The 115,343-nt window shown below is 43.1% G+C and carries 113 protein-coding genes (1 of these 113 running past the window's edge); 94 read left to right on the top strand and 19 right to left on the bottom strand.

All coding sequences use genetic code 11. The features are described 5' to 3' along the window. The first annotated feature begins 714 nt into the window (after positions 1–714). The 4 genes from LCL89_RS15315 to LCL89_RS15330 all read left to right on the top strand — a co-directional run bounded on the left by LCL89_RS15315 (position 715) and on the right by LCL89_RS15330 (position 5,499). Positions 715–2,139 carry a cryptochrome/photolyase family protein gene (locus tag LCL89_RS15315; protein ID WP_224810819.1) on the top strand — a complete coding sequence of 475 codons (1,425 nt, stop codon included), beginning with the start codon at positions 715–717 and terminating at the stop codon, positions 2,137–2,139. Positions 2,140–2,191: 52 nt separating this feature from the next. Next, positions 2,192–3,448, top strand: coding sequence for an aminopeptidase (locus LCL89_RS15320; protein ID WP_404813441.1), 1,257 nt, complete (start codon positions 2,192–2,194; stop codon positions 3,446–3,448). Positions 3,449–3,711: 263 nt separating this feature from the next. Next, a complete protein-coding gene (locus tag LCL89_RS15325; RefSeq protein WP_224810821.1) occupies positions 3,712–4,728 on the top strand; it encodes an acyltransferase family protein in 1,017 nt (338 codons plus the stop codon). Positions 4,729–4,833: 105 nt separating this feature from the next. Next, entirely contained in the window at positions 4,834–5,499 is a 666-nt protein-coding gene (locus LCL89_RS15330) for a type 1 glutamine amidotransferase domain-containing protein (protein WP_224810822.1), read from the top strand. Positions 5,500–5,535: 36 nt separating this feature from the next. On the opposite strand, the gene LCL89_RS15335 is transcribed toward LCL89_RS15330, so the two are convergent. Further along, the gene (locus tag LCL89_RS15335; RefSeq protein WP_224810823.1) at positions 5,536–6,897 is read right to left on the bottom strand and encodes a YjiH family protein; all 1,362 of its coding nucleotides are present in this window, start codon (positions 6,895–6,897) and stop codon (positions 5,536–5,538) included. Between the two features lie 189 nt (positions 6,898–7,086). On the opposite strand from LCL89_RS15335, the gene LCL89_RS15340 reads away from it, so the two are divergent. Beyond that, complete coding sequence (locus LCL89_RS15340) at positions 7,087–8,061, top strand: YbgA family protein (RefSeq protein WP_224810824.1); 975 nt, start codon at positions 7,087–7,089, stop codon at positions 8,059–8,061. A 1-nt stretch (position 8,062) separates the two neighbouring features. On the opposite strand, the gene LCL89_RS15345 is transcribed toward LCL89_RS15340, so the two are convergent. Further along, a complete protein-coding gene (locus LCL89_RS15345; RefSeq protein ID WP_224810825.1) occupies positions 8,063–8,938 on the bottom strand; it encodes a fructosamine kinase family protein in 876 nt (291 codons plus the stop codon). A gap of 494 nt (positions 8,939–9,432) precedes the next feature. Next, on the bottom strand, positions 9,433–10,329 hold the full coding sequence (locus LCL89_RS15350; protein ID WP_224810826.1) for a GNAT family N-acetyltransferase: 897 nt from the start codon (positions 10,327–10,329) through the stop codon (positions 9,433–9,435). Between the two features lie 277 nt (positions 10,330–10,606). Here LCL89_RS15350 and LCL89_RS15355 point away from each other — a divergent pair, with 277 nt between their 5' ends. Together LCL89_RS15355 and LCL89_RS15360 are read left to right on the top strand one after the other, a co-directional pair. Beyond that, a complete protein-coding gene (locus LCL89_RS15355; protein WP_224810827.1) occupies positions 10,607–12,274 on the top strand; it encodes an ABC1 kinase family protein in 1,668 nt (555 codons plus the stop codon). Continuing rightward, positions 12,267–12,569: a phasin family protein gene (locus LCL89_RS15360; RefSeq protein WP_224810828.1), complete on the top strand. Its 303-nt coding sequence runs from the start codon at positions 12,267–12,269 to the stop codon at positions 12,567–12,569. Before LCL89_RS15355 ends, LCL89_RS15360 begins: the two co-directional genes overlap by 8 nt. A gap of 36 nt (positions 12,570–12,605) precedes the next feature. Here LCL89_RS15360 and LCL89_RS15365 read toward each other — a convergent pair whose 3' ends face one another. Continuing rightward, complete coding sequence (locus LCL89_RS15365) at positions 12,606–14,306, bottom strand: methyl-accepting chemotaxis protein (RefSeq protein ID WP_224810829.1); 1,701 nt, start codon at positions 14,304–14,306, stop codon at positions 12,606–12,608. 151 nt (positions 14,307–14,457) lie between these two features. Here LCL89_RS15365 and coxB point away from each other — a divergent pair, with 151 nt between their 5' ends. The 3 genes from coxB to LCL89_RS15380 are packed head-to-tail and all read left to right on the top strand — an operon-like array spanning position 14,458 to position 17,651. After that, positions 14,458–15,171 carry a cytochrome c oxidase subunit II gene (coxB, locus tag LCL89_RS15370; RefSeq protein ID WP_224810830.1) on the top strand — a complete coding sequence of 238 codons (714 nt, stop codon included), beginning with the start codon at positions 14,458–14,460 and terminating at the stop codon, positions 15,169–15,171. Between the two features lie 3 nt (positions 15,172–15,174). Next, a complete protein-coding gene (locus tag LCL89_RS15375) occupies positions 15,175–17,082 on the top strand; it encodes a cytochrome c oxidase subunit I (protein WP_224810831.1) in 1,908 nt (635 codons plus the stop codon). Then, on the top strand, positions 17,079–17,651 hold the full coding sequence (locus LCL89_RS15380; protein WP_224810832.1) for a cytochrome c oxidase subunit 3: 573 nt from the start codon (positions 17,079–17,081) through the stop codon (positions 17,649–17,651). Before LCL89_RS15375 ends, LCL89_RS15380 begins: the two co-directional genes overlap by 4 nt. A gap of 171 nt (positions 17,652–17,822) precedes the next feature. Here the strand turns inward: LCL89_RS15380 and LCL89_RS15385 are convergent, their stop codons facing one another. Further along, a complete protein-coding gene (locus LCL89_RS15385; protein WP_224810833.1) occupies positions 17,823–18,542 on the bottom strand; it encodes a YwaF family protein in 720 nt (239 codons plus the stop codon). Positions 18,543–18,611: 69 nt separating this feature from the next. On the opposite strand from LCL89_RS15385, the gene LCL89_RS15390 reads away from it, so the two are divergent. The 4 genes from LCL89_RS15390 to LCL89_RS15405 all read left to right on the top strand — a co-directional run bounded on the left by LCL89_RS15390 (position 18,612) and on the right by LCL89_RS15405 (position 21,201). Beyond that, positions 18,612–18,827, top strand: a complete 216-nt coding sequence (locus LCL89_RS15390) for a uracil-DNA glycosylase (protein ID WP_224810834.1) — start codon at positions 18,612–18,614, stop codon at positions 18,825–18,827. Positions 18,828–18,928: 101 nt separating this feature from the next. Next, entirely contained in the window at positions 18,929–20,266 is a 1,338-nt protein-coding gene (locus LCL89_RS15395) for a sodium-dependent transporter (RefSeq protein ID WP_224810835.1), read from the top strand. Positions 20,267–20,524: 258 nt separating this feature from the next. Further along, the gene (locus LCL89_RS15400; protein ID WP_197317166.1) at positions 20,525–20,821 is read left to right on the top strand and encodes a YwdI family protein; all 297 of its coding nucleotides are present in this window, start codon (positions 20,525–20,527) and stop codon (positions 20,819–20,821) included. 11 nt (positions 20,822–20,832) lie between these two features. Further along, the gene (locus LCL89_RS15405) at positions 20,833–21,201 is read left to right on the top strand and encodes a DUF423 domain-containing protein (protein ID WP_197317167.1); all 369 of its coding nucleotides are present in this window, start codon (positions 20,833–20,835) and stop codon (positions 21,199–21,201) included. 81 nt (positions 21,202–21,282) lie between these two features. Here LCL89_RS15405 and LCL89_RS15410 read toward each other — a convergent pair whose 3' ends face one another. From LCL89_RS15410 to hemQ, 4 genes are all read right to left on the bottom strand, one after another. After that, entirely contained in the window at positions 21,283–21,531 is a 249-nt protein-coding gene (locus LCL89_RS15410) for a hypothetical protein (protein ID WP_197317168.1), read from the bottom strand. 65 nt (positions 21,532–21,596) lie between these two features. Beyond that, on the bottom strand, positions 21,597–22,082 hold the full coding sequence (gene gerQ / locus LCL89_RS15415; protein ID WP_404813442.1) for a spore coat protein GerQ: 486 nt from the start codon (positions 22,080–22,082) through the stop codon (positions 21,597–21,599). Positions 22,083–22,119: 37 nt separating this feature from the next. Next, the gene (locus tag LCL89_RS15420) at positions 22,120–22,542 is read right to left on the bottom strand and encodes a cell wall hydrolase (protein ID WP_197317169.1); all 423 of its coding nucleotides are present in this window, start codon (positions 22,540–22,542) and stop codon (positions 22,120–22,122) included. A gap of 549 nt (positions 22,543–23,091) precedes the next feature. Beyond that, the gene (hemQ, locus tag LCL89_RS15425; protein ID WP_224810837.1) at positions 23,092–23,829 is read right to left on the bottom strand and encodes a hydrogen peroxide-dependent heme synthase; all 738 of its coding nucleotides are present in this window, start codon (positions 23,827–23,829) and stop codon (positions 23,092–23,094) included. 240 nt (positions 23,830–24,069) lie between these two features. Here hemQ and pta point away from each other — a divergent pair, with 240 nt between their 5' ends. Continuing rightward, positions 24,070–25,044, top strand: coding sequence for a phosphate acetyltransferase (pta, locus tag LCL89_RS15430; protein ID WP_197317171.1), 975 nt, complete (start codon positions 24,070–24,072; stop codon positions 25,042–25,044). Positions 25,045–25,071: 27 nt separating this feature from the next. On the opposite strand, the gene LCL89_RS15435 is transcribed toward pta, so the two are convergent. Continuing rightward, a complete protein-coding gene (locus LCL89_RS15435) occupies positions 25,072–25,914 on the bottom strand; it encodes a lipoate--protein ligase family protein (protein ID WP_224810838.1) in 843 nt (280 codons plus the stop codon). A gap of 235 nt (positions 25,915–26,149) precedes the next feature. Between LCL89_RS15435 and LCL89_RS15440 the strand changes: the two genes are divergently transcribed. From LCL89_RS15440 to LCL89_RS15460, 5 genes are all read left to right on the top strand, one after another. Then, a complete protein-coding gene (locus LCL89_RS15440) occupies positions 26,150–27,445 on the top strand; it encodes an HD domain-containing protein (RefSeq protein ID WP_224810906.1) in 1,296 nt (431 codons plus the stop codon). 13 nt (positions 27,446–27,458) lie between these two features. Next, positions 27,459–27,959 carry a YwgA family protein gene (locus LCL89_RS15445; protein ID WP_197317174.1) on the top strand — a complete coding sequence of 167 codons (501 nt, stop codon included), beginning with the start codon at positions 27,459–27,461 and terminating at the stop codon, positions 27,957–27,959. Between the two features lie 172 nt (positions 27,960–28,131). Beyond that, positions 28,132–30,108 carry an ABC transporter permease gene (locus tag LCL89_RS15450; protein ID WP_224810839.1) on the top strand — a complete coding sequence of 659 codons (1,977 nt, stop codon included), beginning with the start codon at positions 28,132–28,134 and terminating at the stop codon, positions 30,106–30,108. Between the two features lie 135 nt (positions 30,109–30,243). Beyond that, a complete protein-coding gene (locus LCL89_RS15455; protein ID WP_224810840.1) occupies positions 30,244–30,789 on the top strand; it encodes a YwhD family protein in 546 nt (181 codons plus the stop codon). Positions 30,790–31,562: 773 nt separating this feature from the next. Further along, positions 31,563–31,904, top strand: a complete 342-nt coding sequence (locus tag LCL89_RS15460; protein ID WP_197317177.1) for a YolD-like family protein — start codon at positions 31,563–31,565, stop codon at positions 31,902–31,904. 188 nt (positions 31,905–32,092) lie between these two features. Here LCL89_RS15460 and LCL89_RS15465 read toward each other — a convergent pair whose 3' ends face one another. After that, positions 32,093–34,150 (bottom strand): transglycosylase domain-containing protein, encoded by a 2,058-nt coding sequence (locus LCL89_RS15465; protein ID WP_224810841.1) that lies wholly within the window; start codon positions 34,148–34,150, stop codon positions 32,093–32,095. Positions 34,151–34,279: 129 nt separating this feature from the next. On the opposite strand from LCL89_RS15465, the gene speE reads away from it, so the two are divergent. The 6 genes from speE to LCL89_RS15495 all read left to right on the top strand — a co-directional run bounded on the left by speE (position 34,280) and on the right by LCL89_RS15495 (position 39,303). Then, positions 34,280–35,110: a spermidine synthase gene (gene speE / locus LCL89_RS15470; protein ID WP_197317179.1), complete on the top strand. Its 831-nt coding sequence runs from the start codon at positions 34,280–34,282 to the stop codon at positions 35,108–35,110. 6 nt (positions 35,111–35,116) lie between these two features. Further along, on the top strand, positions 35,117–35,989 hold the full coding sequence (gene speB, locus LCL89_RS15475; protein WP_224810842.1) for an agmatinase: 873 nt from the start codon (positions 35,117–35,119) through the stop codon (positions 35,987–35,989). A 170-nt stretch (positions 35,990–36,159) separates the two neighbouring features. Further along, the gene (locus LCL89_RS15480) at positions 36,160–36,606 is read left to right on the top strand and encodes a hypothetical protein (protein WP_224810843.1); all 447 of its coding nucleotides are present in this window, start codon (positions 36,160–36,162) and stop codon (positions 36,604–36,606) included. A 205-nt stretch (positions 36,607–36,811) separates the two neighbouring features. Then, positions 36,812–37,273, top strand: coding sequence for a DUF1934 domain-containing protein (locus tag LCL89_RS15485; protein ID WP_224810844.1), 462 nt, complete (start codon positions 36,812–36,814; stop codon positions 37,271–37,273). Then, positions 37,270–38,937 (top strand): arginine--tRNA ligase, encoded by a 1,668-nt coding sequence (argS, locus tag LCL89_RS15490; RefSeq protein WP_224810845.1) that lies wholly within the window; start codon positions 37,270–37,272, stop codon positions 38,935–38,937. Before LCL89_RS15485 ends, argS begins: the two co-directional genes overlap by 4 nt. Before the next feature lie 186 nt (positions 38,938–39,123). Next, positions 39,124–39,303: a XapX domain-containing protein gene (locus LCL89_RS15495; RefSeq protein ID WP_224810846.1), complete on the top strand. Its 180-nt coding sequence runs from the start codon at positions 39,124–39,126 to the stop codon at positions 39,301–39,303. A gap of 9 nt (positions 39,304–39,312) precedes the next feature. Here LCL89_RS15495 and cls read toward each other — a convergent pair whose 3' ends face one another. Beyond that, positions 39,313–40,434 carry a cardiolipin synthase gene (cls, locus tag LCL89_RS15500; RefSeq protein WP_224810847.1) on the bottom strand — a complete coding sequence of 374 codons (1,122 nt, stop codon included), beginning with the start codon at positions 40,432–40,434 and terminating at the stop codon, positions 39,313–39,315. 262 nt (positions 40,435–40,696) lie between these two features. Between cls and LCL89_RS15505 the strand changes: the two genes are divergently transcribed. From LCL89_RS15505 to icmF, 7 genes are all read left to right on the top strand, one after another. Beyond that, the gene (locus LCL89_RS15505) at positions 40,697–42,829 is read left to right on the top strand and encodes a heterodisulfide reductase-related iron-sulfur binding cluster (protein ID WP_224810848.1); all 2,133 of its coding nucleotides are present in this window, start codon (positions 40,697–40,699) and stop codon (positions 42,827–42,829) included. Between the two features lie 165 nt (positions 42,830–42,994). Continuing rightward, entirely contained in the window at positions 42,995–44,182 is a 1,188-nt protein-coding gene (locus LCL89_RS15510; RefSeq protein ID WP_224810849.1) for an acetyl-CoA C-acetyltransferase, read from the top strand. Positions 44,183–44,195: 13 nt separating this feature from the next. Continuing rightward, complete coding sequence (locus LCL89_RS15515; protein ID WP_224810850.1) at positions 44,196–45,047, top strand: 3-hydroxybutyryl-CoA dehydrogenase; 852 nt, start codon at positions 44,196–44,198, stop codon at positions 45,045–45,047. A gap of 21 nt (positions 45,048–45,068) precedes the next feature. Further along, complete coding sequence (locus LCL89_RS15520) at positions 45,069–46,214, top strand: acyl-CoA dehydrogenase (RefSeq protein ID WP_224810851.1); 1,146 nt, start codon at positions 45,069–45,071, stop codon at positions 46,212–46,214. A gap of 14 nt (positions 46,215–46,228) precedes the next feature. Then, positions 46,229–47,368, top strand: coding sequence for an acyl-CoA dehydrogenase (locus tag LCL89_RS15525; RefSeq protein WP_197317189.1), 1,140 nt, complete (start codon positions 46,229–46,231; stop codon positions 47,366–47,368). A 66-nt stretch (positions 47,369–47,434) separates the two neighbouring features. After that, a complete protein-coding gene (locus tag LCL89_RS15530; protein WP_197317190.1) occupies positions 47,435–48,058 on the top strand; it encodes a TetR/AcrR family transcriptional regulator in 624 nt (207 codons plus the stop codon). Positions 48,059–48,077: 19 nt separating this feature from the next. Continuing rightward, the gene (icmF, locus tag LCL89_RS15535) at positions 48,078–51,323 is read left to right on the top strand and encodes a fused isobutyryl-CoA mutase/GTPase IcmF (RefSeq protein WP_224810852.1); all 3,246 of its coding nucleotides are present in this window, start codon (positions 48,078–48,080) and stop codon (positions 51,321–51,323) included. 92 nt (positions 51,324–51,415) lie between these two features. Here the strand turns inward: icmF and LCL89_RS15540 are convergent, their stop codons facing one another. After that, positions 51,416–51,730, bottom strand: a complete 315-nt coding sequence (locus LCL89_RS15540; protein ID WP_197317192.1) for a hypothetical protein — start codon at positions 51,728–51,730, stop codon at positions 51,416–51,418. Between the two features lie 268 nt (positions 51,731–51,998). On the opposite strand from LCL89_RS15540, the gene rpoE reads away from it, so the two are divergent. From rpoE to LCL89_RS15775, 47 genes are all read left to right on the top strand, one after another. Continuing rightward, on the top strand, positions 51,999–52,535 hold the full coding sequence (rpoE, locus tag LCL89_RS15545; RefSeq protein ID WP_197317193.1) for a DNA-directed RNA polymerase subunit delta: 537 nt from the start codon (positions 51,999–52,001) through the stop codon (positions 52,533–52,535). A 189-nt stretch (positions 52,536–52,724) separates the two neighbouring features. After that, positions 52,725–54,329, top strand: coding sequence for a CTP synthase (locus LCL89_RS15550; protein ID WP_224810853.1), 1,605 nt, complete (start codon positions 52,725–52,727; stop codon positions 54,327–54,329). Between the two features lie 646 nt (positions 54,330–54,975). Beyond that, positions 54,976–55,344, top strand: coding sequence for a response regulator (locus LCL89_RS15555; protein WP_224810854.1), 369 nt, complete (start codon positions 54,976–54,978; stop codon positions 55,342–55,344). Between the two features lie 158 nt (positions 55,345–55,502). Further along, entirely contained in the window at positions 55,503–56,366 is an 864-nt protein-coding gene (gene fba / locus LCL89_RS15560; RefSeq protein ID WP_075037173.1) for a class II fructose-1,6-bisphosphate aldolase, read from the top strand. Between the two features lie 116 nt (positions 56,367–56,482). Next, the gene (gene fsa / locus LCL89_RS15565; protein WP_197317196.1) at positions 56,483–57,124 is read left to right on the top strand and encodes a fructose-6-phosphate aldolase; all 642 of its coding nucleotides are present in this window, start codon (positions 56,483–56,485) and stop codon (positions 57,122–57,124) included. A 69-nt stretch (positions 57,125–57,193) separates the two neighbouring features. Next, positions 57,194–58,480 carry a UDP-N-acetylglucosamine 1-carboxyvinyltransferase gene (locus LCL89_RS15570; protein ID WP_197317197.1) on the top strand — a complete coding sequence of 429 codons (1,287 nt, stop codon included), beginning with the start codon at positions 57,194–57,196 and terminating at the stop codon, positions 58,478–58,480. 62 nt (positions 58,481–58,542) lie between these two features. After that, positions 58,543–59,511: a class II fructose-bisphosphatase gene (glpX, locus tag LCL89_RS15575; RefSeq protein ID WP_197317198.1), complete on the top strand. Its 969-nt coding sequence runs from the start codon at positions 58,543–58,545 to the stop codon at positions 59,509–59,511. A 399-nt stretch (positions 59,512–59,910) separates the two neighbouring features. Next, positions 59,911–61,200: a transcription termination factor Rho gene (gene rho / locus LCL89_RS15580; protein WP_197317199.1), complete on the top strand. Its 1,290-nt coding sequence runs from the start codon at positions 59,911–59,913 to the stop codon at positions 61,198–61,200. A 166-nt stretch (positions 61,201–61,366) separates the two neighbouring features. Beyond that, on the top strand, positions 61,367–61,612 hold the full coding sequence (locus LCL89_RS15585) for a type B 50S ribosomal protein L31 (protein ID WP_197317200.1): 246 nt from the start codon (positions 61,367–61,369) through the stop codon (positions 61,610–61,612). Between the two features lie 348 nt (positions 61,613–61,960). Beyond that, a complete protein-coding gene (locus tag LCL89_RS15590) occupies positions 61,961–62,578 on the top strand; it encodes a thymidine kinase (RefSeq protein ID WP_197317201.1) in 618 nt (205 codons plus the stop codon). A 522-nt stretch (positions 62,579–63,100) separates the two neighbouring features. After that, on the top strand, positions 63,101–63,790 hold the full coding sequence (locus LCL89_RS15595; RefSeq protein WP_224810855.1) for a DUF2294 domain-containing protein: 690 nt from the start codon (positions 63,101–63,103) through the stop codon (positions 63,788–63,790). A gap of 261 nt (positions 63,791–64,051) precedes the next feature. After that, positions 64,052–64,222 (top strand): hypothetical protein, encoded by a 171-nt coding sequence (locus LCL89_RS15600; protein WP_197317203.1) that lies wholly within the window; start codon positions 64,052–64,054, stop codon positions 64,220–64,222. A 619-nt stretch (positions 64,223–64,841) separates the two neighbouring features. Next, complete coding sequence (locus LCL89_RS15605; RefSeq protein WP_224810856.1) at positions 64,842–65,249, top strand: YhcN/YlaJ family sporulation lipoprotein; 408 nt, start codon at positions 64,842–64,844, stop codon at positions 65,247–65,249. An 83-nt stretch (positions 65,250–65,332) separates the two neighbouring features. Further along, positions 65,333–66,403 (top strand): peptide chain release factor 1, encoded by a 1,071-nt coding sequence (gene prfA / locus LCL89_RS15610; RefSeq protein WP_224810857.1) that lies wholly within the window; start codon positions 65,333–65,335, stop codon positions 66,401–66,403. A gap of 1 nt (position 66,404) precedes the next feature. After that, positions 66,405–67,265, top strand: coding sequence for a peptide chain release factor N(5)-glutamine methyltransferase (prmC, locus tag LCL89_RS15615; RefSeq protein ID WP_224810858.1), 861 nt, complete (start codon positions 66,405–66,407; stop codon positions 67,263–67,265). 74 nt (positions 67,266–67,339) lie between these two features. Beyond that, entirely contained in the window at positions 67,340–67,936 is a 597-nt protein-coding gene (gene spoIIR, locus LCL89_RS15620) for a stage II sporulation protein R (protein WP_224810859.1), read from the top strand. A 54-nt stretch (positions 67,937–67,990) separates the two neighbouring features. Then, positions 67,991–68,302, top strand: a complete 312-nt coding sequence (locus LCL89_RS15625; protein ID WP_224810860.1) for a hypothetical protein — start codon at positions 67,991–67,993, stop codon at positions 68,300–68,302. A 227-nt stretch (positions 68,303–68,529) separates the two neighbouring features. Then, on the top strand, positions 68,530–69,564 hold the full coding sequence (locus LCL89_RS15630; protein WP_224810861.1) for an L-threonylcarbamoyladenylate synthase: 1,035 nt from the start codon (positions 68,530–68,532) through the stop codon (positions 69,562–69,564). Between the two features lie 637 nt (positions 69,565–70,201). Continuing rightward, positions 70,202–70,810, top strand: coding sequence for a low molecular weight protein arginine phosphatase (locus LCL89_RS15635; RefSeq protein ID WP_197317208.1), 609 nt, complete (start codon positions 70,202–70,204; stop codon positions 70,808–70,810). Positions 70,811–70,899: 89 nt separating this feature from the next. Continuing rightward, complete coding sequence (gene rpiB, locus LCL89_RS15640) at positions 70,900–71,340, top strand: ribose 5-phosphate isomerase B (RefSeq protein WP_197317209.1); 441 nt, start codon at positions 70,900–70,902, stop codon at positions 71,338–71,340. A gap of 109 nt (positions 71,341–71,449) precedes the next feature. Then, entirely contained in the window at positions 71,450–72,025 is a 576-nt protein-coding gene (locus LCL89_RS15645) for a TIGR01440 family protein (RefSeq protein ID WP_224810862.1), read from the top strand. Positions 72,026–72,048: 23 nt separating this feature from the next. Next, positions 72,049–73,305: a serine hydroxymethyltransferase gene (locus LCL89_RS15650; protein WP_224810863.1), complete on the top strand. Its 1,257-nt coding sequence runs from the start codon at positions 72,049–72,051 to the stop codon at positions 73,303–73,305. Between the two features lie 159 nt (positions 73,306–73,464). After that, positions 73,465–74,097 carry a uracil phosphoribosyltransferase gene (gene upp, locus LCL89_RS15655; protein WP_197317212.1) on the top strand — a complete coding sequence of 211 codons (633 nt, stop codon included), beginning with the start codon at positions 73,465–73,467 and terminating at the stop codon, positions 74,095–74,097. A 50-nt stretch (positions 74,098–74,147) separates the two neighbouring features. Further along, complete coding sequence (gene wecB / locus LCL89_RS15660; protein ID WP_277924036.1) at positions 74,148–75,296, top strand: non-hydrolyzing UDP-N-acetylglucosamine 2-epimerase; 1,149 nt, start codon at positions 74,148–74,150, stop codon at positions 75,294–75,296. A 160-nt stretch (positions 75,297–75,456) separates the two neighbouring features. After that, a complete protein-coding gene (locus LCL89_RS15665) occupies positions 75,457–77,604 on the top strand; it encodes a S8 family serine peptidase (protein ID WP_224810864.1) in 2,148 nt (715 codons plus the stop codon). Positions 77,605–77,914: 310 nt separating this feature from the next. After that, entirely contained in the window at positions 77,915–78,133 is a 219-nt protein-coding gene (locus LCL89_RS15670) for an AtpZ/AtpI family protein (protein ID WP_224810865.1), read from the top strand. Position 78,134: 1 nt separating this feature from the next. Continuing rightward, complete coding sequence (locus LCL89_RS15675) at positions 78,135–78,518, top strand: ATP synthase subunit I (RefSeq protein ID WP_197317215.1); 384 nt, start codon at positions 78,135–78,137, stop codon at positions 78,516–78,518. Positions 78,519–78,527: 9 nt separating this feature from the next. Next, positions 78,528–79,250 (top strand): F0F1 ATP synthase subunit A, encoded by a 723-nt coding sequence (atpB, locus tag LCL89_RS15680; RefSeq protein ID WP_197317216.1) that lies wholly within the window; start codon positions 78,528–78,530, stop codon positions 79,248–79,250. Positions 79,251–79,297: 47 nt separating this feature from the next. Further along, positions 79,298–79,510: a F0F1 ATP synthase subunit C gene (gene atpE, locus LCL89_RS15685; protein WP_014644824.1), complete on the top strand. Its 213-nt coding sequence runs from the start codon at positions 79,298–79,300 to the stop codon at positions 79,508–79,510. Positions 79,511–79,749: 239 nt separating this feature from the next. Further along, entirely contained in the window at positions 79,750–80,271 is a 522-nt protein-coding gene (gene atpF, locus LCL89_RS15690; RefSeq protein ID WP_197317217.1) for a F0F1 ATP synthase subunit B, read from the top strand. After that, positions 80,268–80,816, top strand: a complete 549-nt coding sequence (locus tag LCL89_RS15695) for a F0F1 ATP synthase subunit delta (RefSeq protein ID WP_224810866.1) — start codon at positions 80,268–80,270, stop codon at positions 80,814–80,816. The genes atpF and LCL89_RS15695 overlap by 4 nt, the downstream gene beginning before the upstream one ends. Positions 80,817–80,831: 15 nt before the next feature. After that, complete coding sequence (gene atpA / locus LCL89_RS15700; protein WP_197317219.1) at positions 80,832–82,340, top strand: F0F1 ATP synthase subunit alpha; 1,509 nt, start codon at positions 80,832–80,834, stop codon at positions 82,338–82,340. Between the two features lie 92 nt (positions 82,341–82,432). Next, on the top strand, positions 82,433–83,296 hold the full coding sequence (locus LCL89_RS15705; protein ID WP_197317220.1) for a F0F1 ATP synthase subunit gamma: 864 nt from the start codon (positions 82,433–82,435) through the stop codon (positions 83,294–83,296). A 41-nt stretch (positions 83,297–83,337) separates the two neighbouring features. Then, on the top strand, positions 83,338–84,750 hold the full coding sequence (gene atpD, locus LCL89_RS15710) for a F0F1 ATP synthase subunit beta (protein ID WP_197317221.1): 1,413 nt from the start codon (positions 83,338–83,340) through the stop codon (positions 84,748–84,750). A 78-nt stretch (positions 84,751–84,828) separates the two neighbouring features. Further along, on the top strand, positions 84,829–85,233 hold the full coding sequence (locus tag LCL89_RS15715; protein WP_197317222.1) for a F0F1 ATP synthase subunit epsilon: 405 nt from the start codon (positions 84,829–84,831) through the stop codon (positions 85,231–85,233). Positions 85,234–85,425: 192 nt separating this feature from the next. Next, positions 85,426–85,659: a DUF1146 family protein gene (locus tag LCL89_RS15720; protein WP_197317223.1), complete on the top strand. Its 234-nt coding sequence runs from the start codon at positions 85,426–85,428 to the stop codon at positions 85,657–85,659. Between the two features lie 104 nt (positions 85,660–85,763). Beyond that, on the top strand, positions 85,764–86,474 hold the full coding sequence (locus tag LCL89_RS15725) for a YwmB family TATA-box binding protein (protein WP_224810867.1): 711 nt from the start codon (positions 85,764–85,766) through the stop codon (positions 86,472–86,474). 34 nt (positions 86,475–86,508) lie between these two features. Beyond that, positions 86,509–87,819 carry a UDP-N-acetylglucosamine 1-carboxyvinyltransferase gene (gene murA / locus LCL89_RS15730; RefSeq protein ID WP_197317225.1) on the top strand — a complete coding sequence of 437 codons (1,311 nt, stop codon included), beginning with the start codon at positions 86,509–86,511 and terminating at the stop codon, positions 87,817–87,819. Between the two features lie 127 nt (positions 87,820–87,946). Then, positions 87,947–88,969 (top strand): stage II sporulation protein D, encoded by a 1,023-nt coding sequence (spoIID, locus tag LCL89_RS15735; protein WP_224810868.1) that lies wholly within the window; start codon positions 87,947–87,949, stop codon positions 88,967–88,969. 763 nt (positions 88,970–89,732) lie between these two features. Next, a complete protein-coding gene (locus LCL89_RS15740) occupies positions 89,733–90,602 on the top strand; it encodes a peptidoglycan DD-metalloendopeptidase family protein (RefSeq protein ID WP_224810869.1) in 870 nt (289 codons plus the stop codon). Between the two features lie 340 nt (positions 90,603–90,942). Beyond that, on the top strand, positions 90,943–91,224 hold the full coding sequence (spoIIID, locus tag LCL89_RS15745) for a sporulation transcriptional regulator SpoIIID (RefSeq protein WP_197317228.1): 282 nt from the start codon (positions 90,943–90,945) through the stop codon (positions 91,222–91,224). Between the two features lie 290 nt (positions 91,225–91,514). Beyond that, positions 91,515–92,513, top strand: coding sequence for a rod shape-determining protein (gene mreB / locus LCL89_RS15750; RefSeq protein WP_197317229.1), 999 nt, complete (start codon positions 91,515–91,517; stop codon positions 92,511–92,513). A 30-nt stretch (positions 92,514–92,543) separates the two neighbouring features. Beyond that, complete coding sequence (locus LCL89_RS15755) at positions 92,544–93,368, top strand: flagellar hook-basal body protein (RefSeq protein WP_224810870.1); 825 nt, start codon at positions 92,544–92,546, stop codon at positions 93,366–93,368. Between the two features lie 15 nt (positions 93,369–93,383). Continuing rightward, positions 93,384–94,208 (top strand): flagellar hook-basal body protein, encoded by an 825-nt coding sequence (locus LCL89_RS15760; RefSeq protein ID WP_263620749.1) that lies wholly within the window; start codon positions 93,384–93,386, stop codon positions 94,206–94,208. A gap of 20 nt (positions 94,209–94,228) precedes the next feature. Then, the gene (locus LCL89_RS15765) at positions 94,229–94,555 is read left to right on the top strand and encodes a DNA-directed RNA polymerase subunit beta (protein WP_224810871.1); all 327 of its coding nucleotides are present in this window, start codon (positions 94,229–94,231) and stop codon (positions 94,553–94,555) included. Between the two features lie 239 nt (positions 94,556–94,794). Next, the gene (locus LCL89_RS15770) at positions 94,795–96,132 is read left to right on the top strand and encodes an FAD-dependent oxidoreductase (RefSeq protein ID WP_224810872.1); all 1,338 of its coding nucleotides are present in this window, start codon (positions 94,795–94,797) and stop codon (positions 96,130–96,132) included. After that, the gene (locus tag LCL89_RS15775) at positions 96,125–97,213 is read left to right on the top strand and encodes a class I SAM-dependent methyltransferase (RefSeq protein ID WP_224810873.1); all 1,089 of its coding nucleotides are present in this window, start codon (positions 96,125–96,127) and stop codon (positions 97,211–97,213) included. Before LCL89_RS15770 ends, LCL89_RS15775 begins: the two co-directional genes overlap by 8 nt. A gap of 85 nt (positions 97,214–97,298) precedes the next feature. On the opposite strand, the gene LCL89_RS15780 is transcribed toward LCL89_RS15775, so the two are convergent. Continuing rightward, positions 97,299–97,445 (bottom strand): lmo0937 family membrane protein, encoded by a 147-nt coding sequence (locus LCL89_RS15780; protein ID WP_197317234.1) that lies wholly within the window; start codon positions 97,443–97,445, stop codon positions 97,299–97,301. A 191-nt stretch (positions 97,446–97,636) separates the two neighbouring features. Here LCL89_RS15780 and fabZ point away from each other — a divergent pair, with 191 nt between their 5' ends. From fabZ to LCL89_RS15800, 4 genes are all read left to right on the top strand, one after another. Continuing rightward, positions 97,637–98,059, top strand: a complete 423-nt coding sequence (gene fabZ, locus LCL89_RS15785) for a 3-hydroxyacyl-ACP dehydratase FabZ (protein WP_197317235.1) — start codon at positions 97,637–97,639, stop codon at positions 98,057–98,059. Positions 98,060–98,195: 136 nt separating this feature from the next. Further along, a complete protein-coding gene (locus LCL89_RS15790) occupies positions 98,196–99,656 on the top strand; it encodes an S-layer homology domain-containing protein (protein WP_224810874.1) in 1,461 nt (486 codons plus the stop codon). 102 nt (positions 99,657–99,758) lie between these two features. After that, positions 99,759–100,040, top strand: coding sequence for a hypothetical protein (locus tag LCL89_RS15795; RefSeq protein ID WP_197317237.1), 282 nt, complete (start codon positions 99,759–99,761; stop codon positions 100,038–100,040). A gap of 44 nt (positions 100,041–100,084) precedes the next feature. After that, positions 100,085–100,303 carry a hypothetical protein gene (locus tag LCL89_RS15800; RefSeq protein WP_224810875.1) on the top strand — a complete coding sequence of 73 codons (219 nt, stop codon included), beginning with the start codon at positions 100,085–100,087 and terminating at the stop codon, positions 100,301–100,303. On the opposite strand, the gene LCL89_RS15805 is transcribed toward LCL89_RS15800, so the two are convergent. Continuing rightward, complete coding sequence (locus LCL89_RS15805; RefSeq protein WP_197317238.1) at positions 100,292–100,471, bottom strand: YjfB family protein; 180 nt, start codon at positions 100,469–100,471, stop codon at positions 100,292–100,294. The two genes, LCL89_RS15800 and LCL89_RS15805, sit on opposite strands and share 12 nt — an antisense overlap. 755 nt (positions 100,472–101,226) lie before the next feature. Here LCL89_RS15805 and LCL89_RS15810 point away from each other — a divergent pair. From LCL89_RS15810 to LCL89_RS15820, 3 genes are all read left to right on the top strand, one after another. Beyond that, positions 101,227–101,847, top strand: coding sequence for a hypothetical protein (locus LCL89_RS15810; protein WP_224810876.1), 621 nt, complete (start codon positions 101,227–101,229; stop codon positions 101,845–101,847). Positions 101,848–102,102: 255 nt separating this feature from the next. Beyond that, a complete protein-coding gene (locus tag LCL89_RS15815; RefSeq protein ID WP_224810877.1) occupies positions 102,103–103,434 on the top strand; it encodes an efflux RND transporter periplasmic adaptor subunit in 1,332 nt (443 codons plus the stop codon). Further along, positions 103,435–106,515 carry an efflux RND transporter permease subunit gene (locus LCL89_RS15820; RefSeq protein WP_224810878.1) on the top strand — a complete coding sequence of 1,027 codons (3,081 nt, stop codon included), beginning with the start codon at positions 103,435–103,437 and terminating at the stop codon, positions 106,513–106,515. It abuts the gene before it with no gap. A gap of 110 nt (positions 106,516–106,625) precedes the next feature. On the opposite strand, the gene LCL89_RS15825 is transcribed toward LCL89_RS15820, so the two are convergent. Then, positions 106,626–106,958 carry a PilZ domain-containing protein gene (locus tag LCL89_RS15825; protein ID WP_224810879.1) on the bottom strand — a complete coding sequence of 111 codons (333 nt, stop codon included), beginning with the start codon at positions 106,956–106,958 and terminating at the stop codon, positions 106,626–106,628. 117 nt (positions 106,959–107,075) lie between these two features. Further along, positions 107,076–107,795 carry a CBS domain-containing protein gene (locus LCL89_RS15830; RefSeq protein WP_224810880.1) on the bottom strand — a complete coding sequence of 240 codons (720 nt, stop codon included), beginning with the start codon at positions 107,793–107,795 and terminating at the stop codon, positions 107,076–107,078. 242 nt (positions 107,796–108,037) lie between these two features. On the opposite strand from LCL89_RS15830, the gene LCL89_RS15835 reads away from it, so the two are divergent. Further along, positions 108,038–108,367, top strand: coding sequence for a helix-turn-helix domain-containing protein (locus LCL89_RS15835; RefSeq protein WP_197317244.1), 330 nt, complete (start codon positions 108,038–108,040; stop codon positions 108,365–108,367). Positions 108,368–108,449: 82 nt separating this feature from the next. Here the strand turns inward: LCL89_RS15835 and LCL89_RS15840 are convergent, their stop codons facing one another. Next, positions 108,450–108,953 (bottom strand): phosphatase PAP2 family protein, encoded by a 504-nt coding sequence (locus LCL89_RS15840; protein WP_224810881.1) that lies wholly within the window; start codon positions 108,951–108,953, stop codon positions 108,450–108,452. Between the two features lie 52 nt (positions 108,954–109,005). Further along, a complete protein-coding gene (locus LCL89_RS15845) occupies positions 109,006–109,749 on the bottom strand; it encodes a sugar phosphate isomerase/epimerase family protein (RefSeq protein ID WP_224810882.1) in 744 nt (247 codons plus the stop codon). Positions 109,750–109,951: 202 nt separating this feature from the next. Between LCL89_RS15845 and LCL89_RS15850 the strand changes: the two genes are divergently transcribed. From LCL89_RS15850 to LCL89_RS15875, 6 genes are all read left to right on the top strand, one after another. Continuing rightward, a complete protein-coding gene (locus LCL89_RS15850; protein WP_224810883.1) occupies positions 109,952–110,113 on the top strand; it encodes a hypothetical protein in 162 nt (53 codons plus the stop codon). A 280-nt stretch (positions 110,114–110,393) separates the two neighbouring features. Beyond that, positions 110,394–111,695 carry an ABC transporter substrate-binding protein gene (locus LCL89_RS15855; protein WP_224810884.1) on the top strand — a complete coding sequence of 434 codons (1,302 nt, stop codon included), beginning with the start codon at positions 110,394–110,396 and terminating at the stop codon, positions 111,693–111,695. 187 nt (positions 111,696–111,882) lie between these two features. Next, positions 111,883–112,743: a carbohydrate ABC transporter permease gene (locus tag LCL89_RS15860; RefSeq protein ID WP_224810885.1), complete on the top strand. Its 861-nt coding sequence runs from the start codon at positions 111,883–111,885 to the stop codon at positions 112,741–112,743. A gap of 5 nt (positions 112,744–112,748) precedes the next feature. Further along, a complete protein-coding gene (locus LCL89_RS15865) occupies positions 112,749–113,567 on the top strand; it encodes a carbohydrate ABC transporter permease (protein WP_224810909.1) in 819 nt (272 codons plus the stop codon). Positions 113,568–113,587: 20 nt separating this feature from the next. Next, positions 113,588–114,622: a LacI family DNA-binding transcriptional regulator gene (locus tag LCL89_RS15870; RefSeq protein WP_224810886.1), complete on the top strand. Its 1,035-nt coding sequence runs from the start codon at positions 113,588–113,590 to the stop codon at positions 114,620–114,622. 2 nt (positions 114,623–114,624) lie between these two features. Further along, on the top strand, positions 114,625–115,343 hold the 5' portion of the coding sequence (locus LCL89_RS15875; RefSeq protein WP_224810887.1) for a ThuA domain-containing protein. It continues 1 nt past the right edge of the window; only the first 719 of its 720 coding nucleotides appear in the window; its start codon is at positions 114,625–114,627; only part of the stop codon is in view: it crosses the right edge, with 2 bases visible at positions 115,342–115,343.

Below are 115,343 nucleotides of genomic sequence, written 5' to 3' on the forward strand. Positions count from 1 at the left end.
TTATAAACTAGCTCCTTTCGTAATGTAGCTCTGATAGGGTATTGTGGTGTCTTACTACTGTTTACCCGATTAACCTACGTATTTACGATCAAGGAGCTAGTTTCGTTCATTATAACTCGAACTTTGTTCTCCGGGGTCTCACCTTGTTCCTTATTCCCGCAGGAGTCTACCTGTTTTCCCTGCCATCCCGTTCGAAGTTGGTGTAACGGACATCGGTTATGGCCTTTCTGACACTTCTACTTTGAAGAGGCGGCCTTGGGAATGGCGAGACTCCTGTGGGATAAAGGTACATCGTGAGACCCCGGAAGGCGCAGCCTGAGGAGGCTCGCGGTACCCCACGGAAAGGGAGTCATTCCCAAGGCCGCCTCCCACAAATTTCAGGAGAGAAAGTGTTGATATGAGCTCACATGTGAAATAACAACACCAGACTTTAACAGAGCCTTTTAAAAAGGTAGATAACCTTTCCGTCCCTCCTTTGTTGAAAAGTCGACCTTTTAGAATGGTGAGACTCCTGTGGGATAAAGGAAAGCGAGTCATTCTAAAAGGCCGCCTCACTCTGATTTTGAGACGTAAAGGTTTGGTACAAGCTTACATGCGAAATAAGAGCACCTATCATATAAACCTATTAAAAGCTGAGGGATCCACAATCTTTATATACAATAGTTTACGTCAGATTAGAATGAGGAATGATGGGATAAAGGAAGGTGGTTCAAAATGATCACACGTGCCATTTGGTTTCGTAGAGATTTGCGTTTGAATGACAATACTGCCTTGGCGAAGGCGTTAGAAAATACATCTGGTGATGATAAAGTTTTTTTATTTTTTCATATAGACCCGAACCTTAACCAAACCTTTGATGCTCAGCACGATTATTTCTTCCAAACCTTGAAGGCTCTTGTGGATGACTCTGGTCATAAAGGGGCTGAGTTTCATTTCATAGAAGGAGAACCAGAGCAGGCGTTCGATGAATTGCTGGATACAGTCGACATTGATGAAGTGTACTTCAATTCTGATGAAGCTGGCTATGGACGGGACAGGGATCAGAGAATTACGAAGAAACTAGAGGGTCATGATGTACTCGTCTATTCGTTTATCGATCATCACCTTCACGGTGCAGAAGAAGTGGAAAAGAAGTCGGGCGGTTACTATAAAGTATTTACCCCTTATTATAAGCAGTGGAAGAAGGTTCAAAAACCAGCTGTTCAAAAAGTGGATCATGAAAAATTAGCAGAACACACGATAGATGAAACAGATGCATTTTCGCATGGAAAACAAGCTTTTGAATCTCTTTTGAAAAAGTCGGATCGGTCTTTTGAGGACATCGGTGAAAGTGCAGCACGAGAGCAGGTTGATCATTTCTTGGACGATGCGGTCTATGACTATGATGAACAAAGAGATTTTCCTGCAGTGGAAGGGACGAGCCGAATGTCCAAGTTTCTGAGGACAGGGGCTATATCCATCCGGACCGTATATCATGCTGTAAACGATCAAGTGGATTATAGAAAAAATACGGAAGGTGTGGAGACTTTCATTTCAGAGCTCGTGTGGCGGGACTTTTACAATATGATTCATCATTTTTATCCGAATGCCTGGGATGAAGAGATGGTTGAAAAGTACAGGGGTCTCCCATGGAATGATGACGAAGAACTGTTTGAGCGTTGGAAAGATGGGAAGACCGGCTATCCGATTGTAGATGCTGCGATGAGACAGTTGAATGAAACGGGGTGGATGCATAATCGACTTCGTATGACGGTTGCGTCCTTTTTGACGAAGGATATGTTGATGGATTGGAGAAAAGGAGAAAGATACTTTGCTGAGAAACTGGTTGATTATGAACCTTCCTCGAATATCGGGGGATGGCAGTGGGCAGCCTCAACTGGAACGGACCCCGTGCCATACTTCAGAGTATTCAACCCTACCCGGCAGTCGGAACGTTTCGACCCGCACGGGCGTTTTATCAAAGAGTGGATCCCCGAGCTTGAGCACGTAAGTAAAAATTATATTCACTCCCCTTCGAAGATGCCGGACAATGAGCAGGAAAAGTCAAAATGCATAATTGGGGAAGATTATCCTGAACCCATTGTCGACCACAAGACGATGCGTGTGCGTGCTATTGAAATGTTTGAAGATAAAAAGTGAATAGATAGTAAATGACTGGTGGTTATGAAATAATTGAATCAGAGACAAAGGAATGGAGGGAATTCATTTGACTGTACAAAAAGAGCAGTTAGAGAAATATGCTGAACTTGCCTTGAAAAAGGGTGTGAACCTTCAAGAAGGGCAGGGGCTTATCATCAATGCTCCTATTGAAGCGGCTGATCTCGTAAGAACCATTTCAGCAAAAGCTTACGGAAAAGGAGCTAAGAACGTCCACGTCGAGTGGGGCGATGAAGTGTTGACATTTTTAAAGATGAAGAATGCTCCCATCGAAGTGCTTGAAAACTTCCCGAAATGGAAAGCAGATGGCCTGGAACAAATGGTAGAGGACGGCTATGCTTTACTTTCGATTTACGGTCCTAACCCTGATTTACTGAAAGATATCGATTCTGAAAGGGTAGCGAAAGCGAACAAAGCCAGCGCGGAAGCTTTGTCAGGGTATCGAGATTACATCATGAATGATAAAACGACATGGAGTATCGTCGCGTATCCTCAACAAGCGTGGGCAGAAAAGGTTTTCCCTGGTGTTTCTTCAAAGGAAGCACAAAACAAGCTTTGGGAGCAAATCTTCCACATTACACGTATAGACCGTGAAGACCCTATTGCTGCATGGGATGAACACAATGACCATCTGTGTCAGGCTCGTGAATATTTAAACCAGAAGCAATATAAAAAGCTCCATTACAAAGCGCCGGGAACCGAGTTGTCCATTGAACTGGTCGAGGATCATATTTGGCATGGGGGTTCGACGCATTCTGATCAAGGAACCGAATTCAACCCGAATATGCCTACAGAAGAAGTATTCACGATGCCTCATAAATACGGAGTGCAGGGTAAAGTGACCAGTACAAAACCATTGAACTATGGTGGTAATTTGATTGAGAACTTCACTCTTCATTTTGAAAATGGAAAAGTCGTGGATTATTCTGCAGAATCTGGTGAAGAAACATTAAAGTATTTGTTAGAAACCGATGAAGGGGCCAAACGTCTTGGTGAAGTGGCTTTGGTACCGAATGAATCTCCGATTTCCCAATCCGGTCATATATTCTTCAACACGCTTTATGATGAAAATGCCTCCTGCCACTTGGCTCTCGGAAAAGCTTATCCGACTAATGTCCAAGGTGGTCCATCATTCACTAAAGAACAGATGGATCAACATGGAGTCAATGACAGTCTCGTACATGAAGACTTCATGATGGGGTCTTCAGAACTGGATATTGACGGAGAAACGAAAGACGGAGAATTCGAACCGATTTTCCGTAAAGGTTCCTGGGCGATTGAATTTGAATAAAAAGTTTGGAATCCTAGTCTCTATGCATCTTGGCATAGAGGCTTTTTTATGGTTGAATGGAGTCTATTCCCATACATTACCACTTTGATCATTCAGAAGATATCTTCAGTAAGCTGTATTTATCAACTTTACTACGCTGCTTAACAATGCGGTTACAGTTTATTTAAAAAGGTTTAAAATGAGCATATTTCGTTTTCTGATGTGGTATATAAGTGAGGGAAGTATGTTTACTGGACTTTTTCGTGAATAAAGGGTGAATAAAAATGAAACGTGATGCGTTTTTTGATAATGCGAAGTTGATTCTTATTTTCTTTGTGGTGTTCGGTCATATGATCCAGCCCTTTACGGATGGATCAAGGTCGATGTACACCTTATATACATGGATTTATACATTTCATATGCCTGCTTTCATTTTCTTAGCTGGTTTTTTTGCAAAAGGGTCAGGAAATAAAGATTATATTCTGAAGCTTGCTAAAAAACTCATACTCCCTTACTTGATTTTTCAAATCGTATACACGGGTTATTTTTTCTTTATCGGTAAAGATGGTTGGATGAACGGAATGTTTTATCCTCATTGGTCGCTATGGTTTTTATTCAGCCTGTTCAGCTGGCACATTCTTTTGTATGGATTTAAGAAGATTCCCCCGTTACTCGGTATGGCCATCGCCGTCGAAATCGGGATTGTTGTCGGATACGTGAGCGATATCGGCCACAGCTTCAGCTTGTCACGAACTTTCGTGTTTTTCCCGTTTTTCTTAGCGGGGTATTGGCTGACGAAAGATCACGTCCAGAAATGGAGGACGAGAAGAGTAAGAGAAATTTCTCTCGTCATTATGGGTATTACAGCAGCAGTCATTGCCATGTTCCCTGAGTTCAGTTCAGGTTGGCTGCTAGGATCTAAATCCTATGCGGTATTAGGGAACCCTGAGTTAGGTGGTATCTTCCGAATAGGAGTTTATGCGCTGGCTGCAATCATGACCATCAGTGTTTTATCATGGGTGCCAAGCCGTGAATTTTCCATCACGTATCTCGGTAGGAAGACATTGTACGTTTATCTCCTGCATGGATTTTTCATTCAATATTTCCGTGAAGCTGACTTATTCAAAGTGAACACGATTTTTGATGTCATTGGTCTTGGTGTCCTGTCAGCACTAATCGTCTACTTGTTATCAAGCCGACCTATTCAGATCTTTACACAACCGCTCATTGAGGGGAAAGCATACTTGATTAAAGAGAAGTGGAATCGCTGGACGAAGAAAGACTCTACGCTGCCCTCATGATCGAACGCGAACCTATTATGGGTTCGCGTTATTTTTTTATCCAAAACCTATGAAATTTAAAAATTTGAGAATAATAAAAGAAGATGGAAGAAGGAGGATCAGTAAATGAGTAAAAACATATTGATGGTCGTGACAAATACCGAGAACATGGATGATCAGCAGAAAACAGGACTGTGGTTGTCTGAATTTGTTGAACCCTCAACAGAATTCCAGGAAGCTGGATTTAAAGTGGAGGCTGCAAGTCTAAAAGGGGGCAGAATCCCGATTGACCCTAACAGTTACAGCAACGAATTACCTGAGGTGTGGGACGGGGTTATGGAACCGATCGCTGACACGAGACGTCTCAGTGACATAAATCCTGATGATTTTGACGCAATTTTCTTTTCTGGAGGGCACGGAACGATGTTCGACTTCCCGAAGAATCAAACGATTGAAGAAGTTTTACGTCATTTTGTATTAGAAGGAAAAATTATTGGTTCAGTGTGTCATGGTCCTGCTGCTTTTGTAGGAGTGACAGATCATAACGGACAATCAATTGTCCAAGGGGTTAAATTGACCGGTTTCACCAATGAGGAAGAAAAAAGTACAGGTTTGGATTCGTTGATGCCGTTCATGCTTGAAGATCAACTCAATGAGGAAGGCGCAAACTTTGAAGCAGGAGAAGCTGGAGCTGATCATGTAGAAGTAGATCGTAATTTTGTCACCGGGCAGAACCCTCAGTCCAGTTTGAGTACAGCTCAGGCTCTAATAAAGGAATTGAAAAACCGCTAAGCTGATAGAGGCTTAGCGGTTTCTTATATCACCCAATTAAAAGATCAGGTGAGCAATTAACGTGATGATAGGAAGTGTGATGATTGTACGCTCTAAGAAAATGATAAATAGATCTTTCAAGTCAACGGGTACTTTCGATCCAAGTAGCAGCCCGCCTACTTCAGACATGTAAATCAACTGGGTGACAGACAAGCAGGCGATGATGAAACGTGTCATTTCACTCTCGATAGAGGCTCCTATGATGGCTGGAAGGAACATATCTGCGAACCCGACAAGTATCGTTTCTGAAGCCGCCTGGGCATATGGGACCTGCATCAATTCAAGCAATGGAATGAATGGCATACCCAGCCATGTAAAGAATGGCGTGTATTCGGCAATCACGAGGGCAATTGTACCCAGTGCCATTACGATAGGGGCTACCCCCATCCACATATCCAGAATGTTTTGACCGCCTTGCTTGAAGAAGTCTTTCACTCCGGTGGATTTGCTCCCGCGTTCAACAGCTTTGGTATAACCATACGTGAATAGGTTATGATGCTGAGGAACTTCTTCGCTGATATCATCAGCTTCCTCCGTCACATAAGTATCCAGTTTTCTTGATAGCGGTGGGATGCGTGGCATAATCAAAGCGGCGATAAAGCCCGCAAACCCGACGGTTAAATAAAATGGAATGAACATATTCCCAAGTCCTACTTCTTGTATGACTACAAGACTGAAAGTGATGGAAACTACTGAGAAGGTCGTCCCGATAACGGCCGCTTCTCTCTTTGTATAATAGCCTTCCTCATACTGCTTACTTGTCAATAAGACACCGATGGTTCCGTCACCAAGCCAAGAAGCTAAAGAGTCGATCGAAGAACGACCCGGCAGACGGAAAAGTGGGCGCATGATTTTCGTCAACAGCACCCCGAACAACTCAAGCAGCCCGTAATTCAGAAGCAATGGCAGGAACAATCCTGCAAATAGGAAGACCGCGAACAGCACATGAAGAAGTGAATCAAGCAGCAATCCGCCTGTATAATCTGAAGTAATCGCCTCTGGTCCAATTTCAAAGTAAACCATGATGGCAAATATCATACCTAATACACGTGTAATGACCCAAACTGGGGGAACATTAAATAACGATTTGAAAAAAGGGGTTCCATCCAGCTTTTCCGGTCCCACCAGTTTAACCAATAGTGTTCCGATAGCCGTAATGGAGATGATGATCGTCATGATCAATGATAATTGACCAGCCAAAATGCCTTGTAATTCATTAGCTAGGATAGCGATTGGTATGGTAACTGATTTTTCTCCCTCTTCCATGTTGGTAACCGGGAACATGAAAAGGAAAATACCGATTAGAGATGGAATAATAAAGCGTAAGTGCGATGATAGTTTGAAGTCTTTGGCTTTCATTATGCAACTCTCCTGACAATGGTGTTTTATTTATAAAAAATGTAGAATAAATATGCAACGTTTTTTATTTTAATACTTCTTGCGACGAATTCCAATAGGAAATTTTATACGTTGCCTTTTTTAGTGTTTATTCGACTTTGATTAAAGGAATTCCTTCTTTAAATAGATGATGCTAAAGGAGTGTTTTTATTGAGCAGGTTTCCCGTTCCAAGATTGGTGGTCAGCCGGTGCTTGGAATTCGAAGAAGTGAGATATAACGGAGCTGTCATCCCGGATAAAGCTGTGCAGAGGCTGCAAGGGTTCGTGGATTTTATTCCGGTTTGTCCGGAAGTCGAAATCGGTCTCGGGGTGCCGAGGGAAGTCATCCGCATCGTAGATGGAGGAGAAGACGACGAAAAATTAATTCAACCGAAGACAGGTGAAGAATTGACTGGTCCGATGAAGGAGTTTTCAAAAGCGTTCATAGGATCTCTTAGCGATGTAGATGGCTTTTTATTGAAAAATCGGTCACCCACCTGCGGGGTTCAGGATGTAAAAGTGTATCAGAGCGAAAAAAATTCTCAAGTCGTAAGAAAAACGACAGGGTTCTTCGCAAAAGAAGTGTTGAATCAATTCGGTGGTTTGGCGATTGAGGAAGAGGGAAGAATGAAAAATTTCACGCTGAGGCATCATTTTCTTACCAAGCTCTTTACGCTCGCAGATTTTCGAAGAATAAATAAAGAAAAGAGCTTAAAATCACTACAAGCATTTCATTCAAAAAATAAATATCTTTTTATGGCTTATCATCCGGGCACATTGAAATTGATGGGACGCACCCTGGCCAATCATGACCACCTTCCCATTGATGCTGTGTTAGCTCATTATGAAGAGCACCTTTACCAATTATTAAGCAAGCCCGCGAAGCCCAGTGCTCATGTAAATGTGTGCCAGCATATTGCAGGGTATTTTAAGAATGAATTGAACAAAGAAGAAAAAAGGAACTTCCAATCATTGGTCCGCCAATATTCTGAAGAAAAAGTACCTCTAAGTGCTGTGATCAGCGTGTTGAGGTCGTGGGTAGCGCGTTTCGATAGTCAATATTTGCAGCAGCAAACCTATTTTGAGCCTTACCCTGAAGAACTTGTAGAGATTTCAGACTCAGGAAAAGGAAGGGCCTATTCCTGAGTCAAATGGTATCCCCGACATATTTATTTAAGATACGGTCTACAGATGAACCATAACTTTCCCCAAACAAGTTCAAATGGACGAGTAAATAGAACAACTGGTACAAAGGTTTGGTTTCTTCGTACTGACCCCCGAACGAATGGACTTCTCTGTACGCATCGTAAAAATCAGGGGAGAAGCCTCCGAACAATTCCGTGAAGGCTAACTCGAAGGCAGGATCTCCATAAAGGATGGAAGGGTCGATTAAAAAAGGGGTACCTTCCTGGCTGATCATATAGTTCCCGCTCCATAAATCCCCATGTAGAAGAGAAGAGCTTGGATATTTGGGAATCCATTCACCTAAACGTTCAATAAGGGATTCGAGTTTTTTTCTACGCTCCCCTTTGATTCGGTGATTTTCTATCCCGATATTCAGTTGAAGTTTCAAACGAAACTCACGATAATATTCCATCCAAGTATTTGTCCAGTCATTGGGTTGGTCGAGGCTTCCTACAAAAGTGGAGAAGCCTAAACCATAACGTTCGCTCGTATGTTGATGCATGAGAGCTACCTTGTGTCCAAGTTCTATTGAAGCGTCTTTAAAACCAGGTTCAACCCAATCCATCACTAAGTAAGCTTCTTTACCTTGTTCAGGCTGATCGTAATGCAGAACTTGAGGGACGTGCACAGTATTTGTACGGTCAATCGCTGCCAGACCATCTGCTTCAGCCTGGAAAAAGTGAGAGGGGACGTTCTTGTTCTTTTTTATAAAATAATTTCTTTCTTCCGTTTCTACATAAAAAGATTCGTTGATATCTCCGCCGCTGACAGGACGATAATGTTTCAAGGAAGACTGATCCCCGACTTGAAGCAACACTCTTTGTAAGCTCTTATCCATTGCTGATCGCCTCCTTTAGGAAAGGTTTTGTTTAAAGATCTAATTCAAAGGCTCTGTTAAAGCCTATTGTTGATATAATAGTCCCTGTCTGGGATTAGGTGTTCGGTCCGTTATTTACTCAGAGCATGGGATGGCAGGGAAAACAGTCCGCTTTCCGCGGGGAACGCTTGAGTCTCCTCGAACTTCGTTCTCCGGGGTCTCACCCCTTGTTCCTTTTTCCCGCAGGAGTCTACCTGTTTTCCCTGCCATCCCGTTCGTAGTTGGTGTACCCGACTTCGGTTATGACCTTGCCGATCCTTCTACTTTAAAGAGGCCGCCTCATACAAATTCCAGGACAGAAAGAGCTGATATGAGCTCCCATGTGAAATAACAACACCAAGCAATACCAGAGTCAATTCAAAAGAAATCCAAGAGCATGTCAGTCATTTTTTTCTGCCATAACAAAGGTCAAGGACACGATACACCTGATCGGAAGAGGGTCTCATTCCTTGGTTTTAGTGGAAAGTGTTACGCAACGGCTGCTTTTGGATTTCTTTTTGATAGGCATGGATCGTATTGACGTCTCGAAAACCGTAGTACTTATAGAGGTTTTCCGCATCTTCATTTTGGACTCTAACAGAAATGGTGACCACATCAAGATTTAGAGCATGAAATGCATACTGCAGGGCGTGCTCAATAAGGGCTGAACCGATTCCTGTACCTCGTTCACCGCTTTTTACATTGACGAAGCAGATTTCTCCTTCATAGTCAGGGATGATGGTTTCGAAATAGATGTACCCCGCTATATCCCCATCTGTTTGATATCCCCATAAATGATTTCCATGTTCTTTAGATAATTTCAACATTTCCCCGGTCGTGTAGTAAGCAGCATCAGGATGGAGTCGGTCGAGACCAGGCAGGTCTTCATGCTGAATATTTACTATCGATTCGCTTTTTTGAGTCGATGGCTCATACATGCTCTTATGAACAGCAAGTGTTTTTTCGACGTTATATAAATCGAATGAGTGTCGCTCGGCGAAGTCGACTAACTGTGTATTAGATTCAAAACAAGCCACTTTCACAAAGTTGAAATGAAGCTGAATGGTCAACGAGGCTTTGTCCCATAAACCTTCGATCACCTGCTCATGGCTGCTGCTTGAAAAAGGACCCAGCAGGCGGCATAATTTTTCTTCAAAGAAGGGGAGGATCCCCAAGAATCCGATGATTTCATTCTGGTCCCAAGCAACATACGCTAGAGGCTCATGGAATTGAGTCAAAGTCCAAATCTGTTCGAAAATTTCGTTCGGATCTGAAGCGAGCCAGGCGACATAATGGTGGTCCTGTTCGTTCATACGGTAAAGCCATTTTGCAACAGTATGCAAGTCTTTGACTTCAAGTTCTTTTATCATCATTACAATCACCCTTTCTTAGAATCAGGCTTCTCTCTGGAAGTTTGAAAAAACAAGAGGAAGGACTGTACAAATTCCCTTCTATAAAAGGGTGAACAATATACTCCTTCCTCACCGAGAACCTCTTCATATCTTTGTATTAAAAGTTTGCCACAAATCGATTAAAAAGAGCAAGCTATTGTAGAAGGTGTTCTAACCATGCTTTATATGTCGAATTTTATGATTGATTTATGCAGGACGGGGTAAATTGAGGGTAGAGGCATGGAAAGGGAGAATTGTTATGAACAAAGGGTGGAAATACATAGCTATCTATCGAGTGACGGTCATCGTATGGATGTCTATTAAATTTTTATTGCAGATTTTCTGGTTTCAAAAGAAGAACCGGATCTGGGATCAGGTGACAAAAGATAAATGGAATGACATGTTGAAAAGACAGGCTGAAGAATATAGAGAAAAAGCGATCTCACTTGGGGGACTGCTCATTAAATTCGGGCAGTTTCTAAGTTCAAGGGGGGACTTGCTTCCCCAATCATTCATCAAAGAACTGGAAGGTCTGGTGGACCGTGTAGAACCGGTCCCTTTCAAGTACTCTCGTCAAACGATTGAACAAGATTGGCAGTCTTCGTTGGATGAACATTTAAACTCTATAAATGAGAAGCCTGTGGCTTCCGCTTCTATTGGTGAAGTGTATAAAGGAGAGTTGAAGGACGGCACGCCTGTAGCTGTCAAAGTCCAGCGTTATCGAGTCAGAGATATCTTCAAGATGGATTTCAAGGCTTTGAGAATCGTTTTCTGGATCATCGATCGATTTACGAAATATGGAGAGAAAGCAGACTTGACCGCTTTATATCGAGAAGTGGTGAGGGTGATCAGTAACGAGCTGGATTTTCGGATGGAGTTGGAAAATGGAAACCTATTCAAGAAACGATTTATAGACTTTGAGTCTGTTTATATCCCTGAATACTATTCAGATTTGTCTACGAAACGTGTCCTTGTCATGGAGTGGATCGAAGGTGCGAAAGTAACGGACACATCTTTTATCAAAAAGCACTCTATTGATCGGGAACGTTTAGCAGAGACCCTTTTCAATTTGTGTGTCGAACAATTCCTGGAAGCCGGGATGTTCCATTCAGACCCTCACCCTGGGAACTTGATGTTGAAATCAGATGGCACCCTTGTGGTTATTGATTTCGGTATGGTCGGTGAAATAAGAAATGAAGATGTGAACTCGATACGCAGAATGATTGAAGGGTTTATTCTGGATGACTATGACCTTGTCGTGCAAGCGTTACAGGAAATGGACTTTCTCCTCGCTAACGCAGACACTGAAAAAGTGAAGAAAGTCATGAAACAAACCACGGATATGTATTTAGAAGGGAACTTTGACAAGCTGGATGCACATATGATGAATGATATCCTTGCAGATTTGCAGGAATTCATAAAAGAACAGCCTATACAACTGCCGGCTGATTATGCCTTTTTGGGCAGGGCGACATCTATCATCGTGGGCGTGTTGAGCACGGTATACCCTCAAATTGATTTAATCAAGTGGGGGCGGCCGGTCATCAAAGAGTGGGTTTCCGGGGAAGATTCCAATTTTTCAATATACAAAAACGTAGCAAAAGAAACGATGAGACCCTTGTTGTCTTTACCAAGAGCTTTAGTTGAGTTTTTAGAAGACGGCGACAAAGAGAGAGAGTGGAAAGACAACTATCAACAAACCCAGCTCTTTCATCAATTTTACTTGTTTTATGCAATGATATCCGCTGTCCTTATTTTTGCCGGGGTATGGGTTATACAAAGCCAGTTTTTTGGCTCCTACATGTCTCCGTTATGGACAGGAGGAGTATTATCGAGTATCGGTATCGTAGCTATAATCTGGTGTATGATCAGTCATTTCAGAATGATTAAGAGATTACAACAAGTAAGGAGAGATAATCATGAGTGACCTGTTGAAGAAAGGGTTTCTATTAGGGATCGGAGCGGCAGCAAGCGGAAAAGAGAAGTTCGAAAAAATGCTGCATGAAATGGTGAAGCGGGGAGAGGTGAGTCCATCTCAGGCTAAATCGATGATACAGAGCTGGATTCAAAAAGGGGAACACGTAGATAAGGACTGGAACGATTTTGCCAAAGCAAAAGTGCAGAATCACATGAAAGGACTCGGGTTCGTTTCCCAGGAAGAGTATGAAATGCTGGAAGCGAGAGTGGAGCGTCTGGAGCAGTTGTTAAACCGGCACCAATGAAAAAAGCCACAGGGTTTTAATTCCTGTGGCTTTCGTTTATTTATTCAGTTGAAACTTACTTAGAACTTGTTTAAGGCGAAGAGCCATTTCTGAAAGCTCTTGTGAATGATTGGACACCTGAAGCATTGAATGATTCGTCTGTTGAGTGGCAGCAGTGGTTTCTTCCACACCTGCAGCAGCCTCCTCAGAACTAGCAGCAACACTTTCAATCGCTTCATTCATCGTCTGGGTTCTTTCGTGTATACCGTTGAGGTTTTCAGATATTTCACTGATTCCTTCCACCATATCAAAAATGGACTTTTGTATTTCCTCAAAGCTATGACCGGTATATTGAATTTTTTCTTTTCCAATCTCTACTTGTTCGAATCCACTCTTCAGAGAGCCGGAAACTTCTCTTGACCCACTTTGAATGTCTTCTACGCGCTTAGTAATGTCTCCAACGGAGTGAGAAACCTGTTCAGAAAGCTTTCGTACTTCATCTGCAACGACAGCAAACCCACGCCCATGATCACCGGCCCGAGCTGCTTCGATTGCAGCATTCAAAGCAAGTAAGTTCGTCCGTTCAGCTATATCCTGGATGACATGAACGAGCTTTGTGATTTCTCCATATTTCAAATCTAACTGCTGAACCTTTTCCACCGCTGATTTTATGACCTCGTGGATTTCATTCATTTGGGTCACGGATGAATCCATCAATTCTTGTCCGTGATCGGTTTGTTTCATTACTTGTTGACTTTGATCTGTAATACGAATGCCAGTATCTTTTGATTGTTCAATTGTGAAGGACAACTGTTCCATCATTTCATTTAAAGTAGCTGCATCTCCTGCCTGCTGTTCAGACGAGGCCGCCAGTTCCTCCATCGTAGCAGCCACTTGCTCAGAAGACTCTTGAACTTCTTTAGACGATTGTTGAAAATCACGGCTTTGCTGGCTTACACGGTCTGAGAGCTGAGTGGTTTCCAAAAGAAGCGCTTGTAAGTTCAATTGCATCTGATTCATGGAATTATGTAAATGACCGATTTCATCCTGACTCTCACTCTTTTCAAATTCCTCATCAAGACGTCCGGAAGCGATGGAATCAGCTCTATTGACAATTTGATTCAACCTCGCCTGAATTTGGCGGCTCACCCAGCGCATGAACAGAACTCCTACAACAAGTGCAAGAATTGCACCGATAATGAGAGTGACCAATGTTCGAGAAATGTCCTTGTTGGTTAAGAGCATATGATCTTTCATTTCTTTTTCCGTCGTTGATTGTAAGACAGACAACTCTTCTACAAGAGTAGACCGGGCAAACTGGGTTTGTCTTCGCAGGCTCTGTATTTTTTCTTGATTACTGACATTGCCTACAATCTCTTCTAAGAAAAGCTGATTGATTTCGCGGTCATGTTTGATGATCGACTGTAAAGGCTGTGAAAGTGGTGTGTCTTTAAAAATTTCCACGTACTTGTTCTGCAGCTGGGTGAAACGGTCTTTGTAGGAGTTGAATTCATCCACATAAGTGCTCCGTGGTTCTCGAATATAATCGGCAATCCTTATATCTTTCGTGCGGGCAAGTGAAGCCATTTCCGCTATTTCAATAGAATAGATGCCACTGTTTTCGAGTTGATCGACCTGTTGTTTTGCTTGGTTGAGCTGGAGAGCAACAAACAATACAACGATAGTAATAAGTAAGATTGTTGTGCTGAAAGCTGCAGCGTATTTCATTCGTAAATTAAGTCTGTTCCATAATTTCATCTTTTTCCTCACCTCATCTTCATCTATTTATTCTATCGGAAGAAAACGTTTCATTTATAGCTGAACAGGCAATAAACCACTAGGAAGTTTATTGCCGAATTAGAGCGTGAAGCTTTATAAGAGCAAAAATATTAAATAGAGGTTGAGTGAAATGAGGATATTTAGCCTGCTTTCCCTGTTTCTTTTGACTGGATGTAATTTAAGGGTCTTGAACCCGAAGTCAGATACGGCAGATAAAATTACAAACTTGATCTACCTGAGTTTTGGATTGATGATGCTTGTATTTGTAGTGGTCATGATTCTTTTCGTTCATTTCCTGAAGAAATATAAAGAAACGCCTGAGAGGCTGAATGAAATTCCTGGGGACGGGAAGGAAAGTAAACGGCTGGAGGTGACATGGACGGTCCTGCCTATTCTTCTTTTAGCAGTCTTGGCGGTTCCGACAGTCAAAGCTACTTATGATATGACATCCCAGGTATCAGGTGATGGAGGAGAGGCAAAAGCAGAAGACGCAATTACTATAGATGTAGTCGGTCGACAGTACAACTGGGAATTTACATATGAGAACGGAAAGAAATCAGTGAATGAACTAGTCCTGCCTGTTAATCAAAAGGCAGATTTCAAGTTAACCTCTGAGGATGTCATTCATTCCTTTTGGGTTCCCAAACTTTCAGGGAAAATAGATGTTCTTCCTGGAGAGGAAACGCGTCTTTCTTTCACACCACGGGAAGCAGGAGTTTATCAAGGGAAGTGTGCCGAGTTTTGTGGGGCTGAACATACACAGATGCGCTTTGAAACAAAAGTGGTCTCTCAGGCAGAATTTCAGCAATGGTTGAAGAACGGAGTAGAGGAAGAAGGTGAATGACTAATGAATGTACCATTCGTCGGACAAGTTCCATCGGATATAGTAGTGTCTTGGATTGCTTCCGCACTTATAGGTTTGTTTGTTCTTTGGTGGTTGACCAAATATAACAAATGGCCGGTGATTTGGGAGTATATTAGAACGACTCACCACCGTAAGATTGGCACGATGTATATTCTCGTGGCGATTATCTTTTTCATTCGCGGTGGTATGGATGCGTTGTTCATCCGTACTCAGCTTGCGGTTCCTGAAAATGATTTCTGGGTGTTTCAATCACAAAAATACAATGAAGTTTTTACCACCCATGGCACAGTCATGATTTTCTTCGTAGCTATGCCTTTATTGATTGGGTTGATGAATGTTGCCGTTCCTCTCCAAATAGGAGCCAATGATTTAGCATTTCCATACTTGAATGCGGTCAGTTTCTGGTTGTTCGTTGCAGGTGGATTCATCTTCAATATGGCTTTCTTTTTCAATGCTGCACCTAATGCCGGATGGACGGCATATGCCCCTTTATCCACGGACACATTTACAACCGGACCGAACAACAACTATTACATATTCGGACTGCAGGTTTCGGGTTTGGGTACTATTCTCACAGCCATCAATATGATTGTCACGATCTTCAGGTTGAGAGCCCCGGGAATGAAATTGAATCATATGCCTTTATTTCCCTGGGCTACATTGCTTACATCATTTTTAATCCTGATCGCTTTCCCGGTGTTGACGATCGCTTTACTATTGCTGACATTCGATCGTTATTATGGAACGTCTTTCTTTATAGGTGAAATGGGGGACCCTGTCTATTGGCAGCATTTATTTTGGATATTCGGTCATCCCGAAGTGTATATTTTGATTCTTCCTGCTTTCGGTATTTTTTCAGATATCATCTCTACATTCTCGAGAAAAAAAGTGTATGGATATACATCAATGGTCATTGCAATCGCAATTATCGGGTTGTTGGGATTCATGGTTTGGGCACACCACATGTTTACTGTCGGCCTCGGTCCTTTGGCCAACTCTGTGTTTGCTATTACCACCATGTTGATTGCAGTTCCTACAGGAATCAAGATATTCAATTGGCTCTTCACCATGCGGAACGGGGTTGTAAGAATTCGTACTCCGATGTTATTTGCGCTCGGATTTATCCCCACTTTCGTTATCGGCGGTGTTACCGGAGTCATGCTGGCCGTGGCTGCCGCAGATTATCAGTATCATGATTCTTATTTTGTCGTCGCTCATTTTCATTACACTATGATAGGAGGAACTATTTTAGGTGCTTTTGCCGGCATATATTATTGGTATCCTAAAATGACAGGGAAAGTCTTGGATGAAAAATTAGGACGGTGGCATTTCTGGTTGTTCCTGATAGGGTTTCACCTGACATTCATGCCTCAACATTTCGCAGGATTGAACGGAATGCCGCGGCGGGTTTACACCTATTCATGGGAAGACGGGATTTTCCTTTTGAACTTCATCAGCACGGTTGGTGCTTTCCTCATGGGGGCAAGCATGTTGTTTGTCGCATGGAATTTATATAAGACACATAGATTGACGGATCCTGTCGGAGGCGACCCTTGGGACGGGAGGACGTTAGAATGGAGTGTGGGCTCTCCATCACCGGAGCATCCTTTTGAGCCGGTCAATCAGGTCGATCGTTTGGATGCGTTCTGGCATGCCAAAGTAAAAGGGGAGGAAGTCCCCAAAGCAGAGGATGCCCGCCCTTCACCAATTGCCGTCAAAACTTTGCAGCCTGTGATTTTGTCTATCATTCTGGTATTCATGAGTATAGGGTTCATTTATCATTGGATCAGTTTACAAGTGCTGGGAGGAGCGGCGGTTATTGCTTACCTCATTATCCGTTCCATTACAGACGAACGGAAAGAGGTTTATGAGAAGGAGGAGGAAGGATGAAACAAACATCTGATGTATTATTTCAGGATAAAAAAATGGGTTTCTTCCTTTATCTGATTGTCGAAGCCATCATGTTTGCGGTTTTATTTGCGACATACATCATCTTCACTCCAGCTTCTCAAGGGCCCGATCCTTCAGAAGTCTACAAATGGAAGACCGTTGTATTAACTTCTGTCTTTCTGCTTTCCAGCAGCGGAACACTGTTGATTGCAGAAAAAGGATTAGAGAAAGGAAATCGTACTAAGATAGCGGCAGGGCTGATTGCTACATTTGTTTTAGGCGCAATTTTCATGGTGTTGGAAATTCATGAGTTTTATAAGTATGTTCATGAAGGATACTCAATCACTGTTAATAATTTCCTTTCTTCTTTCTATGTACTTGTCGGTCTGCATGCCTCCCACGTAGCGTTCGGATTAGGCTGGATGATTTTACTCATGGTTCAGTTCAAACAAAAGATTCCTCAACGCCTTTTTATAGAAAAACACAAGATTTTCAACTATTATTGGCATTTTGTAGATGCGATATGGGTGTTGATCATCCTAATCGTGTATGTACCATATCTGTTCTGATAGATAAATAACGGAAGCCCCGACCATATATGGCCTGAAATAAAATAAAAAAAGCAAACAAAAATGCGCCCCCTGAATGGAGGCGTTTTTTGTTTGTTTTTTTAATGAAATTCATAGAAATTTATATTCTACCTTCTGTTGTAAAATCCTATAATCACATCAAAACGTTTTTTAAGATTTATTGAAAATCCGAAAAATAACTACTAATAAAGAAAAGCAAATTAGTGTAATCAAAGTCAAGCTTATGATATACCACCAACCTTCTCCAAACCAATTCAATAAAGTGGATGCATCAGGAGGATTACGCAAATATAAATAGTTGGATTGCAGGAACACATTAAGGAAACCTACGATAGAAGCATATGCAATCAGCATACCGAAGGTTTTCCACATATCCTTCCAAGTAATCGTTGCGCTGGTGGAAATCACTAAGAATAAGCTCGTCCACGGAATGGCCATATGATGAAGGAAGAATCTCCAAAACCGATAGTGTTGATAATCATAGAGCAGATCTGGTGTGACAAGAGCGAAGATGGCTGGTAAAATTCCGATGAAGAAATTGATTTTAATCAACGATGGACGCATGGTGATTAGTGAAACAATGCCGAGCAGGGATGCCACACTGCAAAGGTGTAAAGGGAGGTATGCTGTCACTTCCCATAAGCCGTAAGCAAATGCCCAAATCTGATAGCTCAATTCAGAAACAATGAGGATTCCCAATAATGTCCATCGCACGGCATTGTTGATGTTACCATTTGAACGTTTCCGGGATTTGAGAGCGAGAATTCCTACACCGCATAAGCCGAAAATGAATAGGACAAGAGCTGAAACATGACTTTGACTGAATAGTTGGAAGGGGCTCTCACTTCCGGGTGTGATCCAATTGGGCATTCGTTTACCTCCTGGTTGAAAGGGTTTATGATGTGCTATGATTTTACCATATTGGGAAGGAGTGGGAGAATGAGTGTCAATTGTTTTCAATGCAAGCATTTTAATACGACGTGGAATCCCGCTTTTCCTCGTGCGTGTAAAGCTTATGGGTTCAAAAGCAAAGAAATGCCTTCCACTCTCGTTCTGAAAGCGACCGGGTCGGAGTGTCTTCAATTTGAACCTAAACGTTATAAAGAAAGCTATAAAACTACACAGAAGAGGACAGGAATAGATTATAGACTGTAAATAAAATGAAATTTTCAGATAATATATTCACACCCTCTTATTCTGTGGTATGCTGATGAATATTTATTAAAGAGAATTTTAGAGTAAGGGAGATGAGATAGATGGCCCGCGAAAAATGGGGGACGAAATTAGGATTTATGCTTGCAGCCATGGGCTCGGCTGTAGGGCTTGGGAACATATGGAGGTTCTCTTTCGTAGCAGGGAATAATGGTGGAGGAGCATTTTTACTTCTGTACCTCGTCTTTGTCTTATTGATCGGGATACCGTTGCTGTTGACCGAAGTGAGTATTGGACGAAAAGCCGAGAGTGATGTGGTGGGTTCATTTAAGAAGCTCGCACCGAAAACACCTTGGTACTTAACAGGTTTCTTTGGTATTACTAGTGCATTTTTAATTTTAAGTTTCTATGCAGTGGTTGCTGGATGGGCTATTTTTTACTTTTGGAACTACGTGAACGGTTCGTTTTTCACAGAGCCTGAAGTAGGTTACGGAGGAGCTTTTGGACAATTTATCGGACATACATGGCATCCGATAATATGGACAGCGGTGTTCATGATTCTTACTATTGTCATTGTGCTCAGTGGAGTTAAAAAAGGAATCGAACTTGCCAATAAAATCTTCATGCCTTTATTAGCACTTATATTGATTGGTTTAGCCTTCTTCAGTTTATCTCTTGATGGAGCTTCTGAAGGGCTGAAGTTTTTATTTGCACCAAACTGGTCAGCTCTCAGTGATCCTTCTATTTATATAGCTGCGCTCGGTCAAGCATTCTTTTCCTTGAGCTTAGGTATGGGAGCTATGTTGACGTACGGTAGCTATTTGAAGAAAGAAGACAAACTTCCTAGTGCAGCCGTAGGTATCGGATTAATGGATACATTTTTTGCAGTGATTTCCGGGTTGGTAATCTTTCCTGCGGTGTTCGCTTTCGGAATTGATCCAAGCTCTGGACCTCCGCTTGTATTTATTACTCTGCCGAGTATATTTGAGCAGATGCCTTTAGGTGGAATTGTTGGTCTAGTGTTCTTCTTCGCATTGGTTTTGGCATCCTTGTCTTCATCTGTGTCCATTTTAGAAGTGCCGACCGCTTACTTCATGAGTGCATTCGGCTGGTCACGTTTCTCAACAAGTGTGGTCATGGGGTCGATCATGTTCGTCATGGGAATTGCTGTATCTCTAGGATTTGGTGCGTGGGCTGGAGTCACTCCGATCGGAGAGAAAAACATTCTTGATTCCATGGATTACATTGCATCAAACATTCTTTTACCTCTGGGAGGCCTATCCATGGCTTTGCTGGTCGGATGGTACTTCAAAAAGTCTACTGCTTTGGAGGCAACAGATATGACAGGCTCTCCATTTGCAGGCTTATGGTATAACATTGTGAAATACGTTGCGCCGGTCGTTATATTCCTGATATTCCTTAATAAAATCGGTGTGATATAAATCATTTGTGAATAGTATTGAGAGATTCAATAAATTTAGGTGAATGACATCTATTCATTTACTGCATCAAGCTCAGGGCTTCCAGCTCTGAGCTTTTTATTAGGAATTGAGGGAGCAAATTGTAACCGACCGGACTCTAAAGTATCGGAGTTATGATTTTTTTGTGAAGCTGTTGGCGGAAATAAGACAGAGCCTCTGGAAAATGTTAAACTACGACAGAGAAAAGATTATTCAGTACGATGATAAAGGAGTATGAAGATGGCGATTTCAAACCAAACCGTCTTAAAGAAAATGTCCAGTGAAATACAAGAAGCGATGTTGAAGCACGGAGACGACCAACAGGTGAGAGAACATGTTCGTTCGGTGAAGTTGCTGGCAGACTTATTTCTTGAGCAAGAAACAACAACTACCCAACAGGCACCTACGGTAAATGAACCGACAGTAGAAGAAGTGAGAAAGATGATGGGGGCGAATGAGCCTGCACCATCAAAACAGAAAAAAGAAGAGCCGATTGATCATGACGATGCCAATGGTTCTTCCATTTTTGACTTTTAGGAGGGAGACATATGAAGATATTTTTAATTCTAGCCATATTGAATGGCTTCCTTTCTGTTGCTTTAGGAGCATTTGGTGCTCATGGTTTAGAAGGGAAAGTATCTGAGAAGGGGTTGGAGCAATGGGGCAAAGCGGTGGATTATCAAATGTTCCACACTATGGCTCTATTTGTGACTGCACTGTTGATGGGGAAAGCACAAACTGGTTTGATGACAGGTGCAGGCTGGATGTTCATGATCGGAATCGTTCTATTCAGTGGCAGCTTATACATTTATGCTACGACAGGCATTAAGACGTTTGCTATGATTACTCCACTTGGGGGCTTGTCCTTCTTGATCGGTTGGATTTTGCTTGGGTATGCTGTTATCAAATATATTTAATCATTTCATTTGTTAAGAGGAGAGATGTTTTCAGGAAAGAAGAATGACCACCTCTTTCCTGAAAGCAAGAAGGACGACCTTCTAAAAATAAAGGATCGTCGTAAACAAAACAATGATCAGTGCGCGCAGCAGTTGGATGATGCTATTCACCATCTGCTGCTTTTTTGATTCCACAAGAGCTTCAAATAAAAAGCTGGTCGCAAGCACGTAAAACATGAGCAGAATAATCCATTGGTGGTCAAGTTGGAATAGACCTAAAACAGCCAGAAATACAGCTAATAACAGGGTCGCTAATTGAGCTTTGATGTAATTTTCATGAGGATGTCGCATCTGTTCACCCTTTTCCTTAATAGTGAAAAACCCGCTATTGAATAGCGAGTTTTCAAATGTTCTCTTTACCTTGGATTGTAGTTGGCCAACCCTGGGGAAGCCCCGTTAAAAGGGTATTGGTAATTGATTTCTTCGTCGAAGGTTACATAGTCCAAGTAAACCATAAGTAATAAATAATACTTTCCTGTCTGAGGATCACTCAATACGATGTGGTCACGCCCAGCTTCTTCTACGATTCCTTTGAAAACTTTTGCATTCCATTGATCGTTGTTTTCGAACGTCATATAAACGGTCGCAGGCTTACCAGCGTTCAGTCGAAGAATATTCTCTATATATGATTCTTCGGTAGGCAGCATAGTTGGAGGGTTATACCCTTTACCTTTGCCTTTCCCTTGAGTCATAGGTGGTACTTGGAGTCCGCCCTGCTGAGGGAATCCTCCACCACCCTGACCTGCCATAGGGGGGTGAGGATAATATTGCATATAAGGGTTCCCCGGATAAAAAGGCTGTCCCTGGCCATACATTGGTCCTTGACCATAGCCGCCGGACATTTGTTTTTTGTGAGCCAATCCAATCACTCCTTAATCGTTAGTAAACATTTGGACATTCTGAAGGTATAGGAGAATAGAAACAGTGGGACTTATACCTCCCTGTGTTCCATTGCCCGAACCACTGTTCCGGGCAGTCTCCTTCCGGCTTGAAGAACCATAGGGAATTGGTCGCTGGGTGATAACGTCCCCCTTTGATCACCTTACGGGCAAGTCTTTTGTCTTTTTCTCTTGCGCGTTGGTAAAAATAACCTTTTTGAGTAGCCTCGAATCCCCCGGGACTTTGATAAACCATATCCCTGATGGAAGTGATATCTGTGAAATCTATACAGTCTCCACGTACACGGTTGACCCCGGTATTACCGACCATAAGCATTCCAAGCTTTCCATCACCTTCAGCTTCAGCGCGCATCAGCCTGGCAAGCAGTTTTAAACCAGCTTCGTTGTAAGGGATAACGGCCACGCAGTCACCTCACTTCATCTACGATCATGAAAGGTTGTTCTTTAACACTATATGAATGTCTGCCTCGAAGTTATGAGTAAAAAAATAGTAGGACAACTTTGAATGAATAAAGGGCGCAAAAAAAACTACCCTCTCTGACTGAATTCAGAGAGGGTAGATTTTGGGGTGGGGGTTGTAAAAGAAGAGGTTAATTTGAGGATGTATTTTATGAAAGGCTCTGTTAAAGTCTGTTGTTGATATCTTAAACGATTACTAAATAGTCCCCGTCAGGGTATAAGTGTAGTCCGTTATTTACTCAGAGCATGATATGGCAGGGAAAACAGTCCGCTTTCCGCGGGGGACGCTTGAGCCTCCAGTGGGATAAAGGTACATCGTGAATCCTCGGAAGGCGCAGCCTGAGTAGGCTCACGGTACCCCACGGAAAGGGAGTCATTCTAAAAAGCCGCCTCATAAAAATTCCAGGACAGAAAGAGATGATAACAACACCAAGCAATAACAGAGCCTTATGAAAAACAAAAAAGCAGCTGGATTACAGCTGCTTTTTATCAATTATACGTGTAGGAATTTCTCCACAGCGTCTGGTTTCAGAATGTTTCCGATGAAGAAGGACCCGAAATCACCGTAACGGGAGGTAACTTCATCAAAGCGCATTTCATAAACGAGCTTTTTGAAGTTCAAGACATCATGAGCAAAAAGCGTTACGCCCCATTCCCAATCATCAAAGCCGATGGATCCTGTAATGATTTGACGGATCTTACCGGCATATTGACGACCTGTCATTCCATGAGCATACATCAGTTTGGCGCGCTCATCTTTTTCGAGGACGTACCAATTGTCATTACCCTGACGACGCTTATCCATCGGGTAGAAGCAAATATGGTTCCATTTCGGTAATGTCGGCTTCAGACGCGCTTGGATTTCTGGATCATCTTCATCCGTATTCCCCATGTAATTGGATAATTCAACGACTGAAACGTAAGAATAAGCAGGAGTTGTAAACTCTGCCAACTTCGTTTTGTTGAAAGTATTTTCAATGTCGTTCAATTCTTCCATCGTCGGACGGAGAATCATCATCATGAAATCTGCTTTTTGACCAACGATTGTATACAAGGCGTGACTGCCTTCTTTATCAGTCTCTGTTTTGTCCCATTTTTCAATGAGTTGATGGAATTCAGAGATGGCCTGCTCTCGTTCTTCAGGGCTTGCATACTTCCAGGCTGTCCAGTCGATTTTTCTGAAATCGTGCAAGCAATACCAGCCATCCATTGTCACTACTGCTTCTGGCATGGATCAATCGCTCCTTTTTATATGAAGTTTGAATTTAAAAATATCCTACCTCAATATAACACAGATGCATGTCTTCATCATTGATTAGGTGGGATTGGACTGGTTTGTACATGTTTTGAGAAGAAATAGGGTAAAGTGAAAATGAAATCGCTTCCCGGATGAAATTATGAACGTACTACTTTCATTTATACACAAAACGTCTTATCATATATAACAGAAATGAAAAATGGAGGGTTCAACATGAGTAACCTATTTGATACTTTGAAAGCGAAAATCGATGGAAAAGACAAGAAGGTCGTGTTTCCTGAAGGTTTAGATGAACGTATCCTTACTGCCGTAAGTCAACTCGGAGCCGAAGGTATGGTTACACCTGTACTAGTCGGAAATGAAGATAAAGTGAAACAGAAAGCTTCTGAACTGGGTGTGGACATTTCTGCATCTGAAATTTTGGATCCTGACAATTATGAAGCGATGGATGAAATGGTCGCAAGCTTTGTGGAACGCCGTAAAGGCAAAGCTACAGAAGAAAAAGCGCGTGAGATTCTTAAAGATGAAAATTACTTCGGTACAATGCTCGTCTATATGGGGAAAGCAGATGGCTTAGTCAGCGGTGCAGCCCACTCCACTGCAGATACGGTCCGCCCGGCGTTGCAGATCATCAAAACGAAACCGGGCATTAAAAAAACGTCTGGTGTGTTCATCATGGTTCGCGATGAAGAGAAGTACGTGTTTGCAGACTGTGCCATCAACATCAATCCAGATAGTCAGGATTTAGCGGAAATTGCTCTTGCGAGTGCTGAAACGGCTCAGTTATTCGATATCGACCCTAAAGTTGCAATGTTGAGTTTCTCTACAAGAGGTTCCGCACAATCTCCTGAAACAGAAAAAGTGACAGAAGCGTTGAAGCTTGCCAAAGAACAGAATTCTGATCTGTTGATTGATGGAGAATTCCAGTTTGATGCTGCTTTCGTTCCTTCTGTAGCTGAGAAAAAAGCTCCAGATTCTCCATTAAAAGGAGAGGCGAATACGTTCATCTTCCCAAGTCTTGAAGCGGGTAACATCGGCTATAAAATCGCTCAGCGTCTGGGGAACTTCGATGCTGTTGGTCCTATCCTCCAAGGTCTGAACCAGCCGGTAAACGATCTTTCCCGTGGTTGTAATTCCGATGATGTCTACAAACTGGCACTGATAACAGCAGCACAATCTGTTGAATAATGAACAATACAAAAGCGCTCGTTCATCTTATCGAAGATGGTCGAGCGCTTTTTCGTTTCTTTGAATCATTTGTTCCAGTCGTTTGTTGAACCATTCGATTTCCTGTCCTTCTAATGGGGCAGGGACGACTTCTCCAGACAGTTTGTAAATCTGGGTCAATATTCTATCGCGTACATCAGCGACACTCAACTGACTTCCTAATAACTCATTCAAGGAAGCCATGACTTCTGGGTTGATGTCAGGATATTGGAAACGGGTATCTTCATCACGCTTCCCAATTTCATAAAACCGTTTTAAAAGGGAAGCTCGTTCTGATCCGCTTCCTGTCACATCCAAATAAATTTGAACAGCTGACCCATTTTTTACTCGGCGTTGAGAGATTCCGGCAAACTTCTGTCCTCTTATGCTTAAATCATACGTTCCAGGGCAGTAGGAGCGTGTAATTTCATAGGCTTCGATTTCATCGGTCAAATCGCTGAACAACAGTTGGATGAAGGAAACCATGGCATCATACCCATCATGGATGTTTAATTCCTTCGAATCCGGGAAGATGAGTGAGAGGTTCAGAACGCCTTCATCGAGAACAACGGCAAGGCCCCCTGAATTTCTCACAATAGCTTGATACCCTTCGGATTTCAAATAGTCAACAGCTTCTGATACATAAGGCAGACGGGCGTCTGGAATGCCTAGTACGACGGTATTATGGTGGACCCATAATCTTGCTGTTGTCGGACTCATCCCCTCACCGACAGACATCGATAGAGCATCATCCATGGCGAATGACTGTAAAGGGGAGAATGCAGGGCCGAGGCTGCTTTGGTCGATGAAACGGTAGCGGGAAGGTTGAATTAATGTATGGTTGGTTTTCATAAATCGAGTACTCCTTTTTGTTCAATCACCATCTTTCATTATATCAAAAGAAAGGTATTGCATGAATCTCTTCTCCTATGTAAAATCTTCAAAGGAAAATTAAACAGGAAACACTGAATGCTCACGTTCTGCAGTTTAAGCGTAGAAGTTTGTCCCCCAATGTCTGTCAAGTAGTTTTTTTGTCGTAATGAAAGGTATATAATAGATAAAAATGTCGTGTAGAAAGGACAAAATGATGGCCTATCGTGATGAAAGACTAAGTGAAGAAAAAGTATTCAAAGACCCGGTCCATCGCTATGTCCACGTCAGGGATCGAGTTATATGGGATTTGATCGGGACTGCTGAATTCCAAAGGTTAAGAAGGGTCAAACAGCTCGGTACATCCTATTTGACTTTCCATGGTGCAGAACATAGCCGTTTCAACCATTCGCTGGGTGTGTACGAAATTGTCAGACGGATTATAGAGAACTTCAAAGACCGTCCGAATTGGGACCATGAAGAGCGCCTTTTATGCTTGAGCGCTGCACTTCTTCATGATCTTGGCCACGGACCTTTTTCGCATTCCTTCGAAAAAGTATTCAAGCTTGATCATGAATACTTTACTCAAGCCATTCTGTTGGGAGATACAGAAGTGAATCAGGTGTTGAGGAAAGTGGAACCTGAATTCCCGAAAAAAGTGGCGGATGTCATTAACAAGACGTATCCGAACAAGCTTGTCGTCAGTCTGATTTCAAGCCAGATTGATGCGGATCGAATGGATTACCTTCAGCGGGATGCGTACTTCACAGGAGTCAGCTATGGGCACTTTGATATGGAACGGATCCTAAGAGTCATGCGGCCGATGGAAGATCAGGTTGTCGTCAAAGAGAGTGGTATGCATGCGGTGGAAGACTATATCATGAGCCGTTACCAAATGTATTGGCAGGTTTATTTTCACCCTGTGACTCGCAGTGCCGAAGTGATTTTATCCAAGATCCTTCACAGGGCAAAAGAATTATATGATAAAGGCTACAAATTCAAGCTTAAACCGATTCACTTCCTTTCTTTCTTTGCAGGTCAGCCTACACTGAAGGAATATTTGGCGTTGGATGAGTCTGTCACTTTGTATTATTTTCAAATGTGGATGGAAGAAGAGGATGAGGTTTTGAGTGATTTATGTACCCGGTTCGTGCATCGTCGGTTGTTCAAATATATCGAGTTCAATCCGAATTCACAAATGAACGAATGGATGGAATTGTATAAGCTCTTCTCAAAAGCAGGCTTGAATCCGGACTATTATCTTGTCGTCGACTCCAGTTCTGATTTACCTTACGACTTCTACCGTCCTGGAGAAGAAGGGGAGCGTCTGCCGATTCATTTGCTGCAGCCGAATCAGGAATTGAGGGAGCTGTCGCGTTTATCGGACATCGTAGAATCGATATCCGGTAAGAAAAGGACCGATCATAAATTGTACTTTCCTCTGGATCGCCTGGAGGAAATGTCGAATAGAAGTAAAACGAAGAAGCGGATTATGGAAATATTGTATGGATAAGGAGTGAGCCTCCATGTTGGAAAATCATGCGAAGCTTATGCAATTTTTCTCAAGTACCGATGAAGTCATAGGAAGAAAACGTCTGCAGAAAATGATATACATACTGAAGAAGTGTGATATTCCATTTGAAGAACGTTATCAGTTCCACTTTTATGGCCCCTATTCAGAGGAATTGACCTTGAGAGTAGAGGAAATGTGCAACCTCGGTTTTATCAGTGAAACTAAAGAGGAAAAGAAAAACTACTACCAGTACCGTTACCGCCTTACTGAAAATGGGCGCGAGTTTTTGAATCATTATGAAATGGACCTGCCTCCATTGGAAGAAAGTATAAAAGAAATGAATGGAAAGACCTCGAGGTTTTTAGAGCTCGTCTCAACCATGCTTTTCTTTGAAAATCTGACTAAAGAAGAAGTTTCAGAAAAAGTCTACTCTGTAAAAAGTACACAGAATTATACAGATGAGGATATCTCAGACGGATGGAAATTTATTGAAAAATTAAGAAGCTTTCATTAGTATTATATGTAATGGAAAGGTATACCAAATAATGGTATACCTTTTTTTATTATTAGCTCTTTTAAGTTTGTTGTTTATTTTTTAAACGATACTAGTTGACCTGTCTGGGGTGTGGTTTCAGTCAGTTCTTTACCAAGCGTACAGGGCCTGAGAATATGAAAGGGGAAGACGGATGAGATTCTTGAAATTTATTGGGTATTATTTCGTAGGCATCATTGGTATTCTACTCGTCAGCGTATCACCAGCTTTATTTAAAATGGGGGAGTTCTTAAGTCTTTCCTCTTATACAACCCAATTACAAAGGTTAATCAGCCAGCTTCGTCATCCGGAAGAGTGGGTGTATGAGACGCGCTTTCGTTCAGAACCACTGTTTGATTACCTATGGGAACCTTACCTCTATTCCATGACAGTGTTGACCTCGGGTATTTTAGTCGGTTTTTCCCTCGCTGTTCTTCTAGCGATAATCACCATTTTAATACCGAACTGGGCCAAAACCCTGCTGAAGCGGATTACCAGTGTATTCGAATCGGTGCCTGATCTTCTGCTCGCGTTCGGCATTCAACTATTCATTGTATGGTTTTATAAACAAACTGGTTTATTAGTCGTCGATTTTGTTTCTGTAGGTTCTGAAAAAATTTACGGTCTGCCGATTCTGGTTCTATCCGTTTTACCGATGTTGACGATGTATAAAATCATGACTCTACTTTTTGAAGAGGAAATGACCAAGTCTTATGTAGGCTTGGTTAAGAGTAAAGGGATAGAAAAGGTGACGATCCTTTTCGTTCATGTGTTTCGTAATATCTTTAAAAGCGCTTTTTACAATTCGAAAATTATAGTCTGGGGATCTTTATCCAGCCTGCTCATCATCGAGTACATTTTCAATATGAACGGGATCACATCTGCCTTTCTCAGCAATTTCCAACCGATCGTATCATTCATGATCTTGTTATTGATTTTCACACCATTCTTTTTCGTTTATCAAGGAACTGAAATGCTCCTTTTCAAAGAAGATGAGAAAACAGAAGAAGTTTTAAAGATGAACACGTTCCTCAGTTTTGGAAATGTTTCATTCCGTATCAAATGGTTAGGAGACGTTTTTAAAGAAATAGGGGCTCACTTCAAAAATATGAAGTTTTTAATGGGGTTCTCAATTATCTTCATTATTTTGTGCAGCAGCATAGTTTATACACTGACTGCAGACCCATTAATCGAAAAGTTTTATCATATTACGGATGAATCAGGAAAACTAGTCAGTGCAGCTCCTCATACCCCTGAGTTCGTGTTTTTAGGTACGGACGCACTAGGCTTCAGTATCTTTGATCAATTGATGGTCGGTGCTAAATACACCATTGCTTTTGCTGCAATCATTGCTTTTTTAAGGATGATCCTCGGATTTCTGTTCGCCGTACCGTTTGTTTTCTTTCTTCCATTGAAAGTGCAGAAAGTCATGGAAAAATTAATTGACAGTCTTCATTTCCTTCCGATGACAATCATTGCCCTGTTGTTGTTACGACCTGTGTTGATGATGCCTTTGGATACCGGGTTTAAGACATCGGAGATGGAGAGAATTCTTTATCAAGGAGTGATTTTGACGCTTCTTGCTGTCCCTCTCGTTATGACGCTCTTTGGAAATGAATTCAAACTACTCATGAGGGAAGAGTACGTAGCGAGCACGAAGATTTTGGGAGGGAGTTCCCTCCACTTGTTATGGAAGCAGCTCCTGCCGCATTTGAGTGCCCGCATGGGCGTAATCTTCGGTCAGCAGTTCATTCAAACCCTTCTTATTTTCATTCACCTGGGCGTATTCAATATCTTCTTTGGTGGTACAAAAATCAATCGGAGGGACCCTCCGACATCCACCACCTTTGAATGGTCTGGAATGATCGGATCAGCTAAAGATTCATTGATGACAGGGCGCTGGTGGTTGATCATCCCGGTACTGCTGGGATTTATGGTGCTGATTGTATCGATGCAGATGATCATTCAAGGAATTAAAGAAGTTCAGCAAGTTCGTGTAGGAGTGCCTTTAGAAAAGAACAGCTTTTGGAAAAACATCTTTCAGAGACGTTCTCGTTACCAAAGAAGGGTGCCTGAACCTCAAGAAGAAAGCTTTGTATTAGTGAAAGAGAAGGAACGGAAGTCTTCCTGAGTATTAATCAAACGTTTGTTTTATGTTCATAGCCCTGTCACAGTTCAGGCCCCCTGAAGACTATCTCTAAAAACACCAGCCGTATTATGTTAAAATAGGACAAAACAGACAGGCAAAGAAAGGTAGGCAATAATCATGAAGGAATTCGATCAATTTAAAAACCAAAAAGACGAGAGCGGAGATAAAAAGAAAAACCAATTCACAATTATCAAAGATGATTCCACAGACGGTCATGGAGGCTACGGGGTTGGATCCATCAGCTTGGAAAACATGACTCCGGTCATCGTCGATCCGAACGAAGAAGAAGCATACGTAGATATGGGAGCTCTTCACGCACGAAGCAAAGTGGAGAAACGAATCAAGTTCATCACTGATCGTGAAGTGGTCGCGAACGGTCTATTGTATTGGATTGTATGGGTGACGGTCGATTATGTGGACGGAAAACCTGCTTTTTATGGGGTGGCAGGAAGTGAGATTGTCGTCGATCGTTCCATCAAGCGTGGTTACAAATTGATGCCTGAACACGTCAATCATATGGATAAGTCATTGAAAGGGCATTTCGTCGTCGATCACATGGATGAGAAATCGAAACACCTGTTGGGTGAATACTTAAAAGAATTCAAACCTGATTTATGGGAAAACACAAAGCAGGAATTGAAAGATTCTCTTGGTGTCGAGTAAAAGCGAAAGCACTCCTGATCATAGGAGTGCTTTTTTGCTGCTCGCTTTCAGGAATAAACTCTTTGTACACCTCTGTTACTTCAGAAGATTGTTATTCAAGGAATCAACTTTACTTTAATCAGGTTGATGATTGTTTCCGTTGCCTGGAATTGAAGTAGGAGGTCCGGGGAATCACTCGCTTTCCGTGGGCATGCGATGAGCCTCCTCAGGTAAACCTTCCGGGGTCTCATCTGACATGTTTTCCCCACAGGAGTCTCCTGATTCCCCGGACCTCCTTATTTTGTGAAGTAGAAATGAAAATCCTCAATTAAGGCGTAGAATTGGTGATCGCTCTATATGGGACAAAAACTTCTGCTGGTAAGCTTGTATGTTCATCTTAATTGAATGCATCTTTTTTCTAGGCTGATACGCTTGATAAGGGGACTGGTCCGTTCACTACAATTTAGTGGAGAGGCTGGGAAACGGCGAGACTCCCGCGGGAGAAGGGGCTAGGCTAGATCCCGCAGGCGTAGCCGAGGAAGCTTGCCGGGTCCCCCGCAGGAAAGCGAGTCGTTTCCCGGCCTCTCCAGTTTTTTTATGTAATTGAAATCAAAATAAAGTTGCAATCATAGATTTCCAAACATCTCCTAAATGAAAAAAAGACTCTCGAAAATGTTGATGTGCGCTCATTAATCGACAAAAGCGCTCCTCATCCCCCTGAAAATTCCAGTGTATTTCTCATCCCTTTTTGCTATAATAAGAACAAACGTTCGTGTGTAAGGAGTGGAGATGAAATGGATAGCCGTAACCGAGATCGAGGGACAATCAAATGGACATCGCTTATGCTGCCTGAGCATGTGGAGATGGTGAAAAAATTGTGGAAAGAGGACCAGCGGGTAGAAAAAGGGATTATTGACGAGCAGAAAGCGGTAGAGATCGATTTTTTGATGCAAAGAGCACTGACGGATGATTTGACGGTGAAAGCGCGGGTTCATAATGGCTTCGAATATGAAGATCTATGGTTGAAGATGGAGTATATCAGTAAGCTGGACCGGAAAGTTTACGGAATCAACTGGGAAACGAAAGAATCGATAACGATCCGTCTTGATGATATTGCTGATTTAGCCATCGAATAAGTTTTGGATTTTGTTCACAAAATGTTCACTTAAAAATAGGGAAAACCAGACGGGGAATCTTGACGAACAAGTCGTGAGGGTAATATATTAAGTAACACATGGGTTTACATGTATTACTAGGACAAAGAAAGCGACCGGCACAGACCGGTCGTTTTCTTTGTCTTTTTTTATAGTTTTTTCGTTTAGATTTAGAAGAACCAATCGACGACATCCTTGAACCAAGGATCATTTTTGAATTCATCTTCCACTTCTTTTTTCGTTTTATCTTCATTTCCACCGCAGACTTCTTTAGGGATGTCTGCTTTGTCCATGTAAACGAGGCGTTCCCGAGGACAGTTCGGACCAGACAAATACCCTGTTTCAGGATCGATATAAACGCCTTTGACGTTGGGGGTAGGGATGAAAGCGGCCGGAGGGAGCTGTTCGTGGATGGTTTCCATCGTATCCGCCCAAATCGCTTTCGCATACCTTTTTTCATTAAAAGTCTTCAGCATCCTTCCACCTTCATCATGTCCCACCCAAATGGCAGATACGTATTGAGGACTGAATCCAATCATCCAGCTGTCAAAGTCTGTCGTACCTGATTTACCTCCATACATTCGTGTGAGTTTTCCTTTGATCGGTGACCCTGTGACGGAAGCATATCCATCAAGCGAAGAATCGAACATGCCTGTCATCATGTGTGTCACTGTAAACGCACGGTCTGGGTCGATTGTTTTTTCTTTATCGTATTTCGGCTGATATTCATAAAGGATATTTTCATGCCGGTCGGTTATTTTTGCGATTGTGTGTCCTTCCAGCGACTCCGATCCTTTGACCATTTTTCCATAAGCATTGATCATTTCATAAAGAGAGATGTTTGCAGCACCTAATGCAAGAGAAGGGAGCGGAGATACAGGACTGTCGATTCCAAACGTTTTTAAAGTGTCTGCAAGTCTCTCCGTCCCGATATCCATATGGGTAGAAACGGCATAGATGTTATCTGAAACGGCAAGTGCTTGTGCCATCGTGATAGCAGTATCGGCATATTGATCGTTGTAGTTGGATGGAGCATACTCGTCCTTTTCATCCTCCACCTCGAAGCTTGTGGGTTTACTTTCAACCATCGTAACCGGGCTGTAGCCTTCATCTAACGCTGCATAATAGAGAAATGGTTTGATGGTCGATCCGACATGGCGTTTCGCTTGTGTGGCGCGGTTGTATGGACTTTTCGCATAATCCCGGCCTCCGACGAGTGCGGTGATGGCCCCTGTATGACTGTTCATGATGGAGGCGGCAATTTGAATTCCTTCTTTTTCAGGAATGTGGCTTTGGATCTGGTGTTCAAGTGTTTTCTGGTGGTTTTCATCCAGTGTGGTGTGGATGTGGTAACCACCTGTCTTCACCTGCTCACGATCAATATTTAAATGCCGGGCCGCTTCTGTGATGACTTGGTCCTGGAAGTACGGAGCGATACGTTCAGCCTCAGTTCCTTCCTTTCCGGAATACACAAGACCAGCTTCAACGGCTTCATTTTTCTCTGATGAAGTGATAAAACCATGTCGCTCCATTTCTGATAAAATCAGGTTCTGCCTTGTTTCCGCTTTTTCCTCGTTGGCCAGAGGGGAATAATAACTCGGCCCTTTCGGAATCCCGGCCAGCATCGATGCTTCTTCCAAAGACAGTTCGGACGTGGATTTATTGAAATAGTGACGGCTGGCTGCTTCGATTCCATAGGCTCCATGCCCGTAGTAGATCGTGTTCAAATATCCTTCGAGAATTTCGTCTTTGTTGTAAAAAATCTCTAACCGAAGGGCATAAAGCGCCTCATGAAATTTTCTTTTCCATGTCTTTTCATGGGACAAATACAAATTTCGGGCGTACTGTTGAGTGATGGTGCTTGCGCCTTCGACCATTCTCATCTGCTTGAGGTCAGTGAGGGCGGCAGCTGCTATCCGTTTCAGGTCAAACCCGAAGTGGTCGTAAAAACGGCGGTCTTCGATAGCGATCGTTGCGTTCTTGATCGTATCCGGCATTTTATCAAAACTTACCCAATACCGTTCTTCCGCTCCATGATCTTCTCCGATCAGTGAACCATCTTTTCCATAATAGAGCGTGTTCTGCTCTGTCACTAAGGAAGGCGGCCCTTGTGTAATGGCGTAGCCTAAAAGGACAAGGGTACAGGCCAGGACCACCAGGGCGCCTAATATCCCAAGCTTGATCCCGCGTTTGATACATAGGTAAGTAAAACGAATAAATAGTATCATTCTCTTAGACTCCCAACTGTAAAGAATGAATAAAGACTGCTATTATTATGGGAGAAACCATAGTAAAATAAACGTCTTGGTACGATTTCCAGGTTTGAACGAGATTCAAAGAACAAAGGAGAATAGAAAATGGGTACATGGTTTACTGAAAAACAAACCGAAAGCTTTGGTATTACAGCAAAGGTCAAACGCTCCCTGCATAAAGAAAAAACAGACTTTCAAGAATTAGAAATGTTAGAAACAGAAGAATGGGGCAACATGCTTGTCCTTGATGATATGGTCATGACCACTGAAAAAGATGAATTCGTCTATCACGAAATGGTGGCCCATGTGCCGCTTTTCACTCACCCTAACCCGAAACATGTCCTTGTTGTCGGAGGTGGAGATGGCGGTGTCATACGTGAAGTTTTGAAACACTCTAGTGTAGAAAAAGCCACACTGGTCGAGATTGATGGAAAGGTGATCGAATATTCGAAGAAACACCTTCCCAGTATTGCCGGTGCGCTTGAAGATGAACGGGTAGAAGTGAAAGTGGATGATGGTTTCATGCATATCGCTGAAAGCGAACGTGAGTATGATGTCATTATGGTAGATTCTACTGAACCGGTCGGCCCTGCCGTGAATTTATTCTCCAAAGGGTTTTATGAAGGCATCTCCAAAGCGTTGAAAGAAGACGGTATCTTTGTGGCGCAGACGGATAATCCTTGGTTCAAAGCTGATTTGATCCGTCAAGTATACGGGGATGTGAAAGAAACCTTCCCGATCACGAAAGTCTATACGGCGAATATCCCTACTTACCCAAGTGGCCTTTGGACATTTACAATGGGGAGTAAAATCTATGATCCGCTGCAAGTATCTGAAGAGCGCTTTTTTGATATCGATACGAAATATTACACGAAAGAGCTTCATGGGGCATGCTTTGCGCTGCCGAAGTTCGTCAAAGATTTAACTGAGGAGTGAGCATGAATGAAATTTGATGAGTCTTACTCTGGAAAAGTATTTATCATGAGCCGGGCTTCAGAAGAAGAGGCGGATGCGGTCATTTATGGGATGCCTATGGATTGGACAGTCAGCTTCCGCCCTGGTTCCCGTTTCGGTCCGAACAGAATTCGTGAAGCATCCATAGGCTTAGAAGAGTATAGTCCTTATTTGGACAGACATTTGGAGGAAGTTCAGTATCATGATGCTGGCGATCTCCTGCTTCCATTCGGCAATGCCAAGCGGAGCATCGATATCATAGAGGAATATATGGACGAACTTTTGGAAAAAGGGAAGTTCCCATTAGGGTTAGGTGGAGAGCACTTAGTTACATGGCCTGTACTCAAAGCATTCCATCGTAAATATTCGGACCTGGCCGTCATCCATATCGATGCGCATGCTGATTTGCGTGCAGAGTACGAAGGGGAAGTCCTTTCTCATTCCACTCCGATCCGTAAAGCATGTGAACAGTTCGGGGCGGAGAATATCTACTCTTTCGGTATCCGCTCAGGAATGCGTGAAGAATTCCAATACGCAGAAGAAAGCGGCATGTACATGGCCAAGTATGAAGTCCTTGAGCCATTGAAAGAAATACTTCCCACCTTAAGTGGACGTCCGGCTTATATCACCATCGACATTGACGTTCTCGATCCTGCTTATGCACCCGGTACCGGGACGGCAGAAGCAGGAGGGATTTCTTCCAAAGAGCTTCTATCGGCAATCCATGCTATTGCGGCCAGCGATGTGAACGTAGTGGGAGCGGATTTAGTGGAAGTTGCACCTGCTTATGATTCATCTGAAAAGACACAGATTGCAGCCAGTAAGTTCATTCGCGAAATGCTTCTGGGCTTTGTGAAATAGTGTGTACTTTTTGTTCACCCTTAAAACTAGACACAGGACAGTAAAGAACTTATACTTTTTTTAGCGAAGAAAAAGCCACTATGATTGTTTTCATGGTGGCTTTTCTGTATGAAAGGCTTTTTATTTTGATAGCCTTACTTTTGAACCAATACACGAAGGAGAGCTTTGTTTTGGATAAAAAAATCATCGGAATTATCATAGCTTACACGCTGATTATGGGCTCTTTGCTGATCGCTACTTTTGCAGGTCAATGGACGCCCTCCGGTTACGATTACTCCATAGAAGGAGAAACATTGACGATTGAGCACCGGTCATTTTCAGGCGGTGAGAAAAAAGTGAATGTTGAAAATCGCCAGGCAGATGCGCTCAGGTTTTATGTAGCCCTGTCAGCTGAACGTCAGCAGTGGCGGATCGATGTGATGATCAGCGCTTTGATCCTGCCATTTATACTACTTTTATTCACACCGGAACGCCGGCCGTTCAAAGAGCAGATTTCATTGAAATGGTACACAGGAATTGTGGCTGCGATCGTCATCATTTATCTTTCCTACACGATCCCTCTGCATGTGTCACAGGTGGATGAAATACAACAATACGTGAATGTTTTATTGAAGTAGAAGACGTCAGGTTTGGAATCAAAATTTAAATGGAACAATAGAGCAGATACTCTGAATGTAACCCTATAACAAAGTATTATAACGAGAGGAATCAGAATGCAGCGAAGCAACCGGAGGTCAAAGCCCAAAAAATAAGTGCGCTTGCGTTTTTTTACTCGAGTTCTTATAATATACAAGTTATAGTGTACGTAAGAAAGAACGCTTGATGAAGGGACGGTATGATTATATGTCAAGCAATGCAAGAGACGTTCAGGTCCAACTGGTAACGGAAATTAGAGACGAGGACCGACGGGAGAAAATGGAGGTCAATGAACCTGGCCGCTTCTTCACGAAAGGTGAAACTCAAGTGCTCACGTTTACTGAACACCCTGAAGAAGGTGACCCGATCAATACGATGATCACAGTGAAGCCGAATCATGTGAGTATCAAACGAAGTGGTGGAGTGGATATGCGCCAGGTGTTCCAAAAAGACTTGGAAACTGAGAATTTATACCACCATACGTATGGTGAATTTCATATGAAGACGTATACCGAAGAACTGGAGTACCGCTCTTTGGAGCAGGCATCAGAAGGACGACTTTATCTTAGCTATCAAATGACTTTAAACCACGAAGTGACTCAGGCCCACCGCTTGACGCTGACGTTTGAGGAGGAGAGCGAATCATGAATATCGTTGAACAAATGGAGCAGAAGCTGAAGGATGAAATCGTACGTGCCGTCCTTGCAGCCGAGCTTGCTGGGGAAGATGAAATGCCGGATGTGATTTTAGAGCAGCCAAAAGATAAATCACACGGAGACTATGCGACGAACATGGCAATGCAGCTCGCGGGTGTAGCAAAAAAGAACCCACGTGCCATCGCGACAGAACTTGTGGAACAATTCGACCGTTCAAAAGCATCGATTGAAAAAATCGAAATTGCCGGACCAGGGTTCATCAATTTTTACATGAACAACCAATATTTGACTGAACTTGTCCCGTCCATTTTAGAAGCTGGTGATCAGTACGGTCGCACGAATATTGGTAACGGACATAGAATTCAAGTCGAATTCGTTTCTGCAAACCCTACGGGAACTTTACACCTTGGTCATGCCCGAGGTGCAGCCGTTGGAGATTCGCTTTGTAATGTTTTGGATGCAGCTGGATTTGATGTATCTCGTGAATACTACATCAACGACGCTGGAAATCAAATGGCGAACCTTGCTCTCTCTGTAGAAGCCCGTTATATGCAAGCGCTCGGGAAAGAGTGGGAGATGCCTGAAGATGGTTATCACGGCAAGGATATCGTGGAATTAGGTGAGAAACTTGCTGAAGAAGACGGAGAAAAGTGGGTGGATGTTGCGGAAGAAGAACGCCTGCAGTTTTTCCGTGAGTACGGTTTGAAATATGAGCTGAGTAAAATCGAAAAAGACCTGCAGGAGTTCCGTGTACCTTTCGATGAATGGTTCTCTGAGACGAGCCTGTATCAAGGAGACCAGATCAAGAACGCGTTAAAAGTACTCGAAGATCAGAACTACGTCTATCAAAAAGATGATGCCACATGGTTTGAAACGACTAAATTCGGAGACGACAAAGATCGTGTCCTTATTAAGAATGACGGAACCTACACATACCTTACTCCGGATATCGCTTACCACAAGAACAAGCTCGATCGTGGATTCGATACTTTGATCAACATCTGGGGAGCGGACCACCATGGCTATATCCCTCGTATGAAAGCAGCTATCCAAGCGCTTGGATACGACAAAGATACTTTGGAAGTGGAAATCATCCAGATGGTCAACTTGTTCCAAGATGGGGAAAAAGTCAAGATGAGTAAGCGGACAGGAAAAGCTGTGACGTTGCGTGAGCTGATGGAAGAAGTCGGAATCGATGCAATGCGCTATTTCTTCTCCATGCGTTCCAGTGATTCTCATTTGGACTTTGATATGGACCTGGCTCGTTCAGAGTCGAATGAAAACCCTGTTTATTATGTTCAATATGCACATGCCCGCATCTGCACGATGCTGAAACAGGCAGAAGAAAAAGGACTTGTCTCAAATGAATTTGATGGAAGTCAACTAACTTCTGAAAAAGAAGAAGACCTTCTGAAACGTCTAGGGGAGTTCCCTCAAGTGGTGGCAGATGCTGCTGAGAAGCGTACACCTCACAGAGTGACTCAATACGTTTTCGATCTGGCATCTAACTTGCACAGTTTCTACAATGCTGAAAAAGTACTAGATGAAGATCACCCTGAACGTACAGCTGCTCGTCTTGCCCTTATGCAGGCCGTCCGTACCACATTGAGCAATGGACTGAAATTGATTGGTGTTTCTGCACCAACTCAAATGTAATTGCATATATTAACAAAAGGGCGCCTTAGCAATTGCTGCGGGGCGTTCTTTTTATTGACATCGGATATTAACAATCATACTTTCTCCCTTCATGTAGGATAATAAAATATCAGCCCTTTCGTTGAAAGGCTTGAGGGGACAAGCAGTGGTAACGTAAATGAAATCAATAAGGTTGGGTGAATAGATTTGAAAGAGATACTACTCGCACTTTTAGCTGGATTTGTAGTCGGATTAATTTTTGCTGTTTTGAAATTACCCATCCCTGCCCCTCCGGCATTCGCTGGAATCGCAGGAATTACAGGGATTTATTTAGGTTTTAAAGTAGTAGGATGGGTTTCTCCCATGATTTCGGAACTTATGAAATAAGCAGTCACATTAGAGAAAAGGTCGTAACAGAACTGCGATCTTTTCTCTTATTTTTGTACCCACAGAACGAATCTTCCACCAATGTTCATCGAAGGGGTAGCCGTCATTGAAGTCTTCTAAATACGTTTCGCGCAAATCACGGATGAATCCCTTTTCATATATATAGGTGTTCACTTCCTTGTTCAAAAAAAGACTCCTTCTATCAAAGTTCGCTGTTCCGATGTCGGCAAAAGCCTCATCAATAATGATCATCTTGGAATGATAAAAACCTGCATCGAAGAAACGGATGGTTGCTCCATGTTCGTGAAGGTTCTTCAAATAAGGGAGTGCTGCTTCTTTGACAAACGGATGGTCTGATTTCATTGGGATGAGAATCTTTACATGTATACCTTTTTTCAGAACTCTCAAAAACGAGTCCATCAATGTCTTTGTCGGGATAAAATAAGGAGAGCCGATCAATACCTCTTTTTCAGCAGACTGAATCATTCGAACGAATTCTTCCTCTAAACCGACGCCGTCCGTCGCTATCATTTGAATGCGGTGGCTGCCTTCGCTGGTGCTTGGTAAAGGTTGTTCCTCTATTCCAGTAGCTAAATACCAATCATCCAAAAAAACCCGATGTAAATCCTCAACGATAGGGCCGGTCAACCGTAAGTGATAATCTCTCCAGTTTCCGAAAGTGGAGGATTCCCCCATATAATTTTTCCCGATATTAAACCCGCCTACATAAGCATATTTCCCATCAACAACCGTCACTTTCCTATGATTTCTCCGATTCAAACGATAGAAAAAATAAGGGAATCCGGGTTTCTCAGCAAATTGAAAGTCCACGCCTGCATCCTCGAGCTCTATCCTCATTTCTTTCGTTACTTTATGTCCTCCCAGCCGATCGACCATGAATCGAACGGGGACGCCTTCCCTTGCTTTGTTTTTTAACACATTCAGAAAATTCTCGGTGATGTAATCCTTTTCGACAAGAAAAAAATACACATCCACCTGCACAGAAGCATCGGAGATATCTTGAAACAGCTGCTCAAAAAGAGGAGAGCCGTTTTTGAATAACCGATAATTCCCTTTGGTTTGCGGCGGAATGATGGTCCTCGCATGGCGGATGTGGTTATATCGTCCCATTTTAAAATCTAGAAAAATCAGTAAAATAAAAACTAATAGACAGAAAATAATGACAAAAAAAGTCACTCACAAAACCTCCAAAAGAAATTCTTTCCTTAGTTTTCCCGTTTCCTCGACAATACACAAGTTAAAACATGAAAATATGTTGACTGAATGCTCATTCATAATTTATAGTTAAGTTATAAGATTCAGAAAATTTCAAGGTTTCCGCTATATAGGAGCCTGTATCGCGCGCAGCGATGAAAAAAAGAGGGGGAGAGTCATGAATCCGTTGTTACTGGCAAACTGGATTTTGTTCCTTGGTGTGACGATCTATGGCCTATACTTATTCGTCCGAGTCGTACGGACGCGGATCGCTTACATTAAGATGGGAAGAAAATTCGAGTTTGATGGCAAAATCAAAAGACGATTACAGAAGATTTGGATCTATGTCTTCGGTCAGAAAAAATTATTGAAAGATAAGAAATCAGGAATTATCCATGTCATGATGTTCTACGGTTTCATCCTTGTCCAATTTGGAGCCATCGACTTCATTTGGAAGGGTCTTGCACCAGATTCCCATTTGCCGTTGGGACCTTTTTATCCAGGGTTTACTTTCTTTCAGGAATTAGTGACGCTGACGATTTTAGCTGCTGTTATCTGGGCGTTCCACCGTCGTTATATTGAAAAACTTGTACGTCTGAAACGTGGCTTCAAAGCCGGGCTTGTCCTTATTTTTATCGGTACATTGATGGTCACTGTACTGGTAGGTAATGGTATGGGGCTGATTTGGCACGGCCATGAAGGTGCATGGACGGAACCTGTTGCGTCCATGATTGCAAGCGCTTTCTCTTGGATGCCGCCTGCAGCTGCTGCGACAGTATTCTTCGTCATGTGGTGGATCCATTTATTGATTCTTTTGACGTTCCTTGTGTATGTGCCTCAATCGAAACACGCGCACTTGCTGGCAGCTCCCGTCAACGTATTTCTCAGTCGTGAAGAGCCGCCAGGGAAGTTGAAAACCATCGACTTCGAAATTGATGAAGAGGCGGATGAAGAAGACGTTTCATTCGGTGTCGGTAAAATAGAAGATTTCAACCAGCTTCAGATGATCGACTTTTATGCTTGTGTGGAGTGTGGACGTTGTACCAATGTATGTCCGGCTTCAGGGTCAGGTAAAATGCTTTCACCGATGGACTTGATCATTAAACTGCGTGATCATTTAACGGAAAAAGGGGCTGCGGTTACAGGCGCTTCTCCATGGGTTCCTTCTTATGCTTTCTCTAATACAGAAGGAAACACACTTGCTCAAATGGCCCGCTCTCAAGGTACAGAGGAAGCAGCCGCTTCCTTGGAAGCTGTCCAAAATAAGAGTTTGATCGGGGATGTCATCACAGAGGAAGAACTGTGGGCATGTACGACATGCCGTAACTGTGAAGATGCTTGCCCAGTCATGAACGAGCACGTGGATAAAATCATCGACCTTCGTCGTTACTTAGTTCTTACGGAAGGTAAGATGGATGCTGATGGCCAGCGCGCGATGATGAACATTGAACGCCAGGGGAACCCTTGGGGGCTGTCTAAAAAAGAACGTGAAGACTGGCGTACCCTGGAAGAGGATGTTCATATTCCTACAGTCAAAGAATTGAAGAAGTCTGGTGAAGAGTTCGAGTATTTGTTCTGGGTAAGCTCGATGGGTTCCTATGATAACCGGAGCCAGAAGATCGCGATGGCTTTTGCGAAATTGATGAATAAAGCCGGAATCAAATTCGCGATCCTTGGTAACAAAGAACAAAACTCTGGAGACACCGCCCGCCGTATGGGGAATGAATTCTTATTCCAGGAGCTTGCTGAAAAAAATATGAAAGAATTTGAAAAGCATGATGTGAAGAAAATCATTACGATCGACCCACATGCGTATAACATATTCAAAAATGAGTACCCAGACTTCGGGTTAGAGGCAGAAGTTTACCACCATACAGAAATGCTGGCGGAATGGCTGAAAGAAGGAAAACTGAAACCTGAGGGTGTCGTGAAAGAGAAAATTACGTATCACGATAGCTGTTACCTTGGAAGATACAATGAAGTTTACCAGCCTCCGAGAGAAGTTCTAGAAATGATTCCTGGAGTTGAAGTGGTGGAAATGAAGCGGAACCGCTCAAACGGAATGTGCTGTGGTGCTGGTGGCGGTATGATGTGGATGGAAGAAAAATCAGGGAACCGCGTCAACGTCGCTCGTACAGAGCAAGCGCTTGAAGTAGAACCGACCATGATCTCCAGTGGATGTCCATTCTGTCTGACTATGCTGTCAGATGGGACGAAAGCCAAAGAAGTGGAAGAGGAAGTAAGCACAATGGATATTGCTGAAATCCTTGCTAAGTCCATTTTTGAAAATACGGAGGAAAAATCAGCTTAAATGTAAAGGTGAGAAAGAATGAATCTTTTGTTAAAATAGAATGGAATAGTGTGAAAATTGTGGAAAGTGTACAAAAATTTATGTACACTTTCCTTGTGAGACGATATTGAGCGAGCGTTCAATCGTTATTTTTGAAAGCGTTATCATAAAAGGGAGGATATTTATATGCGTAAAACAGTAATCGTGTCAGGTGCTCGTACCCCGTTTGGTAAATTTGGTGGAGGATTAGCGCCTCTAACCGCAGCCCAGCTTGGAGGAATAGCGATAAAAGCAGCTTTAGAACGTGCCAATTTGAAAGCTGAAGATGTGAATGAAGTAATCATGGGCACGGTGCTGCAGGGAGGTCAAGGTCAGCTGCCGTCCCGTCAGGCGTCTCGTGAAGCAGGCATCCCCTGGCATGTGAAAACAGAAACCGTAAACAAAGTGTGTGCGTCCGGTATGCGGAGTGTCACGATGGCTGATCAATTTATCCGCCTGGGAGAAGAAGAAGTGATTGTGGCTGGTGGAATGGAGAGCATGAGCAATGCACCTTACTTCATGCCTAAAGCGCGCTGGGGGTTACGCATGGGAGACGCCCCTGTCAAAGATATGATGGTTCATGATGGTTTGACGTGTTCTTTCGAAAAAGTCCACATGGGGAACTACGGAAACCGTACGGCAAAAGAATACGAACTGACACGTGAAGCGCAGGATGAGTGGTCTTATCGAAGTCATCAAAGGGCTGTTCAGGCAATCGAAGGTGGAAAATTGGCTGAAGAAATCGTTTCTGTCGAAGTTCCACAGCGTAAAGGTGATCCTGTGGTCGTGGACACGGACGAAGCTCCCCGTAAAAACACTACGGTGGAAGCACTTGCGAAGCTGCGCCCTGTATTTGACCAGGATGGAACGATCACAGCTGGAAATGCTCCGGGAGTCAATGATGGGGCTTGTGCCATGTTGCTGATGTCGGATGAGAAAGCGAATGAAATGGGACTTGATCCACTGGCTACGGTACTTGCTCATGATGAAGTGGCAGTGGAAGCACAGGACTTCCCGCAAACGCCGGGTCTTGTCATCAATAAACTGCTTGAAAAGGCAGGGAAATCCATCGAGGATATCGATTTATTCGAAGTGAACGAAGCATTTGCGGCTGTTTCCTTAGCAAGTGGAAAAATTGCAGGTCTCGATCACGAGAAAGTGAATGTGAATGGTGGAGCTGTCGCTTTAGGTCACCCGATCGGTGCCAGTGGAGCACGTATTCTTTTGACCCTTGCCTATGAATTGAAGCGTCGTGGTGGAGGATTAGGGATCGCTGCGATTTGTTCAGGCGGAGGCCAGGGAGATGCTGTTCTGATTGAAGTACCGAAGCAATAAGGGGGAATTTTCAATGACGATTAACAAAGTGATGGTGATTGGTGCAGGGCAGATGGGAGCAGGGATTGCTCAGGTTTTTGCACAATCAGGACTGAAAGTAATGTTGAATGATCTAAAACAAGAAGCTTTAGATAAAGGATTGTCAGGTATTGAGAAGCGTCTCAAACGGGCCGTGGAAAAAGGGAGGATGACAGAGGAAGATCAACAATCTACCCTTGAGAACCTATCAGGGTCTACAGCTCTCGAAGATGCTTCCGACTGCGATTTCGTCATCGAGGCTGTAGTGGAGAACATGGGTGTGAAAGAGAAGGTATTTAAAAGCCTGGATGAAATAACGCCTTCGCATGCAATCCTGGCAACCAATACATCCTCCCTGCCGATTACAGAAATTGCGGCTGCGACAAGCCGTCCTTCTCAAGTGATCGGTATGCACTTTATGAATCCTGTTCCGGTCATGAAGCTTGTCGAGATCATCCGAGCCATTCAAACGAGCGATGAGACTTATCAGGCGATTGAGGATTTAGCGAAAAAGCTTGAAAAAACCCCTGTGGAAGTCGAAGATTTTCCAGGTTTCGTCTCCAATAGAATACTCATGCCGATGATAAATGAAGCAATCTATACTGTGCATGAAGGGGTGGCCACACCTGAAGATGTAGACACTGTCATGAAACTTGGGATGAACCATCCGATGGGGCCGTTGACACTGGCTGACTTCATCGGCTTGGATACTTGCTTATATATCATGGAAGTCCTCCATGAAGGATTCGGAGACAGCAAATACCGTCCATGCCCGCTCCTTAGAAAGTATGTAAAAGCAGGTTGGTTAGGGAAAAAATCAGGCCGAGGTTTTTACAGCTACGAATAACTAAGAAGGGGGAGGCTGGAGATGGATTTGCACTTTACTGATGAACAACAAATGATGCGTAAAATGGTGCGTGACTTTGCAGAGAATGAAGTCGCACCTGCGGTAGAACGTATGGAGGCCGAAGATCGATTCCCGAGCGAGTTGATTCCTAAAATGGGAGAGCTTGGTCTGATGGGGATTCCGATTCCTGAAAAATACGGCGGAGCAGAAATGGATTACACCTCTTATATCATAGCCATACATGAAATTTCGAAGGTCAGTGCGACTCTCGGAGTCATCTTATCTGTCCATACTTCAGTCGGTACCAACCCGATTTTGTATTTCGGAACAGAAGAACAAAAGCAAAAATACATTCCAAAACTTGCTTCGGGTGAATACTTAGGAGCTTTTGCCCTTACAGAGCCGAGCGCAGGATCTGATGCAGGAAGCCTGAAAACCCGGGCCGAAAGAAAAGGCGATCATTATCTACTGAATGGATCGAAAGTGTTCATTACTAACGGTGGAGAAGCGGATACATTCATCGTTTTCGCCCGTACGAATCCGGATGAACCGACAGGGCGAGGGCTGAGTGCCTTCATCGTAGAGCGTGACACTCCTGGTTTATCCATCGGTAAAGCCGAGAAAAAGATGGGGCTGCACGGGTCGAGTACCGTTTCTTTGAACTTTGATCAGTGTGAAGTGCCTGTTGAACAACGATTGGGTGAAGAAGGGGAAGGCTATAAGATTGCTCTTGCTAATTTGAACGTCGGAAGAATCGGGATTGCTGCTCAGTCCCTCGGGATTGCTGAAGCAGCATTAGAACACGCAATTGATTATGCGAAAGAACGGGAGCAATTCGGGAAACCAATCGCAAAACTTCAGGGAGTTTCATTTAAACTCGCCGATATGGCGACGGCAGTAGAAGCTTCTAAATTACTGGTTTACAATGCGGCTTCTATGCAGGCAGCTGGTAAGAAGTGCGGGAAAGAAGTGTCGATAGCGAAGCTGATGGCATCGAAAACGGCTGTCCAGGCATCCATTGAAGCTGTGCAGATACACGGCGGATATGGCTACACAGAAGACTATGCTGTAGAACGTTTCTTCCGTGATGCGAAAGTATGTGAAATCTATGAAGGTACGAGCGAAATTCAAAGAATTGTAATCGGAAATCATTTGATCAGAGATTGAGGGAGAGTTGACATATGAATTTTACTTTGACTGAAGAACAAGAAATGCTGCGCAAAATGGTACGTGACTTTGCCAAAAATGAAGTGGAACCGACGGCTGCCGAGCGTGACGAAGAGGAACGCTTCGACCGTGAAATCTTCGATAAGATGGCAGAGCTTGGATTGACAGGGATTCCATGGCCGGAAGAATACGGCGGGATCGGCTCAGACTTCGTCAGCTACGTCATTGCTGTAGAGGAATTATCACGTGTGTGTGCCTCCACCGGGGTAACGCTGTCCGCTCATATATCACTCGCCAGCTGGCCGATTTATAAGTTCGGTACGGAAGAACAGAAGAAGACGTTCTTGGCGCAACTAGCTTCCGGAGAAAAATTAGGAGCTTATGCACTATCTGAACCAGGAGCGGGTAGTGACGTTTCTTCCATGCGCACCCAGGCGAAGCTTGAGGGCGATCATTATGTGTTGAATGGAAACAAAGTATGGATCACCAATGGCGGAGTCGGCGATTTGTATGTCGTATTCGCTAAAACGGATCCAGAAGCTGGAACACGGGGGATCAGTGCGTTCATCGTTGAAAAAGGAACGCCTGGATTCTCCTTCGGTAAGAAAGAGAAGAAGCTTGGCATTCGTTCTTCACCGACGACTGAATTAATCTTTGAAAATTGTAAAATACCAAAAGAGAATCTGCTTGGGGAAGAAGGCCAAGGATTCAAAATTGCCATGATGACGCTTGATGGTGGTCGTAACGGAATCGCTGCGCAAGCCGTAGGGATTGCACAGGGTGCACTTGATGAATCTGTGGCTTATGCCAAAGAGCGTGAGCAATTCGGTAAACCGATCGCAAAACTTCAAGGGGTTTCCTTTAAGCTTGCAGATATGGCGACTGAAATCGAAGCTTCAAGACTGCTGACTTATCAAGCTGCGTACCTGGAGTCTGAAGGTCTGCCTTACTCCAAGGCTTCTGCGATGGCGAAGTTGTACGCAGGAGATGCTGCAATGAGAATAACGACCGAAGCCGTGCAAGTCCATGGAGGTTATGGGTACACGAAGGATTATCCGGTCGAGCGTTATATGCGTGATGCGAAAATCACACAAATCTATGAAGGTACGCAGGAAATCCAGCGACTGGTCATCGGACGTATGGTGACGAACTAAGTAGAGTCCACTCGTGCCGGCCGAACGCCTCTCGAATCAAGAATGGTTGTGTAAAGGAGAATGACGATGGCTGAAAAACATGTTCCTTCTTCGATTAAAGATGAGGCGCTTGTCTTGAAGCGGAGAAACCAGATGATCAAGGGAGCAGTCACTCTTTTTATTGAAAAGGGGTTCCACAAGACGACCACCCGAGAAATTGCCAAAGCTTCCGGTTTCAGTATCGGAACACTTTATGAATATATCAGGAAGAAGGAAGATGTTTTATTTCTGGTCTGTGACTCGATCTATCAGCGGGTAAAAGAACGGATGGAAGATTCGATCGACCCCAGTCAAACGAGCTTGCAAAGTCTGATTCACGCCATCCGCTCTTATTTTCAACTGATGGATGATATGCAGGATGAAGTACTCGTGATGTATCAGGAAGTCAAGTCGCTCCCAAGAGATGCTCAAGAATATGTTCTGCAGAAAGAGCGGGACATGGTCGCGATGCTTGAACAAGTCATAGTGAACAGCTTATCAGATCAGCGAACGGATCAGGAGGTCAAGTTGATTGCCAACAACATCTTCGTCCAGGGACAGATGTGGGGGTTCCGACGTTGGATTTTACAGCGTACATTTACGCTTGAGACCTACACCGATGCTCAGATTGAATTACTGCTTGAAGGTTTGAAAGAAACAGAAACGACTTAACTCGTAAGGAGGATACAATATGGAACAGCCAACGGTATATAAGCCGAAAAACCCGGTTCGTTTTGTGACGGCGTCGAGTTTATTTGATGGCCATGATGCTTCCATTAATATCATGCGACGCATTTTACAATCGACAGGTGCTGAAGTCATCCACCTTGGCCACAACCGATCCGTCGAAGAAGTGGTCAATGCAGCCATTCAGGAGGATGTGCAGGGAATCGCCATTTCATCCTATCAAGGGGGCCATGTGGAATATTTCAAGTACATGGTCGACTTGCTGGAGGAAAAAGGTGCCGGACACATTCGCGTCTATGGCGGTGGTGGCGGTGTCATCATTCCACGAGAAATCAAAGAGCTGCATGAGCACGGCGTCGCCAGGGTGTTCTCACCTGAAGACGGCCGTGAATTAGGGCTGCAGGGGATGATTAATCTGATGATCGAGGAATGTGACTTCCTGCCTCCATTAAATGTGGAGAAAAGTGTCGCAGATCTTGAAAACGGTGATCATCAGGCGATCGCACGTTTTATTACGTATGTTGAAAATACGAAAAAAGAAGAACGAGAAGCGGTTGCTGCGTTTGAAACGGCAGTAAAAGAGAAGAACGAAAAAACGATACCTGTTCTCGGAATCACAGGTACAGGCGGGGCAGGTAAGAGTTCATTGACCGATGAATTGATTCGTCGTTTCGTTAATGAAATTCCTGAGAAAAAGATAGCGATATTATCTGTCGACCCGACCAAAAAGAAGACCGGGGGCGCACTGCTCGGGGACCGGATTCGCATGAACGCGATTTTCAATCCTCGTGTGTATATGCGTTCACTGGCCACGCGTGATGCACGTTCAGAACTATCCACTGCCGTAGAAGAAGCGATTCAAGTGGTGAAAGCTGCCGGTGTAGATTTCATCATCGTTGAGACGAGTGGAATCGGGCAGGGAGATGCAGCCATCACTGATGTGACTGATCTCTCCATGTATGTCATGACCGCGGAATTCGGAGCCCCGTCCCAACTGGAAAAAATCGATATGATCGATTTTGCCGATTTCATCGTCATCAATAAATTTGAACAAAAAGGTTCGGAAGATGCGATGAACCAGGTGCGTAAACAATACCAGCGCAGCCATATGCTCTTCCATGAAGATGAATCAAAATTCCCGGTCTTCGGTACCATCGCAAGTCAGTTCAATGACCCTGGGACGAATACCTTGTTTGCGGCGATCGTAGATGAATTGAACGAGAAGTTCTCCTGGGAGAATCAAACTTCATTAGAACGTGTAGATAAGGTAGAAAAACAAAATGTGATCATTCCGAATGAACGTAAACAATATCTCCGTGATATTGCACTTGCTGTGAGGGATTATCATAAACAGACAGATAACCAAGCAGAAAAAGCTCGCAAGCTCTACCAATTGAAAGGAACGCTGGAAGAGCTCGAAGATGAAGAGACGAAAGCAAGTATAGAGCGCTTGATCGAGGATTACGAGAAGTCACTGGATCGTGATGCAAAAGAAAAATTGGAGGATTGGGAAGACCTTCATGAACGGTATAGTGGAGATACTTATACGTTCAAAGTTCGTGATAAAGAAATTACGATGGACCTCACCACCGAGAGTCTGGCAGGGTTGAAGATCCCTAAAGTCGCCTTGCCGAATTACTCGGATTGGGGCGATCGAATTTCCTGGCTCCTTCGTGAAAATGTCCCTGGAGCATTTCCTTTCACGGCCGGGGTATTCCCGTTCAAACGTAAAGGAGAGGATCCTAAGCGTCAGTTTGCCGGGGAAGGAACACCGGAACGAACCAATCGCCGTTTCCACTATTTATCGGAAGGGGACGATGCCAAACGTCTGAGCACGGCATTCGACTCGGTAACTCTATATGGAGAAGACCCTGATGAGCGTCCTGATATTTATGGAAAAGTCGGGGAGAGCGGAGTCAACATTTGTACGCTGGAAGATATGAAGAAGCTTTATAATGGTTTCGACCTTGTCGACCCGACGACTTCCGTATCCATGACGATCAATGGGCCGGCACCTATCATCCTCGCTATGTTCTTTAATACAGCGATCGATCAACAGTTGGATAAATTCCGAGAAGAAAACGGTCGTGAACCAAATCCAGAAGAGGCGGCACAAATCAAAGAAGAAACGATTCACGTCGTCCGTGGTACTGTCCAGGCCGATATTCTGAAGGAAGACCAGGGTCAGAATACTTGTATCTTCTCAACAGAATTCGCGTTGAGGATGATGGGAGATATCCAGCAGTATTTCATCGACCACCAAGTCAGAAATTATTATTCTGTATCGATTTCTGGATACCATATCGCAGAAGCGGGAGCAAACCCGATAACACAGCTTGCTTTTACGTTGGCGAATGGATTCACGTATGTAGAGTATTACTTGAGTCGTGGAATGGACATCAACAAGTTTGCTCCTAACTTATCGTTCTTCTTCTCAAACGGTCTCGATCCTGAATACACAGTCATGGGACGTGTAGCGAGACGTATATGGGCGATTGTCATGAAGAACAAATATGGTGCGAATGAACGAAGTCAGAAGCTGAAGTATCACATTCAAACTTCAGGCCGTTCCTTGCATGCGCAGGAGATCGACTTCAATGATATCCGTACAACGTTACAAGCTTTAATCGCAATTCAAGATAATTGTAACTCGCTGCATACGAACTCATACGATGAAGCGATTACGACACCGACGGAAGAATCGGTGCGCCGTGCGATGGCTATACAAATGATCATCAGTAAAGAGTTTGGACTCACGAAAAATGAAAACTCCCTTCAAGGGTCGTATATCATCCGAGAGCTCACGGATCTTGTTGAAGAGGCGGTATTGCAGGAGTTTGAGCGAATCAACGACCGCGGCGGTGTCCTGGGTGCGATGGAACGCCAATACCAGCGTGGCAAGATTCAGGAAGAATCTCTTTATTATGAAGGGAAGAAACATTCAGGCGAGCTGCCGATCATCGGGGTGAACACTTATCTGAACCCGAATCCTCCTTCAGAAGAAGAAATCGACTCCATGGAATTGGCGCGTGCATCGAAGGAAGAGAAAGAGCACCAAATCACAGAGCTGCGCAAGTTCCAGAATTCGCATGAAAAAGAAGCGGAAGAAGCACTTGAGCGTTTGAAGCACGTAGCAAGTGGCGGAGGAAACATTTTTGCGGAACTGATGGAAACGGTCAAGGTCGCAAGCCTCGGTCAAATCACGAATGCTCTGTACGAAGTTGGAGGACAGTATAGAAGGAACATGTAGGAACTTTGAGTGGGAAATCTGCATAGGGGATTAACACACAGCCCCTGCCAAAAAACGCCCTATCCTGATTAGATAGGGCGTTTTTCTATGAATCAGTGACCACCGATCTGGTCTTTATCGTGGGACTGGTTGATTTCTTTCACATAAGGCTTTTTCATTCCATACCACTCATAAGTCACACTATAATGCTCCCCCGTTTCTAACAGCATCCAGGTGCTCGTGTCTTTTACTTTCAGTTTTTTCTTATCAATTTTAATATAGTAGCCATCTTCGTCATGTGTCTTCTCTGTTATGGTCGCTTCACTGAGATGTTCAGATTGGATTAAGCCGAAGTTGGTATATAACCAGACCCCTACAGATAAAATGACGATTATGCCGAAGATCAAATTGAATGGATGAGTCTTCATCTGAGTTCTCTCCTTTTTACAGCGTCTTTCTTCTTCTCTAGTTTAAAATAAAATCGGCAGGAATACCAAGTTTTCATGTCTAATCTATAGTTTGAGGGCAAAGTTTATTTTTATGTAGGAATGGATAGAACAGATAATAGAAAGCAGGACGCGATCTTTATTTGATTTTTATATACCCTGCTCATATAATGGATGGTATGATTAAATGTGATTCGTATGCCTATGAGGTCATTTATTCTATTTATTGAATATAAAGGAGTGCTGGATCTTGAGCTTAAAAGAACTTAATCAAGAACAAATTGATGAAATATCAATGATCGATCTTGCGACAATGATTTTGGAAGAAGAGGGAGAAGCCATTGATTTCAACGAAATCTTCCACCGTATCGCTTCCTTGAAAGGTTTTTCCGAAAAACAAAAAGAAGAGTACATTTCACAGTTTTATACAGATATGAATATTGATGGAAGCTTCATGACGATCGGAACGAACCGCTGGGGCTTGAAGCGCTGGTATCCGGTTGAACAAATGGAGGAAGAAATCGCAGCCCTTCCACAAAAGCGTAAAAAGAAAAAGAAGAAGAAGAAAAAGCCTTCCAAGCTGCTTGAAGATGAACTAGGCGTGTCCGAATTTGATGATGAGGACCTGGAAGAGGATCTGGACCTTACGGATGAAGATCTGGATTTGGATGATGACGATGACGATTACGATGGAGACTACGAAGATGATGACCTTGATGAGGAAGAGGAAGAAATCGTAGAAGACGACATCAGTTTCATCGGAGATGACGACGAAGAAGACGAATAATTCAAGTCACTGTTGACTTTCAAAAGTCAAATCAGTACAATCTTATTTGGGCTCTTAAATTTCCGTAAATATTAAGATACAACGCTCCCCGCTAAGTGGGGAGCGTTTTTTGTTTTTTAAGCTTGATTGAAATGAGTATGCTTTTATGAAGAAAAACGAATAATGAATATATAAGAAAGAGGGATCATTGTGGCGACTAAATATATTTTTGTAACTGGTGGTGTCGTTTCTTCCTTGGGTAAAGGAATTACAGCGGCTTCATTGGGACGTTTATTGAAAAACCGGGGGCTTAAAGTAACGATTCAAAAATTTGACCCGTACATCAACGTAGACCCAGGAACGATGAGTCCATACCAGCACGGAGAAGTTTTCGTTACAGATGATGGAGCGGAAACCGATTTGGACTTGGGTCACTATGAGCGCTTCATCGACATCAACTTGAATAAATTCAGTAATGTGACGACCGGGAAAGTTTATTCCAACGTCATTAAAAAAGAACGCCGCGGCGATTACCTTGGTGGTACAGTCCAGGTTATTCCACACATCACGAATGAAATCAAAGAGCGTGTTTTCCGCGCGGGGCATGAAACGAATGCAGATGTGGTCATCACTGAAATCGGAGGTACAGTAGGCGATATCGAATCCCTTCCTTTCCTTGAAGCGATTCGTCAAATCAAGAGCGATATCGGTCGTGAACACGTCATGTACTTACACTGTACCCTTGTGCCGTATTTGAAAGCGGCAGGAGAAATGAAAACAAAGCCGACACAGCACAGTGTAAAAGAACTGCGTTCACTTGGTATTCAACCGGATGTCATCGTTCTTCGTACCGAAATGGAAATTTCAGAAGACATGAAAGAAAAAATAGCATTGTTCTGTGACATCAATAAGCATGCCGTTATCGAAGCCCGTGACGCAGGTACTCTTTACAACGTTCCGATCACTTTACAAGAGCAGAAACTTGATCAATTGACATGTGATCACTTCGGTTTGGATTGTCCTCCTGCAGATATGACAGAGTGGAACAAATTGATCGACCAAGTGAAGAACTTGAAGCATAATGCTACGATTGCTCTGGTAGGTAAATATGTAGAACTTCCAGATGCATATATTTCTGTAGTAGAAGCTTTGAAACACGCAGGTTATGGTTACAACGCAGATGTAGATGTGAAATGGGTGAATTCAGAAGACTTGAATGCTGAAAATGTCCACGAACACCTGCAGGACGTTGATGGAATTCTAGTCCCAGGTGGTTTTGGAGATCGAGGAATCGAAGGAAAAATCGATGCCATCCACTATGCAAGAACAAATCATGTACCGTTCCTTGGAATCTGCTTAGGCATGCAGCTGGCGACCGTAGAGTTTGCCCGTAATGTCCTTGGGTTGAAAGGTGCACATTCTGCAGAAATCGATCCTTCTACACCACACCCGATCATCGACCTTCTGCCAGAGCAGAAAGAAGTATCTGATTTAGGTGGAACGCTTCGTTTAGGAATCTTCCCATCCCGCCTTAAAGAGGGGACGAGAGCGATGGAGGCGTACGGTGAAGAAGTGATTTACGAGCGTCATCGTCACCGTTTCGAGTTCAACAATCACTATCGTGAGCAGATGGAAGCGGCAGGATTTAATTTCTCAGGTACAAGCCCTGATGGTCGCTTAGTCGAAATTATCGAAGTCGACGACCATCCATGGTTTGTAGCAAGTCAGTTCCACCCGGAATTCAAATCAAGACCGACTCGTCCGCAACAACTGTTCCACGGATTCGTCGGAGCTGCCATGAAGCAGAACCAATAATGAATTAAGAGGTGTTACTCTCGTGAGAGGTAACACCTTTTTCATGTACATATTCTTAGGGGCTGGTAATGGTCATCGTTGATTCATACGTTCCAGACTTGTTTTCAGGGATGTGGCTACTCCCCCCTGGGCATCCTTGTTATCATTTCAGAAAGTCATCCACAATCCGACATATTTATTTGGCTCTGTTATATTCTGTTGTTGATATTTTAAACGATTACTAAATAGTCCTCGTCTGGGATTAGGTGTCCGGTCCGTTATTTACTCAGAGCATGGGATGGCAGGAAAAACAGGTAGACTCCTGCGGAAAAAAGGAACAAGGTGAGATCACGGAAGGCGCGCCTGAGGAGGCTCACGGTACCCGACGGAAAGCGAGACATTCTAAAAGGCGGCCTCATACAAATCCCAGGACAGAAAGAGCTGATATGAGATCACTTGTGAGATAACAGCACCATCCTTTAACAGAGCCATATATTTAAACAAACGTAATAGGTGAATAGTTAAGAAAATAAGTTTTAACCAATAACAATTCAGGGAAAAAAACTACAAAGAGAACATACATATGCAGGAAAAAACTAGTGGGTTCTCGAAACTGTTAAAACAGAAAAAAACAGAATGGGTGAATACACGAGGAAGGGTGTATAAGATGGGCAGTAAAATACTTGTAGTCGACGATCAACCTGGAATTCGTCTATTAGTAGAAGAAATCCTGAAAAGCGAAGGTTTTGAAACGATCAGTGCCAAGACAGGGAAACAAGCCTGCAATCTAGCAGAAGAAGAAAAACCTGATCTTGTCATTATGGATTATAACCTCCCTGTCATGCATGGGAGAGAGGTGCTCAACTACTGGTATGAAGAAGGATTTGATTCTCCTGTCATCATCATAACCGGACTTTCAGAAGATGAGGTCAGAGAAGAAGTGGATTATTCGTTCGTCGAGGCAGTAGTGACAAAACCTTTCGATATCCAGAAATTGAAAGAATTGGTTAATGGGACAGTGACTCATAGTCATTGAATCGGTTTTTTTGCAATGTAAGCGCTATATAATTCTCATAGTGTTGCACCATGTAAACGGTATTGGTATTCTAATACTGTAGCGAAACTTACATGGTGTGTTTTCGTGTGGAAACAGACTTGTAAATAGTAGGACGTATCTATAAAGGAGGATCTTTCATGCCGTTAGTCTCTATGAAAGAAATGCTAGAAAAAGCTAAGGAAGAACGTTATGGCGTCGGCCAGTTCAACCTTAATAATCTTGAATATGCACAAGCGATTCTTCAGGCTGCTGAAGAAGAGCAATCTCCAGTCATTTTAGGTGTATCCGAAGGTGCTGGACGTTACATGGGTGGCTTTAACGTAGTTGTAGACATGGTTAAAGCACTTATGAAATCCTACGGTACAACTGTGCCGGTTGCCATCCACTTGGACCACGGTTCAAGCTTCGAGAAATGTGCTGAAGCTATCCACGCAGGTTTCACTTCTGTTATGATCGATGCTTCCCACGACCCACTTGAAGAAAACATCGCTGTTACGAGAAAAGTTGTAGAATTGGCTCACATCCACGGTGTATCTGTCGAAGCAGAGCTTGGCCGCGTAGGTGGACAAGAAGACGACATCATCGTAGACGATGCTGAAGCGGCATATGCGATTCCTTCTGAGTGTAAACAACTTGTTGACGAAACAAACGTTGACGTATTTGCACCAGCCCTGGGATCTGTACACGGCCCTTATAAAGGTGAACCGAACCTTGGTTTCGACCGTATGGAAGAAATCATGGGTCTTGTAGATAAACCACTTGTCCTGCACGGTGGTACAGGTATCCCTACGGCTGATATCAAAAAAGCTATTTCTTTCGGTACTGCGAAAATCAACGTAAACACTGAAAACCAAATGGCACAAGGGAAAGCAGTACGTCAAGTACTAGCTGAGCAGCCAGAACAATATGACCCACGTAAATACCTAGGCCCTGGTCGTGACGCGATCAAAGAAACGGTCATTGGTAAAATGCGTGAATTTGGTTCTTCCCAAAAAGCGTAAAAATCTAGCAAAGGAAGCCGTTACTCCGTAGCGGTTTCCTTTTCCTCCTTTATGAAAGCGCCAACATGTGACAAAATTCGCATAACTTGTGAACTATTAGAATAGGGGTGTAGGAATTGAAATTTTTCATTGATACAGCAAACATCGGAGAAATCCGTGAGGCAAATGCATTGGGGATCCTGGCCGGGGTAACAACCAACCCGAGCCTGGTAGCGAAAGAAGGCGTATCTTTTCATGATCGCTTAAAAGAAATCACATCTGAAGTAGAAGGTTCTGTCAGTGCCGAAGTCATTTCTGAAGATGCTGAAGGCATGATCAAGGAAGGAAAAGAACTGGCCGCCATCGCTCCGAACATTACAGTGAAGGTTCCGATGACTTTAGAAGGGTTGAAAGCAGTAAAAGCTTTCAGTGACCTGAACATAAAAACGAATGTCACATTAGTTTTTTCTGCAAACCAGGCCCTTATGGCAGCTCGTGCCGGGGCGACTTATGTCAGCCCTTTCCTGGGACGATTGGATGATATCGGCCACAATGGTGTCGAATTGATCGCTCAAATTTCAGATATGTTTGATATCCATGGAATTGAAACGGAAATCATCGCTGCCTCTGTGCGCCATCCGACTCACGTCACAGACGCTGCTATGAGTGGAGCGCATATTGCTACTGTTCCTTTCAAGGTATTCCAGCAGATCGTCAAACACCCATTGACGGACCAAGGCATTGAAAAATTCCTCAATGACTGGAATAATCAAAAATAAGTGGACTGAAATGGAAATTTATGCACATAATAAGTTCATACTATTCACCTTAAAAGCGAGGAGTATTTCATGCATAAACTATTAGTGGAAGGCGGTACGCGCTTGCGTGGACAAGTCCGTGTAAGTGGTGCCAAGAACAGTGCTGTCGCTTTGCTTCCCGCTGCTATTTTAGCAGAATCCCCTGTTACGATAGAGGGTCTGCCTGACATCTCAGATGTAGGTATTCTCTCAGATTTGTTAGAAGAAATTGGTGGAACCGTTCATAAAGATGGTCGGAATATTGAAATCGATCCTTCTGAAATGGTATCCATGCCGCTTCCTAACGGTAAAGTCAAAAAGCTGCGTGCTTCCTATTATTTCATGGGAGCCATGTTAGGGCGCTTCAACAAAGCTGTGATTGGTCTCCCTGGTGGGTGTCATCTTGGCCCCCGTCCGATCGACCAGCATATCAAAGGTTTTGAAGCTCTTGGAGCAGAGGTTACGAATGAACAAGGTGCTATTTATTTGAGAGCTAAGGAATTACGAGGCGCTCGAATTTACTTAGATGTGGTGAGTGTTGGAGCAACCATCAATATCATGCTGGCTGCCGTCCGTGCAAAAGGCAGGACGGTCATTGAAAATGCAGCCAAAGAGCCTGAAATCATTGATGTGGCCACACTACTCACGAGTATGGGCGCAAAAATCAAAGGTGCTGGTACCGATGTCATCAGGATTGAAGGTGTCGATCAATTGAAAGGATGCCTCCATACCATTATTCCTGACCGAATCGAAGCGGGTACTTACACGATCATGGCTGCTGCCCAAGGAGAAGAGATGATCATTGATAACGTGATCCCTCAACACTTGGAATCTCTTTTGGCGAAATTGAGAGAGATGGGAGTTACGATCGAGGAAAACGATGAACAATTGTATGTCCGACCTGGGAAAAAGCTTCGGAGTGTCGACATTAAAACACTCGTCTACCCCGGTTTTCCGACAGACCTTCAGCAGCCGTTGACTTCACTGCTGACAAAAGCTGAAGGGACAGGGATTGTGACGGATACGATTTATCAAGCCCGGTTTAAGCACGTAGATGAGCTTCGCAGAATGAATGCTTCTATTAAAGTCGAAGGCGGTTCAGCAATTGTGACAGGACCGTCCAAGTTGCAGGGAGCTAAAGTGAAAGCTACAGACCTTCGTGCAGGTGCAGCATTGGTGATTGCTGGTCTTATGGCTGAAGGAGTCACTGAGATCACTGGTGTCGACCACATTGAACGAGGTTATGAGAATTTGACGAATAAGTTGATTGAATTAGGTGCCAACGTCTGGTATGAGGAGATGTCAGACGAAGAAATTGAACAATTTCAAAATTCTTGAGAATTGAGCATCATTTCCATGGGGAGATGAGGAAAAAACATACTTAGATTGGGGAGAATACCATGGAAAGAAGTTTATCAATGGAGTTAGTTCGAGTAACAGAGGCTGCAGCATTATCATCAGCTCGTTGGATGGGAAGAGGAAAGAAAGATGAAGCAGATGATGCAGCGACATCAGCAATGAGAGATGTATTTGATACCATTCCTATGAAAGGGACAGTGGTCATCGGTGAAGGCGAGATGGACGAAGCTCCTATGTTGTACATCGGTGAAAAGCTGGGGAATGGGTATGGGCCTCGTGTCGATGTGGCTGTAGACCCTCTGGAAGGGACGAACATCGTCGCGCAGGGAACATGGAATGCTTTGGCCGTTATTGCCATTGCGGACCACAACCAGTTGCTGCATGCTCCGGATATGTATATGGAGAAGATTGCCGTAGGCCCTGAAGCTGTAGGGAAAGTCAATATCAATTCATCCATCGCAGACAACTTGAAGGCAGTTGCTGAAGCGAAAAATAAAGATGTAGAAGATGTGGTCGCTATCGTTCTGGATCGTGAACGTCACCAGGGGATAATTGAGGAGATCCGTGAAGCTGGTGCACGTATCAAGCTTATTCCAGATGGAGATGTAGCCGCAGCGATCAACACGGCCTTTGACCACACAGGGGTCGATATCCTGTTTGGTTCAGGTGGGGCACCAGAAGGAGTACTTGCTGCCGTAGCTCTCAAATGTTTGGGAGGAGAAATTCAAGGGAAACTGATTCCTTCGAATGATGAAGAGCTTGAGCGATGCAAAAAAATGGGAATTGAAGACATCGACAAAGTTCTTTACATGGAAGACTTTTGTGGAGGGGATGATGCTATATTCGCCGCCACAGGAGTGACGGATGGAGAATTGCTTCAAGGTGTCCAATTCAAAGGTCATTCAGCTACGACACAAACATTGGTTATGCGTGCGAAATCAGGAACGGTCCGTTTCATTGATGGTAACCATAGTTTGAAGAAGAAGCCGAATTTAGTAATCAAACCATAGTGAAAAATGGGAAGCCGGAATTTCCGGCTTCTCTCTATTCTATAGAAATTGTTAGTGGTGGATGGAGACATGAGGCGGGGCAGCCTGATCTTTTTTATAATCCTCCACAGTCAAACTCTTATCACGGAAAGCCTTTCAATGAAACTCCCCTCTACCAAACCTGAAGAAATAGAATTGAGGATTGAATCCTGAGCATGACAAGAGTACAATATAGGATGTTTGATAAAGGAAATCAGACTCTGGTATGAAACCTCGTAAGCTTCACTATTCTTACTTCACAATACTTCTCCATATTTTAATTCCAACTCTTTTTACTGAGAAGTCCGATGACATTTTACAAGCGTGAGCTTACACGTGGGATCTACAAGGTTAAGAAAAATATATAAAAGTGGTGATTCTGTGGCAGATTTAACAATCTCCAATTTGGAGACGATGACTTTGAAAGGTCTTTATGAAAAAGCCAGGCAGTATAAAGTCTCCTATTATGCGAAGCTCACAAAAAGAGAATTGATCTTTGCAATTTTGAAAGCTCAGGCTGAAAAAGATGGGTTTTTATTCATGGATGGAATTTTGGAAATCATTCCATCGGAAGGCTTCGGGTTTTTGCGTCCGATCAACTACTCTCCGAGTGCTGAAGACATATACATTTCGGCCTCTCAAATCCGTCGCTTTGATTTGAGAAATGGGGACAAGGTATCCGGAAAAGTTCGTCCTCCGAAAGAAAATGAACGTTATTACGGCTTATTGCACGTAGACGCAGTAAATGGAGAAGATCCAGATTCTGCGAAGGAGCGTGTTCACTTCCCGGCTTTGACTCCGTTGTATCCTGATAGACAAATGAAGCTGGAGACAGAGCCGAAAATGCTTTCGACTCGAATCATGGATGTCATGTCGCCGGTAGGGTATGGACAGCGTGGACTTGTTGTAGCTCCTCCAAAGGCTGGAAAAACGATGCTGTTAAAACAAATGGCTAATAGTATTTCTACTAACCATCCTGATGCAAAACTGATTATCCTGCTTGTCGATGAACGTCCTGAAGAAGTGACAGATATCGAGCGATCCGTAGCGGCGGATGTGGATGTAGTCAGCTCCACCTTTGATGAGGTTCCTGAAAACCATATCAAAGTAAGTGAACTTGTCCTTGAACGTGCTATGCGACTCGTTGAACATAAACGTGATGTCATTGTATTGATGGATAGTATTACAAGGCTTGCAAGAGCGTATAACTTGGTCATCCCTCCTAGTGGTCGTACATTATCCGGAGGAATCGACCCGGCAGCATTCCACCGTCCTAAACGATTCTTCGGAGCAGCGAGAAATATTGAAGAAGGTGGAAGTCTTACAATTCTGGCTACCGCCCTTGTTGACACTGGTTCCCGGATGGATGATGTGATTTATGAGGAATTCAAAGGGACAGGAAACATGGAACTGCACTTGGATCGCAGCTTAGCGGAGCGCCGCATATTCCCGGCCATCGATATTCTGCGCTCAGGTACACGAAAAGAAGAGCTGCTGATTGATAAGCCTTATCTCGATAAAATCTGGGCAATTCGTAAGACGATGTCGGATTCACCGAATTTCGCCGATCGTTTCCTGAATCGCTTGAAAGCATCGAAAACGAATGAAGAATTCTTTGAATTGATGGATAAAGAAATGCAGGGCAAGGCGGCAAAAGGACGCCGTAATTAAAGAGCTGTCCGCTGAAATAATGTTTATATTATCTTGCATTGGGATTGGCAGACTGTTATAATCTTTCTATGTGAGTTTCAGTAAAAGGTGTGTTAAAACTAACCTTCAACGGCTCTTACAATAACTCTGTTTCCAAAGGATTCAGGGCAAAAAGGAGTGGAAGAACATGAAAGCAGGAATTCATCCAGAATACCGTAAAGTTGTATTCCTAGACACAAGTTCTAATTTCAAGTTTCTTACTGGATCTACTCAAGCATCCGAAGAAACAATTGAGTGGGAAGATGGAAACACGTATCCATTGATCCGCGTAGAGATTAGTTCTGCGTCTCACCCGTTCTACACAGGCAAGCAGAAAGCTGACAAAGCTGGTGGCCGTGTGGATCGCTTCAAGAAAAAATATAACCTTTCATAATAATGGGTACTCATTGAGGAGTGCTGCATCATTTTGAAGTGAAAAACAGGCAAATTGTCTTAAAAGTTTGCCTGTTTTTTTATCACTAAAGTGGAAATATATAAACTGAGAAACGAGTTTGTCCATCCTAACATGGGTGAAGCTATTCTGTAGAAGCGTAACGCTACGTTATAGTTTTGCTCGTGTGTACGTTTTTCAGTGAGGATGTCTTTTATAAAGAATGGTCCTGTAAAAAAGAGCTGTCCTTGATGGTTCATGAGCGATTGATCATTCGTTCAGTGGTCGTCAGGAGGGCTCTTTTTTGATGAATAAGTCGGTGTATAGAGTGAGAAGGGAGCGACTGCGGACGTGTATGTAATGAAACAAAGCGGATGGGTAGAGGTCATATGTGGAAGTATGTTCAGCGGGAAATCAGAAGAATTGATTCGTCGTGTGAGAAGGGCTACGTTCGGAAATTTGACGGTTCGGGTCTATAAGCCGGCGATCGACGACCGTTATAAAGAGGACGCTGTCGTCTCACACAATGGTACTTCCGTATTGGCACGCCCTGTGAAAGAGTCTCTTGATATTCTCCGACTGGTCGGGGACGACGTGGATATTGTCGGAATTGATGAAGTCCAGTTTTTTGACGACAACATCGTTGAGGTAGTGGAGTGTCTCGCTGACCGGGGGATTCGAGTTCTGGTGGCAGGACTGGACACAGACTTCAGAGGAGAACCGTTCGGTACAATGCCTGCATTGATGGCCTTGAGTGAAAACGTTACGAAGTTGAACGCGATTTGTCCTGTCTGCGGTTCACCTGCGAGCCGTACACAACGTTTGATTGACGGTGAACCTGCTTCTTATGATGACCCTATCATCCTTGTCGGGGCATCAGAGTCTTATGAACCGAGGTGCCGCCATCACCATTATGTACCAAATAAACCCAGGCAACAGGAAGTGAAAGCAGCTTACGCTGAGAAATAAAATCCTGAAAACCGGCAGATCCCCCTGATCTGCCGGTTTTTTTATGCATTTTTTCAGGGTCCATTAAAGTTTTATATGTTAATACATTTGTTTAGAGAACTTTGATGAGTGGATGGGCGTTTTTCGTGGGCATGTTGAAGCTTCTCAAAGAAAAGCTTTTACGGGGCCTTACCGCTTACGTATCTTCCGCAAGAGTCTCCCTGCTTTCCGTTCCCTCCCATTCGTAGTTGTTGTAACAGACTTCGCTTTATTAAGGCATATGATTTTTCTGTCCATCTATTTTGAAGAGGTGGCCTTGGGAATGTCGAGACTCCTGTGGGATAAAGGTACATCGTGAGACCCCGGAAGGCGTAAGCCTGAGGAGGCTCACGGTACCCCACGGAAAGCGAGTCATTCCCAAGGCCGCCTCACACTAATTTTGCGTAGGAAAGAATTGATTCAAGCTCTTATTCAGGGGTTGTTTAAGTCCTCTTGTGACGTGGAATGCTATTAGTACCACGTGATTGAAAAGGACTGACTTTTATGGATAAACGTTCGATACAATCAGAAATGTCTAGTTATATCGGCAAGCTGTTTCGAGATAATTTTGGTAAGGGTCCTTCTTCTGTTTTTGTCTCCTTGGAAGAACCATACGTCACCATATATATGAAAGACTTCCTGGCTCCTATCGAGCGGGTGCTTGTAGGTCAGAAGAAAGAGGACAAAGTAGAGGAAACGCGCGATCTGCTGATGAGTGAGCTTATCCCTGACATCAAAGCCACTTTCAGGGCTGCAGCAGGAATCGAGCTGGCTGACCTTTATTATGATTGGTCGCTTTCCAACCGGACGGGCGTCATGATTGGCGTTCTCGCATCAGACAATACTATAGATGAAGAAACAAAAGCTTATTCCAAACGTGAAGAACTGCATGAAGAAGTCGATCGTGTGAGTCTTCAAGCTGAAAAATCACCGGAAGAAATCACTTCTTATTTACTTAATGAGCGCACGCTCCTGGTCGAAAGGATCGGGATTTTAGTAGCGATTGAAAAAGAGATGATCCGTTTGGGCTTCAAGGAGCATTTGAAGATATCGAAGCGGCATTTAGAAAAGCGTCTGTTGAGTCTCGCCTCATTTGAACAGATTTTAGGTAAAAGAGTGGAAGATATATTTGTGGACTGGGACTTCGCTAAGGATCGCAGTTACATTTTGTTCATTTTGAAACCAGAGAAATGATGTCTCAGCCCCCCCTTTTTTTATTTTCGAATCTGTACTATACTGTGTGTACGGGACGAATTTAAAAGATTTTTCCTTAATCCTGATCCACAATTTATAAATGAATGTTCAATTAAATAGGTCCGGCAAAGTTGGGCTAGACAATAGAGCTAGACAAAAAAGCCGAAAAGATTTCACATCCTGTGTAGTCTTTTCGGCTTTTTTAATTGTTATTTTTTGTAATGTGGTCGCTTTCATGATTCACTGAAGAAAGGAGTCTTTATGACTTATCATATTGTTGGAGTCGATGAACGCCATATTGTTATTGAATTCAGGAAAGATAAAAAAGAATTGGTTTTCCATGATTATCAATCCGCAAAGGAATATTTAGATAAAATACAGAGAGACGGTGTCATTCCTTCTCAATACAAACTGCAGATCAGAGAAAAATAAATATCTTTTTGAATGAGACGTGTTTTTAAAACACGTCCTTTATTTTTATTTTGGCTCTGTTAAAGTCTGTTGTTGATATTTTAAACGATTACTAAATAGTCCCCGTCTGGAATTAGGTGTTCGGTCATTTATATACTCAGAGCATGGGATGGCAGGGGAAACAGTCCGCTTTCCGCGGGGGGCGCTTGATGCTCCTCGAACTTCGTTCTCCGGGGTCTCACCTTGTTCCTTTTTCCTGCAGGAGTCTACCTGATTTCCCTGCCACCCCGTTCGAAGTTGGAGTACTGGATTTCGGTAATGGCCTTTCCGCTCCTTCTACTTTGAAGGGGCGGCCTTTTAGAATGTCGAGACTCCTGTGGGGTAAAGGTACATCGTGAGACCCCGGAAGCGAAGCCTGAGGTGGCTCACGGTACCCCACGGAAAAGGAGTCATTCTAAAAGGCCGCCTCATACATATTCCAGGATAGAAAGAGCTGATATTAGCTCACATGTTAAATAACAACACCAAGCAATAACAGAGCCTTTGTTTATATATATCATCAGCCAAGAAGCTATTGAATTACCCTGAAGTACATAATCACCTTTAACTCGGAGACAATAACCCTAAAAGAGGAAAGGTGATGAATATGCTTAAGTATACAGCAATCATGGTTCTCGTCATTTTGGTTCTCACTGGATGTGGATTGCAAATGGAACGTTATCAAGGTCAGACGAGTAGAGATGACGTAGAAAATATGGGCATGAATGATAAAGTGACCGTTGACACACAAAACCCAAGGTCCATAAAAAATGTAGGGAACACCTGGGGTTTGAAACAGGATAGACAGATGATCAAAGACGCTGTGGCCCAGATGGAGGGTGTCGAAGTCAGAAGAGTCATTCTGGAAGCAAGCCAGGTCTGGGTTTCGGTGGATGTGGATAATGAAGAAGATATGTCCAAGGAAGAAAAAGAACAGATGCAGGAAAAGATCAAGCAAACTATTTTCAAAGCGGTACCGCGTTATAATATCCATGTAAAAATCAAGTGACGTGAATGTAGATAAGGGTGTGGTTGTATCAATGACCTCTCTATAATATAATTAGAATGTTATGGAGAAAGAGGTGTATACCATTGATCGATCGTTTACAATCTTTAGAAGACAGATATGAAAAATTAAATGAATTACTTAGTGACCCAGAAGTCATTTCCGACACGAATAAACTTCGAGAGTACTCAAAAGAGCAGGCGGGCTTAGCAGATACAGTGACGGCATACCGTGAATATAAAGAGGTAACCGAACAGCTGGATGACGCAAAAGCAATGCTTGAAGACAGTCTCGATGACGATATGGTAGAGATGGTCAAAGAAGAAATCAGTGAGCTTTCCGAGAGAAAGCAGGACCTGGAAGAACGTCTCAAGATCCTCATGCTTCCGAAAGATCCTAATGATGATAAAAACGTCATTATGGAAATTCGTGGTGCAGCAGGCGGTGACGAAGCGGCGTTGTTTGCCGGAGACCTCTACCGCATGTATGCTCGTTATGCCGAGATGCAAGGATGGAAAACAGAAGTGATTGAAGCGAATGCCAATGACGTGGGCGGTTATAAGGAAATCATCTTCATGGTAAGTGGAGATCGTGCTTTTTCCAAGTTGAAGTTTGAGAACGGAGCTCACCGTGTGCAGCGTGTTCCTGAAACAGAATCCGGAGGTCGTATCCACACTTCTACCGCTACGGTTGTAGTAATGCCGGAAGCTGAAGAAGTTGAAGTCGAGGTTCATGATAAAGATATCCGTGTGGATACCTTCGCTTCAAGTGGACCAGGAGGACAAAGTGTCAACACGACGATGTCAGCCGTACGTTTGACGCACGAACCTACTGGAATCGTCGTTTCCTGTCAGGATGAAAAATCCCAAATAAAGAACAAAGAACAAGCAATGAAAGTTCTACGTGCACGAATTTATGACAAGTTCCAAAGAGAAGCTCAAGCAGAATATGATGAAAGTCGTAAGTCTGCGGTAGGTACAGGGGACCGTTCTGAACGAATCCGTACTTACAACTTCCCTCAATCCCGTGTAAGTGATCACAGAATCAATCTGACCTTGCAAAAGCTTGATCAAATTCTGCAAGGCAACATGGATGAGATCATCGATGCTTTATTGATTGAAGAACAAACGAAGAAACTCGAGCAGATCGGTGGATAACATGCAACCTACTTTTACGACTATTCAAGAAGCCCGGAAATGGGCTTCTGTTTTTTTACAACAATACAATCGGGAATCACGTGTAGCGGATTTGCTTCTCGAATATCATCTGGACTTATCTTTTTCGCAGCTCCTTGCCTATGAACGTGATTCTTTCCCTTCAAAGCAGAAGGATCCCTTCATCAAGGATGTAAAAGAACATGCGCGCACGGGCGTCCCTGTTCAGCATATAATCGGTCATGCGCATTTTTACGGCAGGGAATTCAAAGTGAATCAAAACGTGCTGGTTCCTCGCCCGGAAACAGAAGAGTTGGTTTTAGGGGTATTGAAGTGGCTTTCACAAACTTCTATATCTCGTCCGTCCATAGTGGATATCGGAACGGGGAGCGGAGTGATAGCCATTACACTTGCACTGGAACTTGAAAATGCGGAAGTGACGGCAACCGATTTATCTGCAGATGCATTGGAAGTGGCCGCGGAAAATGCTCGTACACATAAAGCATCTGTTGAATGGAGGGAAGGAAGTTTTCTGGAACCTGTTTCTTCATCGATGGATGTATTAGTATCCAACCCTCCTTACATCAGTTATGATGATAAAAAAGAAATGGCTGACACTGTGGTAGATTTTGACCCGGAGATGGCTTTGTTCGCTGAGAATGAAGGGATGGCTGCTTATGAAGCCATTATTGGACAAGTGAAAAGAAAACAGTTTAAACCCAAACTTATCGCTTTTGAAATTGGTCATCAGCAAGGGATTCAGGTAAAAGAGCTGATTGAACGCCATTTACCTGGCTACCAGGTGGAAATACGTAAAGACATCAATCAAAAAGATCGGATGATTTTTGCTGAAAGACAAGTTTAATAGACTTGTATGTTTAATAATTGATTTCCCTGCCCATACTAGCGACTAGTAGAAGGACAGGGAGGATATACGAAATGAAAAACAGATGGCTGGTTTTGGTAGCTTTGTCGATTTTGGTTTCTGTTTTACCTTGGGGCCAGCGTATGGATGCCCAATTGGAACAAAATTATCAAGTCATTCCAGACGAAGCCATTCGTCTTCGCATATTGGCGGACAGCAACGGTGAAATGGATCAACAGCTGAAACGCCAGGTCAGAGATGATGTGAATGCTGAAATTACTGAATGGGTGGAAGACATAACATCCATCGAGGAAGCGCGTGAACAAATTAAAACCCGCCTTCCTGAAATTGAAGCAATCGTAGGGCGGACACTAGAATCTGCACATGTCAATCAGACGTACACAGTCCAATATGGAAGCAATGTTAAATTTCCTACTAAACTTTATGGTACTTATATCTATCCATCAGGAACCTATGAAGCGATTCTGATCACCCTTGGAAAAGGAGAAGGAGATAATTGGTGGTGTGTCCTGTTTCCGCCTTTATGTTTTTTAGATTTTTCTAATGGAACGAGCGTTGCTCAGGGAGAAGAGAATGAATTTGAAGACCCACAAGAAGAGAAAGAAGTTAAATTCTTCGTTTTAGAATTGTTGGATAAGTTATTTTCATAGCATAGCACCCATACCTTTTTTCATAGAGTAAGAGAAAAGGGGTGTGGGTTTCTTATGTTTATTAAGAAAATAGAAGATGAACTCTACCATATTTGTAAGGAGAATAATCAAGTAGGCTCTTTCCGGTTGATGGAACTGCAAAGTGGGTGTGGACAAATCAAGGAAATGAGGCTGGTTGAACAGGTTGCTCCTGTACAAATCCTGGCGGTCTTCGAATTGATCCAGTCTTATGCACAAGAACAGCATTTCAAAGAGCTCCATGTCGTCAGTCATTCGACAAATTTGAATCGAATCTTACAACACCAACAGTTTGTTTTGGAAGATGTCGAAAAAAATCTGTGGATATATAAAGTTAATCACAAGTAACTGTGAATAAGTAAGGTGTTTATGCACATTTATTCATAAGTTTGTGCATAACCTGTGGATTCAGGATTTTGGAACGAAGAAATTACTAACGGATTCTTTGGATATGTGGGTAAAACTGTGGATAACCTGAGGACATCTTGTGAATAATGTCTAAATTTGCGATATTATGTAGAATTCATCATAATAAATAATTAGGAAATGATCGAAAAGGAGTTCCCAAGATGTGTATGAATACGAAACTATGGAATCCATCCACACTTACTATAGAAAATGAACCTTCTATTGAAGAAGCTGCAAAATTGTTAAGAGATCGTCAGGTGGTCGCTTTTCCGACTGAAACTGTATATGGTCTTGGCGCAGATGCCACAAATGAAGAAGCTGTCCAAAGAATTTTTGAAGCTAAGGGAAGGCCTGCGGACAACCCTTTGATCGTTCACGTCGCTGATGTCGGGCAGGTAGAGGAATTGACAGAGGACATTCCTCCCGTCGCGTATCAGTTGATGGAAACCTTTTGGCCGGGTCCATTAACCTTGATATTAAAAAGTAATGGTCAAGCTGCAAAAAACGTGACGGCCGGTTTATCCACAGTAGGCATACGGATGCCGGACCATCCGCTTGCATTGGCTTTGTTAAAGCAGTCTGGTGTACCACTAGCCGCTCCGAGTGCCAACCGATCGGGACGCCCGAGTCCAACAGAAGCATCTCACGTTTATCAAGATTTGAATGGCAGAATTGCCGGCATCCTCGATGGCGGACCTACCGGTGTAGGGGTGGAGTCGACTGTGCTCGATCTTTCATCATCTGTCCCAGTTATATTGAGACCAGGTGGAATTACAAAGGAAGACATTGAAAAAGTAGTTCCTGAAGTTGTTTTTGATCCAGCTCTTAAAGGTGGAAAAGACAAGCCTAAATCTCCAGGGATGAAATATACTCATTATGCACCTGAATCCCCTTTGTGGTTAGTCTATGGAGATGATGAATATTTCAAGCAGCAGTTAGATCAGCTGATTGAAAAAGGAGAACGGGTCGGAGTTATTGCCAGCAAGGAGCTTGCCGGTCAATTGCAGTTTGATCGAGTGATTGAATGTGGTTCAAGAGAGAGGTTGGAAGAAATAGCTGTAAAACTTTATTCTGCTCTGCGGGAGTTTAAGAAATCCGATGTGGATGTCATCTTATGTGAATCATTCCACTCTCATGGAGTCGGGGCCGCCGTCATGAACCGATTGGAAAAAGCAGCCGTACGTACATTGAAGCAACAGTAGTATCAAAAGTCTTTTCCTTAGTGGGAAGAGGCTTTTTTTGATTTGGCTCTGTTAAAGTCTGTTGTTGATATTTTAAACGATTACTAAATAGTACCAGTCTAGGATTAGGGGCCTGTCCGTTATTTACTAAAAGCATGGGATGGCAGGGAAAACAGTCCGCGTTTCGCGGGGGACGCTGAGCCTCCTCGAATTCGTACTCCGGGGTCACACCTTGTTCCTTTTTTTCCTGCCATTCTGTTCGTGGTTGGTGTAACGGATTTCGGTTATGGCCTTTCAGACCCTTCAACTTTGAAGAGACGGCCTTGGGGATGGCGAGACTCCTGTGGGATAAAGGTACATCGTGAGACCCCGGAAGGCGCAGCCTTAGGAGGCTCACGGTACCCCACGGAAAGGGAGTCATTCTAAAAGGCCGCCTCATACAAAACACAGGACGGAAAGAGCTGATATATGCTCACATGTGAAACAACAACACCAAGCAGTAACAGAGCCTTTGATAAAAAATAGTTTGATGGAATTTTTTATGAGTGTAGGAGTATTAACAGAAATAATCCCCCACCATTTTTTGACAAAGTTTTTAATACTGGAATGGCCTGTGCTATTATTAAGGAAAAGGACTATTGGATAGGAGACGAAGGTCATGAACATATTATTTGTCTGTACAGGGAATACATGTCGTAGTCCGATGGCAGAAGCGATTTTGAAGAGTAAATTTCAAGATGGAGAGGTGAAATCAGCAGGTATTTTTGCTGGAAAAGGCGATTCAATTGCAAAGAATTCTGAAGAAGTTCTTCAGGAGATCAATTTGAAAATTGATCATCAAACGCGTCCTGTAGACAATGAATTGTTGGAATGGGCGGATCTGATTCTCACAATGACGGACCGTCATAAGCAGACTCTCGCCTTGCAATATCCCGATTTTCACGACAAATACTACACGTTGAAAGAGTATGTCCTTATTAATGAAGAAGAGTGGAAAGAATTAAAAAGGTTATACACGGAGTTTGAAGAAAAACGTTCACGCATTTTGAATGAGTCTATGGATTCATTGAGTGAAGAAGAGCTCGATCGTAAACTAAGGAAAGAATTGAAAGATGATATAACAAAGATTGAAGAGAAAGAAAACAGCTTACCGAATATCAACATAACGGATCCTTTCGGAGGAGATCTCCACATGTACCGGGAGACTCGGGATGAGTTGGATCGCCACATTAACCTTTTGATTAAAAAGATGAATGAGAAGGATTGATTTTCAATAGGGTAAGGAAATCCTTCTCTCGTACTACATAGGAAATTGTAAATCATAACATAAATGATACAGGATAGGAGTGTGCAGTCATGAAAGTAATTCTTGCTTCGGATCATGGTGGAGTGAATCTGCGTGAGGAAGTGGCGGATGTGTTAAGTGAATTGGGGATTGAATTTGAGGATATCGGCTGTAATTGCGAGGGGTCAGTAGATTACTCTGATTATGCATTTCCTGCAGCTGAAAGAGTAGCTGATGGTGAATTCGATAAAGGGATTCTTATCTGCGGTACAGGGATTGGTATGTCCATTTCTGCTAATAAAGTGAGCGGAATTCGTGCTGCCCTCGTTCATGACCTTTTCACGGCAAAAGTGACTCGGGAGCACAATGACTCCAATATTTTATGTATGGGAGAGAGAGTCATCGGTCCGGGTCTTGCGAAAGAAATTGCCAGGACGTGGGTCTCTACAGAGTTCGAAGGTGGAAGGCATGAAAGACGTGTCAACAAGATTGCCGAATACGAAAATAAGTAATACAATGGAATACAGTGAGGCGGATGCATTTCAAGGCTGAAGCTTACAAATGAAGGAGAAGCCAAATGCTTCTCCTTTTTTGGAAATACAGACCGGAGGAGGGGGACGTGTGGTCGATCTTGCAGACATTAAAGTCGATGCCGAAGTCGTTGTAGGTCAGTTGCTGGACAGTGGTGCTTTTGAAAATGGATTGATTGTAATTGGATGCTCCACCAGCGAAGTGGCTGGGGAGAGGATAGGCACTTCCGGAAACGAACAAATCGCATCTGTGTTGTACGCGGAGATTCAAAAACTGACGGAAAACACCGGTGTGGAATTGGCCTTCCAGTGTTGTGAGCACTTGAATCGTGCGCTCGTGGTTGAAAGGTCTGTCCAACGGCAGTATGGATTGCCGGAGGTGTCAGCAGTACCTATCCCGAAGGCTGGTGGATCAATGGCATCATTTGCGTATAAGCAAATGAAAGATCCTGTATTGGTCGAGCATATCGAAGCGGACGGAGCGATTGATATCGGTGATACGCTCATTGGTATGCATTTAAAGCGAGTGGCTGTGCCACTCAGGATAGAGCAGAAATCGATCGGTCATGCACATCTGACTGCTGCGAAGACCCGCCCCCCGCTTATTGGAGGAGCACGGGCTGTATATGAAAGAAGTCAAGTCGAAGAAGGTTCTTGTGACGAATAGGAATGGAAAGGGGTCTTTTTACTATGAATCAAGTAAAATCTATTGACGAAGAAGTTTTTGCCGCAATTAAAGACGAAAAAAACCGCCAACAAGATAACATTGAACTGATCGCATCTGAGAATTTCGTATCAGAGGCTGTAATGGAAGCGATGGGTTCTGTACTTACCAATAAATATGCAGAAGGGTACCCGGGACGTAGATATTATGGTGGCTGTGAACATGTCGATGTAGTTGAAAACCTAGCCCGCGATAGAGCGAAGGAATTGTTCGGAGCAGATCATGCGAACGTACAACCGCATTCCGGTGCGCAGGCAAACATGGCTGTATATTTCACAGTCTTGGAACATGGAGATACGGTGCTCGGTATGAACTTGAACCATGGCGGACACCTGACACACGGCAGCCCTGTAAACTTCAGCGGAAAATTATACAACTTTGAAGAATACGGTGTAACCGAAGAAGATGAAAGAATTGATTACGATGCGGTATTAGCCAAAGCCAAAGAAGTTCAGCCGAAGTTGATCGTTGCTGGAGCTAGTGCTTACCCTCGTGAAATCGATTTTGCCAAGTTCCGGGAAATTGCTGATGAAGTAGGAGCTTACCTGCTTGTCGATATGGCCCACATTGCCGGCTTGGTAGCTACAGGTCTTCATCCGAATCCGGTCCCGCATGCTCATTTTGTAACGACAACGACTCATAAGACATTACGTGGACCTCGAGGCGGGATGATTCTTTGCAAAGAAGAGTTTGCAAAACAAATTGACAAAACTGTCTTTCCAGGTATGCAGGGTGGTCCATTGATGCACGTGATTGCTGCTAAAGCTGTTTCTTTCAAAGAAGCTCTGCAGCCTGAGTTCAAGCAATATTCTCGTCAAATCGTAGCAAATGCTAAGCAGTTGGCCCAATCTTTAGTTGAAAAAGGTGTAAATGTCGTTTCTGGCGGTACAGACAACCATTTACTTCTGCTGGATCTACGAAACAAAGGTCTTACTGGTAAAGTAGTAGAAAAAGCGTTAGATGAAATTGGCATTACGACCAACAAGAACACGATTCCATTCGATCCTGAAAGTCCATTTGTCACAAGTGGAATCCGCATCGGTACGGCAGCCGTGACAAGCCGCGGCTTCATGGAAGAAGAGATGAAGGAAATTGCAGACTTGATCGCCTTTACTCTTGAGCACCATGAAAATGAAGAAAAGATGAAAGAGGCGAAGCAGCGTGTACTTGAGTTGACCTCACGCTACCCGCTGTATCAATCATTAGCTTATTCTTCTATCTAAGAATAGAAAGAGAGCCACCAGCACATGTGTTGGTGGCTTTCATTATGAGAATAAATGCCCAGGGGAAAGGGTCAGAACGTTTTGCTTATTCGGGTTGCAGGACAACTGCTTTTTCAGTACAATTTAAAGGATGCAAACTTTGAGAAGGAGTGATCGGCAATGGGAAAGGTATATGTTTTGGACCATCCGTTGATTCAACATAAGTTGACGTACATACGGAAGAAGGAAACGGGAACGAAGGACTTTCGTGAGCTTGTTGATGAAGTCGCGGCCTTGATGGCTTTTGAAATCACACGTGATTTACCATTGGAAGAGGTAGAGATTGAAACGCCAGTGGTTTCTGATGCGAAAGCGAAAGTGTTGACTGGTAAGAAAATCGGTCTTGTACCTATTCTTCGTGCCGGTCTTGGCATGGTAGACGGGATTGTGCAATTGATTCCTGCCGCTAAAATCGGTCACGTAGGACTTTATCGTGATCCGGAAACATTAAAGCCCGTGGAATATTATGTCAAGCTTCCAAGTGATATTGAAGAGCGTGAATTGATTGTTATTGATCCTATGCTTGCAACAGGCGGATCTGCCAATGAAGCGATTCATTCATTGAAAAAGCGTGGCGCACGCCAGATCCGGTTGATGTGTTTGGTCGCAGCTCCCGAAGGCGTAGACGCTGTGAAAGAAGAGCATCCGGATGTGGATATCTACTTAGCAGCGCTGGATGAGAAGCTGAATGAAAAAGGTTATATCGTCCCAGGACTAGGGGATGCCGGGGACCGTCTTTACGGTACGAAGTAACTCAAGAGGAACATATATAGAATCTTATTCGCTTCAAGGAGGCAACTATCTTGTCTGAACGCATTAAAGTAATGACCATTTTTGGTACAAGACCGGAAGCTATCAAAATGGCTCCGCTTGTACTCGAATTAAAAAAACGTCCTGAACAATTTGAACCAATTGTCGCAGTTACAGCTCAGCACCGTGAAATGTTGGATCAGGTGATGTCGATTTTTGATATCGAACCAGACTTTGATTTGGATATTATGAAATCACGTCAAACGCTGGCTCAAGTAACGAACCGTGCTTTGGAAGGCTTGGATCAAGTCATGCAGGAAACAAAGCCTGATATCGTTCTTGTTCACGGAGACACCACAACAACATTCGCAGCGTCACTCGCTGCCTATTACAATCAAATTCCTGTCGGCCACGTGGAGGCTGGATTAAGAACATGGAATAAATACTCTCCTTATCCAGAAGAAATGAACCGTCAATTGACTGGTGTCATGGCTGATCTTCACTTTGCACCGACGAACAAGTCAAGGGATAACTTGCTTGCGGAAAATAAATCGGAAGATCACATTTTTGTCACTGGAAATACTGCTATTGATGCTCTTCAAACGACGGTCAGTGACTCCTATCAATCGGACGTATTGGAAGAGATCGGAGATAAGCGTCTTGTATTGATGACTGCTCACCGTAGAGAAAATCTAGGAAACAATATGAAGCAGATGTTCCGTGCCATCAAACGTCTAGTTGATGAACATGATGATGTTCAAGTCGTTTATCCGGTGCACTTGAACCCGGTTGTGAAGGAAACGGCGGATGAGATTTTAGGAAATGATGAACGTATCAAATTGATCGATCCGCTGGATGTCATCGATTTCCATAACTTCGCATCCCGTGCTCATCTGATTCTTACGGATTCTGGCGGAGTTCAGGAGGAAGCGCCATCTCTTGGGGTTCCTGTTCTCGTGTTACGTGATACGACAGAACGTCCGGAAGGTATTGAAGCAGGTACGTTGAAATTGGCTGGAACGGAAGAGGACCACATTTTCCATCTGGCTCACGAACTTCTATCGGATGATGAAAAACATCAGGCGATGGCGAAGGCATCCAACCCTTATGGAGATGGTCAAGCGTCTGCCCGTATCGCAGAAGCGATCCGTTATTTCTTCAACCATCGCGAAGACAAGCCTGAAGCTTTCGAAATTGAATAAGCGCTATTTATAAGGTCAAGCCTCCATGGCTTGACCTTTTTTTGTTTGATCTGTAACAGTTCTCCCAATGATCATAGCCAGGATGAATCCACTGAAAGTTTTTAAGCTGTGCATATCATTTAGTTCAAGCCACAGACTAATGAGAAAAAGGAGTATCACTATGCGGAACGTTGCTTTCTTGTTAATCGTGGTATGGTTACTTGTCGGTTTTCACTCTCCTGGAGCGGATGAAGAAGTAACGTTGATTTTTGAAGTGGAAGGATCTTCAAAGCTGGCAGCAGGTGAAATTGAATCCAGGATTCCCCGGGTCGAAGTTTTAGCTGTTTACGACACAATTTTTAATGGCGTTGCAATTAAAGGGAAAGTCAAAGAACTTGAGAAAATAGCTCGGCTTGATATGGTTATCCAACAATATCCGGTGGCTGTCTATCAAGCGCTCTATCAAAAAACAGAGCCCTTTTCAACAGATCGTCTCCGCCAATCCTTGCCTTCTTCTTATACTGGGAAAGGGGTGAAAGTCGGTGTAATCGATACAGGAATCGATTATCATCACCCTGATCTTGCAGGAAATTATAAAGGCGGTTTTGATACAGTCGACTTTGATGATGATCCAATGGAAACGGTTGGGTATGGGGAAACGCTGCATGGTACACATGTCGCAGGGGTCATAGCCGCTAATGGAAAGATGAAGGGTATAGCCCCGGATGCTGAATTGTATGCCTATCGTGCTCTCGGTCCTGGTGGCGTAGGTTCTTCGGTACAAGTCATTGCTGCCATTGAGGAAGCGGTTGAAGACGGAATGGATGTCATTAATCTTTCGCTCGGAAATGACGTCAACGGTCCGGACTGGCCGACTTCTCATGCTGTGAATAAAGCGATTGAATTAGGGGTGACTGTTGTCGTGGCAGCGGGAAACTCAGGTCCGGAAGCTTGGACTGTAGGATCACCGGCAACTTCTTCGGAGGCTATTACTGTAGGTGCGTATTCCTTTCCTAAAGCTATACCGACTCTGACCTTTCCAGGAGAGAAGAAGGTGGTGGCTCTTCATACGCTTATGGGGTCCAAAACATGGGATTTAACTAAGAAGTATCCTCTTATTCATGTAGGTATTGGTGATGAAGAAATCATGGATGCCAAAGGAAAAATTGTCCTTTTTGAACGAGGAGTGATCCCCTTCAGTGAAAAAGCTTTGAAGGCTTATCGATCAGGGGCGGCAGGGGTCATTATATATAACAATGAGAAAGGCAGTTTTCAAGGTTCTTTAGACGGTGTGAACATTCCTATCCCTGTGGCAGCAGTGTCGGGCACGGCTGGAAAATGGTTAGTTGAAAAAGGGATCAATGAAAATCAATGGGGAGAGACGCAATTTAAAGAAGTGGAAGAAAACGTAGCTCCCTTTAGTTCACGTGGGCCTGTGACGACAACGTGGGATGTAAAGCCGGATCTGCTTGCACCTGGTGTGGATATCGTCAGTACAGTACCCGGAGGTTATAAAGCGTTACAGGGAACGAGTATGGCTGCTCCGCATGTTAGTGGTGCGGTGGCAGTTGTGAAAGAAGCGCACCCTGAATGGACACCTTCCCAAATTAAAACTGCTATATTGAGCACTGCTGACGTACTTGAAAAGGAGGGGCGATTGTTCCAACCCACTGAACAAGGGAGAGGAATCCTGGATATCGAGGAGTCGATAAATCCAAGCTTTCTTATATCTCCTTTCGCTCTCAATTTTGGTCGTGTAAAAGATGAGTTCTTCAAAAAAGAAATTCCCATCAAGGTTACGAACCCTACTAATCAAACGTTTGATTTATATTTTGAACAGCCTGATAAAAAGGCGGGAGTCACTTGGAGGATGCCTTCATCGGTCACGTTATCACCTGGTCAATCCAAGCAAGTTGATATTCAACTGCAGCTCTCTAAGACTTTTGTAAAAGAGGGAATACATGAGGGATTTGTAACCATAAAGGCAGGTAAGGATGTCTACCACATTCCTTTCTTATACATGAAAGAGACGGCTGATTATAAAAAGGTCTCAGGATTTGAATTAACCAAATCAATGAATACCAACCACCACTTACAGTATCGCTTTTATCTGTCAGAAAACATCGACCGGATCAAAGTGGATCTTTATAGAGCGGGAACGATGTTCCATCAGGGTGAAATCTTCAAGGCTGAAAATTTAAAAGCAGGTATGAACAAAGGTGTCATTTCCTCTGACGGTACAAACTTACAAGGGACGTATATAGCTGTTGTAACCGTTGAGAATAATAAGGATGAAGAGGAATACACTTTTCCGATTGGATTCGAATAATAATCAAACACCTCAACCCATCCAATAAATGGATGGGTTGAGGTGTTTTAGTCCATATTTAGTTGAAATTGGGCATGGAAATGTTAGTCAATGACGTGCTAAGATGGTGGATGGAAGATATATGGAAGAGTTTGTCGGAATTGTGACGAAAATGTGATCGAACTGTGTCATTCATTTGTACTTTTAATCACAAACTCATTGACATGATATGACCCCTATTGTATTCTTACATAGGATGGAATGATAAGGTTTTCAAGCGCTTACACAAGGGTTTAGAGCCTTTTTCCAATACACGAAGTGAGGCTTGATCATGAAAAAAGCAGAGCCGCATTTTCGGGCTATGGCGCTCACGAGCGCAATCCTTTCCCAACTCGCTGGCGGACCACTTGCTGGTGTTTTTTTAGGGAAATGGGTCGATAGTCATTTTTCCACAACACCGACGTTTTTGATCATTGGACTTTTCCTCGGATTAGGAACAGGTACATATGGAACCATTCATTTAGTTCGGACATATACGGGAGACGATTAGTATGAAAGATTATCAACAAATGATAGCCCGTCAACGAAAATGGATGTTCTTTCTTCTAGCTATTCTGGTACTAGGGTGGGGGATTACTCCTTGGCGCCCTGTATTCCTCGGCTTATTATTAGGAAGTGTTTTAAGTTTTTACAACCTCTGGCTTATGCAGCGGAAGATCAAGAAACTTGGAGACGCATCTGAAAAACAACAATCAGTCAGGGGAATCGGTACATTTACTCGATTGGCTTCCGGCGCTCTAGCCGTTGTCATCGCTCTTCAGTTTGAAGATCATCTCCATTTGATTTCAGTAGTATTGGGCTTAATGGCAGCCTACATTGTCATTGTTATAGATTACCTGTTCAACAATTCAATAGTTAAGCATAATGGAAGGTAGGTGAACAGATTGAATCACGAAGCACCGATGTGGAAGGACGCATTTGGTATTGAGTGGCTGGATTTTAACCTTTCTAACGTTTTAATGATGTTTGTTGCATCATTGATCGTATTCATCTTAGGTGTAGCGGCCACGAAAAATATGCAGCGGTACCCGACAGGATTCCAGAACTTTATGGAATGGTTGATTGATTTCATAAAAGGAATTATCGGTTCAAATATGGACTGGCGGACAGGAAAGCTTTTCTTGCCTTTAGGTTTGACATTATTTACCTACATATTTGTATCGAACATGTTAGGTGTCGTCACGAATGGAGTCGTAGGTCACGAGCTATGGTGGAAATCACCTACAGCTGATCCAGGAATCACGATGACTTTAGCCACTTTAGTAGTTGTTCTATCACACTACTATGGCGTGAAGTTAAGAGGTGGTAAAGAATACAGCAAGACATTCGTCAAGCCATTACCATTCTTACTACCATTCAAAATCATTGAAGAATTCTCGAATACGTTGACGTTAGGTCTCCGTCTTTACGGGAACATTTATGCAGGTGAGATCTTACTCACCCTACTCGTAGGTTTAGCAGCGAGTGGTATCGGCGGATTTATCGGAGCAACACTACCGATGATTGCGTGGATGGGCTTCAGTACATTTATTGGATTTATCCAAGCATTTATCTTCGTTATGTTAACGATGGTTTATATGTCTCACAAAGTGAGCGAAGACCATTAATATAAAAGCATAAAAATTTTTTTAAAATATTGAGGAGGATTTTCATTATGGGTCTTTTAGCAGCTGCAATTGCAGTAGGTTTAGCGGCACTAGGTGCTGGTATTGGTAACGGTCTTATCGTAAGTCGTACAGTAGAGGGAATTGCGCGTCAACCAGAATTGCGCAGTGCTCTTCAAACAACAATGTTCATCGGTGTTGCCCTAGTAGAGGCGATTCCTATCATCGGCGTTGTTATCGCATTCATCGTAATGGGTCAATAAAGCAGGACGAGCGTTTACGCTTATGGCGAAGTTCACCTCAAAGGTCTTCGCCTTTCCTTTATACCTTACGAAAACTTTATACTTCAAGAACAATGAAACAAAAATTCGACGGAGGCTTTCTATGGCCGAAGCCGGGTTTTTCTCTTGTCTGATGGTTGCGTCCAGGGCATCATAGGACGTTTCCGCATTTGGTAAAGTCTTAAACCTGTTACGATATGGTGTGGAGAGGAGTGAAAACTGTGCAAGGATTCACAGAGAGTCTTGTCCTCGGTGCTGGAGGACTGAATATAGGTGATATGATCATCCAGCTTGTTTTCTTCATCGGTTTGCTGGTCCTTCTACGTAAATTCGCGTGGGGTCCTTTGATGAACATGATGAAAGAACGTGAAGATTATGTCGCGAATGAAATCAATACAGCTGAAAAAAGCCGTGAAGAAGCGCAGCGCATGCAGCGTGAAGCTTCTGAAGAGTTGAAAAAGACACGTCAAGATGCACAGAACATAATTGAGGATGCTCGTAAAACAGCAGGTCAGCAAGAGCGCGATATTATCGAATCAGCTCGTGCCGAAGCAGACCGCATCAAGGAATCTGCTCGTCAAGAGATTGAACAAGAGCGTGACAAAGCTGTACAAGTCCTTAAAGATCAAGTCGCATCGATGTCTGTCATGATCGCTTCTAAAGTGATTGAAAAAGAATTATCTGAAAAAGATCAAGAGCAATTGATCAACAAATACATTGACGAGGCAGGAGAAGAGCGATGAGCCAAACGATCGTTGCAAGACGTTATGCAAACGCACTTTTTCAACTCGGTCAAGAAAAATCGAAACTCGATCAATTAGAAACTGAACTACGCACCTTGAGTGACGTATTTCAATCAAATCAAAAATTGATCACTTTCCTTAAGCACCCTCGCGTTACTGTGGAACAAAAGAAACAAATGATGAATGATGCTTTCAAAGGCTTTTCTGCCGAAGTTATCAACACTTTGCATATTTTGCTCGACAGGCACAGGGAAGAAATCATTCCAGATATGATCGCTGAATTCATCACATTGATGAACGATGCTAAAGGAATAGCGGATGCAGAAGTTTACTCCGTTCGTGAACTCTCCGATGCAGAACTGCAACGTATTTCAGAAACTTTCGCACCTAAGGTTGGGAAGCGTTCATTGAATTTGAAAAATGTTGTAGATCCAACGATTCTCGGAGGAATCCGACTACGTGTGGGTAACCGTATTTTTGATGGATCTGTCAGTGGAAAGCTTCGCCGTATGGAGCGTAATTTAGTTTCTGCGAACAATAGATGATAGGGGTGAAATGGCATGAGCATCAAAGCTGAAGAAATCAGTGCGCTGATTAAACAGCAAATTGAAAACTATGAATCCGATATAGAGGTCAACGATGTAGGTACCGTAATCGAAGTTGGTGACGGTATTGCCCGTGCTCATGGTCTTGACAGCGTCATGGCTGGAGAGCTCGTTGAATTCTCAAATGGTGTCATGGGATTGGCACAAAACTTAGAAGAAAGTAACGTTGGTCTTGTCATTCTAGGACCATATACTGATATTAAAGAAGGCGACGAAGTCCGTCGTACAGGACGTATCATGCAGGTACCTGTAGGTGACGAAATGATAGGTCGTGTAGTGAACCCTCTAGGACAACCAGTAGATGGTATGGGACCAATTGAAACGACTAAAACTCGTCCGATTGAATCTCCAGCTCCTGGAGTTATGGACCGTAAATCTGTAGATGAGCCACTTCAAACAGGTATTAAAGCGATCGACGCACTTGTACCAATTGGTCGTGGCCAGCGTGAGTTGATCATCGGTGACCGTCAAACAGGTAAAACATCTGTTGCAATCGATGCAATCTTGAACCAGCATGACCAGGATATGATTTGTGTATATGTAGCAATTGGCCAAAAAGAATCTACAGTTCGTGGAACAGTAGAAACTCTTCGACGCCACGGTGCCCTTGATTACACAATCGTCGTTACAGCTAGTGCTTCACAACCAGCTCCGCTTCTTTACCTTGCACCATATGCCGGTGTTACTATGGGTGAAGAATTCATGTACAACGGAAAGCACGTTCTAGTTGTATATGATGACCTTTCCAAGCAGGCGGCTGCTTATCGTGAACTATCTCTGCTATTGCGTCGTCCGCCGGGCCGTGAAGCCTTCCCAGGGGATGTATTCTACCTTCACTCCCGTCTACTTGAGCGTGCGGCCAAGTTGAGTGATGCAAAAGGCGGAGGGTCATTGACAGCTCTTCCTTTCGTTGAAACTCAAGCAGGTGATATATCCGCATATATTCCGACAAACGTTATTTCCATTACAGATGGACAGATCTTCCTGCAATCCGATCTATTCTTCTCAGGTGTACGTCCAGCGATCAACGCAGGACTTTCCGTATCCCGTGTAGGTGGATCCGCACAGATCAAAGCAATGAAAAAGGTAGCAGGTACACTGCGTCTTGACTTGGCATCTTACCGTGAATTGGAAGCATTCGCTCAGTTCGGATCTGACTTGGATAAATCCACTCAGGCCAAATTGAACCGTGGTGCTCGTACGGTAGAAATCTTGAAACAAGGTTTACACCAACCACTAGCCGTTGAAAAGCAAGTCATGAGTATTTACGCACTTACTAAAGGCTTCCTTGATGATGTACCAGTTGAAGACATCACTCGCTTCGAGTCTGAGTTCCACAACTGGTTAGACAACAACCGTAAAGACCTTCTTTCCCAGATCCGTCAAACAGGAAAACTGGCAGAAGCAGACGATATGAACGAAGCTGTAGAAGCATTTAAGAAAACTTTCGTAATTTCTGAATAATGTAGGAAAGCTTAATAGCTGGACATTTTAGAACCTACGGCAGCAGTTTTAACAATAAGTGCTCAACCAGCTAGAAAGGGTGGTGAAACAGCGTGGCATCCCTTAGAGATATTAAAGGCCGGATTACGTCTACTAAAAAGACAAAACAGATTACGAAAGCAATGGAAATGGTATCTGCTTCTAAATTGAATCGTGCCGAACAAAATGCTAAAAACTTTGTTCCTTACAGTGAGAAGATTCAAGAAGTTGTCGCAAGTATTTCTCAAGGCGGCGGTGATGCTAGTCACCCAATGCTTGAGGCTCGTGATGTAAAACGTACCGGATACTTAGTCATAACCTCCGACCGAGGCTTGGCAGGGGCATACAACAGCAGTATCCTCCGTAAAGTTTATCGTCAGATTCATCAGCACCATACTTCTGCTGAGGAGTATAAGCTGATTACGATCGGGCGAATCGGGCGTGACTTCTTCCGCAAACGTAATATGCCGGTCGATATGGACATCACCGGTATTTCCGATCAACCGGATTTTGCTGATATCCAAGATATCGCATCTCAGACTGTACAACTATATACAGACGGTGAAATCGACCAATTATATATTTATTACAACCACTATGTCAGTGCGATCACTCAGGAAGTTACTGAAAAGAAAGTACTGCCATTGACTGACTTGAACGAAGTGAAGAAAGGTGCTACAAGCTCTTATGAGTATGAGCCGAACCAAGAAGAGATTTTAGAGGTCTTGCTTCCTCAATATGCTGAGAGTTTGATCTACGGTGCATTGCTTGATAGTAAAGCCAGTGAACACGCAGCTCGAATGACTGCTATGAAGAGTGCTACAGATAATGCTGATGAATTGATCGGCGATCTTACACTTTCCTATAACCGTGCACGTCAAGCTGCAATTACCCAAGAGATTACCGAAATTGTCGGCGGGGCAGCTGCTCTCGAATAGGTATTCTTGGTCTTTTTAACAGTAAGTTAGGAGGGAAATCGATGAGTAAAGGACGCGTGACCCAAATTATGGGGCCCGTTGTTGACGTAACGTTCGATGACGGACATCTCCCTGATATTAATAACGCATTACATGTCAGCTATGAAGCGCAAAATGAAAATGAAAAAAGCGTCGACCTCACGTTAGAAGTTGCCCTGCACTTGGGCGATAATACTGTCCGTACCGTTGCAATGTCATCTACAGATGGCGTAATGCGTGGTACATCAGTAGCAGATACAGGAAAGCCTATTTCTGTACCTGTCGGAGATGTGACATTAGGTCGTGTATTTAACGTAGAGGGTAAAAATATTGATTTAGATGAACCGATTGGTGATGACGTACGTCGTGACCCGATTCACCGTCAGGCTCCTAAATTTGAAAACCTTGCAACAGAAACTGAGATTCTTGAGACAGGAATCAAAGTTGTTGACTTGCTTGCTCCATACGTTAAAGGTGGTAAGATCGGATTGTTTGGTGGCGCCGGTGTAGGTAAAACCGTATTAATCCAGGAATTGATCAACAACATCGCTCAAGAGCACGGTGGTATCTCTGTATTCGCCGGTGTAGGTGAGCGTACACGTGAAGGTAATGACCTTTACTATGAAATGACAGATTCAGGCGTTATCAAGAAAACAGCAATGGTCTTCGGTCAAATGAACGAGCCGCCTGGTGCACGTATGCGTGTTGCCCTTTCCGGTTTGACTATGGCGGAATATTTCCGTGATGAGCAAGGCCAGGACGTGTTGTTCTTCATTGATAACATCTTCCGCTTTACACAAGGTGGTCTTGAAGTATCCGCCCTTCTTGGACGTATGCCATCTGCCGTTGGTTACCAACCGACATTGGCTACAGAAATGGGACAACTTCAGGAGCGAATCACATCTACAGATAAAGGATCTGTAACTTCCATTCAGGCGATTTATGTACCTGCCGATGACTATACAGACCCTGCACCTGCTACGACATTCGCACACTTGGATGCAACAACCAACCTTGAGCGTAAGCTTTCTGAGCAAGGTATCTATCCAGCCGTGGACCCTCTTGCTTCAACGTCTCGTGCTCTTGATCCGGAAATTGTCGGAGACGAGCACTATGAAGTTGCACGTGAAGTTCAGCGTACACTTCAGCGTTATAAAGAATTGCAGGATATCATTGCAATCCTCGGTATGGATGAGCTTTCAGATGAAGACAAATTGACTGTTTCACGTGCACGTCGCGTTCAGTTCTTCTTGTCTCAAAACTTCCACGTTGCTGAACAGTTCACAGGCCAGCCAGGGTCTTATGTCCCTGTTTCAGAGACGGTTAAAGGCTTCAAAGAGATCCTTGACGGCAAATACGACGACATCCCTGAAGATGCGTTCCGCCTTGTCGGCCGTATCGAAGAAGTCGTTGAAAAATCTAAACAAATGCAATAACCCCATATCACAGTGAAAAGGGGTGATCACTTACTGAACACCCCGACTTTTCACTGAACAGCCAAGGAGGAAATGATTATGAGCACACTAACGGTGAGTGTTGTCACTCCTGATGGCCCGGTTTTGGAAGATGCATTTGAAATGGTTAGTTGTAAGGCGGAAAGTGGAGAGCTGGGAATTTTGCCTGGTCACATTCCAATGGTAGCTCCGCTTACAATAAGCGCTGTTCGCTTGAAAGGTGAAGGTAAATCAGATCGAATCGCGGTCAGTGGAGGATTCTTGGAAGTGAGACCAGATAAAGTTACCATTTTGGCTCAATCCGCTGAAAAACCTTCTGACATTGATATCGATCGTGCTCGCAAAGCGAAAGAGCGTGCAGAAAAACGCCTACAAGATAAACAAGCCGACATTGATTTCAAACGGGCTGAACTGGCCCTCAAACGAGCCATTAATCGTTTGGATGTTTTTGACAATAACTTCTAAACTGCTTTCATTTTGAGAGCAGTTTTTTTGTGGATTAAAGAATAATTGTGTCATCGATATGGAAATGATTCGTCAATATTCCCCGGGAAATGAGCAGCGAATCATTTTTTGTCAAAATGGTGTTTAAGAACAAATTAAACATGGTATATACCATAAGGTGTGTAAAACCATGGGTGATGAGAGGTGTGCAGAATGGACCAATACTTTGCCGAAGAAGCGATCATGAATATGACGTCACATTTAGTTTTCATCGTCATAACATGGAGAGTACTTCAATCGGTTAATTTTGATGCTTTTTTCAGGAAAAACCGTGTTTTTGAAGCCAGAGCACTTCTTATTATCGTTACGATCGCTTTAGGGTCGACGGTAAGTAACTTTTTCCTCGACTTTTTATCCTGGTCGAACAGCCTGGTGTACTTGTTTTAATAATGGTTAAGCGTTCATGTCTTTTCCTGTAAAGAATTGTTTCGTATGAGAGTTGTCTTCTCAGGCAAAACTTAAAGTAAGTCAATGCTTGGGGAGGCAATCAAATGAAGACTTTCATAGCAATTATATCTGCATGCGTCATTTTAGGAACAGGTGTTTACCCGCAGGAGATGTCTGCTTATAAACCGACGACTCTTGAAAAATTAGCAGGATTTGCTGTGGATGAACAGCTTCCTTTAGAATCATGGAAAGTCACTATGAAGGAACAAGTTGCCCAGACAAAGATTGACCAGTTGAAAAAGGAATTATTACATTCAGACAATGAAATAGTCATGACGGAAGAGGTTACGAAACACTCCAGGAAGATTACTTTCAAAGACGCTCAAAAAAATCCGTCGATTTTCGAATATATTATCTTGATCATCCCAAACGAAGAAAAATATTATGCAGAAATAGTTTATCTAGTAGAAGGACGGGGAACAGCTTCAATAACAAAAGAAGAAATGATGTATATCGATGACGTAAAAAGTCGATATTTCTCAGGAAATGTAACAATTTTCTCTTGTATTGAGGTGAAGTCTAGTGATATTATAGATGATGTTTTAGTGTATCAAAATTTCAAAAAAGCATTTAATATCACATCTATAGATGAAGTAATTGACAATGAACTAACGATTAGAACGGGCTATACAGAACAATGGGAACAAATGATACCGACCGCCAATGGAAAAATGAATGTTCAGTACGCCTCAAGAACTTTGGGCGAAGGGACAAACATTACGATTGGCACACCCATTATTACGAGTGAATATTAATAATAATGAATATGGACGCGGAGGAGAATGAACCTTGGAAAAAATCATCGTCCGTGGTGGGAGGCAGCTGAATGGTACTGTGAAAGCAGAAGGTGCCAAAAATGCCGTACTGCCTGTCATCGCAGCAAGTATAATTGCAAGTGAAGGAAAAAGTGTGTTGAATGAAGTACCTGCTCTAGCAGATGTATATACTATTAATGAAGTCATCAAACACATGAACGCTGATGTAACTGTAGACGGGAACACTGTAACAATAGATGCTTCTGGAGATTTATCGACTGAAGCACCAATAGAATATGTAAGAAAAATGAGAGCTTCTGTTCTTGTTTTGGGACCACTTTTGGCCCGCTATGGACATGCGAAAGTCGCTCTTCCAGGTGGTTGTGCAATCGGTTCTAGACCGATTGACCAGCACTTGAAAGGCTTTGAAGCGATGGGAGCTCATGTAACAGTAGGAAATGGTTATATTGAAGCTGAAGCCCCAGGCCGCCTGCAAGGTGCAAAAATTTACTTTGATGTTCCGAGTGTTGGCGCAACGGAAAACGTCATGATGGCCGCAGCTCTAGCTGAAGGTAAAACCATTTTAGAAAACTGTGCTAAAGAACCTGAAATTGTAGATCTCGCCAATTACTTGAATAAAATGGGCGCGAAAATCGTAGGTGCAGGAACAGAAACGATCCGTATTGAAGGTGTGGAAAAGCTGACTGGAGCAAACCACACAATTATCCCTGACAGAATTGAAGCAGGGACATTTATGGTTGCAGCCGCTATTACAGGCGGTAATGTCCTGGTTAGAGGTGCGATGACAGAACACTTGCGCTCCGTCGTTTCGAAGATGGAAGAGATGGGCGTTATTATCGAAGAAGAAGAAGACGGTCTTCGAGTCATCGGTCCTGATATCTTGAAAGCGACAGATATTAAAACTATGCCGCATCCTGGTTTCCCGACCGATATGCAATCTCAGATGATGGCCCTGATGTTGAATGCAACAGGTACAAGTGTCATTACTGAAACGGTATTTGAAAATCGATTTATGCATGTCGAAGAATTTCGTCGTATGAATGCAAAAATGAAGATAGAGGGCCGCAGCGTAATTATTGAAGGTCCATCAAATCTTCAAGGTGCAGAAGTAGCTTCAACTGATTTACGTGCCGGAGCTGCCCTTGTACTTGCAGGGTTGGTCTCAGAAGGATATACGCGTGTAACGGAACTGAAGCACATCGATCGAGGATATGTGAACTTCACTGAGAAATTGGCTCAGCTTGGTGCAGATATCGAGCGTGTCAAAGAAGAAGACGAAGTTACTGAAGAATATGAATCCAGTGAATCTGTTTCGACTTTATAACTTTTATCATTATAGAAGCTTGTCTGTCTCAATAATATTGAGATAGGCAAGCTTTTTTTGTTCTATCATTCATCAATTTTGGATACATTTTAGTAGAGGGATTTACTATATGACCAGGAGGATGCGAATGAAGATACAAAAATGGATCGTGCTTGTCATAACAGTAGCACTGTTTATGGCTATTCTTGTTATTCCCACATTAATCGTCGTACCATTTACGGACTCAAACGCAGTTAGCGAAGTAAAGGAAACCCCGGGCGGAAAAAAAGCGAAAGATGAAGTCACTGCTCAAAGTCCTTTCTCGATTCGTGTGCTTAGGACTCAAACGGGTCAAATTGAGAATGTTCCTCTAGAAAATTATGTGGCTCGAGTGGTTGCTTCGGAAATGCCGGTCAATTTTGAAATCGAGGCTCTGAAAGCTCAAGCATTAGCTGCTCGCACATATATCACCCGTCACATGATTCAAGAAGGATCTGTGTCTGACCACGCCGATGTAACGGATACAGTCAAACATCAAGTTTATAAAAACGAGCAGGAACTGCGGGAACAGTGGCAGGATAAATATTCAACCAACATTACTAAAATCAATCAGGCTGTCGAAGAAACCCAGGGAGAAATCATTACTTACAATCATGAACCAATTACAGCAGCATTTTTTTCTACCAGTAATGGATATACAGAAAATGCGGAGGATTACTGGGAAAATGAAATTCCTTATTTGAAAAGTGTAGAAAGTCCCTGGGATCAGGAATCACCAAAATTCGTCGATCAAAAAATCCTCACAGTGGAGGAGTTACAAACCAGTCTTGGGATCCGTTTAACGAAAGACACTACCATGACAAAAACAGAAGGCAACCGAGTTGAACGGGTGAATTTCGGAACCCAATCCTTTACTGGAAGGGAAATTAGAGAAAAGCTTGATCTGCCCTCCAGTGACTTTACAATTAAACAAAAAGGAAATCATGTCATCTTCACCACAAGGGGATACGGACATGGTGTGGGGATGAGTCAATATGGGGCGAATGGAATGGCGAAGATCGGAAAAGATTACAAGGAAATCGTCAACCATTATTATAAAGATACTAAAATTTCACCTATCAGTACTTTGACGGCTTCAATTGAAAATAATGATAAAAAACAAACGAACTAAAAACCGCTGAGAGGCGGTTTTTTTAATTTCGTTGGCTCTGTTAAAGTCTATTGTTGATATTTTAAACGATTACTAAATATAGTCCCTGTCTAGGATTAGGGGTTCGGTCCGTTATTTACTCAGAGCGTGGGATGGCGGGGAAAACAATCCGCTTTCCGCGGGGGACGCTTTAGCCTCCTTGAACTTCGTTCTCCGTAGTCTCACCTTGTTCCTTTTTCCCGCAGGAGTCTACCTGTTTTCCCTGCCATCCCGTTCGTAGTTGGTGTACCTGACTTCGGTAATGGCCTTTCCGATCCTCCTACTTTGAAGAGGCGGCCTTTTAGAATGGCGAGACTCCTGTGGGATAAAGGTACATCGTGAGACCCCGGAAGGCGCAGCCTGAGGAGGCTCACGGTACCCCACGGAAAGGGAGTCATTCTAAAAGGCCGCCTCATACAAAACCCAGGACGGAAAGAGCTGATATGAGCTCACATGTGATATAACAACACCTAGCAATAACAGAGCCATTTCGTTTGAAGAAATGTATTCGGGAGTCCTTAGAAATAGCAGCCGCACACGTGAACCATAATAGAAGAAAAAGAGAGCGGATGAATAGAGTGTAATGTATCATTGAACCCTTATAAACATAAGAAACAGGCAGTAGAGTAAAAATATAAACTCGAAACGTTATTTATAAAATTTTCCTTCTCATGTATATAATTCCTGATATCTGTTCAGAATGGTTTTTGAGGTGATGAACATGAGAGAGGAAGGTAAGAAAAGCGTGAGTAAATTAAAGTTTAAGCGCTTGATGCGTAAGAAGTGGTTGTATCCAGCTTTGTATTTGTCTGTAGCTGCATTGGTTTTAGTGGGAGTCTTTTGGTATCAGCAAGGGGCGAATGATTTAGAGAATCAAATCGCTGAGAAGCCAGAGGTTCAAAACGAATTTACGACTTATGAGAATGAGCAAGATTCAGTTGCTGTCATGGAACAAGATGAAAACTTGAAAATGCCTGTAGCCGATGAAAAAGCTGCTTCGATTGTCACTAAATTCTATGATTACAATGCATCCGAAAAAGATCAAGAGACTGCACTGGTTCTATACAACAATAAATATTATCAAAGTGAAGGTGTAGACATTACGAGAGAAGATGGAGAAGCTTTCGAAGTGACCGCAGCCCTTTCAGGAACGGTTACTGAAGTCAAAGAAGATCCTTTATACGGGAATGTCATCGAAATCACTCATGACAAAGATGTAACAACTGTTTATGCCAGCCTTGATAATGTCGATGTACAAGCAGGAGCTGAAGTTTCCCAAGGAGATGCCCTGGGTACTGCCGGACGTAATTCTTTCGGGCAGGCGAGTGGGGTCCACGTCCACTTTGAAGTTCGTAAAGATGGACAGCCGTTTAATCCAGAGAACCTTTTTGGTCAGCCTTTAAGCAAAATTGATGAAGAAGCTGAAAAGCAATCTGAAGGCAAACCGGAAAAAGGTGAAAATGGACAAAACAATCCTCCAGCAGAAACAAATGAGCCTGCGGAAGAATCTACAGACCACTACGAGATGGATGTAGAAGAAGACCCGACTGGTTCTGATGGCGAAGAAACGCCGGATGAAGACAGCGCATCTTCCATTTCAACAACTCAAACTTAAAAATGAGGGAATCTCCCTCATTTTTTTGTGTTTTAAAAAGGGCCTTTTAAAGGCAGATGTTGATTTTCACTGTAAAACAAAAGGTCCTAAATACATAATCCTCTCCCAAGCTTTCACAGAACTAAGTCTGCAGAAGTTGAGACGAAAGCCTTGTACTTACTTTAGACCTGTGGCATATCTTCAACAATTCTTTAATACAATGAAGATAAACCGAGCACTCGGTAACATCCAGGGTAAACAACTATGAATAAACATCCAGAGCCCGTTCCCAAAACTTAATAGTGAACGCTTTCCTCATAATCCCACCCCCTTGGATAGTCAATCACAGGAGGCGAGTGGAGTGCATGATTACATCAAAGAGAGAACCATCAAGATTGGAGAGCACATCATTGAAACTAAAAAAACGGTGAGAGTGATTGCCAAAGAATTTGGCGTTTCAAAAAGTACGGTGCATAAAGACTTGACTGAACGTCTTCCAGAAGTGAATCCAGAACTTGCGAAAGAAGTGAAAAAGATTCTGGATTATCACAAAGAAATCAGGCACCTTCGTGGCGGTGAAGCAACAAGAAGGAAGTATAAAGCGCAGGTTTTGGAAGAGCAGAAAGTCCAATCACTCCTCTGAAAATATGGATCCTCCCGATGTCAAATTCCCTCGATATGAGTAACTTTTTTTCCTATCGTATGAGACGAATGTCGTAATTTTGTGATAGAATATAAAATTAGATATGTAAGTATTTAAACTACCATGATAGCTATTCAAATAAAAGGGAAGACTAAATATCGGAGTGAAAATTCTCCACATCCTGACAGGAATATTGAATTGGATAGGACGCTGTTCAATAAGGAGTCTATGTTCAATTCGGTTTCTGTGAGGGTATTTATGCTTTTTACTACAGGGAGGATCTACAGGACATGTTTGCAAGAGATATAGGTATTGACCTCGGTACGGCTAACGTACTGATACATGTAAAAGGTAAAGGAATCGTTTTGAACGAACCTTCTGTCGTTGCGATGGATAGAAATACGGGTAAAGTGCTTGAAGTGGGTGAAGAAGCTCGTCGGATGGTCGGTCGGACTCCAGGCAATATTGAAGCCATCCGTCCATTGAAAGATGGGGTCATTGCGGACTTCGATGTAACCGAAGCCATGCTCAAGCACTTTATTCAAAAAACGAATGTTCGTGGGTTTCTTTCAAAGCCGAGAATGTTGATATGCTGTCCTACGAATATAACCAAAGTCGAGCAAAAAGCCATTAAAGAAGCTGCTGAAAAGTCTGGCGGCAAAAAAGTATACTTAGAAGAAGAGCCGAAAGTAGCCGCGATCGGTGCCGGAATGGATATTTTCCAGCCGAGCGGAAACATGGTCGTTGATATTGGTGGAGGAACTACAGATGTCGCTGTGCTTTCTATGGGGGATATCGTAACAGCTTCATCCATCAAAATGGCCGGTGATAAGTTCGATCATGAAATTCTTAACTATATCAAGAAAGAATACAAACTATTGATTGGTGAACGCACTGCTGAAAATATTAAAATCAGTGTAGCAACTGTATTCCCGGGATCACGTAATGAAGAAATCGAAATTCGAGGCCGGGACATGGTATCTGGACTGCCACGTACAATCAGCGTAAATTCTAAAGAAATTGAACAATCTTTAAGAGAATCTGTTCAAGTGATTGTACAAGCTGCCAAACAAGTGCTGGAGCGTACACCTCCAGAGCTGTCTGCAGATATCATCGATCGTGGAGTCATTATGACAGGTGGAGGCGCCTTGCTTCATGGAATCGATCAACTACTGGCTGAAGAGCTGAAAGTTCCAGTACTTGTTGCAGAATCACCAATGGATTGTGTAGCAACTGGCACAGGAATTATGCTTGAGAACATCGACAAAAGGATTTCGACGAAACTATAAACCATCCTATTTAAAAAAGGAGCGATGACCTTGTTAAGAGGATTCTACACAGCGGCTTCAGGTATGTTAGCGAACCAAAGGATGCAGGAAACATTATCTAATAATATGGCAAATGCCTACACCCCAGGCTATAAAGCTGATCAAGGGACTGTCAGGTCTTTTCCTGAACTTCTCATTCAACAGATGGGAAATAAGAGCATACCTACATCACGTGGTCTTAAATTACCTGTGCACAATAAAGTAGGATCCCTCCATACAGGGGTTTACATGCAAGAGTCTGTTTCTGATTTCACTCAGGGTGACTTGAAAGAAACAGGGATCAGTACAGATTTAGCTCTTATTCAAGGGTCAGTTCCTGATTCAAGTGGGATGATATTTTTCAACGTGCAGAATGAAGATGGAGAAATGCGGTACACCAGAAATGGGAACTTCACTGTAGATGGGGAAGGTTTTCTGACAACGAATCAAGGGTATTATGTAATGGATCAAAATGACGATCCGATTCAAACCGGGGGCATGGATTTTTCATTGACAGATACCGGAACGCTCCGTTTAGGTGAAAGGGAGATTCCTCTTGGTTTAACATATACCTCAAACTCTCCTGATATGGTAAAAGAAGGGAACGACCTTTTCCGCCCTGGAGAAGAAGCGGAACCGCTCGTTGATGCCCGGGCTAACCCTGAAATCAACTTTCAAATTCGTCAAAACTTCTTGGAGAGATCGAATGTCGACCCATCCCGCACGATGACAGAAATGATGAATACATACCGATCTTTTGAAATGAATCAACGAGTCCTCAAAGCTTATGACGAAAGCATGCAAAAAGCGGTTACGGAAATCGGGAGACTACGATAAGAGGAGTTGATATCATTGATCAATCGCTCTATGATTCAAGCAGCTGTCACGATGGGGCAGCTCCAGAGTAAGTTGGACTTGATCGGTCATAACTTATCGAACAGCAGTACAACCGGCTATAAGAGTAGAAGTGCAGATTTTTCATCACTGCTTTTTCAGCAGATTGATAATTTATCGCATGACCACGCAAAAAAAGGCCGCATGACACCTGATGGGATCAGAGTGGGGACAGGAGCCAGACTTGGACATACAAACTTGAACTTGAATCAAGGGAGTATTCAGCAAACAGGTAGAGCATTAGATGTGGCAATCATGAATGAAAACCAACTTTTTTCTATACGAGTTCCAGGGAATGACGGGGATGACATTCATTACACACGGGCGGGGAACTTCTATATGAACCCGAACGGTGAAGGACAAGTCATGTTGACGGACTCCGAAGGACTACCCGTGTTAGATGAAGATGGAGAAAGCATCTTGATAAATGAAGGTTTTTCAGATATTCATATACAACAGGACGGTGCAATTGTAGTCACCCGTGGAGGAGATAGATCAGTAGAAGGTCAGCTGGGCGTTCTTTCTGCAGTGAGACCTCGCATGCTTGAAGCCGTCGGGGATAATCGATTCAAGATACCTGATGGAATAGAGCAGGAAGGGATTATAGAGGGCGTACCTCAAGCTGATATCCAACTCCAATCCAAAGCACTAGAGTCTTCCAATGTCGATCTCTCCCAACAGATGACAGAAATGATGATGGCTCAACGTGCATACCAATTTAACGCAAAATCGATATCGACAGGTGATCAAATGATGGGACTTGTCAATCAACTGAGATCTTAAACGTAAGGAGTTTGACGACCATGGCGACAGATCAGAATCCAAACGGCAAAAAGCTGACAAAAGAACAAGAAAGAGAACGTAAGCGTAAAGCGCTCGATGAAGCTACCAAGAAAAAAACGAGCAGTGAAAAGGGGAAGGCGTCTTCTAAGGAAAAAAAATCGAAAGTAGGTCGTCGCCGAATTCTTCCGATCTGGTTACGTCTCCTCATCGTCCTTGTACTCAGCGCAGCTGCTTTACTTTTAGGAGTCATGGTTGGTTACGGTGTCATCGGAGATGGAAAACCCATGGATGCTTTGAACTGGGAAACATGGCAGCATATTATTGATATTGTTACAAAAACGGAATAAATGTGAGGTCTTGTATACCACATATATATGTACAAGCCCTCTATGCTATGCAAAACACGAGTCATTCCCGGCTCGTGTTTTTTTATGGAGTTTTTTAATGGAAGGAAGTTCCTCATCCACATAAATCAGAATGGAAGGACACGGCATGTACAGAGGCTTGAATTAAAAGGTTTTCATGTGTGCGAAAAGGGAACATGCTATTATAGACATTTTTCGAAAAGGGGGAGGAGTCGACGTAGATGAAAACCGACGTGTTTATCGCAGGTGGTGGGGTAGGCGGCTTAGCTCTAGCGGTCAAGCTGGCTGAAAGAGGAGTCCATGTCGTCGTGGCAGAGCAGTTGACAAAAGAATCCCCCGTTTACAAAGGAGAATTGTTACAACCGAAAACGTTAGCGATTTTGGAGCGTCTCGGGGTCATTGAAGATATAGAAGACTGCGGCCATCCCATTGATCAACTGCGTTTCCAGGAAGTAACCACCCATGTAGATGAACCTCCCGAAGAAGTCAGTCTTACAGAAATGAATTACAGCCGAGTCGCCAGTCGTTTCGATCACGCCTTGATGGTCCCTCATGAAAAGACAAAAGCAATTCTGAGAAAAAAGGGAGAATTCTATGATCAATATTTTCATTACTACCCCGGTTATCGATTCAAAGGTTTTGAAAAAGGACGGGCAAAGATAAAGAAGAAGAGGGAAACGATAAACATAGAAGCTAAGGTTTATGTAGGAGCTGAAGGACGCAGTTCCCCGACGCGGGATGCAATGAACGTGAAAGTGAAACGGAAAGATTATAATCATCACTTTCTGACAGTCACCATACCGCGTCCATCAACCTTTAGTAAAGGCAAAATCATCACGTCCCCTGATCGTTTCCTAGGGTTATTCCCTCTCCCTGAAGATGAAGTGCGTACCGTGTACTTGATCAAGGCAGGAGAGTACAAAAGTATAAAGGAAAAAGGGTTGGAGTTTTTATATCAAGCTTACAGTGAGCTTGAGCCTGAATTATCTGAAGGAGTGCGGAGCATAGATGATTGGAAGACCGTACAGCTGATGATTCCTTTTACGTACCATGTAGATTCCTATCACTCAGGAAATCTTGTACTTATCGGAGATGCAGCACACACCGTACATCCCATGGCGGGAGAAGGAATGAATTTGGCGATACAAGATGCCGATGTACTCGGTGAATTACTGGCTTGGTGTAAAGAGGAGAGTAAACCTTATCATCAATACTTACATTACTACGAGGATGTCCGTAAACCGAGAGTAGAGTTCCTTCTTCATCTAAGTCATTTATCTGCTCTCGTTTATTCTTATCATTTCGAATGGTGGAGAAATCTACGGATGAATGCTGTACAACGAATGTTGGAAGACGACCAGCTCCACGTAAAACAAATGTTGAATATATCAGGTCTTGGCAGGTGGGATTTCTCTTGGGTCGATCGGGCTGTCCAAGGAGGTTTCCTTCCTGTAAGGAAACGAGTCATCAGTGATCACAAACAGCACAAATTCCTTTTTTCAGAAAAAGAAGACTACCCCTGGAAAAGAAGTAATAGAAAGGATGGATCGCATGAATGAATGGGTTGTAGCTATGCAGGCGAGAAAGTGGATGAAGAAAAATGAATCGTTTTTACCTAGTTGGCACGCTTATGTGGGCTCGGAATTGGAACTTTTCGATGAGTTCAAGAAGGCTAAAACCATCGAAAAAGTAAGTGAGGACACAGGATATCCTTTAGATCTACTCGCTTCTTGGGTGAAGGTGGGAGTAGCCGTCAAACACTTGAAGAAACGGCCGAATAACCGGTATCGAACCTCTAAAAAACGCTGCGGTCCACTTATGGGAAATGATCAGTCTCCTGGAGTTAAAGCTCTGCTGAAGGAAATGATGGAACTTCATATTCCTACCCTGCTGCAGTATCCCAAGTTCATGAAGTCCGGAGAACGTGCTGTATTCGACCACGAAAAACACGGAAGCGTAGTAGCCGAAACTTCTGCACTTTTGGAACACTTCGCCATCAAAAAAATTATTAAAATGATCAGGGATCGAAAGGTGAAGTCCATTGTGGATCTCGGATGTGGACATGGCGGGTATTTACGAAAATTAGCTGCAGAATTTCCGGATATAGAAATGATTGGTGTAGACATTAACCAAAAAGTGATTGAAGAAGCGAAAGAACTGTCCAAAGATGTTCCAAATGTGAAATTTGAAGTAGGGGATATTCAAAATTGGGAGCCTGAGGACGAGCAGAAGGTGGACGTCATCCTTCTTCATAATATATTCCACTATATTGCGCCGGAAGATAGAAGTTCAGTTCTCCATCAATTACATGAGTACGTAACAAAACGTGGTTTGATTTCTATCATCTCTCCAATTAGTGAAACGGAACACGGGGAAGCATTCTCGTCAGCTTTCAATAGTTTCTTCGTTGCTCATTCCAATCTGTTTGCATTACCTAATAAGGAAGAGTTGGAAGATATAGCTGAAAAATGCCATTTCGACTTATTCGACTTGGACCCAATCGTGAAAGAAGGTTCCTGGTATACCGGCTGGTTGAGTCCGACCACTCCAGTTATGGAGTTAAGTCAGACTCAGACTGTCGATAATGCTGAAAATACAGTTACGGCAAATAAAGTAAAGCAGGCAGAGCTTACTAGCTGATTCTTTCATATCGAAAAGGAAAAATACCAGCAAAAAAACCGCTAAGGACGTAATGGACCTTAGCGGTTTCTTCTTTATTTATTCGCTACTTTATTCCCCGGCCTTGGACCAGACGGATGATAAGAACGATTAATGCGATAACCAATAATAAGTGGATCAAGTTACCGGCAATTCCACCTAGAAGACCTAATAGCCAAAGGATTAATAATACAATTAAAATGGTCCAGAGCATAGTATCCCTCCTTTTATCTTGAATGGTGAATCTAATTTTATATTTTCCTAAAAGAATCGTTTTGAAACAATTGAATCAAAATATTCTACATACACTGCGATTTATGAAAAACAGGGTTTGAAATATATTTTGTCCAAAAGGCTTGTGACCTATATAATAAATGATGTAGGAAAAAGGAAAGGAGTCTGCTTATGTTGGATATTCAAGAAATTAAAGAAATCATCCCTCACCGTTATCCTTTTCTTCTCATCGATCAAGTAGAAGAGGTTGTTGAAGGAGAACGTGCTGTAGGGTATAAAAATGTGACGGTAAATGAACCGTTTTTCCAAGGTCATTTTCCTGGCTACCCAGTTATGCCTGGCGTATTGATTACAGAAGCTCTGGCTCAAATGGGAGCAGTAGCGATGCTGAAAAAAGAAGAAAATCAAGGTAAATTGGCATTCTTCACAGGAATTGATAAGTGCCGTTTCAAGCGTCAAGTGAAACCAGGTGATCGTTTGAAACTGGAAGTGGAAATTGTCCGTTTAAAAGGACCGATGGGTAAAGGAAAAGCGAAAGCTACCGTTGATGGAGAAGTCGCTTGTGAAGCGGAAATTATGTTTGCGTTGAAATAAACGTTTTAAGACTCAGGGGTTAACCTTGAGTCTTTTTTTATGAAATTGGTGTTACTGTCATATTATGGTACAATCTCTAACAGATACTTACAGCTATGAAACTATGAAAACAAAGGGGATGTACCAAATCAAAAAAATGAAAAAGGTATTAAAAACGATTGTTGGTATGGCTTTATTAGGCTCCGCTATAGTAATGAGTCCAAATCATGTCCAGGGGCAGGAAAGTGTAGCGGATCAATGTAATTACACACCGGTAAAAGGAGAAAATCCTGACTATCAGACCATCAATTGCTTACTTACAGAAACGGCGATTGCACACGATACTCCACCTGAGATCGTCAAAGCGATTGCTGAAAAGGAAAGCGGCTGGAAGCAGTTTGATGAAAATGGTGACCCACTGCTTTCCTCTGATGGAGGCATAGGAATCATGCAGTTGACCAACCAATCCTCTTTCGATCAGGAAAAGCTGAAGAACAACATTGCTTATAATATAGATGCTGGTGTCGAAGTGCTCAACGATAAATTCAATCGAAACGATTTACCAGTGATCAATAATGGGGAGCGCTCAGTCATTGAGCATTGGTATTTCGCTGTCATGGCTTATAACGGAACAAAACCTGTGAACAGCCCGGTCAAGAAGGATAGTGGTGAGAGAAATCATGAAGCGTATCAGGAATTGGTTTTTAACAAAATACACAATACTTTAGGCTATCGGTTAGGCGTCGAAGAAATGAAATTTGATTCCGGTGATTTCGAATATGACCCAGACAGCAGTAAAAGTATTGTTTTTAAGAAAGGCCACTATCATTTTTTAATTCCATTTACGAAGTCCAAACACTTTTATGAACAAGGCCAATCTATAGGTGCGGTTACTGATATGAAGGTACGTGAGAGACCTTCGACATCGAGTTCTCAAATTGCTCAACTAAGAGTAGGGGAAGTGGCTGAAGTCACAGGATCTCATGCTTATGAAGAGGTGGAAGGGAAGTCCAATCCATTTGTTTTTTATCCGGTTACCTTGAATGACGGAAAAAAAGGATATGTCGCATCCAGTTATCTCCGTAATAAATTCAAAGACGTCCCCCGAGGGCATTATTCGGTTCAACCGATTGAAGATCTTTATGATATGAATTTGCTTAAAGGGAAGTCGGAAGATGTATTTGGTTTTGGAGAAGGATTAAGTCGTGTCCATACAGCTTTATTTCTTCTTAGAGCCCAGAATATATCCACTGAAAACCGACCGGATCCAGGTTTTGACGATGTAAATAAAGATACGAAATACTATGAGGAAATTGCAGCTATCGCAGATGAGGGGATTTTTGTCGGTGATGGGAAAAATCGTTTCAACCCGAATCAAACGTTAACTCGTAAAGAAATGGCTGTCCTTTTGCAGAGAGTATACAACTTCGACGATACTTCAGAAGATCATCCGTTTACTGATGTGAGCGAGGGCATATGGTACGACGAAGCGGTGAAGCGGATTTACGCCGCTGACATTACCAAAGGTGTAGGAGATAATAAATTCGCACCTGATGAGGTCGTGACCAGGGAACAGTTCGCAGCATTCTTGACCCGTTCCATCGACTATAGGAAATAATTTAGAAAGAACTCCAGAATGAAATCTGGGGTTCTTTTTTTGGATGGAATGGTGAAATAAGGGAATGCTATGTTAGATCAATATTATAAGGAGGAACAAGAAATGAAAACATTGCCACTGAAATTGCTGATTGCTCTATTAACTTTTTCTCTGCTGGGAGCCTGTGCTAATGAAGAAGAACCTAAAGAAGAAAACAATAATACTGAAGAGAACATGAATGAAGAAGAAAACAACAATACAGAAGAAAATATGAACGAAGAAGAGAACAACAGTGAAGGTGAAATGGAAGACGAAGGTGGAGAAGGGCAGGAAAATAAAACAGACGGAGATAATAGCTCGACAGAAGAAGATATGACCAATGAAGATACCGAAGACCAGGAATAAAAGCCGCTGATCAGCGGCTTTTATTATTGTTTTGAAACGAAAGAATGGAAGAAATAAAAAGGATGCAGATTCCGCCAATCGTTAAGATGGGGACTAAAAAATCGAGGATATTCAAAAAATCGATTAAATATAATCCAATTCCAAAAAAGAAAGCAATGATACCTATTCGTGCCAGCATCGAAGGAAAGGAATTCATTGATCACCCAGCTTTCGTTAAGGTCATGGGAGCGGATGAACCACTCTCGCCATTGTTACCCTCTTAAGTCGATCTTGTTGCCTAAGTCCGGATGAGGGATAGATTTTTCAAGCATTTCAACCATTTGATTCCCTTTACTCTCAGCATCTCCGATCGCCTTATCCATAACGGATAGGGATGCCTGCTGTTTGACTTGGGTTGTACTCATCATCATCGATAAAGCTGCTATATCCATCTTGCTCCCTCCTCCCTACTTTAATTATCGGCTGTGTGAGAAGTTCATTTAGTCGTAATAATCGCAATTTAAAACACATCCAATTAAAGTTTCTCCGAATCCACCCCATGATAGTTTTTCTGCTTAATAAAGTAGGCTCTGTTAAAGTCTGTTGTTGATATTTTAAACGATTACTAAATAGTCCTCGTCTGGGATTAGGTGTCCGGTCCGTTATTTACGCAGAGCATGGGATGGCAGGGAAAACAGTCTGCTTTTCGCGACTACGTTCTCCGGGGTCTCACCTTGTTCCTTTTTCCCTGCCATCCCTTTCGTAGTTGGTGTAACCGACTTAGGTAATGGCCTTTCTGACCCTCCTACTTTGAAGAGGCTGCCTTTTAGAATGGCGAGACTCCTGTGGGATAAAGGTACATCGTGAGACCCCGGAAGGCGCAGCCTGAGGAGGCTCACGGTACCCCACGGAAAGCGAGTCATTCTAAAAGGCCGCCTCATACATATCCCAGGCCAGAAAGAGCTGATATTAGCTCACATATGAAATAACAGCATCAAGTAATAACAGAGCCGATAAGTAAATCAAGCAACAGTCATGAATTTATTCATTATAAAAGATGAAGCATGTTTATTAAGGGATTGTTATCTGTTGGAAAATGGACGAGGCTTATGTAGAATGAAAAGTAGAACGAAAGATTCAGAAATCACAAGTTTTATGAGTTTTTCATTGGTTTGTAAGTGGAATAAGCGAATAGAGGTGATGAAAAGTGAAGTATAGAACGGCGAATGATTTAAAAGATTTATTGTTAGAAGACCATGAAAAGGTAGTCAATGAGATTGCCCAAGAAAGTGTAGATGTATATGTGCACCTTCATAACGCATTCCAGGATACCTACCTTCCCGATGACACCTTATACCAATTTATTTTCCGTCACTTTTTCCGCTTGGATAATCCGAGTTTGACTAAGGAATTCGAAGTGGAGTATTTCAAGTTGATGGAAGAACAGCGCGGGTGTGAACGACCGAACATTGTTCAAATCACTAAGAAACTCTATGAAGTTAAAAATCATAAAGGGAACCCTACGATGCAGTTTCCTTTAGCGGCTTCCATGCTGCATGCGATCAACCCTGAATTTCCAAGCTATGATGGAGATATTGTGAAAGCATTCGATTTTTCATCTACGTATCACCTATCAGGGTTCGATAAGAAAATGAGGCGTTACATTGAACAATATCAACATTTATACCATACGTATCGTGAGCTTCTGGAAGATGAAGCTTTAGAGCCACTTTTCGTTCACTTCGATGAACGTTTCCGTGACTATGCCCTTCCAAGAGTGAAGAAACTGGACTTGATGGTTTCACAACTTGGCAATTCCCTGCAATGAACATAAACCGAATCCGAGAGGGTTCGGTTTTTTACTTGTCCGGAAGGTCCCATTCGGACAAGAACGGTGATAGTGAGACAGACACAATATTGTCATTTTAGACAACCGTCTACAAGTTGCAATACATATAGCCATTTAGTAACATTATTCGTAATTATGGCAGTGTACGAAAGCTTTTTGAAGACATACATGTGAAGGGTGAGTTGTTCAGGGTGAAAGCTTACTCATTTTACATATAAAGAGAGGAAGACTCGAATGAAAAGAATCGTTCCACTAGTATTTATGGTGATATTGTTAGTTGCATGTTCAGATGAACGATCTTCGGAAGAAAAGAAAGAACGTGTGACACCTGTGGAAACGGCTCTCGTTGAGAAAGACGATTTCATCATTGAACGTAAAATTGTAGGTCGTGCAGAGACATCCCAATCGTCCGCTGTTATTCCAAAGACACCAGGAGAACTCGTTTCTTTGAAAGTATCAAAAGGGGATCGAGTCGTGGAAGGACAAACCTTAGCAGTTGTTGACCCCGGGGATGGAGAAAGTCAAATTCAGCTCCAAAAATTAGCTGTCGAGCAGGCGGAAAAACAATTGGAAAACTCTGAAATAGCGGAGCAGCAAGCAGAGCTTGGTTTAGAAAATGCGCAAGAACAGGTGGATCTCGCAGAAGAGGCTTCTCAAACACAAAGTAGTCAGAGTTCGCAGGCAATCGAAGCAGCCAGACAACAATATGAGCAAGCTCAAGCACTGGCTGACCAGACGAAACAGTTAGTGGAAGAGGGAAGTGTACCAGAAGCCTTTTACGAACAAGCTCAAAATCGGGCCGATCAAGCTCACGCCCAATACCAGCAATTAAAGAATCAACAAAAGCCTTCTTCTTCTGCGGTGTCTCAAGCTAAAACCCAGGTGAACCAGGCGGAACAACAGCTGAAACAAGCGCGTGTGTCAGTAGAACAAGCGCAGCTTCAAGTAGAGCAAGCGAAGGTTCAGTTGAATCAGGCTGAAGATCAATCTGCCAATCAGGTAATAACAGCTCCTTCTGGAGGAGAGGTTGCTGCATTGAATGCAGGCAAAGGGGATTTTGTAACCTCTCAGCAACCTTTTGCAACAATCGTCACTCTCAACCCGATGACTGTCACAGCATCGGTTACTGCAGAACAACTGAGTCTTTTTGAAAAAGGGGAGCAGTTGGAAGTTGAGGTGGATGCTATAGAACAGACGATGACTTCAACGGTCCAGTATATCTCTTCAGTACCCGATGATACCGGCTTATATCCTGTTGAAGCTGCCGTTGATAATAAAGAAGAGAATATTAAGCCGGGCATGATGGCTTCCTTTATTTTACCTGAACTGGTGGTGGAAAAATCATGGATTGTACCTACGGATGCAATCGTTGAAGACAGCGGAGAAACTTTCCTCTATTATGTGAAGGAAGATAAGGCGGTCAAAGTTGAGGTCGAAGTCATAGAGTCCCAGACGGACAAAACCGCCATTGATGCAGACCTTCCAGTGGACGCGGAGGTCATTACGACAGGACAGTTGACCTTGGATGATGGAAGCAAAGTGACCATCATGAAGGAGGACGTCTAAGTGAAGTTAGTCAATCTTTCCGTCAAGCGTCCTGTTGGTGTCGTGATGATTGTCGCTGCCATTTTGGCACTCGGATTTGTTTCCCTGCGTAATTTGACCATCGACCTTTATCCTGAAATCGATCTGCCTATTGCGGTAGTTTCAACGACTTACGAGGGCGCTGCGCCTCAAGAAGTAGAAAAATTACTCAGCAGGCCCTTGGAATCCTCCGTCAGCTCTATTGAAGGTTTGGAAGTACTTCAGTCCCAATCACAGACAGGTGCGTCCCTCATCTTCATGCAGTTCAACACAGGAGTGGATTTGGACAGCACCTTATTGGAAGTGAGGGAGAAAGTCGATCAAATTCAAGGGGTTCTACCGGAAGGAGCCGGGGATCCCAATGTATTAAGATTCGATCCACAGCAGCTTCCGATCATGACGGTCGGCCTTTCGGGGGATACCCCTGAAAAACTTCAGCAGATAGCTGAAAACCGCCTTGTCCCCTACTTAGAACGCCAAGGAGGAGTGGCATCCGTCAGTATAGAAGGCGGAAAGGTAAGAGAAGTACAGGTGCTGGTAGATCGAGCTCAAATGGCTCAATACGGGCTGGATTCACAAACGATTGTCCAAACCTTGAATGCTTCCAATCAGTCTGCTTCAGCCGGTACGATTGAAAAAGGACAGAAAGACTTGCAAATCCGATTAGATGGAGAGTACGAGTCCATTGACGATGTCAAAGATACCATCATCCAGTCTCCTACAGGAGCGCGGGTGACCTTGGATCAAATCGCTGACGTCAAAGAAACCTATGCACCTCCGACTACCATTGCAAAGGTGGATCAAGGGGATTCTGTCGTACTGTCAGTCTTGAAGAAAACAGATGCCAATACAGTAGAAACTGCTGATCAAGTGCGGGAGGCTTTGAAAGATTTCAAGAGTGAACTGCCTGAAGAGGTAGGCACAGAAATCGTACTTGATACATCTGAATTCATTAAAATTTCCATAAACAGCGTGGTCTTGAACATTCTTTTAGGTGGAGCTTTTTCTATTCTTGTTCTATTGCTGTTCTTGAAGAGTGTCCGTGCAACGCTGGTCATCGGTTTATCGATTCCGATCGCGATAATTTCAACATTCACCCTAATGTATTTCACAGGTGAAACCCTTAATGTGTTGACTATGGGAGGCCTTGCCTTAGGAATTGGAATGATGGTGGACAGTTCCATTGTCATTTTGGAAAATATCGTAAGCTACAGACAGAAAGGGTATACGATGGTGGAAGCGGCTAAAGAAGGTGCCTCGGAGCTTGCTCCAGCAGTAATTGCTTCGACAACGACCACGCTGGTGGTTTTTTTGCCGATCATATTTGTTGAAGGAATTGCATCTGAGCTATTTACACCTCTGGCTCTGACCATAATGTTTGCGTTAGTCGCCTCACTGGCTGTTTCAGTCACACTTATTCCCATGCTTTCATCCAAGCTTTTGACGAAATCATTAAGATCGAATGGACGAAGATATTGGTTCGACCGTTTCCTGGATAAGGTCAATGAGAAGTACAGAAGCGTTCTGAGGTGGGTATTGAAATTCAGGAAGACTACTATTTTTGCAACGATTGCTTTGATGGCTGGGAGTGTGGCGCTGATTCCAGCGATCGGGGCTGAGTTCATACCACCATCGGATCAAGGACAGATTCAAATCAGAGTCGAGATGCCGGATGGTACATCTATGGAAAAGACAGAAGAATTCACCACTCGCATGGATGAGGAACTAGACTCTTTCGGGGATGTCATTGACGTCAGCTACCTTTCCATCGGTGGCGGAGGGATCACGGGTGGAATTGGAAACACATCTGCTGATGTTGCGACGTATACGATTCAGTTAGTAGAACCATCAGAAAGAGAGCGGACGACTCAAGAAGTCATGAAAGAAATGGATGAAGCGTTGACAGGTATTCCAGGTGCGGATATTCAGGTGAGTGAACTGGACGCAGGGATCAGCTCCGGTGCACCATTGCAAGTTCAATTGAATGGAAATGACTATGAAGTCTTGGATCAACTTGCCGATCAAGTCACTTACTTGATGAACGGAGTAGACGGTGTGACAAACGCTGTATCCTCTACAGATGAAGGGCGTCCCGAGATGCAGATTGACGTCAATCGTGAAAAAGCATCTAAATATGGATTAAGTTATCAGCAGGTCATAGGTCAAGTGAGACTCGCTTTCAGTGGACAGATTGCAACCAGGTATCGTAACGGTACAGATGAAATCGATGTACGTATGATCCTGCCTGAAGAAGAACGCCAAACGATATCGGATTTGGAAAGCATGCCGATCCAAACGCCTGCAGGTGGTCTGGTTCCATTAGCAACGATTGCTGAGCTCGATCAAGTTCAAGGTCCTGTTTCACTATTGAGGGAAAATCAGCAGCCGCAAGTGAATGTTGAGGCGGAATTGCTGGATAGAGACTTGGGAAGTGCGACAGAAGCAGTGCGCGAAGAATTGGAAAGTCTCAACTTCCCGGACGGTTACTCCTATGAGATTGGCGGCGAAGCCCAGGATATGCAGGAGGCTTTCGGGGATTTATCCCTTGCATTGATCTTTTCCTTGTTCCTTGTGTATGCAGTGATGGCGGTCCAATTCGAAAACTTCTTGTTCCCGTTCATCATCATGTTCTCCCTGCCTGCGACAATCATCGGAATCACGGGTGGCTTATTCGTGACAGGTCTTCCATTCAGTCTTCCCGCATTTGTAGGAATCATCATGCTGGCTGGAATTGTCGTGAACAATGCCATTGTATTGGTCGACTATATCAATATCCTAAGAAGAAAATCGTACGATCGTTTTGAAGCGATCTTAGAAGCAGGTCCCAATCGACTGAGGCCGATTCTCATGACCACGCTGACGACCGTACTTGGGATGGTACCGCTCGCCATCGGGATTGGCCGCGGAGCAGAAGCCCAGCAGCCGCTTGCTGTAACGATCATTTTCGGCTTGACCGTCTCCAGCTTCTTCACATTAATATTGATTCCGGTCGTCTACACGTATTTCGATGACCTATCCAATAAAATCACAGGCTTTTTCCGTAAGAGAGTGGAAGAAGACTAACAGCTATAAAGAAGCCCGTCAGGTCATTCATGACCTGACGGGCTTCGATTGTTCAGCGTGGAGTGTGCATCAAAAAAAGCCCCACTCAGGAGACTTCACACATCCAATTTTCATTCTAAATTACTAAGTTTGCGAAGGACGCTTTGGAACCGTTCTGGGTATTTAAAAATATAAAGTCCCGCACTCATCGTTTCCTCACCTTTTTCAATCCAAATGATTCTTCCTTGAGCTGTGATAGTTTCATTTTTGTAAATGAAGGAGATGAAAATTTCATCTTTTATAACAAGTTTATTATTGGTGGCACACGAAAACCGCATTCCATTCAAACTGATATCAACCACTTTCATTGAACCTGAGACCCTGCGGTTTTTCTTATTGGTGTAATATCCAGATAACGGTTCTTGGAATATGTAGCGAAATTCTTTTCGTCTGTTATCCCTCACTTCGCACACCTGCTCTCTGGTATAATTACTTACTATCATATAATACTAAAATGGTACGTTCAATAACTATAGTCCTATAGTTGAGGGAGAATCATGTCGGATAGTGAAAACGAGCTTTTAATCGTCTCGAGTTCTCCGATCTACTTTTATGAGGTCCCAAGTAGTCACAATGCCCATAGGCAGCAAATCAGGATCACCATCTTCTGTAATGATGACAGCCTTTAATTTTCGTTCAGCTTCCAAACTGGTTTCAAAATGTTCTTCCAACTCGAATACGGATCCGCTGGAGGAAAGGAATTCAACATTAGGTTTGTTATCCTCCCCTAACAAGTCCTTAGTAGTGATTCCATCCATGTTTACATGCCCATCTGCCAATGCACCAGCGATCCATCGTACAATTCCGTCATTTGTGAGTAAGCCTAAAAATTCATGATTGGATGTGTAGATAGGAAATTGAGAGATTTCATGTTTGCGGAATGCTTCTACGACATGGGTGAGCGGGGTATCCTCCTTAAAAAATAAGACAGGACGTGTCGCGAATTCCAAGGCTTGTGGCGGTTGATCAAGCGTTTGTTTAATCCTTTCCAGGTCCTCTACAACTTCAAGGTGAGGGGTCGCAACATAATAATCCCCTCTGATCCGTTCATGAACAATCGCGTTCCGAAGTTTAGCGTATTGCTTCAATTGGTCGAAGTGTACACGTATGACGCTGTGCTTAAGTTTCGATCGTTGCAGCAACTCCACGAAATTGTCGTTTTTTGGGTATCCATTCAATTCTTTAAGATGTTGGTGTATTTGATTGAAAGTAATTTCAAAACGTTCTACAATTTCATCCATGCCGCTCCACCTTCTTTATAACATTTAATCTTATTATGACTGATGTATTCCTATATCAGTCATTTTTGCACCCTGAAATTAAATTTTTTGCTAATCGATCCGATATTTATCAATGTGTCCCATTTTTACTGAATTTAAAATGAAATGCCTATATATAGTACTATTGAACGTTTTGTGTGCTTTAAATAGAACGACGCCACAAAATGTGCTATAATCTTAATACATAGAAAGAAGGTGAAAATATGATCGGTGAACGCATCAAAAAAATACGTAAAGACCGTCATATGTCCCTGTCTGAATTAGCTGACCGTGCTGGAGTTGCCAAATCTTATTTGAGTTCCATAGAGCGGAATATACAGACCAATCCATCCATTCAGTTTTTAGAAAAGATATCCAGGGAACTGGATGTGTCTATGAACTTTCTGTTACATGGGGAATCTGAAGCTCAAAACGAAACGTTGGATGAAGATTGGATGAAATTGGTTCAAGAAGCTATGAATTCGGGGGTCTCAAAAGAACAATTCAGAGAGTACTTAGAATTTAATAAATGGAAAATACATCAGAATAAGTAAAATGCCTGACAATGGTGTCAGGCATTTTTTTAAATTTCAATTGCGTATGGATAATAAATTACTTTATGAAACACAATGTCTTTTACAAAGCCTTTCTTTTTACAATCATCTTATGGAAAATCATGAAGCATAAAATGCCGAGGGCTGCCCCGATCAGGACATCAGAAACGTAGTGGTGTGCTACATAGACTCTTGATGTCATCACCAGCATTCCGAGAACAATTCCTATCCAACGCCAAGCTCCTCCGATCTGCCACAGAACACTCATAAAAACACCGATGATGATCCCCTGCTCACTAGGAAAGGAAGCCGTCGCTTCTTTTGGTAACAACTCTTCTATAGTCTCGATAGCCATAAACGGACGTTCACGTGGGAACAGCCACCTCAGTAGTTTGGAAAGAATCAAACCCAAAACAAGAGCGGCCATACCTGCAAAGCCAGTCCATCTCGTCTGCTTCCAAACCAAGCTTATGAGAATAAATAAAATAGCCAGCTTATATCCCCATGATGAGAAGAAGAACATCGTTTGATCCCACCATGCGTATTCAGAAAAATCATAAATCCACCGTAATAATACTTCGTCCAAAATCATTCCTCCGTCAAATAAGGAAGGAGAATCAATTCTCCTTCGAATAAGTTCAATACTGTCTCAAATAGTTGATACTCGTTTCCAAGCTTTTTAATGGAGACTGACGACATTCATCCTGTTCAATGATCCACCATTTCACGCCGGCATCTTTCCCTGTATCCAAAATGGATGGAATATCCACCCCGCCAGTTCCTAATTCAGCAAAGAATCCTTCCTCATCTTTTGTCATATCTTTTAAATGTAAAAGGGGAGTTCTACCTGCATAGCGCTCAATCCAATCGTCAGGACGCTCGCCGGCTTTTTTCAGCCAATAAACATCGAATTCGGACATTACGGTATATGCATCGGTCTCATCGAAAATCGTTTCGAGGGCAGTCCGGCCATCGTTCAATCGTTCCAGTTCAAAATCGTGATTGTGATAGCAAAGAGTAATTCCTTCTTTTCTACATTCAACACCAATATCGTTCAAATCAGCGATTAAATTCATATAATCTGCTTCGTCCCGGTTTTCTATGTACGGGCAAACCACATAGGAACAATCAAGCGTCTTCAGATCAGCTAAGACCTGCTTCAAATCAGTTTTCAATGTTTCCAAAGGGATGTGGCAGGATACAGCTTTCAACTCGAGTTCATCGATCAGCCTTTTTACTTCTTCAGCCTCTAGTCCACCAAACCCTGCAAATTCGACTCCATCAAAGCCTAATTTGGCTACGTCTCTAAGTGTCCCTTCAAAGTCCTGCTCACTTTCTTTTCGAAGCGTAAACATTTGCGCTGCTATAGGAATCGATACCATAAAAATCCTCTCCATTCTTGATAAATATTTACATCCTTTTAGTAAATTTGATGATTCATATCGAAAATCCTTTAAAAATTTAAGAATATGTAATCAAAAACTGAGATTCTAATATCCTTTTCCCTTATAGGTAAGCATTTCTCTGGTTTTGTACATCAAAGAGAAAGGGGTAATATGAAAGACAGAAAGGAGGAGGAGAAGGGTGGGGCAGATCGATGACTGGCTGAGAGACCGGAATCACAAAGAATTCATATGTTGGAATTGTAAGTCAGAATTGAGTAGAGAGGAGATCATCACTGTTGAAAAGGGTTATAAATTAAGCTTGGAACTTTGTTTCGAGTGCTATATGGATGAAGGTAAGTAAGGGACCACACTTGGTGCGCACCAAAATATTGGAATTTTTTCGAAAATTATTGTTGTATTTGTCAAATCCCCGTGTTACGATTACTTTGAATTAAAAAACGATGAATTTTATGCAAACGTATTCACAGCTGTTTAAACAAACAGAAACTTTTGTTATGAACTTTGGTGGATCTTTTTTTTGCACCATAATGCAAACGTATGCACAATAAAATGATACATAGTGTGTTTGTTTTTTTTAGTGGATATTGAAAGCGTATTCATCGAAACGGGAGTGAACGAAGATGAAAAAAAGCAAAGTGTTCAAAGGTATTGCTACCGCATTACTAGCTTCAACCGTTGCATTGACCGGATGTTCCTTCTCTTCTGATGACTCGAAAGCCAACAGTGCGAATGGGGACCAGGTCACAGTTGATGTGTTTCAGTTCAAAGTAGAGTTCAAGGATAAGTTTGAAGAGCTTGTCGCTAAATATGAAGAAGAAAATCCTGACGTAAATATCAACGTAAAGACAGTTGGTGGAGGAAACGATTATGGGGCTTCCCTGAAAACATCGATTTCTTCTGGAGATGCTCCAGATATCTTTAATATCGGAGGACCTTCTGACCTGGAACAGTACCAGGATTATGTAGCAGATTTAAGTGAGACAGACGCTGCGAACGCTGCACTTAAAGGGACGTTGACCAGTGTTACACAGGAAGATAGTGTATACGGTCTTCCTTATAACCAGGAAGGTTATGGCTTGATCTATAACAAAAAAGTATTTGAAGAAGCAGGAATCAACGCTGATGAAATCTTGACACATGAAGACTTAGTCAAAGCGGTTGAAACTCTGGAAAGTAAGAAAGATGAATTAGGAATCGAAGCACCTTTCGCTCTTCCAGCTAAAGAAGCCTGGGTTCTTGGGAATCACCTTTCCAATGCGTTCCTGGCTGACGAGTTCAACCATGACATCATGGGAGCGTATAACGCTGATACAGTCGAATTTGCCATGGGGGATCAAATGAAGAGGTTCCTTGATTTACAGCAGGAGTACTCCATCCAGCCTACTTTGAGCATGGACTATTCCCAGCAGGTAGAAGAGAACTTCTCTCTTGGAAAAACGGCTATGATTCAACAAGGGAACTGGGTGTATAACTCGGTAGCACAAATGGATCAGGATTTTGCGGAAAACAATATGGGCATCCTTCCTATCCCTGTTGAAGGTTATGAAGGCAGTATCCCAGTCGGTGTCCCAATGTACTGGGCAGTGAACAAACAGTCTGATGAAGAGGTTGTTCAGGCAAGTAAAGATTTCTTGGATTGGATGTACACGTCTGACTTCGGTAAGAAGTTCACAACGGAGGAATTCAAGTTCATTCCTGCATACGAAGGATATGAAAATCAAGAAATCTCAGATCCACTTTCTAAAGAAATCTATGAGTATGCATCAAACGGAAATACTTTGGGCTGGGTATTCATGGGTGCACCAACCTCATGGTCTGATGGTGAACTTGGTGTCAATATGCAGGCTTACTTAGCGGGTGACATCACTTGGGAAGAAGTTGAGAAGAAATCCCGTGAAGCTTGGGAAAAAGCTCGTCAGTAATTGATTATGGACGGACACGGATGGCTCATCATCTTTGTTCGTCCTCCCTTTATAAATGTCTTTTCTCTTAGGTTGTTTAAATGAAATAAGCAGACTAATAGATAAGACATTTTTTCATTTAATCTCATATGAAATCGTTACCATGAAATAAACGTTACGCTTTTTGAAGCAGATTGGAGGAAGTCACATGCAAAACAAAAGCCTTTCTTTTTGGCTCTTTCTGACACCAGTGATTCTCGGCCTCGGGGTAGTGGTAGTCATTCCATTTTTGTATGGATTCATCTATTCCTTTACGAATTGGGATGGTTTGACGGCAACGAAGTTTTTAGGCTTGCAAAATTATATTGAATTGTTTCAGGAAGAAGAGTTCATGACTTCGATATGGTTCACAGTCAAGTTCGCTGTCGTATCTGTCATCTTGCTGAATGTATTCGGCTTAGGACTTGCACTGATTGTGACACGTCAGATCAAGTCGAATAATTTACTGCGTACCGTCTTCTTCATGCCTAACTTGATCGGCGGACTGATTTTAGGGTTCATCTGGCAGTTCATTTTCGTCAGTGTATTCGGGGATGTAGGAAACCTTCTCGGTATTGAAGGACTGACGGGTTGGTTGTCGACAGCTGAAACTGGTTTCTGGGGACTCGTTATTCTAACTGCCTGGCAGATGGCTGGATACATAATGATCATATATATCGCGTACTTGGAAAACATTCCGAAAGACTTGATTGAAGCGGCAAAAATAGACGGAGCGAATGGATTGCAGCGTTTTAAAAATATCACGTTCCCTCTTGTAGCACCCGCTTTTACCATCAGTATGTTCCTTACATTATCGATGGCATTCAAAATTTACGATCAAAACCTATCGCTCACTAACGGCGGACCGGCCAATAAAACACAGATGGTAGCGATGGAAATTGTCCGCACCGCCTTTACAGAAAACGAAATGGCATACGCTCAGGCGAAAGCGGTCATCTTTTTCCTGATCGTGGCAGTGGTCGCGTTGACGCAGGTGTATTACAACAAGAAACGGGAGGTTGAGATGTAGTGAAAATGAATGCAGAAAAAAGAAATAAACTCTCGCTCGAAGTCATAGGCCTGCTCCTTGGGTTGATCTGGCTCGCCCCGTTTTATTTGATGATCGTCAACGCGTTCAAGACGAAACGTCAAATTTTCAGTGGAGTTTTAGGATTACCTGAATCATTCATTTTTGACAACTTCGTTCAAGCTTTCATCGATTTGGAATTCCTGAAATCACTGTTCAACTCCGTTTTGATCACCGGACTTAGTGTAGCGGTAATCATTCTTTTCTCATCAATGGCCGGGTATGCTTTGGCACGGAACAAAAGTAAACTAAGCGGAATCATTTTCTTCGTTTTTGTTGCAGCGATGTTGATTCCGTTCCAATCCGTCATGATTCCTCTTGTTTCTATTTTCGGACAGGCAGAGATGTTGAATGCCGGCGGATTAGTCTTCATGTATTTAGGGTTTGGCTGCAGTTTATCCATCTTCCTTTACCACGGTGCGATGACAGGCGTATCAAAATCGATGGATGAAGCGGCGATTATTGATGGAGCGAATAGGTTCCAATTGTTCTGGTATATCATTTTCCCGTTGTTGAAGCCGATTTCCGTTACAGTCGGTATTTTGAATACGATCTGGATTTGGAATGATTACTTACTGCCATCACTCGTATTGAGTGAGTCAAACGCTACGATTCCATTGAAGATGTTCTACTTCTTCGGACAATATACAAAACAATGGCATTTAGCTTTAGCTGGATTGACGATAGCAATCCTGCCGGTCATCATCGGATACTTCTTTGCTCAAAAACAAATCATCAATGGGGTTTCTGAAGGTGCTGTCAAATAGGAAAAGAGGAGTCGGTAGCTGTGTCAGTAACGATTAAAGATGTAGCGAAAAAAGCGGATGTGGCCCCATCCACTGTATCCAGAGTGATTTCCGACAGCCCGCGCATCAGTGAAAAGACGAAGCGGCGCGTACGCAGTGTTATGGAGGAGATTGGTTATCACATCAATTACAATGGGAGAGTTTTAGTCAGTAAGTCTACTCAGACGATTGGAATCGTAACGAAAGTTTCATCCGTCCATTCATTTGATAATCCTTTTTTCTCGGAAATGCTGCGGGGTATCAGTGATTCATGTCATGAGAGTGATTATAGCTTATATCTGACCACAGGGAATACAGAAGAATCCATTTATAAAGAAGTGGTCAAAATGGTACAGGGAAAAAGGGTGGATGGGGTCATTGTGCTGTATTCTCGTGCCGATGATCCGGTTATTTCTTATTTGAGAAAAAGTGACTGTCCATTTGTGATGATCGGAAAGCCTGCTGATCGGACAAGTGAAACGATGTATGTAGATAATGACAACATTCAGGCGAGTCTTGATGTGACCGATCACCTTATGAAGCTCGGGCATAAAAGAATTGCCTTCATAGGTGGGGATTCACAGTTTGAAGTAGCACGGGATCGTTTGAATGGTTTTCATCAGGCTTTCACAAAACGAGGATGGAAGGCGGATGACTCGTGGATCAGACATATCCAGACGTCTTCCCCGGATGCTCAAAAGGTGGTTGATGATCTGTTGGAGTTGGAAGATGCTCCAACCGCGATGGTGGTGACAGATGACTACAATGCGATGCGAGTAATGAATGCTTTGAGATCCCGGGGGTTATCCCTTCCTCAGGAGATGAGTATCGTCGGTTTCAATAACACCATGATTGCCCGGTTGAGCACTCCAGCTTTGACGACAGTGGACACCCAGTCGGTTCAACTTGGGTACCAATCTGCTGAAATGCTGATGGACAAGTTGAAGCATCCGGACCGTATCAACCGGAGTATGATTATTCCTACAATCATAGTTGAACGAGAGTCTTGTATACAAAAAAAGGATAAAGGAGAATGACGATGAATGTAGTAGTGTGGAATGAAAATAGGCACGAAAAAGAAAACCCTGTAGTTGCTGACATTTACCCTGAAGGAATTCATGGAGTCATTGCGGACTTCCTTGGGGAAGACCATGAAAACGTGAGGACAGCTACACTGGATGAAGATGAACACGGTTTGACCGATGAGGTTCTGGATCAAACGGATGTCCTCGTTTGGTGGGGCCACATGGCGCATGAAGAAGTGAGAGAAGACATCGCTGAAAAAGTGAAACAAAGAGTGCTGGACGGGATGGGTCTGGTCGTCTTACATTCGGCACACTTCTCTAAAGTTTTCAAAAAGCTTATGGGGACATCGTGTGACTTGAAATGGCGCGAGGCAGAGGAGAAAGAACGGTTGTGGGTGGTCGATCCAAGTCACCCGATCACAGAAGGAATCGGAGAATACATAGAGCTTGAAAAAGAGGAAATGTACGGGGAACATTTTGACATCCCTACACCCGAAGAACTGATTTTCTTGAGCTGGTTCGAAGGTGGAGAGGTATTCAGAAGTGGAGCCACATTCCGAAGAGGAAAAGGCAAGATTTTTTATTTCCGTCCGGGGCATGAAACGTACCCTACTTATTACAATAAAGAAGTTCAAAAGGTCATCCGGAATGGTGTGAAATGGGTGGACAACCGTCAGACTCCAACCCCTGTCTATGGAAATGCCCAGCCGCTTGAAACGATTACTACGAAATA

The organism is Halobacillus yeomjeoni (assembly GCF_020171525.1).
Lineage (GTDB): Bacteria > Bacillota > Bacilli > Bacillales > Halobacillaceae > Halobacillus > Halobacillus yeomjeoni.

Excerpts from the sequence above, each read along its gene's own strand:
- LCL89_RS15320 (WP_404813441.1), top strand. The coding sequence starts at position 2,192 with ATGGAGGGAATTCATTTGACTGTACAAAAAGAGCAGTTAGAGAAATAT.
- LCL89_RS15360 (WP_224810828.1), top strand. The coding sequence starts at position 12,267 with ATGAGTGACCTGTTGAAGAAAGGGTTTCTATTAGGGATCGGAGCGGCA.
- LCL89_RS15830 (WP_224810880.1), bottom strand. The coding sequence starts at position 107,795 with ATGGATGAAATTGTAGAACGTTTTGAAATTACTTTCAATCAAATACAC.
- atpD (WP_197317221.1), top strand. The coding sequence starts at position 83,338 with ATGAGTAAAGGACGCGTGACCCAAATTATGGGGCCCGTTGTTGACGTA.
- LCL89_RS15330 (WP_224810822.1), top strand. The coding sequence starts at position 4,834 with ATGAGTAAAAACATATTGATGGTCGTGACAAATACCGAGAACATGGAT.
- LCL89_RS15585 (WP_197317200.1), top strand. The coding sequence starts at position 61,367 with ATGAAAGCAGGAATTCATCCAGAATACCGTAAAGTTGTATTCCTAGAC.
- LCL89_RS15530 (WP_197317190.1), top strand. The coding sequence starts at position 47,435 with ATGGCTGAAAAACATGTTCCTTCTTCGATTAAAGATGAGGCGCTTGTC.
- spoIIR (WP_224810859.1), top strand. The coding sequence starts at position 67,340 with ATGAAAAACAGATGGCTGGTTTTGGTAGCTTTGTCGATTTTGGTTTCT.
- LCL89_RS15770 (WP_224810872.1), top strand. The coding sequence starts at position 94,795 with ATGAAAACCGACGTGTTTATCGCAGGTGGTGGGGTAGGCGGCTTAGCT.
- LCL89_RS15865 (WP_224810909.1), top strand. The coding sequence starts at position 112,749 with ATGAATGCAGAAAAAAGAAATAAACTCTCGCTCGAAGTCATAGGCCTG.
- LCL89_RS15485 (WP_224810844.1), top strand. The coding sequence starts at position 36,812 with ATGAAGGGACGGTATGATTATATGTCAAGCAATGCAAGAGACGTTCAG.
- LCL89_RS15795 (WP_197317237.1), top strand. The coding sequence starts at position 99,759 with ATGAAAACATTGCCACTGAAATTGCTGATTGCTCTATTAACTTTTTCT.
- LCL89_RS15860 (WP_224810885.1), top strand. The coding sequence starts at position 111,883 with ATGCAAAACAAAAGCCTTTCTTTTTGGCTCTTTCTGACACCAGTGATT.
- LCL89_RS15855 (WP_224810884.1), top strand. The coding sequence starts at position 110,394 with ATGAAAAAAAGCAAAGTGTTCAAAGGTATTGCTACCGCATTACTAGCT.
- cls (WP_224810847.1), bottom strand. The coding sequence starts at position 40,434 with ATGGGACGATATAACCACATCCGCCATGCGAGGACCATCATTCCGCCG.
- LCL89_RS15595 (WP_224810855.1), top strand. The coding sequence starts at position 63,101 with ATGGATAAACGTTCGATACAATCAGAAATGTCTAGTTATATCGGCAAG.
- LCL89_RS15505 (WP_224810848.1), top strand. The coding sequence starts at position 40,697 with ATGAATCCGTTGTTACTGGCAAACTGGATTTTGTTCCTTGGTGTGACG.
- LCL89_RS15805 (WP_197317238.1), bottom strand. The coding sequence starts at position 100,471 with ATGGATATAGCAGCTTTATCGATGATGATGAGTACAACCCAAGTCAAA.
- rpiB (WP_197317209.1), top strand. The coding sequence starts at position 70,900 with ATGAAAGTAATTCTTGCTTCGGATCATGGTGGAGTGAATCTGCGTGAG.
- LCL89_RS15775 (WP_224810873.1), top strand. The coding sequence starts at position 96,125 with ATGAATGAATGGGTTGTAGCTATGCAGGCGAGAAAGTGGATGAAGAAA.
- LCL89_RS15450 (WP_224810839.1), top strand. The coding sequence starts at position 28,132 with ATGAGATTCTTGAAATTTATTGGGTATTATTTCGTAGGCATCATTGGT.
- coxB (WP_224810830.1), top strand. The coding sequence starts at position 14,458 with ATGAGGATATTTAGCCTGCTTTCCCTGTTTCTTTTGACTGGATGTAAT.
- LCL89_RS15440 (WP_224810906.1), top strand. The coding sequence starts at position 26,150 with ATGGCCTATCGTGATGAAAGACTAAGTGAAGAAAAAGTATTCAAAGAC.
- LCL89_RS15405 (WP_197317167.1), top strand. The coding sequence starts at position 20,833 with ATGAAGATATTTTTAATTCTAGCCATATTGAATGGCTTCCTTTCTGTT.
- LCL89_RS15555 (WP_224810854.1), top strand. The coding sequence starts at position 54,976 with ATGGGCAGTAAAATACTTGTAGTCGACGATCAACCTGGAATTCGTCTA.
- LCL89_RS15515 (WP_224810850.1), top strand. The coding sequence starts at position 44,196 with ATGACGATTAACAAAGTGATGGTGATTGGTGCAGGGCAGATGGGAGCA.
- LCL89_RS15605 (WP_224810856.1), top strand. The coding sequence starts at position 64,842 with ATGAATATGCTTAAGTATACAGCAATCATGGTTCTCGTCATTTTGGTT.
- LCL89_RS15455 (WP_224810840.1), top strand. The coding sequence starts at position 30,244 with ATGAAGGAATTCGATCAATTTAAAAACCAAAAAGACGAGAGCGGAGAT.
- LCL89_RS15635 (WP_197317208.1), top strand. The coding sequence starts at position 70,202 with ATGAACATATTATTTGTCTGTACAGGGAATACATGTCGTAGTCCGATG.
- LCL89_RS15325 (WP_224810821.1), top strand. The coding sequence starts at position 3,712 with ATGAAACGTGATGCGTTTTTTGATAATGCGAAGTTGATTCTTATTTTC.
- LCL89_RS15380 (WP_224810832.1), top strand. The coding sequence starts at position 17,079 with ATGAAACAAACATCTGATGTATTATTTCAGGATAAAAAAATGGGTTTC.
- LCL89_RS15835 (WP_197317244.1), top strand. The coding sequence starts at position 108,038 with ATGATCGGTGAACGCATCAAAAAAATACGTAAAGACCGTCATATGTCC.
- argS (WP_224810845.1), top strand. The coding sequence starts at position 37,270 with ATGAATATCGTTGAACAAATGGAGCAGAAGCTGAAGGATGAAATCGTA.
- hemQ (WP_224810837.1), bottom strand. The coding sequence starts at position 23,829 with ATGCCAGAAGCAGTAGTGACAATGGATGGCTGGTATTGCTTGCACGAT.
- LCL89_RS15460 (WP_197317177.1), top strand. The coding sequence starts at position 31,563 with ATGGATAGCCGTAACCGAGATCGAGGGACAATCAAATGGACATCGCTT.
- icmF (WP_224810852.1), top strand. The coding sequence starts at position 48,078 with ATGGAACAGCCAACGGTATATAAGCCGAAAAACCCGGTTCGTTTTGTG.
- spoIID (WP_224810868.1), top strand. The coding sequence starts at position 87,947 with ATGAAGATACAAAAATGGATCGTGCTTGTCATAACAGTAGCACTGTTT.
- LCL89_RS15375 (WP_224810831.1), top strand. The coding sequence starts at position 15,175 with ATGAATGTACCATTCGTCGGACAAGTTCCATCGGATATAGTAGTGTCT.
- fba (WP_075037173.1), top strand. The coding sequence starts at position 55,503 with ATGCCGTTAGTCTCTATGAAAGAAATGCTAGAAAAAGCTAAGGAAGAA.
- LCL89_RS15695 (WP_224810866.1), top strand. The coding sequence starts at position 80,268 with ATGAGCCAAACGATCGTTGCAAGACGTTATGCAAACGCACTTTTTCAA.
- LCL89_RS15815 (WP_224810877.1), top strand. The coding sequence starts at position 102,103 with ATGAAAAGAATCGTTCCACTAGTATTTATGGTGATATTGTTAGTTGCA.
- LCL89_RS15385 (WP_224810833.1), bottom strand. The coding sequence starts at position 18,542 with ATGCCCAATTGGATCACACCCGGAAGTGAGAGCCCCTTCCAACTATTC.
- speE (WP_197317179.1), top strand. The coding sequence starts at position 34,280 with ATGGGTACATGGTTTACTGAAAAACAAACCGAAAGCTTTGGTATTACA.
- LCL89_RS15435 (WP_224810838.1), bottom strand. The coding sequence starts at position 25,914 with ATGAAAACCAACCATACATTAATTCAACCTTCCCGCTACCGTTTCATC.
- LCL89_RS15650 (WP_224810863.1), top strand. The coding sequence starts at position 72,049 with ATGAATCAAGTAAAATCTATTGACGAAGAAGTTTTTGCCGCAATTAAA.
- LCL89_RS15800 (WP_224810875.1), top strand. The coding sequence starts at position 100,085 with ATGGAAGAAATAAAAAGGATGCAGATTCCGCCAATCGTTAAGATGGGG.
- LCL89_RS15445 (WP_197317174.1), top strand. The coding sequence starts at position 27,459 with ATGTTGGAAAATCATGCGAAGCTTATGCAATTTTTCTCAAGTACCGAT.
- LCL89_RS15675 (WP_197317215.1), top strand. The coding sequence starts at position 78,135 with ATGAAAGATTATCAACAAATGATAGCCCGTCAACGAAAATGGATGTTC.
- LCL89_RS15665 (WP_224810864.1), top strand. The coding sequence starts at position 75,457 with ATGCGGAACGTTGCTTTCTTGTTAATCGTGGTATGGTTACTTGTCGGT.
- LCL89_RS15510 (WP_224810849.1), top strand. The coding sequence starts at position 42,995 with ATGCGTAAAACAGTAATCGTGTCAGGTGCTCGTACCCCGTTTGGTAAA.
- atpE (WP_014644824.1), top strand. The coding sequence starts at position 79,298 with ATGGGTCTTTTAGCAGCTGCAATTGCAGTAGGTTTAGCGGCACTAGGT.
- LCL89_RS15350 (WP_224810826.1), bottom strand. The coding sequence starts at position 10,329 with ATGATGATAAAAGAACTTGAAGTCAAAGACTTGCATACTGTTGCAAAA.
- LCL89_RS15345 (WP_224810825.1), bottom strand. The coding sequence starts at position 8,938 with ATGGATAAGAGCTTACAAAGAGTGTTGCTTCAAGTCGGGGATCAGTCT.
- LCL89_RS15715 (WP_197317222.1), top strand. The coding sequence starts at position 84,829 with ATGAGCACACTAACGGTGAGTGTTGTCACTCCTGATGGCCCGGTTTTG.
- LCL89_RS15630 (WP_224810861.1), top strand. The coding sequence starts at position 68,530 with ATGAATACGAAACTATGGAATCCATCCACACTTACTATAGAAAATGAA.
- prmC (WP_224810858.1), top strand. The coding sequence starts at position 66,405 with ATGCAACCTACTTTTACGACTATTCAAGAAGCCCGGAAATGGGCTTCT.
- LCL89_RS15570 (WP_197317197.1), top strand. The coding sequence starts at position 57,194 with ATGCATAAACTATTAGTGGAAGGCGGTACGCGCTTGCGTGGACAAGTC.
- fabZ (WP_197317235.1), top strand. The coding sequence starts at position 97,637 with ATGTTGGATATTCAAGAAATTAAAGAAATCATCCCTCACCGTTATCCT.
- LCL89_RS15315 (WP_224810819.1), top strand. The coding sequence starts at position 715 with ATGATCACACGTGCCATTTGGTTTCGTAGAGATTTGCGTTTGAATGAC.
- LCL89_RS15720 (WP_197317223.1), top strand. The coding sequence starts at position 85,426 with ATGGACCAATACTTTGCCGAAGAAGCGATCATGAATATGACGTCACAT.
- LCL89_RS15410 (WP_197317168.1), bottom strand. The coding sequence starts at position 21,531 with ATGCGACATCCTCATGAAAATTACATCAAAGCTCAATTAGCGACCCTG.
- LCL89_RS15390 (WP_224810834.1), top strand. The coding sequence starts at position 18,612 with ATGAGTGTCAATTGTTTTCAATGCAAGCATTTTAATACGACGTGGAAT.
- LCL89_RS15790 (WP_224810874.1), top strand. The coding sequence starts at position 98,196 with ATGAAAAAGGTATTAAAAACGATTGTTGGTATGGCTTTATTAGGCTCC.
- glpX (WP_197317198.1), top strand. The coding sequence starts at position 58,543 with ATGGAAAGAAGTTTATCAATGGAGTTAGTTCGAGTAACAGAGGCTGCA.
- LCL89_RS15520 (WP_224810851.1), top strand. The coding sequence starts at position 45,069 with ATGGATTTGCACTTTACTGATGAACAACAAATGATGCGTAAAATGGTG.
- upp (WP_197317212.1), top strand. The coding sequence starts at position 73,465 with ATGGGAAAGGTATATGTTTTGGACCATCCGTTGATTCAACATAAGTTG.
- LCL89_RS15395 (WP_224810835.1), top strand. The coding sequence starts at position 18,929 with ATGGCCCGCGAAAAATGGGGGACGAAATTAGGATTTATGCTTGCAGCC.
- LCL89_RS15845 (WP_224810882.1), bottom strand. The coding sequence starts at position 109,749 with ATGGTATCGATTCCTATAGCAGCGCAAATGTTTACGCTTCGAAAAGAA.
- LCL89_RS15525 (WP_197317189.1), top strand. The coding sequence starts at position 46,229 with ATGAATTTTACTTTGACTGAAGAACAAGAAATGCTGCGCAAAATGGTA.
- LCL89_RS15625 (WP_224810860.1), top strand. The coding sequence starts at position 67,991 with ATGTTTATTAAGAAAATAGAAGATGAACTCTACCATATTTGTAAGGAG.
- LCL89_RS15365 (WP_224810829.1), bottom strand. The coding sequence starts at position 14,306 with ATGAAATTATGGAACAGACTTAATTTACGAATGAAATACGCTGCAGCT.
- mreB (WP_197317229.1), top strand. The coding sequence starts at position 91,515 with ATGTTTGCAAGAGATATAGGTATTGACCTCGGTACGGCTAACGTACTG.
- LCL89_RS15355 (WP_224810827.1), top strand. The coding sequence starts at position 10,607 with ATGAACAAAGGGTGGAAATACATAGCTATCTATCGAGTGACGGTCATC.
- pta (WP_197317171.1), top strand. The coding sequence starts at position 24,070 with ATGAGTAACCTATTTGATACTTTGAAAGCGAAAATCGATGGAAAAGAC.
- LCL89_RS15780 (WP_197317234.1), bottom strand. The coding sequence starts at position 97,445 with ATGCTCTGGACCATTTTAATTGTATTATTAATCCTTTGGCTATTAGGT.
- LCL89_RS15670 (WP_224810865.1), top strand. The coding sequence starts at position 77,915 with ATGAAAAAAGCAGAGCCGCATTTTCGGGCTATGGCGCTCACGAGCGCA.
- LCL89_RS15400 (WP_197317166.1), top strand. The coding sequence starts at position 20,525 with ATGGCGATTTCAAACCAAACCGTCTTAAAGAAAATGTCCAGTGAAATA.
- LCL89_RS15465 (WP_224810841.1), bottom strand. The coding sequence starts at position 34,150 with ATGATACTATTTATTCGTTTTACTTACCTATGTATCAAACGCGGGATC.
- gerQ (WP_404813442.1), bottom strand. The coding sequence starts at position 22,082 with ATGTCCGGCGGCTATGGTCAAGGACCAATGTATGGCCAGGGACAGCCT.
- LCL89_RS15540 (WP_197317192.1), bottom strand. The coding sequence starts at position 51,730 with ATGAAGACTCATCCATTCAATTTGATCTTCGGCATAATCGTCATTTTA.
- LCL89_RS15765 (WP_224810871.1), top strand. The coding sequence starts at position 94,229 with ATGGCGACAGATCAGAATCCAAACGGCAAAAAGCTGACAAAAGAACAA.
- LCL89_RS15335 (WP_224810823.1), bottom strand. The coding sequence starts at position 6,897 with ATGAAAGCCAAAGACTTCAAACTATCATCGCACTTACGCTTTATTATT.
- speB (WP_224810842.1), top strand. The coding sequence starts at position 35,117 with ATGAAATTTGATGAGTCTTACTCTGGAAAAGTATTTATCATGAGCCGG.
- LCL89_RS15725 (WP_224810867.1), top strand. The coding sequence starts at position 85,764 with ATGAAGACTTTCATAGCAATTATATCTGCATGCGTCATTTTAGGAACA.
- atpA (WP_197317219.1), top strand. The coding sequence starts at position 80,832 with ATGAGCATCAAAGCTGAAGAAATCAGTGCGCTGATTAAACAGCAAATT.
- LCL89_RS15600 (WP_197317203.1), top strand. The coding sequence starts at position 64,052 with ATGACTTATCATATTGTTGGAGTCGATGAACGCCATATTGTTATTGAA.